This is a genomic window from Bradyrhizobium sp. CCBAU 25338, from assembly GCF_028128965.1.
In the GTDB taxonomy this organism is placed as follows: Bacteria; Pseudomonadota; Alphaproteobacteria; order Rhizobiales; family Xanthobacteraceae; genus Bradyrhizobium; species Bradyrhizobium liaoningense.
The window spans coordinates 334,635-445,962 of sequence record NZ_LFKY01000040.1; the positions used below are offsets into that span (position 1 = coordinate 334,635).

General features: G+C 64.8%; 110 protein-coding genes and 1 tRNA gene. 60 read left to right on the forward strand and 51 right to left on the reverse strand.

Annotation, left to right across the window (positions count from 1 at the left end):
- The first annotated feature begins 163 nt into the window (after nt 1–163).
- The 4 genes from ACM42_RS26040 to ACM42_RS26055 all read left to right on the forward strand — a co-directional run bounded on the left by ACM42_RS26040 (nt 164) and on the right by ACM42_RS26055 (nt 6,037).
- Nucleotides 164–2,665 (forward strand): penicillin-binding protein 1A, encoded by a 2,502-nt coding sequence (locus ACM42_RS26040; protein WP_271530555.1) that lies wholly within the window; start codon nt 164–166, stop codon nt 2,663–2,665.
- A gap of 214 nt (nt 2,666–2,879) precedes the next feature.
- Nucleotides 2,880–4,011, forward strand: a protein-coding gene (gene prfB / locus ACM42_RS26045) for a peptide chain release factor 2 (protein WP_194387559.1) whose coding sequence is annotated in 2 segments (ribosomal slippage) — nt 2,880–2,948 and nt 2,950–4,011 — 1,131 coding nt in all. Because the reading frame shifts where the segments join, the coding sequence is not laid out codon by codon here.
- A gap of 2 nt (nt 4,012–4,013) precedes the next feature.
- A complete protein-coding gene (locus ACM42_RS26050) occupies nt 4,014–4,892 on the forward strand; it encodes an NAD(P)-dependent oxidoreductase (protein WP_271530557.1) in 879 nt (292 codons plus the stop codon).
- Nucleotides 4,893–5,029: 137 nt separating this feature from the next.
- Complete coding sequence (locus ACM42_RS26055) at nt 5,030–6,037, forward strand: DMT family transporter (RefSeq protein ID WP_271530736.1); 1,008 nt, start codon at nt 5,030–5,032, stop codon at nt 6,035–6,037.
- On the opposite strand, the gene ACM42_RS26060 is transcribed toward ACM42_RS26055, so the two are convergent.
- Genes ACM42_RS26060 through ACM42_RS26080 form a run of 5 tightly spaced genes read right to left on the reverse strand, consistent with a single transcriptional unit; the run spans nt 5,925 to nt 11,435 of the window.
- Nucleotides 5,925–7,205 carry an O-antigen ligase family protein gene (locus tag ACM42_RS26060; RefSeq protein WP_271530558.1) on the reverse strand — a complete coding sequence of 427 codons (1,281 nt, stop codon included), beginning with the start codon at nt 7,203–7,205 and terminating at the stop codon, nt 5,925–5,927. The genes ACM42_RS26055 and ACM42_RS26060 overlap by 113 nt on opposite strands.
- 11 nt (nt 7,206–7,216) lie before the next feature.
- A complete protein-coding gene (locus ACM42_RS26065; RefSeq protein WP_271530559.1) occupies nt 7,217–8,596 on the reverse strand; it encodes a glycosyltransferase family 4 protein in 1,380 nt (459 codons plus the stop codon).
- Nucleotides 8,593–9,333: an ABC transporter ATP-binding protein gene (locus ACM42_RS26070; RefSeq protein WP_271530560.1), complete on the reverse strand. Its 741-nt coding sequence runs from the start codon at nt 9,331–9,333 to the stop codon at nt 8,593–8,595. Before ACM42_RS26070 ends, ACM42_RS26065 begins: the two co-directional genes overlap by 4 nt.
- A gap of 3 nt (nt 9,334–9,336) precedes the next feature.
- Nucleotides 9,337–11,265 (reverse strand): glycosyltransferase, encoded by a 1,929-nt coding sequence (locus tag ACM42_RS26075; RefSeq protein WP_271530561.1) that lies wholly within the window; start codon nt 11,263–11,265, stop codon nt 9,337–9,339.
- Nucleotides 11,266–11,273: 8 nt separating this feature from the next.
- On the reverse strand, nt 11,274–11,435 hold the full coding sequence (locus ACM42_RS26080; protein WP_271530562.1) for a hypothetical protein: 162 nt from the start codon (nt 11,433–11,435) through the stop codon (nt 11,274–11,276).
- Nucleotides 11,436–11,561: 126 nt separating this feature from the next.
- Between ACM42_RS26080 and ACM42_RS26085 the strand changes: the two genes are divergently transcribed.
- Both ACM42_RS26085 and ACM42_RS26090 read left to right on the forward strand, forming a co-directional pair.
- Nucleotides 11,562–12,440, forward strand: coding sequence for a DUF6502 family protein (locus ACM42_RS26085; protein ID WP_271530563.1), 879 nt, complete (start codon nt 11,562–11,564; stop codon nt 12,438–12,440).
- A complete protein-coding gene (locus ACM42_RS26090) occupies nt 12,437–13,630 on the forward strand; it encodes a DUF5666 domain-containing protein (protein ID WP_271530564.1) in 1,194 nt (397 codons plus the stop codon). Before ACM42_RS26085 ends, ACM42_RS26090 begins: the two co-directional genes overlap by 4 nt.
- 133 nt (nt 13,631–13,763) lie before the next feature.
- On the opposite strand, the gene ACM42_RS26095 is transcribed toward ACM42_RS26090, so the two are convergent.
- Nucleotides 13,764–15,119, reverse strand: a complete 1,356-nt coding sequence (locus tag ACM42_RS26095; protein WP_271530565.1) for a peptidoglycan DD-metalloendopeptidase family protein — start codon at nt 15,117–15,119, stop codon at nt 13,764–13,766.
- Nucleotides 15,120–15,230: 111 nt separating this feature from the next.
- Nucleotides 15,231–15,920 (reverse strand): peroxiredoxin, encoded by a 690-nt coding sequence (locus tag ACM42_RS26100; RefSeq protein ID WP_271530566.1) that lies wholly within the window; start codon nt 15,918–15,920, stop codon nt 15,231–15,233.
- A gap of 195 nt (nt 15,921–16,115) precedes the next feature.
- Here ACM42_RS26100 and ACM42_RS26105 point away from each other — a divergent pair, with 195 nt between their 5' ends.
- Nucleotides 16,116–19,925, forward strand: a complete 3,810-nt coding sequence (locus tag ACM42_RS26105; RefSeq protein ID WP_271530567.1) for a YhdP family protein — start codon at nt 16,116–16,118, stop codon at nt 19,923–19,925.
- A 157-nt stretch (nt 19,926–20,082) separates the two neighbouring features.
- Here the strand turns inward: ACM42_RS26105 and ACM42_RS26110 are convergent, their stop codons facing one another.
- The 4 genes from ACM42_RS26110 to tyrS form a co-directional block, all read right to left on the reverse strand.
- Nucleotides 20,083–21,777 carry a methyl-accepting chemotaxis protein gene (locus ACM42_RS26110; protein WP_271530568.1) on the reverse strand — a complete coding sequence of 565 codons (1,695 nt, stop codon included), beginning with the start codon at nt 21,775–21,777 and terminating at the stop codon, nt 20,083–20,085.
- A 365-nt stretch (nt 21,778–22,142) separates the two neighbouring features.
- Nucleotides 22,143–22,580 carry a DoxX family protein gene (locus tag ACM42_RS26115; RefSeq protein ID WP_271530569.1) on the reverse strand — a complete coding sequence of 146 codons (438 nt, stop codon included), beginning with the start codon at nt 22,578–22,580 and terminating at the stop codon, nt 22,143–22,145.
- A 218-nt stretch (nt 22,581–22,798) separates the two neighbouring features.
- Nucleotides 22,799–24,070 carry an MFS transporter gene (locus tag ACM42_RS26120; RefSeq protein ID WP_271530570.1) on the reverse strand — a complete coding sequence of 424 codons (1,272 nt, stop codon included), beginning with the start codon at nt 24,068–24,070 and terminating at the stop codon, nt 22,799–22,801.
- A 57-nt stretch (nt 24,071–24,127) separates the two neighbouring features.
- Nucleotides 24,128–25,381 (reverse strand): tyrosine--tRNA ligase, encoded by a 1,254-nt coding sequence (tyrS, locus tag ACM42_RS26125; RefSeq protein ID WP_271530571.1) that lies wholly within the window; start codon nt 25,379–25,381, stop codon nt 24,128–24,130.
- 165 nt (nt 25,382–25,546) lie between these two features.
- Here tyrS and ACM42_RS26130 point away from each other — a divergent pair, with 165 nt between their 5' ends.
- From ACM42_RS26130 to ACM42_RS26140, 3 genes are all read left to right on the forward strand, one after another.
- Entirely contained in the window at nt 25,547–26,650 is a 1,104-nt protein-coding gene (locus ACM42_RS26130) for an anhydro-N-acetylmuramic acid kinase (RefSeq protein WP_271530572.1), read from the forward strand.
- 97 nt (nt 26,651–26,747) lie between these two features.
- Nucleotides 26,748–27,425 (forward strand): glutathione S-transferase family protein, encoded by a 678-nt coding sequence (locus ACM42_RS26135; RefSeq protein ID WP_271530573.1) that lies wholly within the window; start codon nt 26,748–26,750, stop codon nt 27,423–27,425.
- A 9-nt stretch (nt 27,426–27,434) separates the two neighbouring features.
- The gene (locus ACM42_RS26140; protein WP_271530574.1) at nt 27,435–27,758 is read left to right on the forward strand and encodes a DMT family transporter; all 324 of its coding nucleotides are present in this window, start codon (nt 27,435–27,437) and stop codon (nt 27,756–27,758) included.
- Here the strand turns inward: ACM42_RS26140 and ACM42_RS26145 are convergent.
- Nucleotides 27,755–28,402: an alpha/beta hydrolase gene (locus ACM42_RS26145; RefSeq protein WP_024337874.1), complete on the reverse strand. Its 648-nt coding sequence runs from the start codon at nt 28,400–28,402 to the stop codon at nt 27,755–27,757. The genes ACM42_RS26140 and ACM42_RS26145 overlap by 4 nt on opposite strands.
- A gap of 332 nt (nt 28,403–28,734) precedes the next feature.
- Nucleotides 28,735–29,583: a LytTR family DNA-binding domain-containing protein gene (locus tag ACM42_RS26150; protein WP_271530575.1), complete on the reverse strand. Its 849-nt coding sequence runs from the start codon at nt 29,581–29,583 to the stop codon at nt 28,735–28,737.
- 182 nt (nt 29,584–29,765) lie between these two features.
- Between ACM42_RS26150 and ACM42_RS26155 the strand changes: the two genes are divergently transcribed.
- The 9 genes from ACM42_RS26155 to ACM42_RS26195 all read left to right on the forward strand — a co-directional run bounded on the left by ACM42_RS26155 (nt 29,766) and on the right by ACM42_RS26195 (nt 38,648).
- Nucleotides 29,766–30,959 (forward strand): acyltransferase family protein, encoded by a 1,194-nt coding sequence (locus tag ACM42_RS26155; protein WP_271530576.1) that lies wholly within the window; start codon nt 29,766–29,768, stop codon nt 30,957–30,959.
- Nucleotides 30,960–31,007: 48 nt separating this feature from the next.
- A complete protein-coding gene (locus tag ACM42_RS26160) occupies nt 31,008–32,147 on the forward strand; it encodes a cysteine desulfurase family protein (RefSeq protein WP_271530577.1) in 1,140 nt (379 codons plus the stop codon).
- A 113-nt stretch (nt 32,148–32,260) separates the two neighbouring features.
- Nucleotides 32,261–33,757 carry a Fe-S cluster assembly protein SufB gene (gene sufB, locus ACM42_RS26165; RefSeq protein ID WP_271530578.1) on the forward strand — a complete coding sequence of 499 codons (1,497 nt, stop codon included), beginning with the start codon at nt 32,261–32,263 and terminating at the stop codon, nt 33,755–33,757.
- Nucleotides 33,758–33,890: 133 nt separating this feature from the next.
- Nucleotides 33,891–34,640: a Fe-S cluster assembly ATPase SufC gene (gene sufC / locus ACM42_RS26170; RefSeq protein ID WP_035675958.1), complete on the forward strand. Its 750-nt coding sequence runs from the start codon at nt 33,891–33,893 to the stop codon at nt 34,638–34,640.
- A 12-nt stretch (nt 34,641–34,652) separates the two neighbouring features.
- On the forward strand, nt 34,653–35,957 hold the full coding sequence (sufD, locus tag ACM42_RS26175) for a Fe-S cluster assembly protein SufD (protein ID WP_271530579.1): 1,305 nt from the start codon (nt 34,653–34,655) through the stop codon (nt 35,955–35,957).
- Nucleotides 35,954–37,201, forward strand: a complete 1,248-nt coding sequence (locus ACM42_RS26180; protein ID WP_271530580.1) for a cysteine desulfurase — start codon at nt 35,954–35,956, stop codon at nt 37,199–37,201. The genes sufD and ACM42_RS26180 overlap by 4 nt, the downstream gene beginning before the upstream one ends.
- The gene (locus ACM42_RS26185) at nt 37,198–37,569 is read left to right on the forward strand and encodes an SUF system Fe-S cluster assembly protein (protein WP_028177247.1); all 372 of its coding nucleotides are present in this window, start codon (nt 37,198–37,200) and stop codon (nt 37,567–37,569) included. Before ACM42_RS26180 ends, ACM42_RS26185 begins: the two co-directional genes overlap by 4 nt.
- 48 nt (nt 37,570–37,617) lie before the next feature.
- Nucleotides 37,618–38,028, forward strand: a complete 411-nt coding sequence (locus tag ACM42_RS26190; protein WP_271530581.1) for a HesB/IscA family protein — start codon at nt 37,618–37,620, stop codon at nt 38,026–38,028.
- Nucleotides 38,029–38,186: 158 nt separating this feature from the next.
- Entirely contained in the window at nt 38,187–38,648 is a 462-nt protein-coding gene (locus ACM42_RS26195) for a TfoX/Sxy family protein (RefSeq protein ID WP_271530582.1), read from the forward strand.
- A 44-nt stretch (nt 38,649–38,692) separates the two neighbouring features.
- On the opposite strand, the gene fabA is transcribed toward ACM42_RS26195, so the two are convergent.
- From fabA to ACM42_RS26215, 4 genes are all read right to left on the reverse strand, one after another.
- Nucleotides 38,693–39,223 (reverse strand): bifunctional 3-hydroxydecanoyl-ACP dehydratase/trans-2-decenoyl-ACP isomerase, encoded by a 531-nt coding sequence (gene fabA / locus ACM42_RS26200; RefSeq protein WP_271530583.1) that lies wholly within the window; start codon nt 39,221–39,223, stop codon nt 38,693–38,695.
- Between the two features lie 189 nt (nt 39,224–39,412).
- Nucleotides 39,413–40,480 (reverse strand): GGDEF domain-containing protein, encoded by a 1,068-nt coding sequence (locus tag ACM42_RS26205; RefSeq protein WP_271530584.1) that lies wholly within the window; start codon nt 40,478–40,480, stop codon nt 39,413–39,415.
- A gap of 163 nt (nt 40,481–40,643) precedes the next feature.
- Entirely contained in the window at nt 40,644–42,158 is a 1,515-nt protein-coding gene (locus ACM42_RS26210) for a DEAD/DEAH box helicase (protein WP_271530585.1), read from the reverse strand.
- Nucleotides 42,159–42,457: 299 nt separating this feature from the next.
- Nucleotides 42,458–43,441 (reverse strand): helix-turn-helix domain-containing protein, encoded by a 984-nt coding sequence (locus tag ACM42_RS26215; RefSeq protein WP_271530586.1) that lies wholly within the window; start codon nt 43,439–43,441, stop codon nt 42,458–42,460.
- A 199-nt stretch (nt 43,442–43,640) separates the two neighbouring features.
- Between ACM42_RS26215 and ACM42_RS26220 the strand changes: the two genes are divergently transcribed.
- The 5 genes from ACM42_RS26220 (at nt 43,641) to ACM42_RS26240 (ending at nt 48,297) form a co-directional block, all read left to right on the forward strand.
- Nucleotides 43,641–45,155: a caspase family protein gene (locus ACM42_RS26220; protein ID WP_271530587.1), complete on the forward strand. Its 1,515-nt coding sequence runs from the start codon at nt 43,641–43,643 to the stop codon at nt 45,153–45,155.
- Between the two features lie 84 nt (nt 45,156–45,239).
- Nucleotides 45,240–45,455: a hypothetical protein gene (locus ACM42_RS26225; RefSeq protein WP_271530588.1), complete on the forward strand. Its 216-nt coding sequence runs from the start codon at nt 45,240–45,242 to the stop codon at nt 45,453–45,455.
- 79 nt (nt 45,456–45,534) lie between these two features.
- A complete protein-coding gene (locus ACM42_RS26230) occupies nt 45,535–45,948 on the forward strand; it encodes a hypothetical protein (protein ID WP_271530589.1) in 414 nt (137 codons plus the stop codon).
- Between the two features lie 156 nt (nt 45,949–46,104).
- Nucleotides 46,105–47,352, forward strand: a complete 1,248-nt coding sequence (locus ACM42_RS26235; RefSeq protein WP_271530590.1) for an FAD-dependent oxidoreductase — start codon at nt 46,105–46,107, stop codon at nt 47,350–47,352.
- 177 nt (nt 47,353–47,529) lie between these two features.
- Nucleotides 47,530–48,297: an outer membrane protein gene (locus tag ACM42_RS26240; RefSeq protein WP_271530591.1), complete on the forward strand. Its 768-nt coding sequence runs from the start codon at nt 47,530–47,532 to the stop codon at nt 48,295–48,297.
- Between the two features lie 110 nt (nt 48,298–48,407).
- On the opposite strand, the gene ACM42_RS26245 is transcribed toward ACM42_RS26240, so the two are convergent.
- The 4 genes from ACM42_RS26245 to parE all read right to left on the reverse strand — a co-directional run bounded on the left by ACM42_RS26245 (nt 48,408) and on the right by parE (nt 52,998).
- The gene (locus tag ACM42_RS26245) at nt 48,408–49,178 is read right to left on the reverse strand and encodes an SDR family NAD(P)-dependent oxidoreductase (protein WP_239623430.1); all 771 of its coding nucleotides are present in this window, start codon (nt 49,176–49,178) and stop codon (nt 48,408–48,410) included.
- A 21-nt stretch (nt 49,179–49,199) separates the two neighbouring features.
- Entirely contained in the window at nt 49,200–49,385 is a 186-nt protein-coding gene (locus ACM42_RS26250) for a hypothetical protein (protein WP_271530592.1), read from the reverse strand.
- A 309-nt stretch (nt 49,386–49,694) separates the two neighbouring features.
- On the reverse strand, nt 49,695–50,477 hold the full coding sequence (locus ACM42_RS26255) for an outer membrane protein (protein WP_271530593.1): 783 nt from the start codon (nt 50,475–50,477) through the stop codon (nt 49,695–49,697).
- A 478-nt stretch (nt 50,478–50,955) separates the two neighbouring features.
- A complete protein-coding gene (gene parE, locus ACM42_RS26260) occupies nt 50,956–52,998 on the reverse strand; it encodes a DNA topoisomerase IV subunit B (RefSeq protein WP_271530594.1) in 2,043 nt (680 codons plus the stop codon).
- Between the two features lie 273 nt (nt 52,999–53,271).
- On the opposite strand from parE, the gene ACM42_RS26265 reads away from it, so the two are divergent.
- The 5 genes from ACM42_RS26265 (at nt 53,272) to ACM42_RS26285 (ending at nt 57,427) form a co-directional block, all read left to right on the forward strand.
- Nucleotides 53,272–53,802, forward strand: a complete 531-nt coding sequence (locus tag ACM42_RS26265) for a DedA family protein (protein ID WP_239623433.1) — start codon at nt 53,272–53,274, stop codon at nt 53,800–53,802.
- Between the two features lie 224 nt (nt 53,803–54,026).
- Nucleotides 54,027–54,692: an FMN-binding negative transcriptional regulator gene (locus ACM42_RS26270; protein WP_271530595.1), complete on the forward strand. Its 666-nt coding sequence runs from the start codon at nt 54,027–54,029 to the stop codon at nt 54,690–54,692.
- The gene (gene argC / locus ACM42_RS26275; protein WP_271530596.1) at nt 54,689–55,672 is read left to right on the forward strand and encodes an N-acetyl-gamma-glutamyl-phosphate reductase; all 984 of its coding nucleotides are present in this window, start codon (nt 54,689–54,691) and stop codon (nt 55,670–55,672) included. The genes ACM42_RS26270 and argC (ACM42_RS26275) overlap by 4 nt, the downstream gene beginning before the upstream one ends.
- Nucleotides 55,673–55,772: 100 nt before the next feature.
- On the forward strand, nt 55,773–56,819 hold the full coding sequence (argC, locus tag ACM42_RS26280; RefSeq protein ID WP_271530597.1) for an N-acetyl-gamma-glutamyl-phosphate reductase: 1,047 nt from the start codon (nt 55,773–55,775) through the stop codon (nt 56,817–56,819).
- A 14-nt stretch (nt 56,820–56,833) separates the two neighbouring features.
- Complete coding sequence (locus ACM42_RS26285; protein WP_028177572.1) at nt 56,834–57,427, forward strand: class I SAM-dependent methyltransferase; 594 nt, start codon at nt 56,834–56,836, stop codon at nt 57,425–57,427.
- Nucleotides 57,428–57,430: 3 nt separating this feature from the next.
- On the opposite strand, the gene ACM42_RS26290 is transcribed toward ACM42_RS26285, so the two are convergent.
- Together ACM42_RS26290 and ACM42_RS26295 are read right to left on the reverse strand one after the other, a co-directional pair.
- Nucleotides 57,431–57,829 (reverse strand): MAPEG family protein, encoded by a 399-nt coding sequence (locus ACM42_RS26290; protein WP_271530598.1) that lies wholly within the window; start codon nt 57,827–57,829, stop codon nt 57,431–57,433.
- A gap of 62 nt (nt 57,830–57,891) precedes the next feature.
- A complete protein-coding gene (locus ACM42_RS26295) occupies nt 57,892–59,700 on the reverse strand; it encodes a PHA/PHB synthase family protein (RefSeq protein ID WP_271530599.1) in 1,809 nt (602 codons plus the stop codon).
- Nucleotides 59,701–59,951: 251 nt separating this feature from the next.
- Between ACM42_RS26295 and ACM42_RS26300 the strand changes: the two genes are divergently transcribed.
- The 4 genes from ACM42_RS26300 to glpX all read left to right on the forward strand — a co-directional run bounded on the left by ACM42_RS26300 (nt 59,952) and on the right by glpX (nt 64,092).
- A complete protein-coding gene (locus ACM42_RS26300) occupies nt 59,952–60,227 on the forward strand; it encodes a hypothetical protein (protein WP_271530600.1) in 276 nt (91 codons plus the stop codon).
- Nucleotides 60,228–60,443: 216 nt separating this feature from the next.
- Nucleotides 60,444–61,664: an LL-diaminopimelate aminotransferase gene (locus ACM42_RS26305; protein ID WP_028177568.1), complete on the forward strand. Its 1,221-nt coding sequence runs from the start codon at nt 60,444–60,446 to the stop codon at nt 61,662–61,664.
- 29 nt (nt 61,665–61,693) lie between these two features.
- The gene (locus ACM42_RS26310; protein ID WP_271530601.1) at nt 61,694–63,010 is read left to right on the forward strand and encodes a homoserine dehydrogenase; all 1,317 of its coding nucleotides are present in this window, start codon (nt 61,694–61,696) and stop codon (nt 63,008–63,010) included.
- Nucleotides 63,011–63,090: 80 nt separating this feature from the next.
- Entirely contained in the window at nt 63,091–64,092 is a 1,002-nt protein-coding gene (glpX, locus tag ACM42_RS26315) for a class II fructose-bisphosphatase (protein WP_239623442.1), read from the forward strand.
- 75 nt (nt 64,093–64,167) lie between these two features.
- Here the strand turns inward: glpX and ACM42_RS26320 are convergent, their stop codons facing one another.
- Nucleotides 64,168–65,364, reverse strand: coding sequence for a hypothetical protein (locus ACM42_RS26320; protein WP_271530602.1), 1,197 nt, complete (start codon nt 65,362–65,364; stop codon nt 64,168–64,170).
- Between the two features lie 160 nt (nt 65,365–65,524).
- Here ACM42_RS26320 and ACM42_RS26325 point away from each other — a divergent pair, with 160 nt between their 5' ends.
- Entirely contained in the window at nt 65,525–66,253 is a 729-nt protein-coding gene (locus tag ACM42_RS26325) for a haloacid dehalogenase type II (RefSeq protein WP_271530603.1), read from the forward strand.
- Nucleotides 66,254–66,260: 7 nt separating this feature from the next.
- Here ACM42_RS26325 and ACM42_RS26330 read toward each other — a convergent pair whose 3' ends face one another.
- A complete protein-coding gene (locus ACM42_RS26330) occupies nt 66,261–66,854 on the reverse strand; it encodes a TetR/AcrR family transcriptional regulator (protein ID WP_050995170.1) in 594 nt (197 codons plus the stop codon).
- 275 nt (nt 66,855–67,129) lie between these two features.
- Here ACM42_RS26330 and ACM42_RS26335 point away from each other — a divergent pair, with 275 nt between their 5' ends.
- Together ACM42_RS26335 and ACM42_RS26340 are read left to right on the forward strand one after the other, a co-directional pair.
- Entirely contained in the window at nt 67,130–68,335 is a 1,206-nt protein-coding gene (locus ACM42_RS26335) for an efflux RND transporter periplasmic adaptor subunit (protein ID WP_271530604.1), read from the forward strand.
- A 5-nt stretch (nt 68,336–68,340) separates the two neighbouring features.
- Entirely contained in the window at nt 68,341–71,487 is a 3,147-nt protein-coding gene (locus tag ACM42_RS26340) for an efflux RND transporter permease subunit (RefSeq protein WP_271530605.1), read from the forward strand.
- A 51-nt stretch (nt 71,488–71,538) separates the two neighbouring features.
- Here ACM42_RS26340 and ACM42_RS26345 read toward each other — a convergent pair whose 3' ends face one another.
- Both ACM42_RS26345 and ACM42_RS26350 read right to left on the reverse strand, forming a co-directional pair.
- Nucleotides 71,539–72,510, reverse strand: a complete 972-nt coding sequence (locus ACM42_RS26345; RefSeq protein WP_271530606.1) for an MBL fold metallo-hydrolase — start codon at nt 72,508–72,510, stop codon at nt 71,539–71,541.
- Nucleotides 72,511–72,683: 173 nt separating this feature from the next.
- Nucleotides 72,684–73,349: a GntR family transcriptional regulator gene (locus ACM42_RS26350; RefSeq protein WP_271530607.1), complete on the reverse strand. Its 666-nt coding sequence runs from the start codon at nt 73,347–73,349 to the stop codon at nt 72,684–72,686.
- Between the two features lie 116 nt (nt 73,350–73,465).
- Between ACM42_RS26350 and ACM42_RS26355 the strand changes: the two genes are divergently transcribed.
- The 6 genes from ACM42_RS26355 (at nt 73,466) to ACM42_RS26380 (ending at nt 79,713) form a co-directional block, all read left to right on the forward strand.
- Nucleotides 73,466–74,260 (forward strand): enoyl-CoA hydratase/isomerase family protein, encoded by a 795-nt coding sequence (locus ACM42_RS26355; RefSeq protein ID WP_271530608.1) that lies wholly within the window; start codon nt 73,466–73,468, stop codon nt 74,258–74,260.
- A gap of 10 nt (nt 74,261–74,270) precedes the next feature.
- Nucleotides 74,271–75,530 (forward strand): CaiB/BaiF CoA transferase family protein, encoded by a 1,260-nt coding sequence (locus ACM42_RS26360; protein ID WP_271530609.1) that lies wholly within the window; start codon nt 74,271–74,273, stop codon nt 75,528–75,530.
- Between the two features lie 50 nt (nt 75,531–75,580).
- Nucleotides 75,581–76,567, forward strand: coding sequence for a Bug family tripartite tricarboxylate transporter substrate binding protein (locus ACM42_RS26365; RefSeq protein WP_271530610.1), 987 nt, complete (start codon nt 75,581–75,583; stop codon nt 76,565–76,567).
- 112 nt (nt 76,568–76,679) lie between these two features.
- Nucleotides 76,680–77,162 (forward strand): tripartite tricarboxylate transporter TctB family protein, encoded by a 483-nt coding sequence (locus ACM42_RS26370; protein WP_271530612.1) that lies wholly within the window; start codon nt 76,680–76,682, stop codon nt 77,160–77,162.
- Nucleotides 77,163–77,173: 11 nt separating this feature from the next.
- The gene (locus tag ACM42_RS26375) at nt 77,174–78,712 is read left to right on the forward strand and encodes a tripartite tricarboxylate transporter permease (protein ID WP_271530613.1); all 1,539 of its coding nucleotides are present in this window, start codon (nt 77,174–77,176) and stop codon (nt 78,710–78,712) included.
- Nucleotides 78,709–79,713, forward strand: a complete 1,005-nt coding sequence (locus tag ACM42_RS26380; protein WP_271530614.1) for a 4-hydroxythreonine-4-phosphate dehydrogenase PdxA — start codon at nt 78,709–78,711, stop codon at nt 79,711–79,713. Before ACM42_RS26375 ends, ACM42_RS26380 begins: the two co-directional genes overlap by 4 nt.
- A 20-nt stretch (nt 79,714–79,733) precedes the next feature.
- Here the strand turns inward: ACM42_RS26380 and ACM42_RS26385 are convergent, their stop codons facing one another.
- The 3 genes from ACM42_RS26385 to ACM42_RS26395 all read right to left on the reverse strand — a co-directional run bounded on the left by ACM42_RS26385 (nt 79,734) and on the right by ACM42_RS26395 (nt 82,437).
- Entirely contained in the window at nt 79,734–80,162 is a 429-nt protein-coding gene (locus ACM42_RS26385; protein WP_271530737.1) for a cupin domain-containing protein, read from the reverse strand.
- A gap of 49 nt (nt 80,163–80,211) precedes the next feature.
- Nucleotides 80,212–80,955 carry an SDR family oxidoreductase gene (locus tag ACM42_RS26390; protein WP_271530615.1) on the reverse strand — a complete coding sequence of 248 codons (744 nt, stop codon included), beginning with the start codon at nt 80,953–80,955 and terminating at the stop codon, nt 80,212–80,214.
- A 405-nt stretch (nt 80,956–81,360) separates the two neighbouring features.
- Nucleotides 81,361–82,437, reverse strand: coding sequence for a methyl-accepting chemotaxis protein (locus tag ACM42_RS26395; protein ID WP_271530616.1), 1,077 nt, complete (start codon nt 82,435–82,437; stop codon nt 81,361–81,363).
- A 287-nt stretch (nt 82,438–82,724) separates the two neighbouring features.
- Between ACM42_RS26395 and recJ the strand changes: the two genes are divergently transcribed.
- The 3 genes from recJ (at nt 82,725) to ACM42_RS26410 (ending at nt 86,334) form a co-directional block, all read left to right on the forward strand.
- Nucleotides 82,725–84,566, forward strand: a complete 1,842-nt coding sequence (gene recJ, locus ACM42_RS26400; protein ID WP_271530618.1) for a single-stranded-DNA-specific exonuclease RecJ — start codon at nt 82,725–82,727, stop codon at nt 84,564–84,566.
- A gap of 64 nt (nt 84,567–84,630) precedes the next feature.
- On the forward strand, nt 84,631–85,440 hold the full coding sequence (locus tag ACM42_RS26405; protein WP_271530619.1) for an SDR family NAD(P)-dependent oxidoreductase: 810 nt from the start codon (nt 84,631–84,633) through the stop codon (nt 85,438–85,440).
- 96 nt (nt 85,441–85,536) lie between these two features.
- Complete coding sequence (locus ACM42_RS26410) at nt 85,537–86,334, forward strand: aldolase (RefSeq protein WP_028177555.1); 798 nt, start codon at nt 85,537–85,539, stop codon at nt 86,332–86,334.
- Nucleotides 86,335–86,450: 116 nt separating this feature from the next.
- On the opposite strand, the gene ACM42_RS26415 is transcribed toward ACM42_RS26410, so the two are convergent.
- The gene (locus ACM42_RS26415) at nt 86,451–87,680 is read right to left on the reverse strand and encodes a lytic murein transglycosylase (protein ID WP_271530620.1); all 1,230 of its coding nucleotides are present in this window, start codon (nt 87,678–87,680) and stop codon (nt 86,451–86,453) included.
- 148 nt (nt 87,681–87,828) lie between these two features.
- On the opposite strand from ACM42_RS26415, the gene ACM42_RS26420 reads away from it, so the two are divergent.
- On the forward strand, nt 87,829–88,086 hold the full coding sequence (locus ACM42_RS26420; protein WP_271530621.1) for a hypothetical protein: 258 nt from the start codon (nt 87,829–87,831) through the stop codon (nt 88,084–88,086).
- Nucleotides 88,040–88,405: a hypothetical protein gene (locus ACM42_RS26425; protein ID WP_271530622.1), complete on the forward strand. Its 366-nt coding sequence runs from the start codon at nt 88,040–88,042 to the stop codon at nt 88,403–88,405. The genes ACM42_RS26420 and ACM42_RS26425 overlap by 47 nt, the downstream gene beginning before the upstream one ends.
- Before the next feature lie 53 nt (nt 88,406–88,458).
- Here the strand turns inward: ACM42_RS26425 and ACM42_RS26430 are convergent, their stop codons facing one another.
- Entirely contained in the window at nt 88,459–88,983 is a 525-nt protein-coding gene (locus tag ACM42_RS26430; RefSeq protein ID WP_271530623.1) for a MarR family winged helix-turn-helix transcriptional regulator, read from the reverse strand.
- 54 nt (nt 88,984–89,037) lie between these two features.
- On the opposite strand from ACM42_RS26430, the gene ACM42_RS26435 reads away from it, so the two are divergent.
- Both ACM42_RS26435 and ACM42_RS26440 read left to right on the forward strand, forming a co-directional pair.
- Nucleotides 89,038–89,517, forward strand: coding sequence for a carboxymuconolactone decarboxylase family protein (locus ACM42_RS26435; protein ID WP_271530624.1), 480 nt, complete (start codon nt 89,038–89,040; stop codon nt 89,515–89,517).
- 21 nt (nt 89,518–89,538) lie between these two features.
- Nucleotides 89,539–90,042 carry a cupin domain-containing protein gene (locus ACM42_RS26440; protein WP_271530625.1) on the forward strand — a complete coding sequence of 168 codons (504 nt, stop codon included), beginning with the start codon at nt 89,539–89,541 and terminating at the stop codon, nt 90,040–90,042.
- Nucleotides 90,043–90,069: 27 nt separating this feature from the next.
- Here the strand turns inward: ACM42_RS26440 and ACM42_RS26445 are convergent, their stop codons facing one another.
- The 3 genes from ACM42_RS26445 to efp all read right to left on the reverse strand — a co-directional run bounded on the left by ACM42_RS26445 (nt 90,070) and on the right by efp (nt 93,354).
- Nucleotides 90,070–91,056, reverse strand: coding sequence for a DUF808 domain-containing protein (locus ACM42_RS26445; protein ID WP_271530626.1), 987 nt, complete (start codon nt 91,054–91,056; stop codon nt 90,070–90,072).
- 84 nt (nt 91,057–91,140) lie between these two features.
- Nucleotides 91,141–92,742 carry a M23 family peptidase gene (locus ACM42_RS26450; RefSeq protein WP_271530627.1) on the reverse strand — a complete coding sequence of 534 codons (1,602 nt, stop codon included), beginning with the start codon at nt 92,740–92,742 and terminating at the stop codon, nt 91,141–91,143.
- Between the two features lie 45 nt (nt 92,743–92,787).
- Nucleotides 92,788–93,354, reverse strand: a complete 567-nt coding sequence (gene efp / locus ACM42_RS26455; protein WP_271530628.1) for an elongation factor P — start codon at nt 93,352–93,354, stop codon at nt 92,788–92,790.
- Nucleotides 93,355–93,516: 162 nt separating this feature from the next.
- Here efp and epmA point away from each other — a divergent pair, with 162 nt between their 5' ends.
- Genes epmA through ACM42_RS26470 form a run of 3 tightly spaced genes read left to right on the forward strand, consistent with a single transcriptional unit; the run spans nt 93,517 to nt 95,957 of the window.
- Nucleotides 93,517–94,569 carry an EF-P lysine aminoacylase EpmA gene (epmA, locus tag ACM42_RS26460; RefSeq protein ID WP_271530629.1) on the forward strand — a complete coding sequence of 351 codons (1,053 nt, stop codon included), beginning with the start codon at nt 93,517–93,519 and terminating at the stop codon, nt 94,567–94,569.
- The gene (locus ACM42_RS26465) at nt 94,566–95,660 is read left to right on the forward strand and encodes a lysine-2,3-aminomutase-like protein (RefSeq protein WP_271530630.1); all 1,095 of its coding nucleotides are present in this window, start codon (nt 94,566–94,568) and stop codon (nt 95,658–95,660) included. The genes epmA and ACM42_RS26465 overlap by 4 nt, the downstream gene beginning before the upstream one ends.
- A gap of 42 nt (nt 95,661–95,702) precedes the next feature.
- Nucleotides 95,703–95,957, forward strand: a complete 255-nt coding sequence (locus tag ACM42_RS26470) for a hypothetical protein (protein WP_028177543.1) — start codon at nt 95,703–95,705, stop codon at nt 95,955–95,957.
- 167 nt (nt 95,958–96,124) lie between these two features.
- On the opposite strand, the gene ACM42_RS26475 is transcribed toward ACM42_RS26470, so the two are convergent.
- The 7 genes from ACM42_RS26475 to ACM42_RS26505 form a co-directional block, all read right to left on the reverse strand.
- A complete protein-coding gene (locus ACM42_RS26475) occupies nt 96,125–97,210 on the reverse strand; it encodes a 3-deoxy-7-phosphoheptulonate synthase (RefSeq protein ID WP_271530631.1) in 1,086 nt (361 codons plus the stop codon).
- Between the two features lie 235 nt (nt 97,211–97,445).
- Nucleotides 97,446–98,024 carry an HdeD family acid-resistance protein gene (locus ACM42_RS26480; RefSeq protein WP_271530632.1) on the reverse strand — a complete coding sequence of 193 codons (579 nt, stop codon included), beginning with the start codon at nt 98,022–98,024 and terminating at the stop codon, nt 97,446–97,448.
- Between the two features lie 73 nt (nt 98,025–98,097).
- Entirely contained in the window at nt 98,098–99,138 is a 1,041-nt protein-coding gene (locus tag ACM42_RS26485) for a PrsW family glutamic-type intramembrane protease (RefSeq protein WP_271530633.1), read from the reverse strand.
- A 602-nt stretch (nt 99,139–99,740) separates the two neighbouring features.
- A complete protein-coding gene (locus ACM42_RS26490; RefSeq protein WP_271530634.1) occupies nt 99,741–100,013 on the reverse strand; it encodes a hypothetical protein in 273 nt (90 codons plus the stop codon).
- Between the two features lie 104 nt (nt 100,014–100,117).
- Nucleotides 100,118–100,738 (reverse strand): PilZ domain-containing protein, encoded by a 621-nt coding sequence (locus ACM42_RS26495; RefSeq protein WP_271530635.1) that lies wholly within the window; start codon nt 100,736–100,738, stop codon nt 100,118–100,120.
- 176 nt (nt 100,739–100,914) lie between these two features.
- Complete coding sequence (locus ACM42_RS26500) at nt 100,915–101,592, reverse strand: hypothetical protein (protein ID WP_271530636.1); 678 nt, start codon at nt 101,590–101,592, stop codon at nt 100,915–100,917.
- A gap of 99 nt (nt 101,593–101,691) precedes the next feature.
- Nucleotides 101,692–101,766, reverse strand: a tRNA-Glu gene (locus ACM42_RS26505).
- Nucleotides 101,767–101,988: 222 nt separating this feature from the next.
- Here ACM42_RS26505 and ACM42_RS26510 point away from each other — a divergent pair.
- Genes ACM42_RS26510 through ACM42_RS26520 form a run of 3 tightly spaced genes read left to right on the forward strand, consistent with a single transcriptional unit; the run spans nt 101,989 to nt 102,712 of the window.
- Entirely contained in the window at nt 101,989–102,243 is a 255-nt protein-coding gene (locus ACM42_RS26510; RefSeq protein WP_028177535.1) for a PilZ domain-containing protein, read from the forward strand.
- Between the two features lie 50 nt (nt 102,244–102,293).
- Nucleotides 102,294–102,539 carry a hypothetical protein gene (locus tag ACM42_RS26515; protein ID WP_271530738.1) on the forward strand — a complete coding sequence of 82 codons (246 nt, stop codon included), beginning with the start codon at nt 102,294–102,296 and terminating at the stop codon, nt 102,537–102,539.
- A 5-nt stretch (nt 102,540–102,544) separates the two neighbouring features.
- On the forward strand, nt 102,545–102,712 hold the full coding sequence (locus ACM42_RS26520) for a hypothetical protein (RefSeq protein WP_035678397.1): 168 nt from the start codon (nt 102,545–102,547) through the stop codon (nt 102,710–102,712).
- 217 nt (nt 102,713–102,929) lie between these two features.
- On the opposite strand, the gene ACM42_RS26525 is transcribed toward ACM42_RS26520, so the two are convergent.
- From ACM42_RS26525 to ACM42_RS38745, 4 genes are all read right to left on the reverse strand, one after another.
- The gene (locus ACM42_RS26525) at nt 102,930–103,568 is read right to left on the reverse strand and encodes a glutathione S-transferase family protein (protein WP_271530637.1); all 639 of its coding nucleotides are present in this window, start codon (nt 103,566–103,568) and stop codon (nt 102,930–102,932) included.
- 287 nt (nt 103,569–103,855) lie between these two features.
- Nucleotides 103,856–104,308: a VOC family protein gene (locus ACM42_RS26530; protein ID WP_061880415.1), complete on the reverse strand. Its 453-nt coding sequence runs from the start codon at nt 104,306–104,308 to the stop codon at nt 103,856–103,858.
- Between the two features lie 137 nt (nt 104,309–104,445).
- The gene (locus ACM42_RS26535; protein WP_271530638.1) at nt 104,446–105,105 is read right to left on the reverse strand and encodes an NAD-dependent epimerase/dehydratase family protein; all 660 of its coding nucleotides are present in this window, start codon (nt 105,103–105,105) and stop codon (nt 104,446–104,448) included.
- Nucleotides 105,106–105,865: 760 nt separating this feature from the next.
- Nucleotides 105,866–106,024: a DUF4238 domain-containing protein gene (locus tag ACM42_RS38745; RefSeq protein ID WP_442868948.1), complete on the reverse strand. Its 159-nt coding sequence runs from the start codon at nt 106,022–106,024 to the stop codon at nt 105,866–105,868.
- Between the two features lie 267 nt (nt 106,025–106,291).
- On the opposite strand from ACM42_RS38745, the gene ACM42_RS26540 reads away from it, so the two are divergent.
- Together ACM42_RS26540 and ACM42_RS26545 are read left to right on the forward strand one after the other, a co-directional pair.
- The gene (locus tag ACM42_RS26540; protein ID WP_271530639.1) at nt 106,292–106,492 is read left to right on the forward strand and encodes a hypothetical protein; all 201 of its coding nucleotides are present in this window, start codon (nt 106,292–106,294) and stop codon (nt 106,490–106,492) included.
- Complete coding sequence (locus ACM42_RS26545) at nt 106,492–106,755, forward strand: hypothetical protein (RefSeq protein ID WP_271530640.1); 264 nt, start codon at nt 106,492–106,494, stop codon at nt 106,753–106,755. Before ACM42_RS26540 ends, ACM42_RS26545 begins: the two co-directional genes overlap by 1 nt.
- A 148-nt stretch (nt 106,756–106,903) precedes the next feature.
- Here the strand turns inward: ACM42_RS26545 and ACM42_RS26550 are convergent, their stop codons facing one another.
- Nucleotides 106,904–107,056 (reverse strand): hypothetical protein, encoded by a 153-nt coding sequence (locus ACM42_RS26550; RefSeq protein WP_271530641.1) that lies wholly within the window; start codon nt 107,054–107,056, stop codon nt 106,904–106,906.
- A 58-nt stretch (nt 107,057–107,114) separates the two neighbouring features.
- Entirely contained in the window at nt 107,115–107,306 is a 192-nt protein-coding gene (locus tag ACM42_RS26555; protein ID WP_239623481.1) for a DUF3072 domain-containing protein, read from the reverse strand.
- A gap of 89 nt (nt 107,307–107,395) precedes the next feature.
- Here ACM42_RS26555 and ACM42_RS26560 point away from each other — a divergent pair, with 89 nt between their 5' ends.
- The 3 genes from ACM42_RS26560 (at nt 107,396) to ACM42_RS26570 (ending at nt 109,219) form a co-directional block, all read left to right on the forward strand.
- Complete coding sequence (locus tag ACM42_RS26560) at nt 107,396–107,629, forward strand: hypothetical protein (protein ID WP_197968518.1); 234 nt, start codon at nt 107,396–107,398, stop codon at nt 107,627–107,629.
- Entirely contained in the window at nt 107,623–107,850 is a 228-nt protein-coding gene (locus tag ACM42_RS26565; protein WP_124160848.1) for a hypothetical protein, read from the forward strand. Before ACM42_RS26560 ends, ACM42_RS26565 begins: the two co-directional genes overlap by 7 nt.
- Before the next feature lie 1,099 nt (nt 107,851–108,949).
- Nucleotides 108,950–109,219 carry a hypothetical protein gene (locus ACM42_RS26570; protein WP_271530642.1) on the forward strand — a complete coding sequence of 90 codons (270 nt, stop codon included), beginning with the start codon at nt 108,950–108,952 and terminating at the stop codon, nt 109,217–109,219.
- Between the two features lie 46 nt (nt 109,220–109,265).
- Here ACM42_RS26570 and ACM42_RS26575 read toward each other — a convergent pair whose 3' ends face one another.
- The 3 genes from ACM42_RS26575 to ACM42_RS26585 all read right to left on the reverse strand — a co-directional run bounded on the left by ACM42_RS26575 (nt 109,266) and on the right by ACM42_RS26585 (nt 111,314).
- Nucleotides 109,266–109,508 carry a hypothetical protein gene (locus ACM42_RS26575; protein WP_028181762.1) on the reverse strand — a complete coding sequence of 81 codons (243 nt, stop codon included), beginning with the start codon at nt 109,506–109,508 and terminating at the stop codon, nt 109,266–109,268.
- Nucleotides 109,509–110,069: 561 nt separating this feature from the next.
- Nucleotides 110,070–110,240 (reverse strand): hypothetical protein, encoded by a 171-nt coding sequence (locus ACM42_RS26580; RefSeq protein WP_271530643.1) that lies wholly within the window; start codon nt 110,238–110,240, stop codon nt 110,070–110,072.
- A gap of 903 nt (nt 110,241–111,143) precedes the next feature.
- The gene (locus ACM42_RS26585) at nt 111,144–111,314 is read right to left on the reverse strand and encodes a hypothetical protein (protein ID WP_271530644.1); all 171 of its coding nucleotides are present in this window, start codon (nt 111,312–111,314) and stop codon (nt 111,144–111,146) included.
- Nucleotides 111,315–111,328 lie beyond the last annotated feature (14 nt).

Genomic DNA, 111,328 nt, shown 5'->3' on the forward strand with positions numbered 1-111,328 from the left:
CAGGGGGGTCGGAATCGGCGAGAATCCTGCTCGGCAAGCGTCGGAAGTCCGGCACTGATGTGATTGCGTAGGCCGGCGAATTCGCGACGTGAGGTTGGCGGCCATTTGGGGTCGCTATGGGCTGATACTGGGCTGATCCAGAGTTTGAACGGATAAACTGATAATGCGCTTGCTGGTGCGGTTCATGGGCTTCCTGTTCGCCGCGGGAACGGTGGTGTTCCTTGTCGGTGTCGGGGCCGTGGCAGGCCTGATCTGGCATTTCTCCAAGGACTTGCCGGACTATTCTCAGCTTCAGGATTACGAGCCGCCGGTGATGACCCGCGTGCACGCGGTCGACGGTTCGCTGCTCGGCGAATACGCCAAGGAGCGGCGGCTGTATCTGCCGATCCAGGCCGTGCCCAAGCTCGTGATCAACGCGTTCCTGGCCGCCGAGGACAAGAATTTCTACGAGCACGGCGGCATCGACTACACCGGCATGGCGCGCGCAGGATTGCTTTATCTGCAGAACTACGGCTCCAACCGCCGCCCGCAGGGTGCGTCCACCATCACCCAACAGGTCGCCAAGAACTTCCTGCTGACCAACGAGGTCTCCTTCGCCCGCAAGATCAAGGAAGCCTTGCTGGCGATGCGCATCGAGAAAACCTACTCGAAGGACAAGATCCTCGAGCTGTACCTGAACGAAATCTATCTGGGCCTCGGCGCCTACGGCATCGCCGCCGCCTCGCTGGTCTATTTCGACAAGTCGGTGAACGAGCTGACGGTGGCGGAAGCGTCCTATCTGGCGGCGCTGCCGAAGATGCCGGCGACGCTGCATCCGGTCCGCAACCGCGACCGCGCCATCGAGCGCCGCAATTATGTGATCGACCGTCTGCTCGAGAACGGCTGGATCAAGCAGGCCGACGCCGACAAGGCGCGCAAGGAGCCGCTGGCCGTCACCAGCCGGTCCAATGGCGCCCACACCTTCGCCGGCGAATATTTCGCCGAGGAAGTCCGCCGCGACATCTTCGAACGCTACGGCGAGAAGAAGCTGTATGAAGGCGGCCTGTCGGTTCGCACCACGCTCGATCCGAAGATCCAGGTCATGGCGCGCAAGGCCATGGTCGCCGGCCTTGTGAACTACGACGAGCAGCAGGGCTATCGCGGCGCCATGAGCAAGCTCGATGTTTCGGGCGACTGGGGCGTGAAGCTCGCCGAGATCAAATCGCTCTCCGACATCTCGCCATGGCGCATGGCGGTGGTGCTGGAGACCAGCGACCAGTCGGCGCGCATCGGCTTCCAGCCGAGCCGCGAGCTCGGCGGCGCGGTGAGCAAGCAGCGCGAGACCGGAATCGTCACTGTCGACGGCGTGCGCTGGGCGCGGGCCTTGCAGGGCGGCACGAAGGGCAAGACACCGACGGCCGTGTCTCAGGTGCTTCAGCCCGGCGACGTCATTTATGCCGATCCGCTCTACAAGGACGGCCAGCCCGTCGAGGGCCAGTACCGGCTCCGCCAGATCCCGGAGGTCTCCGGCGCCATGGTTGTGATGGATCCCTGGACGGGCCGCGTGCTCGCGATGGTCGGCGGCTTCTCGTTCGACCAGAGCCAGTTCAATCGCGCCACCCAAGCCTATCGGCAGCCGGGTTCGTCGTTCAAGCCGATCGTCTACTCGGCCGCGCTCGACAACGGCTATACGCCCTCGACCGTCGTGCTCGATGCGCCGATCGAAATCGATCAGGGCCAGGGCGCCGGCGTGTGGCGGCCTGAAAACTTCTCCTCGGGCAAGTTCCAGGGACCGGTGACGCTGCGCAACGCGCTGCGCCAGTCGCTGAACACCGTGACGGTGCGCCTCGCGCAGGACATCGGCATGCCCCTGATTGGCGAATACGCCCGCCGTTTCGGCGTCTATGACGAGCTGCCGAACTATCTCTCCTATGCGCTGGGCGCCGGCGAGACCACGGCGATGCGCATGGTCACGGCTTACTCGATGCTCGCCAATGGCGGCCGCCGCGTGAAGCCGACGCTGATCGACCGCATCCAGGACCGTTACGGCCACACCATCTTCAAGCACGACCAGCGCGAATGCCGCGGCTGCGACGCGCCGGGCGGCTGGAAGAACCAGCCCGAGCCGCAGCTGATCGACCGCCGCGAGCAGGTGCTGGACTCCATGACCGCCTATCAGATCACCGAGCTGATGGAAGGCGTTGTGCAGGCCGGTACGGCCACGGTCATCAAGGACGTCGGCAAACCCGTCGCCGGCAAGACCGGCACCACCAACGAGGCCAAGGACGCCTGGTTCGTCGGCTTCTCGCCCGATATCGCCGTCGCCATCTATATGGGCTACGACAAGCCGCGTCCGCTGGGTAAGGGCAATGCCGCGACCGGCGGCCATCTGGCAGCTCCGATCGCGCGCGATTTCCTCAAGCTCGCGCTCGCCGACAAGCCCGCTGTGCCGTTCAAGGTGCCGGCCGGCATCAAGCTCGTGCGTGTCGTCGCCAAGACCGGCATGCGCGCCGGCCCCGGCGAGACCGGCGGAACCATCCTCGAAGCCTTCAAGCCGGGCACGGCCCCGCCGGACAATTATTCGGTCATCGGCGTTGCCGACGCCGACGGGCGCATGCCGGCCTCGCAGCAGCAGCAGCCGGATTCCGGCTTCTTCATGCGGCCGGGCACCGGCGGGCTGTACTAAAGCTTGATCCGGAAAAGTGCGCAGCGGTTTTCCGAAAAGATCATGCTTAAACAACAACCTAAAGCGCGATGACGATTGATCCTGATCGCATCGCGCTTTAAGGCTCAGGACAAGACAGACGATCGCGGTCCCGGCGGTTGCGCTTTGCAGCCGCCGCCGCTACATCCCAACCTCAATTGCTTGCGGGACCAGTTCCGCGAAACCAGAGAACGACATGCGCGCCGAAATCGAACGGTTGGTAGAAGAGATCAAGCAGTCAGTCGGGCTGCTGAGGAGGCATCTTTGACGTCGAGAAATCGACGGCGCGCCTCGCTGAGCTGAACAAGCTCGCAGAAGATCCCAACCTCTGGAACGATCCCCAGAAAGCCCAGAAGCTGATGCAGGAGCGCACCTCGCTCGAGGATGCGCTCTCAGGTATCGGCAAGGTCGAGCAGGAGCTCGAAGACGACATCGGCATGATCGAGCTCGGCGAGGCCGAGGGCGATGACGGCGTCGTTGCGGAAGCCGAAGCTGCGCTGAAGAACCTCAAGAAGGAAGTGGCGCGGCGCGAGCTCGAGGCGCTGCTGTCGGGCGAGGCCGACCGCTTCGATTCCTATCTCGAGGTTCATGCCGGCGCCGGCGGCACCGAGAGCCAGGACTGGGCGCAGATGCTGCTGCGCATGTACACGCGCTGGGCCGAAAACCACGGCTTCAAGGTCGAGTTTCTGGAAGAATCCGAGGGCGAAGAGGCCGGGATCAAGTCCGCGACCATCCAGGTCTCCGGGCATAACGCCTATGGCTGGCTGAAGACGGAAGCCGGCGTGCATCGCCTGGTGCGCATCTCGCCGTTCGATTCCAACGCGAGACGGCACACCTCGTTCTCGAGCGTGCAGGTCTTCCCCGTCATCGACGACAGCATCAAGATCGACATCAAGGAATCCGATGTCCGCGTGGACACCATGCGTTCAGGCGGCGCCGGCGGCCAGCACGTCAACAAGACCGAATCGGCAGTGCGCCTGACGCACATTCCGACCGGCGTCGCCGTGGTCTGCCAGGCCGGACGCTCCCAGCACAAGAACCGGGCGCAGGCCTGGGACATGCTGCGCGCGCGGCTCTACGAGATGGAGCTGAAGAAGCGCGAGGAGAAGGCCGCCGCCGATCAGGCGGCCAAGACCGACATCGGCTGGGGCCACCAGATCCGTTCCTACGTGCTGCAGCCCTACCAGATGGTGAAGGATCTGCGCACGGGCGTGCAGACCTCCGACACCGCGGGCGTGCTCGATGGCGAGCTCGACGAGTTCATGGCCGCGACGCTGGCGCAGCGCGCATTCGGCACCACGACCGGCGAGATCGAGGACGTGGACTAGCCATGCCCCGTGTCGCCTTCATCGGATTGGGGCGGATGGGTCACGGCATGGCCGGCCGCTATCTCGATGCCGGCTTCACGGTCAGCTTGTGGAATCGGAGCAAGGCCAAGGCGGAAGACCTGATCGCGCGCGGCGCGCATTGGGCGACCTCGCCGGAGGACGCGGCGATCGATGCCGACGCGGTCGTGACCATGGTCGCCGACGACGAGGCCTCGCGCGCGGTCTGGCTCGGACCCAAGGGTGCGGCCAAGACGGCGAAGGCCGGCACCATCGCGATTGAATGCTCCACAGTCTCCTATGACCACGCGCGCGAGATGGGCCGCGAGCTCAACGCGCGCGGGCTCATCTACATCGATTGCCCCGTCACCGGATTGCCGGACGCGGCGGCGGCCGGGAGGTTGACGCTGCTCGCCGGCGCCGATCCGGCCGATCTCGAGCGTGCGCGGCCTTATCTGACGCCAATCGGCTCGACCATCCGCCATTTCGGGCCGGTCGGCTCCGGCACGGTCTACAAGCTCATCAACAATCTGATGGGCGCGATCCAGATCGCCGGTTTCGCCGAGGGACTCGCGATTGCCGAGCAGGCTGGTCTCGACATGAACCTGGTGCTGGAATCGATCCAGGCGGGCGTGGCGGCAAGCCCGCAGGTGCAGCGTCACTCCAAGCGCATGGTCGCCCGCGATTTCAGCGGTGCGACGTTCACGACGGCGCTGCGGCACAAGGATGCCGCTTATGCGGTGAGGCTCGCCGAGAGCCTGCTGGCCGACAAGCCGCTGGTCGCGCGCGCCGCGGTCGAGGCCTACGCGCAGGCGAAAGATGCGATGCCCGACGATGACGAAGGCCGGATGATCGAGCTGGTATCGCGGCCGAAGCAGCCGTAGCTGGTCGACCCGGGCATCTCGATCGTCGCGTTCATTTTCGCGCATCGGTTTTACAAACCTCTGTTTCATCGGAATTCGGGTGGCGCCCTCGATCGCGCCGGTCTACGCGGGCAGACTTGGCCGCCAAGGTGAGACTCATGCCCCCGAACGACAGGCGGATCGACGCTCGAGACTGGTCGCTGCTCTGCGTGCTCTCCATCCTCTGGGGCGGTTCGTTCTTCTTCAACGGCGCGGCCTTGCGGGAATTGCCGCCGCTGACGCTGGTGTTCCTGCGCGTCGCGCTGGGCGCGGCCATTCTGCTGCCGTTGCTGCGCGTGCAGGGCATCGGCTTTCCCATCGGAGCGACTGGCTGGAAACCGTTCGTCGCGATCGGGCTGCTCAACAACGCCATCCCGTTCTCGCTGATCGTGCTGGGCCAGACTTTCATCCCGAGCGGACTGGCGTCGATCCTGAACGCGACCACGCCGCTGTTCACGGTCATCGTCATGGCGATGGCGGGCGAGGAGACGTTGCAGATGCGGCGCGTGGCCGGCGTGGCGCTTGGCGTCGTCGGCGTAGTCGTCTTGCGCGGATGGGGTGCCGAGACAATGTCGGGGCATGGGCTCGGCATCCTGCTCTGCCTTGGCGGGGCCTTGAGTTATGGCTGTGCGGCACTGGCCGCGCGGCGGCTGCTGAAGGATTCTCCTCCTCTTGGAACGGCGACGTTTCAATTGATGGCATCCACCGTGATGATGGCGATCATCGCCGGTGCGGTAGAGCAGCCCTGGCGTCTTCCTATGCCGAGCATCACGACATGGCTTGCGGTGCTCGGCCTCGCCGGCCTGTCGACGGCGCTCGCCTACATCGTCTTCTTCCAGATCCTGCGGCGCTCTGGCGCGACCAATGTGATGCTGGTGACGCTGCTCATTCCCGTCACCGCCATCCTTCTGGGCTGGCTGGTGCTGGGTGAGCCGATCTCGATGCGCGAGATCGCGGGCGCGATCGTCATCGGCAGCGCGCTGCTGGTGATCGACGGACGAGCGCAGCCAGTGATCACGCGCTGCCTGTCGCTTCTCCGGCTTGGGCCTTCAGCGCCATGCCGCCGGCGACGCCGACGCCAAGCACATACATCCAGCCCTCGTGAAAATCGAACAGGTGTGAGTTGAGCAGCGAGCTCGCGATGTTCTGCACGACGACCACGAGGCCGATCCAGGCGGCGAAGCCTTCACCCGCGAACATGCGAAGATGCGCGATCCACATGGCGTAGAGCAGGACGACACCCAGAAGGCCCCACTGCACCGCGACGTTGAGGGTCTGGTTGTGCGGATTGCTCACGACCTCGGCATCGAGTCTGCTCTCGCTCGTGGCGGCGCGCTCGAACTGGCGCTTGATCGAACCGGTGCCGTGGCCGATCAGAGGCGCCTCGGCAAAGGCATGGAGCGACTTGCGCCAATAGGTCAGCCGCTGCGCGGTCGAGGCGCGGCTGATGTCCTCGTGGCCGTGGCGGTATTCGACGGCGATGTCGTTGATGCGCTGGCGCAGATAGGGCGATGTGGTCCAGGCCAACAGGCTCGCGGCGATCGTGCCTGCGAGCAGGACCAGCGCCGCCCGCCGGCTCAAATGCTTCAAGGCGAACAGGGCCAGCAGCACCGCGATGCAGAGCAGAGCGGTGCGGGCCGAGGCGACGAACACCATGTTGGTGACGAACAGCAGGATCAGGGCCAGGCAGACGATTGTTGCGACCGCGCGTCTGCCGCGCCAGAGGGGCAGCGCGAGCGCAAAGGCGCACAGCGTGAACTCCTGGCTCTGGTCGATGTAGTTCTTGACGGGAACGCCTGACGACGCCGTTGCGGTGATCTTCCAGGCGGGATCGAGCAGCACGATCCAGGAGAACACGGCAAGCAGCGCGCAGGAAGCGAGAAAGGCGATGCAGACATGGAAGCCGCGCTCGGACCGGCTGAAATGGTGGAGCAGCGGCGGAATCAGCATGAGCTTTGCAACCGGCTTGACCGCATGCAGCCGGTCCGCCCACGCCCCCTCTGACCACAGCGTGCCAAGAAGCGCGAGCAGCAGGAGTGCCAAGGGCAAGGCAAACGCCGGCCGCGCGAGCTGGCGCGCATAGTCGCGCCAGGCGATGGTCGGCGTCACCGCAAGCAGCCAGAACCCGACCAGGATCGAAGTCGCGGTGGTCGACCAGGGCAGCGATGCCGCAATCAGGATGACGAGCAGGTCGGCAGCGCGAAACAGCCGGGCGGAATGGCTCAGGGCCTGCGATCGGTCGCGCAAGGTTGGCGGGCTGGCCGGACTGGGCGATACGGCTTGCTCAGCGGTCATGTGGCTGACGCTTACTGTGCTGCGACCAGGCTTTCTCTGGGCTTCTCATGGCCGAGGAAATCCCGGGCCTGGGTCTCGTAGCCGAAGCGTTCGGCGAGCTCGTGGCGCCGCGCCCGGATCCTGCCGCGGCACTCCTCCTGCCGCGTCAGCACGCGGGTGACGGAGGCGGCGATCGCCTCCGTCGAGAACGGGTCGAAATAGTCGGCGAGCTCGCCCGCGACCTCGCGGAAGACGGCGATGTCGGAGCACAGCACCGGCGTGTTCGCAGCCAGCGCCTCGATGATCGGCACGCCGAAACCTTCGGCGAGGCTCGGCATGATCAGGCCGTGGGCTTCCGCGATCAGGGCCGCCTTCTCGTGCTCGTCGACATAGCCGGCGAAGCGGACGTTGGGCGGGAGGTCGCGCATCCGGCTGATCTCGCCGGTATAACCGATCACGACGAGATCGGCGTGGGGAACGTTGCGGAAGGCGCGGACGACGGCGGCGACGTTCTTGCGTGGCTCGTTCGAGACGATGACGACGAAGCTCGGCCGCCCCGGACGCCCCGACGGGGCTGGAAGGTGCAGGACATCCGGGGCGTCGAACCGGGTGCGGGGATACACGACCCGCGCCGGCAGGTGCGCAAATTGCGGCAGCAATTCCCTGAACCGCATCATGCTGTAGTTTGAAACGAAGGCGAGTTCGTCGGCCTGGCGCAGGCTGGTGCGGATTCGCGCCAGGAACTGCCGCGTGGCGATGTCGCTGAGCTTGAGGTCGGTGAGCGGCAACAGGTCGTGGACGATGCAGATCACCTTGGCGCAGGGTTTGCGCCTGATCACCACCCGTGTCGGGGTGTCCACGACGATCACGTCGTAATCGCGCGCGTCGATCCGCGGCGGTGGCAGCAGGAAGAAGGCCGAGGCGTCCTGATAGTTGAAGAATCCCGGCTCGAGCTGAAAGTCGCCGAACAGCTCGAGGTGCCTCAGATCCGGCGGAATGTATTCGAGCGCGGCGGGCCGGTTTTCGATCAGGAGCGTGGGCAGGCCGATCAGGCCGAGCGCGCGCAGGAGGCAGACGATGTTGTCCCGCGACAGCAACAGGCCGGCCCTGCGGCGGAGCCAGTCGAGTTTGCGGAGCGTACCGCTGAGCGTCACCGGCCCGCTCACGTTGATTTCGTCGAGGTAGCGATAAAGCGCAAGCAGCTCGATGTTGCGCGATTGCGCCGCGAACAGCCTCGTACGCCGCTCGCGCCGGCAGAGCTTGCGGTAGCGCTTCGTGGTCTCCACCACCAGCGTGAGCTCGTGACCTTCCGAGGCGAGCGAACGTACCAGTTCCCGGGTGAAGTGGAAGATGCCGCGCTTGTGATTGGGTTGTCCGAGCGACTCGGAGACCACGAGGATGTTCTGCTTCATGCGCGTTTCTCGCGGAGCTCGAAGGCGTTGGGGACCGGCGGGGTGACCGTGACGGTCGAGGCGATGCGGCCGTGATCGAGATTGATGATGCTGGTGCAGGTGCGGCGCAGCAGCAGCTGGTCGTGCGAGGCGATGATCACGATCGCCGCCTGTGACATGAGCTTGAGGAGCCGCTCCTGCGCTTTCTCGGCAAAGTGCTCGTCGACCACGTTGAGCCATTCGTCGAGCAGGAGGATGTCGGCCGGAAAGGCCGTGGCGGTCGCAAACAGCACCCGCATCAGCATGCCCGAGGAGAACATCCGCAGCGGCAGCCGCTGCATGCGCGCCTCCAGCTCGGTGAAGGCCCAGATCTCGTCGATCACGCCGCGGGTCGGCTTGCGGCCGCTGATCCGCAGCAGCAGTGCGATGTTGTCCTCGGCCACGAAATCCAGGTTGACGCCGGCATTGAGGCCGAGCAGGGGCACGACTTTACCCTGAATCGCGACGCTGCCGCTGCTTGGTGGATAGACGCTGGCGATCAGCCGCAGCAGCGTCGACTTGCCGGAGCCGTTGGCTCCGGCAAGTCCGATACGGGCACCGGCTTCAGCCTGGATGGTGACGTCGTCGAGGGCGCGGATGATCCGCATCTCGCCAGGCTCGCGGATGAGACGGCCGAGCAGCCGCCGTTTCAGCGAATGGTCGTAAGCGCCATAGAGTGGATAGTCGAGGCAGACGTTGCGCAGGCTGATCGAGACCATGCATCAGATCCAGAACGCGGCTTTTCGCAGGTGGAGCAGCGTCAGCACGCTCGCAACGATCAGAAGCGCCAGCGCGACGAGGACATAGACGATGCTGACGGGGTCGACATGGCCGCCGGCCAGTGGCTCGCGCCACACCGCGAACAGATGCGTCAGCGGATTGATCCGCATCACCGTCGAGCGGTGGTTGATCATCTCCGACGACCAGATGATGGGCGAGGCGAGGAAGGCGAGCATCAACGTGGACTCGATGATTGGCTTGAGGTCGCGATAGCGTGTTGCCATCGCACCGAGAACGAGGCTCAAGGCGAAGGTGCAGACCACGAACGCCAGGAGGCCCGGCAGCGCCGCCGGCGCGTGGGAGAGCTCGTGGCGGGACAGGATGAGCCATAGGACGAGTGGGACGCAGGCGTTATGAAGCGCGAACAGCGCCTGGCGGAACGTGCATTGCAGCAGGAAGATGACCGGCGGCAGCGCTCGGTCGCGGATCAGGCTCGCGGAGTTCTGGAGCGCCGTGGTGGCGTCGAGCACCACGCCGTTGAGGAAAGTCCAGGCCGTCATCGACAGCGCCAGCATGGGCAGGCGCGACAGCATGTCGTCGTTCGACATCTGGCCGATCACCGAGCCCAGCACCGCCACCACGATCGCCATCTGGAGCGACATCCAGAACGGGCCGAGCAACGAACGCACGTAGCGGTGGCGCATGTCCGACCAGGCCAGTGCCGCCGCGATCCGAACGCAGTCCAGCCAGGCGGTCGTTTGAAGCGGCTTCGCGGTTGCTGGTCGCTCCTTGCCTGGTGCGGCAACGGCATCGCGGTAGACGGTCTCCATGCCTTGCCTGAAGGCCGTGGTCGAGTAGCGGGTGAGGGCGCGCGTGCGCGCTGCTAGCCCCATGCGACGGCGTCGCTCGGGATCTCGGATCAGGATATCGATGGCCTCACCCAGCTTCGCGACGTCGCCGGGCGGCACGGTGATCGCCTCCATGCCGTGGCGGGCGACACGCGGCACCGCAGTGTCGAGCGCCGTATTCACGACCGGGCGGCCGGCGGCCATGGCCTCGAGCTGGACGAGCCCGAAGGTCTCGGCATTGGTCACCGACGGCATCACGAAGACGTCGGCGAGACACATCAGCTTGATGCGTTCGCAATCGTTGACCGAGCCGAGCAGGCGGACGCGGTCATGAAGGCCGAGTTCCTGGATCAACTGCTCGAGCCGCGGCCGCTCGATGCCCTCGCCGATGATCCAGACCTCGAAATCGTGCGCGGCTGCGGCGCGGACCAGCACGTCGAAACCCTTGTAGGGCACGAGCCGGCCGCAGGCCAGCACGAGCCGGCCGCGGTCTTTGACATGGTGCGGCTCGATCTTCGGCCAGTCATAGCCGGTGGTGTCGATGCCGAACGGCACGACGCGGCATTTGTCCTCGAATTCGCGCAGCAGCGGCGTGTTGTCGACCAGCGCGTGGTCCGAGACGATGATCGCCTTGGCGCGGCGCAGCGTTCGCCGCATCAGAGGTTCGACGAGCCAGCGCAGGCCGGCATGAGTGACGATGTCGGCGTGCCAGTGCACAACCAGTGGACGCCTCGCGCCGAATCCGAAGGCGAAGACGAGGTCGGCGAGAGGGAAGGGGGCATGGAGCGCGAGCAGATCGTGCTCGGCGATCCTGCGCCACAGTCGCCAGGGATAGGTCGGGGCGGCAGGCAGCGACATGATGTTGCCGAACGAGCGCACGCGCTCGACCCGGACGTCGTTGACGACGATCTCGCGCCGTTCGGCCGATTGCGAGCAGACCAGCACGGCGGAGGCGAAGGCATCCTTTAGGCTCGCGCAGATGTCGCGGATCACCGTGAGCGTCCCGCCGAACAGGTCGGGATAGTAGACCTTGAAGATGTGCAGCACCGACGGGCGGGGCGGGGCGTCGCTGGTGTGATGCATGATGGCGGTCAGCCTGCGAGAAGCGCTGCGAGGAACGGTGCGGCCAGCACCGAGATGAAGATGACGCCGCGCAGCAGCGCCGGCAGCATCGGCTCGATCGCGCCATGTCTCCAGTCGGGAGCCGGCACAGCACGCGGTGAACTGGAAATGCGGACCAGGCGGTCAGCCATGGGTGAAGTCTCTCTATGTCGCGCCCCTCAGTGGCGTCTCGTATATGTGGGAAAATTTACCACGTCAATTGCAACACGGAAAAGTGTGGGATTGTGTCCCACGTGTTGCATTGGTACAATTCAGACATGAATGCCAAGTCCGGGTCCAAAGCAGCGGCACCGCAGCCGAATGCCGCCGCGAAGCTGCACGCGCCGCTGGCGCGGCTGCTGCGCCCGCTCGTGCGGCTCTGCATCCGAAGCGGCATGACCTTTCCGGCGTTGGCGCAGCTGCTTCGCGAGCTGTTCGTCAACGTCGCCGAGCACGATTTCGCGCTGGAAGGAAAGGAGCAGACCGACAGCCGGGTCAGCCTGCTCACCGGCATCCATCGCAAGGAAGTGGCGCGGCTGCGCGGCGCCGGCGCGCCTGTGCACGAGGCGCCGGCGGCGGTGTCGCTGACCAGCGCGGTGATCGCGCGCTGGCTCGCCGCGCCCGAGTTCACCGATGCCAGGGGCGAGCCGCTCGCTTTGCCGCGCACGGCCGAGGGTGATGCGCCCTCGTTCGAGCAGCTCGTCGCCTCGGTCACCAAGGACGTGCGCCCACGCGCGGTGCTCGACGAGTGGATCGACCGCAAGCTCGTCACCATCAACGAGGCCGACGAGATCGAGCTGGTCGAGGCCGCGTTCGTGCCGAGCGGCGAGGACGACGGCAAATGGCACTATCTCGGCCGCAATCTGCACGACCACATCGCGGCCGCCGCGGAAAATGTCTCCGGGCCCGCGCCACGCTTCCTCGAGCGCGCGGTGCACTACAACAACATCTCGCCGAAGCTGGCGCGGCGGCTCGAAGCGCGCTCGCGAGAGCTCGCCATGGACGCGCTGAAGACCGCCAACCGCGAGGCCAACCGCGCGCTGGCCAAGGACAAGGGCGGCAATGCCCGCTGGAATTTCGGCATCTACATCTACAGCGAGGGTGCCGACGAGGAGGGTGAAGCGAAGGTGCGTGGCAAAGAAGGCGGTCCTTCATGAGCCGGCCGCCGGTCATCTCCCGTCGCCTGCTGCTGGCTGGATTCTGGCTCGCCGGCACGGCCATCGCCCGTGCACAGGTCAAGCGTGGCACCGATCAGGGCATCGGTGGCACCGGGATCACGCGCGGTGATGATCACGGCATCGGCGGCACCGGCATCGTCGGCGTGATCCAGCGTTTCGGCAGCATCTACGTCAATGGCGAGCGCATCACTTACGCGAGCGACGTGCCGGTCCGGATCGACGGGGAGGCGGCCAGCCCCAGGGCGCTGCGCATCGGCCAGCTCGTGCGCGTGGTTGCGATCCGTCAGGCCGACGGCACGCTCGTCACGCGCAACATCACGGTCGCGAGCGAGGTCTCCGGTCCGATTGAGCAGGTGAAGGGCAACGAGCTGACCGTGCTCGGCCAGAAGATCTTCGCCGGTGACAAGGCGAGCAAGCTCCGGACGGGTACGCAAGTCGCCGTCTACGGCTTGCGCCGGACTGACGGGGTCATCGTCGCAAGCCTGGTGGAGCCGAGGCGCAACGCGGCCGCGCGCGTGACGGGCTTGGTCGAGCGCGGGCCGGACGGCTTACGAATCGGCGGATTGAAGCTGCGCGGCGTCGATCCCCTGCTGGTCGGCCAGCGCGTCCAGATCGAGGGCCGCGCGAGCCAGGGGGCGATGCAGGCGGCGCGCACGCGGATCGACGATTTTTCGGATCTCGTCGGCGCCAGCCGCCTGTCGATCGAGGCCTATGTGCAGCGGGCGGGTTCGAACCTCCAGCTCGGCTCCGGGCTCATTGCCCGTGACGGCTCGCGCTTCGGCCCAGCCGCCGGTGAAGCGCGCATGGTGGTCAATGGCGTGTTCGACCGGTCGCGCGGGCTTCAGCTCGATTCGGCGCAGGCTGTTGGGCAATTCCCGGGGTCGCCGGGGCAGGCACCCGGCGGAGCGGGGCATCCCGGGCGCTCGCCGGGCGGCTCGATCCTGCATCCAGATCGCGGCACCACCCCTGGCGGCGGCCAGCCCGGCGCACCAGGCGCGCCTGCGCCAGGCGCGGGGCCTGGCGGGCCATCCGGCTCTGCGCCGACAGGACCGAGCGGCCCGTCAGGTCCCGGCGGTCTGGGCGCGCCCGGCGGGCCGATGGGACCCGGTGGTGGAATGGGTGGTGGCGGCTTCGGCGGTCCCGGAGGCGGAATGGGTGGCCGGCGCTGAGGGCCGCTTACGGGACAGAGAGAAGCGCGGGACTAAGGCATGATCCGGAAAAGTGCGCAGCAGTTTTCCGAAAGGATCATGCTTAAGCAACAACCTGAAGCGCGATGACGATTCATCCCAATCGCATCGCGCTTTAGCCCGCGCTGAGACGCACGCCGGCGCGCAGGAATTTCTGCGGATCGACTGCTTCGCCCTCAATGCGGGTCTCATAATGCAGATGCGGACCGGTGGAGCGGCCGGTCGAGCCGACGAGCCCGACGACCTGGCCGATCTTCACGATCTCACCGACCCTGACATTGATCTCGGAGAGATGGCCGTAGCGGGTCGACAGCCCGTTGCCGTGGTCGACCTCGACCATGCGGCCGTAGCCGCCGGACCAGCCCGCCGAGACCACCTTGCCGTTGGCGGTGACGCGAACGGGATCGCCGGTGGCGGCGCGGAAGTCGAGCCCGGTGTGCATCGCGGGCCGCCCGAGGAAGGGATCGCTGCGCACGCCGAAGCCGGAGGTGAACTCGACCTCGCCGATGACGGGCTTGCGGTAGGGCACCAGCGCGAGCGTGCGGTTGAGACGGTCCATCTCGGCGCGCGTGGTGTTGATGCGATTGAGCTGCTTCTCGAACGGTCCGGCGTTGGGGGTCAGCCTGACGGGTACGAAAGGCCCGCCCATCGCGGAGCGCGGCACGGCGGCTTCGAGACTGGCGAGGTTCAGGCCGAGATCGCTGACCACGCCGCGCATCCGGCGCATGCGTGAATCCATGCTTTCCTCGACGGCGTTGAGCGTCGCCATCTGGCGCCGCTCGACCTGATCGAGCGAGTTCGTGAGCCGGGCCAGCACGTTGTCGAAACCGTGGTTCTTGGCGAATTGGCTGGTCGGCGGCGCCGCGACGGTCGGAGCGCGCGATTCGAGGCGCGCTTCGCGGTCCGGCGGCGCCACGAAGATGACGGTGTCGCTGATCGGCGACGGCTTCGGTGTGGCCTGGCTAGCATCGCCGCGCTGCGGGGCGGAGCGGGGAATCGAGCCGGTCACGTCGGGCATGGCTCCGAGCGCCGTGGCCCGGGACTCCAGCGCCGTTTGGCGCTTCATGATCTGGTCGAGCTTCTGGTCGAACTGTTCCTGGTCGAGCAATTGGCGGCTGGTGGCGCGGTCGACCTTGGCGCGCAGCTCGGCGATGCGGTCCTCATAGGCATATTGCATCTCGGCCTGACGGGCGATCAGCCGGGTCAGGACGTCGTCGCGGAACGCAAAGTAGGTGGCCGTCGCGGCCGACCACAGCCCGAGCAGCACCACGGTGCCGACCACGATCCAGAACACCACAGGGCCAAAGCGGACCTGCTTGCCGGCATGGACGATGGTGTAGGCATCGTCGGCGGCGGGCAGGGGAATCGCGGCGACCGCCGCCGGGGCGGCCGGACGGCGATGGAGGACGCGTCCGTGGTCATGAGGATGATGTTGGGGGTAGTGCGAGTATTGGGCAGAACTTTTCGACATCGGCACTCCCGCGCCGGTCGGATGGGCTCCTTGCGGCTCAATTGCCGCAGCAATCTGGGCTGGTCATGGTTAATTTTCCGGAAACGGGAACGGGCGAATTCAACGGACTGGTTAAAGGCTTGTTGCCGCTTCCAGCACCTCGTCGGCATGGCCGTCGACCCGGACATTGCGCCAGATCCGGGCGACCCTGCCGTCGGTCCCGATCAGTATCGTGGTGCGAAGAATTCCCAGGAAGCTTTTGCCATACATGGATTTTTGGCCCCAGGCGCCATAGGCCTCCAGCATCTCATGTTTCTCATCCGAGATGAGGGGCACGCCCAGCTTGTGCTTGTCGCGGAACTTCTCCTGGGCCTTTAACGGATCGGCGGAGATGCCGAGCACGGCCGTGCTGGCGGCAGTGAAGGCGCCGGCCAGGCGGGTGAAGTCGATCGCCTCCCGGGTGCAGCCGGGCGTATCGGCTCGGGGATAGAAGAACAGGACGAGCTTTCGCCCAGCATAGTCAGCCAGCGTGACCACGTCGCCGCCGTCGCGGGGCAGGCGGAAGGCGGGGGCCTTCTGGCCCTCAACCAAGCCGGACTTCGCCTGAGCGGGCGGGGAGGTCGTTTTGGGTGATTTTAACTGTTCCGATGCGGCCTTATGTGATCCTGCTTTTGCTGTGGTCCCGGTTGATTTGCCTGCCGGTGTCCGCTGTGTTTGCGCGGACCTTGCTTGAGTCGATGCCCGCGCTTTTGCGGTCTTCTTTTTGGCGGTCGAACTGCCGGAGGACGTTTTGGACGATTTCTTTCGGGATTTCTGGGACATACGCCTTCCTTTCGACGCTTTCGGCGGGTCAATCGAAGCGGTATTGCAGCCCTCGTCCGGCGTGCCGGAATCGCGCCCTCGGCTGGGCAAGTCTGACGACGCCGGAGTATGGTTACAAGGAATTCCACCGACCACCCCACTGCTCGTTGAACGCGCTCCCGGGGCGAAATGACGAACAGCAGGAATATACGAGGTATGGCGGCAGTGCCGGCGCAGGGAGCACCACTTCCCGTGGCCGGCTGCGGTCCCGGCGGCGCTCAATCCTATGACGGGCGCCTGTATCGAGAAGCAATGGCAAGGAATACGTCGCCCCAGGACTACAACCGGGATTTCGATCGGCGCGGCGGCCAACATGAGCCGCAGGAATGGGACGACGCCGAGTGGGATCCGGATCAGGAAGCGGCGGCGGGCCATCGCGCGCGGCGGCTGCTGGCGCGTTCCGGTTCGGGCTTCCATCGCTTCGGTGGCGGATTCGGCGGCTTGCGCCGCCGGCTGGGTGGTGGTCGCTGGCTGAAGCGCATCGCGGTGGTTCTCGGCACCCTGCTCATCATCTTCGTCGGCTGTTTCGGCGCGCTGTGGTGGCGGCTCGGCGCCGGTCCCATCAATCTGGACATCGCAACGCCATGGCTGGCGGCCGCGATCGAGGACAATATCGGTCACGGCAACACGGTTGAGATCGGCGGCACCCAGATCGAGCGCGCCGGCCGGGTCCGCATCGCCGTCCGCATCCGAGACATCATCGTTCGCGACCGCGATCACGCCATCGTCGCCAGCGCGCCGAAGGCCGAGGTGAAGCTGTCGGGCGCGGGTCTCCTGATGGGGCACCTGCGCGCCGAAAGCCTCAATCTCGTCGATGCCGAGCTCGCGATCCGCATCGCGCCCGATGGCACCGTCACCGTGTCGGCCGGCGATACCGCGAAGCCGCTGGCGACCGGCGTCGCCTCCAAGAAGGACGCGGGCCTGCCGCCGACTTTCCCGCGCAACGGCGTCCCACCGCCGCCATTCGCGACCGGACCCGCGAGCCCGGAGGTGTCGCAAGCCGCACCGCAGGCGACAGCGCAGAGTGGCATTCTCCAGGGCCTCGACTGGCTCGACAGCCTGAGCATGACCGGCCTCGACGGCCAGAACCTCAACGAGATCGGCCTCAAGAACGGCAACCTGATCGTCGACGATCAGCAGCGCGGCAGCAAATGGTCGTTTGAGAACATCACGCTCAGCCTGCGCCGGCCGAGCCGTGGCGGCGTCGCGCTCAGCCTCGGCGAGGAGGGCGCGCGCCCGTGGATGCTGCGCGCCACGATCGGTCCCGCCGAGAACGGCGTGCGCTCCGTCGACATCAAGGCCGACAAGGTCTCGACCTCCAACATCCTCCTGGCGCTGCGGGTGAAGGACTTCACCTATACCGCCGACCTGCCGCTGACCGGCGAACTCAAGGGCGAGCTCGGCCGCGACGGCGTGCCGACCTTCTTCCGCGGCAAGATCGCGGTCGGAGCCGGCAACATCATCGACACCGACACGCCCGACTATCCGATGGCAATCGACTCGGCCGAGATCAATGTCGAGTGGGACGCCAACCGGCGCGTGCTGGTCGCTCCGTTCAAGATTCTCTCCGGCGCGAACCGCCTGACGCTGCTGGCTCATCTCGAGCCGCCCAACGGCAGCACCAACGACTGGCAGCTCGGCTTCAGCGGCGGTTCGATTCTGCTCGGCGGCATCGACAACGAGCCGCCGCTCGTCTTCAACCGCATTGCGATCGGAGTCCGATTCGATACGGATCACAAGCGCCTCTTGCTGACGCAGGCGGACATCAGCAATGGCGAGATCGGCGTCGCCGGCACTGGTGCCATCGACTATTCCGGCGAGCCGCGGCTGACGCTGGGCTTTGCGGGAACGCCGATGTCGGCCTCGGCCTTGAAGCGGATGTGGCCGACGCTGATCGTCCCCGAATTGCGCGAATGGGTGATCGAACGGATCGAGCGCGGTACGCTCCAGCGCATCGAGATCGGCATCAACTCGCCGACGAAGAACCTCCCGCGCAGGGGCCCGCCGATTCCGGACGACGGCCTGTCGGTCAACATCGTGGCGAGCGGCGTCTCGGTCCGCCCCGTGGACGGCATGCCGGTGGTGCGCGATGCCGATTTGAAGGCGCGTGTGACCGGGCGCACTGCGACCGTGAACATCGGACAGGGCGTTGCGGATACGCCTTCGGGGCGCAAGGTCACGATCTCCGACTTCGTCTTCGAGGTGCCCGATATGGCGCCCAAGCCGTCGCCGTCGCGGAGCAGGTTCCGGGTCGATGGCCCGGTGCCCGCGGCCGCTGAAATGCTCGCCAATGATCGGCTGAGCGATCTGTCGTCGACAGTCGTCGATCCCAACACCAGCAAGGGGACGTTCTCGGCGAACATCCAGCTCGGCATGCCGGTCAAGGGCGAACTGACCAAGGCTGACACCACGTATGCCGTCACTGCCGACCTCAACGGCTTTGCCGCCGAGAAGCTGGTGATGAACCAGAAGCTGGAGGCCAACAACCTCAAGATCGTCGCCAATAACCAGGGCTACCAGGTCAAGGGCGACGTCAAGATCAACGGCCAGGCGGCCTCGCTCGATTATCGCAAGCCGGCCGAGGGCGATGCGGACGTCCGATTGCAGGCGACGCTGGACGATGCCAGCCGCGCGCGCCTGGGATTCGATCTGAGCCCCGCCGTCAGCGGATCGTTGCCAATCAAGCTCTCGGGCAAGATCGCAAGTGGCACGGATCAGACGACCAAGCTCGGCGTCGAGGCCGACCTGACCTCGGTCAAGCTCGACAACATCCTTCCCGGCTGGGTCAAGCTGCCGGGCAAATCCGCCAAGGCGAGCTTCAAGGTGGTGCCGACGGCGCAATCGACGCGTTTCGAGGACATCGTCATCGACGGTGGCGGAGCCTCGATCAAGGGCTCGCTCGAGATCGACGCGAACGGCGATCTCATGAACGCCAACTTCCCGACCTACGCGCCGTCCGACGGCGACAAGGCGTCGCTCAAAGTAGAGCGCAGCCAGGACGGCGTGGTGCGCGGCACCATGCGCGGCGACGTGTTCGACGGCCGCGGTTTCCTGAAGTCGGCGATCTCAGGCAATTCCAGGGACGACGGCAAGAGCAAGCTGAAGAACGTCGATTTCGACATCGACGTGAAGCTCGGTGCCGTCGCCGGATTCAACGGCGAGGCCATGCGCAGCGTCGATGCCAAGATGTCGAAACGCAACGGCGCCGTCAAAGCCTTCACGCTGAGCGGCAAGATCGGCCGCGACACACCGGTGGCAGCCGATCTGCGCGGCGGCCGCGCGCAGGGCAGCCGCGAGGTGATCTATCTGCAGACCAACGATGCCGGCGCGCTGCTGCGCTTCACCGACACCTACACCAAGGCGGTCGGCGGCCAGATGGTGGTGGCGATGGAGCCGCCGACGTCCGAGCCGAACGCCTCGCGCGAGGGCCTGATCAATGTGCGCGACTTCATGGTGAAGGGCGAGGCGCAGCTCGAACGCGTTGCCGCCGGCGCGCCCAACGGCACCGGGAATGGCGTCTCCTTCAGCGCGCTTCGCGCCGAGTTCACGCGGCAGAACGGTGCGCTCACGGTCCGCGACGGCGTGGTCAAGGGGCCGATGATCGGTGCCACCATCGAGGGCTCGATCGACTATCCCGGCAACCAGGTGTGCATGAGCGGCACCTTCGTGCCGATGTACGGCGTCAACAACATCTTCGGCCAGATCCCGTTGTTCGGCATCTTCCTCGGCGGCGGCAACAACGAGGGACTGATCGGCGTGACCTACGAGGTCGTCGGCACCCCGGCGGCCCCGGTGATGCGCGTCAATCCGATCTCGGCGATGGCCCCCGGCCTGTTCCGGAAGATCTTCGAGTTCAACACCGGGAAGCAGAACTCGCCGTTCGACGAATTCCCGTCGCAGTCCAACGACGGCTCGACGGGATCGACGCGCCAGCTGTCGAGCGGTTGCAGCCTCGCGCGGCGATAAACGCCCACATTCCCAAGTGCTCGTCATGCCCGGGCTTGTCCCGGGCATCCACGTTCTTCGTGCGGCGCGGCCAAAAACGTGGATGGCCGGGACAAGCCCGGCCATGACGAATGTGGCGACGCTTTCGCGCTAAACGTCTCGAGTCGGGGGTGGCGCGTTAGGCGGCGCGCACGCCGGCCAGGAACGTCCCGACCTCGCCGGAGAGCTGCTCGGCCTGCTTGGAGAGGTTCGAGGCCGCAGCGAGCACCATGCCGGCGGCGTTGCCGGTCTCGTTGGCGGCAGTGGAGACGACGCCGATATTGGTGGTGACCTCCTTGGTCGCCTCCGCCGTCTGCGAGACGCTGCGGGCGATCTCGGCCGTGGCGGCGCCTTGCTCCTCGATGGCGGCGCCGATCGAGGTCGCGATGCGGCTGACCTCCTCGATGGTGGCGGTAATGCCGCCGATCGCATCCACCGCTTCCTTGGTCGCGCCCTGGATCTGGGCGATCTTGTCGCCGATCTCGCGGGTGGCTTCCGCAGTCTGGCTCGCCAGCGACTTCACCTCGGAGGCGACGACCGCAAAGCCGCGGCCGGCTTCACCGGCGCGGGCCGCCTCGATGGTGGCGTTGAGCGCGAGCAGATTGGTCTGTGCCGCGATGCTGGAGATCAGCTCGGCGACGTGCTCGATCTGCTGGGCGCCGTCGGACAATGCGCGCACGATGGTGTCGGTGCGGCGGGCGCTGTCCACGGCGCGGCCGGTGACCTCGGCGGATTGCGCGACCTGACGGCTGATCTCGGTGATGGAGGAGGAGAGCTCTTCCGCGGCGGCCGCGACGGTCTGGACGCGCTGGCTGGCTTCGGTGGCGGCCGAGCCGACCACGGCGGCGCGGCTGTTGGTGCCTTCGGCGGTCGAGGACATCGACTTGGCGGTGGCCTCGAGCTCACCGGAGCCGGAGGCCATCAGGCCGACGAGCTGGCCGACGGAGGCATCGAAGCGGTCGGCAAGCGCGATCAGGGCCTCGCGCTTCTCCTGTTCGGTGCGCGTCTTGGTGGCGGCCTGTTCGGCCTCCAGCGCGCGCGCTGTCAGAGCCGTCTGGCGCAGGATTTCGAGGGTCTCGGCCATGCGGCCGATCTCGTCGCCGCGATCGGTCTCCTCGACCGGCTTGTCGATGGCGCCTTCGGAAATCTCCTGCATACGATTCTTCTGGCGGTCGAGCGCGCCGAGCACGTCGCGGGCGATCAGCCAGGACAGCGTCGCCATCAGCAGCATCAGGCCGATGCCGATTGCGCCGAGCTCTAGCGTCAGCGCGCGCACGTCGGCGTCGATGTCGTCGACATAGAGGCCGTAGCTGATGGTCACGTTCCAGGGCGCGAATTTACGTGCGAACACCATCTTGCGGACCGGCTCGGTCTGGCCGGGACGGGGATAGAGATAGGAGGTCACGCCGCCCTGCGCGGTCTCGCTGCCGGCCTTGATGATGGCGTCGGCGATCAGCACGCCGTTGGAATCCTTGGCGCCGGTGATCTTGCCTTCGAGCTGCTGGTTGGCGCCGTTCACGACCAGGGAGGTGTCCTGATTGTAGACCACCGGATAGCCCTGACCGCCGTTGAAGCTCATGCGGCGGCCACGCTGGTGGAACAGGGCCTTGGCGTCGGCTGGCGTCAGCTTGCCGGCGGTCACTTCGTCCTGGAGCGATTGAGCGTAGTTGAAGAGGAGCTCCACTGCGGTCCGCATCTGCTGGACGCGGTCCTCCATCATGCGGCTCTTGCTGAGCACGGCCGATACGCCGATGATGGCCGTGACTGTGAGAGCCGCAAGGCAGACCATGCTGGCGAGCTTGGTGCGGATCTTCAGATTGCTCAGCAACTTCATCACAGCCCCTACGGAATGGTTGTTATTGCTCGCATGGGTAGCATGAAGTTCTTACCAATCATGAACATAAGCGCGCAGAAGCGCGCCGCGCGAAAGCAGCGGTGCAGCCTTATGCGCAAGCCTGCAACCAAATCGACGACAGGTGTCGATGCAGGCCAATGCAGATGCCGGAGAGAATTGGTCTTTCGCTTTGGCGGTCAGCCAGCCTGGCAGGAGCGCTCATGAATCGATTCGTTCACCGAATCATCATGTCCGTGCTGCTCGTGGCGGTCCTCGTTCTCATCTGGAACGTGCTGGGGACGCGGTGACCGGCACCGGCAGATCCGCCGGTGCCGTCTTACTTTCAGGTTAACCGGCGAAGCGCATCAGCGCCGCGCATAGGCGCCGCCGCCTGCGTCGCTCTCCTTGCCCATCGCGGCATCGACGCTCACCGAGCCGCCGCCGGCCGCCGAGAGATAGAGACAGGCGAAGCAGAACAGGATCGCGGCGGTGCCGCCGTTCAGCAGCGGCAGGAACACCGGCGTCTCGCCCTTGAACATGTGGCCCATGAAGTAGGCGAAGGCCATTTCACCCGCGAGGATGAACGCGGTGAGCCGCGTGAACAGGCCGAGCATCAGGAGCGCGCCGAGCACGAGCTCGATCGCGCCGGCCGTCCAGATCAGCGGCGGAATGTTGGCGAAGTAGGGAAGCACCGGAAACTTGAACAGCTTGGCGACGCCGTACTGGAACAGCAAGAGGCCGGTGACGAAGCGAAACAGGCTCAGCAGAACCGGTTGAAAGCGAGAGAGATAAGGAAAGTCCATTGGTTTGCCCTCCATCCAATGCTGCGACTTGGACCGTATTCAGTTTCGTCTCGCAAGCCACCTACGATCAATTCCGCGCTGACATTTTTGTCATGTCGGACAAAACACCGCAGGCCCGGCTTTTCAGCCGCGCGCGATCCGCCTTTTTTGCGAGTTCGCCTCAGGCTCGTAGGTAATATCCCGGTGACGCCAAGGGATGCAGGTTACGTCGGGGAGACCTACTCCCGCAAGGCGGGGACGATCAGGAATGGAATCATTCCGAGGATCACGCTCGCAAGCGCGAAGACCAGCAGGAGATTGTAGCCGTGCGTTGCATCGTGAATCAGACCGCCGCTCCATGAGCCGAAGGCCGAGCCCAAGCCGCTGCCGATCGAGATCGTGCCGAAGATGGTGCCGACGCGCTTGCCGCGAAAGATCTTCATCGCGGTGGCGGTGATCAGCGGCCCGCGGGAGCCCATCATGCTGCCGAAGCAGACGACGAAACCGGTGAGCAGGATGACGTTCGGATAGTACTGCAGCAGCCAGAGCAGAACGATGCCAAGGATCGAGATCGCGTAGCTGAGCAGCACCGACGGCCGGCGTCCGATCAGTCCGTCGAGCGCGGAGACGCCGAGCATGCCGAACACCAGCACGACGCCGGAGAAGCCCCAGGCGGTCGCAGCCTGGAGCGGCGGAAAGCCGGCGTCGATCAAATAGGCCACGATCTGCGCGGCGATGGAATACATGCCGACCGCGGTGAAGAAGAAGGTCGAGAACAGGGCCCAGAAGGCATGGTGACGCATCGCGCTCACAAGCGTCCAGCCGCTGTCGACGAAATCCGGATCGCTCTTCTTGGTGACGTGCGGTGAGCCGGCCGCGAACACGCGCCAGGGCAGGAGCAGCAGCGGCACCAGCAGCCCGAGCGCGGCGAGGCCATAGACCTGATAAGTTTCGCGCCAGCCGAGATGATCGATCAGAAGCTGCGAGGCCGGAAGCAATGCCAGCACGCCGCCGCCCATCGCCGAATAGACCACGGCCATGGCGGTCGGCAGCTTTGGGCCGAACCAGCGGCCGAGCAGGATCGAGTTGGGCACATTGCCGATGAAGGCGACGCCGATGCCGAGGCAGATGCCGATCGAGAGCTGGAATTGCCAGAGGGCTTGCGAATGGCTCGCGATCAGAAAGGCCGAACCGAGCAGGACCAACCCGAGCGCATAGACGATGCGCGGTCCGGAATGATCGAACAGGCGCCCGACCAGCGGTGCGGTCAGCCCGCTGACGAGCCAGGTCAGTGAATAGATCGAGACGGCCTGGGCACGGTCCCAGCCAAGATCTTCGGAGATCGGCTTGAGGAAGACGGTGAAGCTCTCGCTCAGCCCGCGGCCAAGAACCGCCAGCGTAAAGCACAGGCCGAGCACGACGAGAGCGGTGCGCACCGCGTTCGGCCTGGTGCTTCCGGCTCGTTCCTTGCTCGCTTCCGCTGTCGTTTCCTTGGGCGTGTTCTGGTCCATTGCCGGTCAGGAGGCGCGCTTCGACGCCGCCTGACAAGCAGTGAAAAGCTCATACGCCTATGCAGGCTTGATGAGCACGTGCTTCTTCTTGCCGAAGGACAGCTTGATCACGCCTTCCGGCGTCAGATTGCCCGCCGACAGCGCCATCTTCTCGTCGGTAATTGGCGCGTCGTTGACGCGCAGGCCGCCGCCCTTGATCTGCCGCCGGGCTTCGCCGTTGGAGGCAACCAAGCCTGCCTTGACGAAGGCGTTGAGCACGCCGAGGCCGGCGTCGAGCTCGCCACGCGGAATTTCCACCGTCGGCAGGCTTTCGGCGAGCGCGCCTTCCTCGAAGGTGCGGCGCGCGGTCTCCGCCGCTTCGTTCGCAGCGTCCCGGCCGTGCAGCAGCGCGGTTGCCTCGGTCGCGAGCACCTTCTTGGCCTCGTTGATCTCCGAGCCGCCCAGCGCCTCGAGCTTCCTGATCTCGGCGATCGGCAGCGTCGTGAACAGCTTCAGGAACTTGCCGACGTCGGCATCCTCAGTGTTGCGCCAGTACTGCCAGAAGTCATAAGGGCTGAACTGGTCGGCGTTGAGCCAGACGGCGCCTTGCGCGGTCTTGCCCATCTTGGCGCCGGACGCGGTCGTCAGCAGCGGCGTCGTCAGCGCGAACAGCTGGTGCGTGCCCATGCGGCGGCCGAGATCGACGCCCATGATGATGTTGCCCCACTGGTCCGAGCCGCCCATCTGGAGGCGGCAACCGGTGCGCTTGGCCAGCTCGACGAAGTCGTAGGCCTGGCAGACCATGTAGTTGAACTCGATGAAGCTCATCTCCTGCTCGCGCTCGAGGCGCAGGCGCACGGAGTCCATGGTCAGCATGCGGTTGACCGAGAAGTGCCGGCCGACGTCGCGCAGCATCTCGATCCAGTTCAGCCTGGTCAGCCACTCCGCATTGTCGAGCATGATGGCGTCGCTCTTGCCCTCGCCATAACGCAGTACCTTTGCGAACACGCCGCGGATCGATTCCTTGTTGGCCTCGATCTCGGCGACGGTGCGCATCGCGCGTGTCTCGTCCTTGCCGGAGGGGTCGCCCACCATGGTGGTGCCGCCGCCCATCAGCGTGATCGGCTTGTTGCCGGACTGCTGGAGCCAGTGCAGCATCATCATGGTCAGGTAATTACCGATGTGCAGCGAGCGGGCGGTGCAATCGTAGCCGACATAGGCGATGGCTTCGCCCTTGGCGGCAAGCGCATCCAGCCCCTCGAAATCGGAGCACTGGTGGATGAATCCTCGTTCCTGCAGGATATTGAGGAAATCCGATTTAAATGCAGTCATCTGTCGGCGTGCCTGACAATTCTTGGTTTACTGTTTTGGGGGCAATTTAAGGGTCTTCCGCGGGAACCCGATGACCGCCCGCCACTTGGCGCGTTGGCATTATAAGATGTGTCCCTCTGGCACAAGATCGGCAGGCCAGGGCGGGTCTCTTGAGGACGCTGATCCATGATGTTGACGGCACTCGGTCTGATGAGCGGCACCTCGCTGGATGGGGTGGATGTCGCGCTGATCGAAACCGATGGAAAACAGGTCAAGGCGTTCGGGCCGTCCGGCTACCGGGCCTACAGCCCGGCCGAGCGCAACCTGCTGCGCCAGGCGCTGAGCGAGGCCGTGCAGCTGCAGCAACGCGACGCCCGCCCGGGCATTCTGGCCGATGCCGAGCGTGCGGTGACGCGGGCCCATGCCGAGGCGGTCACTGCCTTCCTCGCCCAGAACCGCATGAGGCCGGAGGACATCGACATCGTCGGCTTCCACGGCCAGACCGTGCTGCACCGGCCCGAAAAACGGCTGACGGTCCAGATCGGCGATGGGCCGGCACTGGCCAAGGCGATCCATATTCCCGTCATGTATGATTTCCGCGCGGCCGACGTCGAGGCCGGCGGGCAGGGTGCGCCTTTCGTGCCGGTCTACCACCGGGCGCTCGTCCAATCGCTGCAGCGCGAGGGGCCGATCGTCGTGGTCAATATCGGCGGCGTCTCCAACATAACCTATATCGACGGCAACGACGCGTTGATTGCCTGCGACACGGGCCCCGGCAATGCGCTGCTGGACGATTTCATGTACCGCACCATGAACCAGGCGTTCGATGCCGAGGGCAAATTCGCAGCGCTCGGCAAGGTGGATGAAGCCTGGATCGCGCGGGCGCTGGAGCTGCCGTTCTTCGCGCTGCCGCCGCCGAAATCGCTCGACCGCAACGACTTTGCCGCCCTGAAGCTCGGCGACGTCGCGCCGGCCGACGGTGCCGCGACGCTGACTGCCTTCACCGCGGCGGCGATCGCCCGGGTCATTCCGCTGTTGCCGCGGCGGCCGCGCAGCTGGATCGTCTGCGGCGGCGGCGCCCGCAACCTGTCCATGCTGCGCATGCTGCGGGAGCGGGTGGGCTCGGCAACCGTCGAGGCCGCCGAAACGCTCGGCTGGGCCTCCGACGCCATCGAGGCGCAGGCCTTCGGCTTTCTCGCCGCCCGCGGCTTGAAGGGCCTGCCGCTGTCCTATCCTTCCACTACGGGCGTGCCGATGCCGATGACGGGCGGGGTCATGGCGCGGCCCTGAGATCGCGGCCGATTAATGCAGATGCATTGATCTTGACGAGTGCATGCAAATGCATCTATGTTGGATGCAGTTGCATCAACCTGTCGGGATCGCTGCCATGACCGCCTCGCTCAAACTGATCAGCCACAAGCTTTGTCCCTACGTGCAGCGCGCCGTGATCGCGCTCGAGGAGAAAGGCGTGCCGTTCGAGCGGATCGACATCGATCTCGCCAGCAAGCCCGACTGGTTCTTAAAGCTGTCGCCACTCGGCAAGGTGCCGGTGCTTGTGGTGACGACGGAGAAGGGCGAGGTCGCGCTGTTCGAGAGCAACGTCATCTGCGAGTACATCGAGGAGACGCAGGGCGGTGCGAAGCTGCATCCGGCGGATGCTTTGAAACGCGCCGAGCACCGCGCCTGGATGGAGTTCGGCTCGGCGATCCTCGGTGATCTCTGGGGCCTGGAAACCACGACCGATCCGGCGACGTTCGAGAACAAGCGTCAGGCGCTCAAGGCGAAATTTGCGCGCGTCGAGGCCGCGCTCGGCGCAGGTCCATTCTTTTCCGGCGACGCGTTCAGTCTCGTCGACGCCGTGTTCGCGCCGATCTTCCGCTATTTCGATCTGTTCGACGAGCTGACCGAGCACGGCATCTTCCGCGATGTCCCGAAGGTCCGTGCGTGGCGCGCCGAGCTCGCGAAACGTCTGAGCGTGCGCAGCGCCGTCGGCGCGGACTATCCGCAATTGCTGCGCGCCTTCCTCGTGCGGCACGACGCGCATCTGCTCAAGCTTGCGGCCTGAGCGCGCGCCATGTCTCCGTCGTTGGCTTGGGCCATGCTCGTGCTCGCGGGCCTGCTCGACGTCGGCTGGGCGATCGCGATGAAAAATGCGGAAGGCTATACGCGGCCCGGCTGGAGCGTCGCGTCGCTCGTGCTGCTCGCTGCCTTCGTCTTCCTGCTGGGACGCGCCTTGAAGGTGCTCGAGGTCGGCGTCGCCTATTCGGTCTGGACCGGCATTGGCGCCGCCGGCACCTTCCTGATGGGCGTGGTGCTGTTCGGCGAGTCCTTGAGCGCGATGAAGCTTGCGGGCATCGCGCTCGTCTTGATGGGGATCGTCGCGCTCAAGCTGGCTTAGCGCACGTTGGCCAGACGCATGTCCAGATACGCCGTGATGGTTTCCATCAGCGGCTCGAGCTTGGCGTCGAAGAAATGGTTGGCGCCGGGGATGATCTGCTGGTCGATCACGATGCCCTTCTGCGTCTTCAGCTTCTCGACCAGCGTGTTGACGTCCTTGGGCGGCACAACCGCGTCCTTCTCGCCATGCACGATCAGGCCCGACGACGGGCAGGGTGCGAGGAACGAGAAGTCATAGAGGTTCGCGGGCGGCGCGATCGAGATGAAGCCTTCGACCTCGGGGCGGCGCATCAGCAGCTGCATGCCGATCCAGGCGCCGAACGAGAAGCCGGCGACCCAGCAGGCGCGCGCTTCGGGATTGATGGTCTGCGCCCAGTCGAGCGCGGCGGCTGCATCCGACAATTCGCCGGTGCCGTGGTCGAACGAGCCCTGGCTGCGGCCGACGCCGCGGAAATTGAAGCGCAGCACCGAGAAGCCGCGATGCGCGAAGGCGTAGTAGCACTGGTACACGATCTGATGGTTCATCGTGCCGTGGAACTGCGGATGCGGATGCAGGATCATCGCGATCGGCGCGTTCTTCTGCTTGGCCGGGTGATAGCGGCCTTCGAGACGGCCCGCAGGGCCGGTAAAAATGACTTCAGGCATGGATGTCTCTGATTGAGTCCCTTGGAGGTGATCCCTGCGCAATCAACCGACTGTGGCTCCATCAGCGTTGCGGCCGACGGGAGCACGAATGAGGGTGGAGAGGCGCGCCCTCGGATGATGCGCGAGTGGCGCGCAGGTGAACTGACGCGCGCGTTCTAACACGAGGCAAGGGTCAAAAAGCAAGCATCTTCGACATCTCTCAATGGGCTCAAGAGCTTAGTCAGTCACGGCAGCGTCATCTTCGGCCTGCCGCCCCTGATCGGGACCTGCCCGAGGTCAACCGCAGAACGGCAGGAGCCGGCCGCCGCAGGACAGCCCTCAACCAATTGGAATCACGACTGTTTCGCCGGTCGATCGGCAATGTTGATTCCGGGGTCGGTTCGGCTTCCGAGCGCGACGACCGCCGGCCGGTAACGTCGGCTGCCCCCGAGCGACTGCCCGTTGTCGAAGGCGAGCTCGAAATCTCCTGAAGGCTTGAGGTCCACGCCGCGCACCCGGTCGAGATTGGCAAGCCTGGTCCGATGAACGCGGACGATGGAAAATCGCGCCAGCTCGCTTTCCGCGGCCGCCAGCGTGCCCCGGATCAGGTGCTGGCTGCCGTCGGCGAGGCTGTATTCGATGTAGTTGCCGGCGGACGCGACCCAGAGGATGTCGTGCGGCACCACGCGAAGGCGGCGCGTACCGTCGCGCAGCCAGATCACATCCGGCGATGAAGCCTGTTGGGGGCCCTGTGGTGCCGGCGGAGCGGCCGCGGCGCTCTTCAGCTCGCGGCGGCTTTCGAGCAGCCAGATCGTGCCGGCGATCAGGACGACCGCCACGGCATCCTTGCGGAATTCGTAAAGGACCGTCGCAAGCGAGAAACGGAAATCGTAGGCGCCTCCGGCGAGCCAGAGCGCAAGCTTCCGCACCCAGACCATGCCGCTGATGTGGAGCGCCGAAAAGCCGAGCAGGGTGATCGCACCGATTGCTGCGCGGGCGGCAAGGCCGGGTGTCCGGCGCATGCGGCGGACCGCCAGCACCAGGATCGGCAGCAGCAGCAGGATGACGGCAATGCTCGACATCTCCCAGAACAGCCGCCGGCCGATGTCGTAGCGGTCGCCGCGCCAGGCGGCGTCCTGAGCGCCCGAAAACGCGTTGACGATTCCGATCGCGAGCGCAACCGCCGCAATCGCGGCAAACATCGTCCGGTCGCCGCCGCTGGTCCCAAAGGGCCCGCGACTCGTCCCGGCCGCGGGCGGCTCGTCCCCCCGCGTCCGATTCTGATCCCAAACCGGCTCGACGCGCGCCGCCGGCGGAGCATTTTCGGTGTCAGCAGCCATGGCCCGGAAACCGCGTTCGTCGTTCCGTCAAGGAGCAGAATACCATGACAACACCACAGCAGTTCCAAAGCTCGGACAGGCGCATCGATCTGGACTGGGTGCGGATTTTAGCCTTCGGGCTGCTGATCTTCTACCACGTCGGCATGCTCTACGTGTCCTGGGGATTTCACATCAAGAGCGTGCACCGGCTCACCTGGCTGGAACCGGTAATGCTGTTCCTCAACCCCTGGCGGCTGTCGCTTCTGTTTCTGGTGTCCGGGGTTGCCACACGCTTCATGCTGGACAAGTCGAGTCTCGCCTCGCTGGCCGGTGCGCGGTCGGCGCGGCTCTTGATCCCGCTGATCTTCGGCATGCTCATCATCGTGCCGCCGCAGTCCTACCTCCAGATCGTCGAGAGCCTCGGCTATTCCGCGGGCTTTTTCGATTTCTACACCCGGCACTATTTTGTCTTCGGGGCGCAGTTCTGTCCGAACCCTTGCATCGTGTTGCCGACCTGGAACCATCTCTGGTTCGTGGTCTATCTGTGGGTCTACACGATGGCCTTGCTGGGCGTGCTCGCGCTTTGGCCGGCCGGCGCTGACTGGCTCAGCCGCAAGCTGGCCGTCTTGCTCGCCGGGCCATGGCTCCTGATCGTGCCGTGCCTGCTGTTTGTGGCTTGGCGTCTGGTGCTGTTCCCGGCCTTCCCGTCGACGCATGCGTTGTTCGGTGACTGGTACAACCACGGGGACCACGCCACGGCCTTCCTGATCGGCTTTCTGCTGGCGAAGCAGGAAGGGATCTGGCGCAACGTCGAGGCCCGGCGCTGGGTGGCATTGGTCGCTGCGGCCATCTGCTTCTCGGCCTTCATCCTGGTTCGCTTCGGTCTGTTTGCGCCATCGCCGGCGCTGAAGTGGGGCGCCGCCTCGGCCTATGGTGGCTACCAATGGCTCGCGATTGCAGCCGTGCTGGGCTTTGCGCGGCGCTACTTCACGGCCGACGGCGCCGTGCGTCGCTATCTGACCGACGCGATCTTCCCGTACTACATCGTGCATCAGACCGCGATCATCGTGATCGCCCATCAATTGCATGACACCGGTATGCCGGCCGGGATCGAGGCGTCCATCGTCATCGTTGGGACCGCACTCACATGCGTGATGACCTATGAAATCGTCCGGCGCATCGCCTGCCTGCGGCCGCTGTTCGGATTGCGGGCGGTGCCGCGGACGGTTCTCAGGACGGAGCAGCACCAGCCGGTCTGATACGCTCCGTCCCGTTGGTCCGCTGGCAAAAGGTGCTAAGAGGGCGAGATGCTGACACGTGTCTATCTCGACTGGAACGCGACCACGCCGCTGCGCCCCGAGGCGCGGGCGGCGATGGTCGCGGCCTATGACCTCGTCGGCAATCCGTCATCGGTCCATGCCGAGGGCCGGGAGGCGCGACGGCTGGTCGAGGAGGCCCGCGCCGCGCTGGCGGCCGCGGTCGGCGCGCTGCCACGAAACGTTATCTTCACCTCAGCTGGAACCGAGGCCAATGCGCTGGCGCTCTCGCCGGGTCTGCGGGGGCCGTCGGGAGGCCCCGTCGAGCGGCTGCTGGTCTCGGCGGTTGAGCATGCTTCGGTGCTGGCGGGCGGCCGGTTCCCGTCGGATAGGATCGGTCTGATCCGGGTCACGCGCTCCGGCGTGGTCGACCTCGAGGATCTGAAGGTGCAGCTCAAGGACGGCCCGCCAGCCCTGGTCTCGATCATGGCCGCCAATAACGAGACCGGCGCGCTCCAGCCCATCGCTGAGGCCGCAAGCGTCGTCCATGAGGCCGGCGGTCTCCTGCACGTCGATGCGATCCAGGCACTCGGGAAAATCCATTTCGATATCAATAAGGTAGGTGCAGATCTTGGCGCCTTTTCTGCGCACAAGATCGGCGGCCCCAAGGGGGTCGGCGCACTGGTGATGGCCGACGGGATGGTCGGCCTGGAGCCGGTGCTGCGTGGTGGTGGGCAGGAGCTCAACCGTCGGGCCGGAACCGAGAATGTCGCGGGGATCGCCGGCTTCGGGGCGGCGGTGAAAGCCGCGCTTCAGGCTCTGCCGGAGGATTTGAAGCGAATGGCAACTCTCAGAGATCGTTTGGAAAATGGCCTTCGCGACGTTGCCGGAGCGACGGTCTTTGCGGATGACGTGGAGCGGATACCGAATACCGTGCTTTTCACCGCGCCAGGCCTGAAGGCCGAAACTGCCGTGATCGGCTTCGACCTGGAGGGGATCGCCGTCTCCTCCGGTTCCGCCTGCTCCTCCGGCAAGGTCCAGCCGTCCCACGTCCTGTCTGCCATGGGCTACGACCCCGCGGTCGCCCAGGGAGCGGTGCGCCTCAGTCTGGGCTGGTCCACGGAGCCAGATGACATCAATAGGGCGTTAGAGGCTTGGCGAAAGCTTGGTAATACCCTACTTAAGGGCTAAGCGACGAAACACGGCTCGAACGGTTCTAAGCCCGTGCTTTCCGCAGAGAAATATCGTAATACTCGACCGAGTTTGATCCACCGCGGTCCTTGAAACCGCGAGCGGAGGATGAAATGCCAGCCGTACAAGAGACGGTCGAGCGCGTGAAGCGCATCGACGTCGACCAGTATCGTTATGGGTTTGAGACCCTGATCGAGTCCGACAAGGCCCCCAAGGGGCTGTCGGAAGACACCGTCAAGTTCATCTCCGAGAAGAAGAACGAGCCCGCCTGGATGCTCCAGTGGCGGCTGGAAGCCTATCGGCGCTGGCTGACTATGACGGAGCCGACCTGGGCCCGCGTCGACTATCCCAAGATCGACTTCCAGGATCTCTATTACTATTCGGCGCCGAAGCCGAAGAAGACGATCACCTCGCTCGACGAGATCGATCCGGAGATCCTGAAGACCTACGAGAAGCTCGGCATCCCCTTGCGGGAAGTCGCCATGCTCGAAGGCGTCGAGCCCAAGGTGGGCGAGGAAGATCCGGCCCGCCGCAAGATCGCGGTCGATGCGGTGTTCGACTCGGTCTCTGTGGCCACCACGTTCAAGGCCGAGCTGAAGAAGGCCGGCGTGATCTTCATGCCGATCTCGGAGGCGATCCGCGAGCATCCTGAGTTGGTGCAGAAGTATCTCGGCTCGGTGGTTCCGACCTCGGACAATTTCTACGCGACGCTGAACTCGGCGGTGTTCTCCGACGGCTCGTTCGTCTACGTGCCGCCGGGCGTGCGCTGCCCGATGGAGCTGTCGACCTATTTCCGCATCAACGAGCGCAACACCGGCCAGTTCGAGCGCACGCTGATCATCGCCGACAAGGGCTCCTACGTCTCCTATCTCGAAGGCTGTACGGCGCCGCAGCGCGACGAGAACCAGCTCCACGCCGCCGTGGTCGAACTCGTCGCGCATGACGATGCCGAGATCAAATATTCGACGGTGCAGAACTGGTACCCCGGCAATTCGGAAGGCAAGGGCGGCATCTACAATTTCGTCACCAAGCGTGGCGACTGCCGCGGCAACAATTCCAAGATCTCCTGGACCCAGGTCGAGACCGGGTCCGCGATCACCTGGAAATATCCGAGCTGCATCCTGCGCGGCGACAATTCGCGCGGCGAGTTCTATTCGATCGCGATCTCGAACGGCTATCAGCAGGTCGACAGCGGCACCAAGATGATCCATCTCGGCAAGAACACCACGAGCCGGATCATCTCCAAGGGCATCGCCGCCGGCAAGTCGCAGAACACCTATCGCGGCCTCGTCACGGCGCACCGGAAAGCGACCGGCGCACGCAACTTCACCGCCTGCGATTCGCTGCTGATCGGCGACAAATGCGGCGCGCACACCGTGCCGTACATCGAGGCGAAGAACTCGTCGGCGACGTTCGAGCACGAGGCGACCACCTCGAAGATCTCCGAGGACGTGCTGTTCTACTGCATCCAGCGCGGGCTCAGCCAGGAAGAGGCGGTCGGTCTCGTCGTCAACGGCTTCGTCAAGGACGTGCTGCAGCAGCTGCCCATGGAATTCGCCGTGGAAGCGCAGAAGCTGATCTCGATCTCGCTCGAAGGGTCGGTCGGCTAGCTCCGACCTCATCCTGAGGAGGCCGCGCAAGCGGCCGTCTCGAAGGATGGATTTCGGAAAGATTGGTGGCCTCAGTCCTTCGAGACGCGCCTGCGGCGCTCCTCAGGATGAGGAGATAGATGGAAACATGACAATGGCTTTGCTTGAAGTGAAAGACCTCAAGGTTCGTGTCGAGGAGCGTGAGATCCTCCATGGGTTGACGCTGACCGTGAACGAAGGCGAGGTGCACGCGATCATGGGGCCGAACGGCTCCGGCAAGTCGACGCTCTCGCACGTCATCGCCGGCAAGCCCGGCTATGAGGTCACCGACGGTCAGATCCTGTTCAAAGGCGAGGACCTCCTGGAGATGGCGCCGGAGGAGCGCGCCGCGAAGGGCGTGTTCCTGGCATTTCAGTATCCGGTCGAGATTCCCGGCGTTGCCACCATGACCTTCCTGCGCACCGCGCTCAACGCGCAGCGCAAGGCGCGCGGCGAGAGCGAATATTCGACGCCTGATTTCCTGAAGAAGGTCCGTGAAGTCTCGAAGTCGCTGAACATCCCGCAGGACATGCTCAAGCGCGGCGTCAATGTCGGCTTCTCCGGCGGCGAGAAGAAGCGCAACGAGGTGCTGCAGATGGCGCTGTTCGAGCCGAGCCTGTGCATCCTCGACGAGATGGATTCCGGCCTCGACATCGACGCGCTGCGCATCGCGGCCGACGGCGTCAACGCGCTGCGCTCGCCCAAGCGCGCGATGGTCGTCATCACCCACTATCAGCGGCTGCTGAACTACATCGTGCCCGACGTCGTGCACGTGATGTCGAGGGGCCGCGTCGTGAAGAGCGGCGGCAAGGAGCTGGCGCTGGAGCTGGAAGCGTCCGGTTACGCCCAGTTCGAGGCCGCGTAAGGATTGGTTGCAATGAACGTTGCTGTGGCAAAGACCGGAAGTGGCCGCGCGGTGAGCGATCTCTTCGCCAGCGCCGAAGGCCGCTTGCCGGGATCGCCTGATGTGATCGCGGCGCGCCGCGAGGCGTTCGAGAGCTATGAGCGTCTCGGCCTGCCGCATCGCCGGATCGAGGAATGGAAATACACCGATCTGCGTGCGCTGGTCGGTGAGGTGCTGCCGCTAGCGGCCGCACCCGATGCGGCCGCGCTGAAGCGCGCTGCGGAGGCCGTGAACGCGCATGGGATCGCAGGCGCCTGCAAGCTGGTGCTGGTCGACGGCGTTTTCGCGGCCGAGCTCTCCGACGTGAAGGCGCTCGCATCCGAAGTGAGCCTCACGACGCTGCGGGAGGCGCTGGAGAAGGATGCCGGCCTCCTGAAGACCGTATCCACCGATGCCGTGATCGCGCTGAACGCGGCGCTGGCGACCGACGGCGTGGTGCTGTCGATTGCGGATGGTGCGCAGCTGTCTGCGCCGGTCCAGATCATCCATGTGGCGACTGCCGCTGCGGCCTCGGCCTTCACTCGCTCGCAAGTGAAAGTCGGGAAGGGCGCCCGCGCCACCATCATCGAAAGTTTCGTCGCGGCCGGTGCAAGGACCTACCAGGTCAATGACGCCGTGCTTGTGACGGTCGGCGACGACGCCGACGTCGCCCATATCCGTCTGATGGACGATGCGCCCGATGCGGTGAACATCACCTCGCAGTTCGTCACCGTCGGTGCCAACACCAAGCTCAATTTCTTCAACATGACCATCGGCGCAGCTGTCAGCCGGCTGCAAGGTTTCATCACGCTGGCGGGCGAGGGCAGCGAGCTCTCGATCAACGGCGTGAACCTGTTGCAGAAGACCGAGCATGGCGACACCACGCTGGTCGTCGACCATGCCGTGCCGAACTGCGTTAGCCGCGAGATCTTCCGCGCGGTGGTCGACGATCGCGCCCATTCGGTGTTCCAGGGCCGCATCATCGTCCGTCCCGACGCGCAGAAGACCGACGGCAAGATGATGACGCGCGCGCTGCTGCTCTCGGACGAGGCCGAGGCCGACAACAAGCCCGAGCTCGAGATCTTCGCCGACGACGTCTCCTGCGGCCACGGCGCCACCGCCGGCGCGCTGGACGACACCTTGTTGTTCTATCTGAAGGCCCGCGGCCTGCCGGAGAAGCAGGCCCAGGCGCTGCTGATCCAGGCCTTCGTGGGCGAGGCGATCGAGCAGATCGCCGACGATGGTTTGCGCGAGCATGTGATCGGCATGGCCGAGCGCTGGCTGGAGCGGCGGTCATGAGCACGCATCCGGCGGTCAAGAACGGCGCTTATGACGTCGCGCGCGTGCGCCAGGATTTCCCGGCGCTCGCTTTGCAGGTCTACGGCAAGAAGCTGGTCTATCTCGACAACGCGGCATCCGCGCAGAAGCCGCAGTCGGTGCTCGACCGCATGACGCAGGCCTACACGAGCGAATACGCCAACGTGCATCGCGGCCTGCACTATCTCGCCAATGCCGCGACCGAAGCGTACGAGGGCGGCCGCACCAAGGTCGCGCAGTTCATCAACGCGCCGCGTACGGAAGAAGTGATCTTCACCCGCAACGCGACGGAGGCGATCAACCTGGTCGCCTCGTCTTGGGGCAGGCCGAACATCGGGGAAGGCGACGAGGTCGTCATCTCGATCATGGAGCACCACTCCAACATTGTTCCCTGGCATTTCCTCAGGGAACGCCAGGGTGCCGTGATCAAGTGGGCGCCGGTCGACGACGAGGGCAATTTCCTCATCGACGAGTTCGAGAAGCTGCTGACGCCGAAGACCAAGCTGGTCGCGATTACGCAGATGTCGAACGCGCTCGGCACCATCGTGCCGGTCAAGGACGTCGTCAAGATCGCCCATGCCCGCGGCGTTCCGGTGCTGGTCGACGGCAGCCAGGGCGCGGTGCATCTGCCGGTCGACGTCCAGGACATCGGCTGCGATTTCTACGTCTTCACCGGTCACAAAGTGTATGGCCCGACCGGCATCGGCGTGCTCTGGGCCAAGTACGACCATCTCGTCGCGATGCGCCCCTACAATGGCGGCGGCGAGATGATCCGCGAGGTCTCGCGCGACATCGTCACCTACGGCGACCCGCCCCACAAGTTCGAAGCCGGCACCCCGCCAATCGTCGAGGCCGTCGGCCTTGGCGCCGCCATCGACTATGTCAATTCGATCGGCAAGGAGCGCATCGCCGCGCACGAGCACGATCTCACCACCTATGCCCAGGAACGCCTGCGCGAGATCAACTCGCTGCGGCTGATCGGCACGGCGCGGGGCAAGGGCCCGGTGATCTCCTTCGAGCTCAAGGGCGCGCATGCCCATGACGTCGCCACCGTGATCGACCGCCAGGGCATCGCGGTGCGCGCCGGCACCCATTGCGTGATGCCGCTTTTAGAGCGGTTCAACGTGACCGCGACGTGCCGGGCCTCGTTCGGCATGTATAATACTCGGGAAGAAGTCGATCATCTGGCACAGGCGCTGCTGAAAGCGCGGGATTTGTTCGCATGAGTGACACGGCCGAAATCAAAGCCAATCCGATGGAGACCCATTCGGCGCTGCCGCCGGAGGAGACCGAGCGTCTGACCACCGAGATCATCGCCGGGCTCAAGACCGTCTTCGATCCGGAGATTCCGGCCGACATCTACGAGCTCGGCCTGATCTACAAGGTCGAGATCAAGGACGACCGCTCGGTCGACGTGCTGATGACGCTGACGACGCCGAACTGCCCGGCCGCCGGCGAACTGCCGACCATGGTCGAGAACGCGGTCGCCAGCGTCCCTGGCGTCGGCGTGGTCGACGTCAAGGTCGTCTGGGAGCCGCCGTGGTCGCCGGAACGCATGAGCGACGAGGCGCGGCTCGTGCTCAACATGTGGTGACGCCACCACGGGCATTGAATTCGCGCCGCAACGGACCACATCACTGATATGACCCAAATTTCGTCAGGCTCGACACCAGCATCCACTCCGAAGCCACGGCGGCCGCGCCCGCAGGTAATGCGGCTGACGGACGCCGCCGCCCAGCGCATCAGCGAGCTGACCCAGCGTGCCGATTCCGAGATCGTAGGTCTCCGCGTCGGCGTGAAGAATGGCGGCTGTGCCGGTCAGTCCTACTCGGTCGAATACGCCCACGAGATCCGGCCGACCGACGAGGTCGTCGAGGACAAGGGCGTCAAGATCCTCGTCGATCCCAAGGCCGTGCTGTTCCTGCTCGGCACCGAGATGGACTACAAGGCCGACAAGATGCAGGCCCAGTTCGTCTTCAACAATCCCAACCAGGTCTCCGCCTGCGGCTGCGGCGAATCGGTCGAGCTGCGTCCGGCCAAGATCGACGGATAGCGCCTTCTCAACACTCTCGTGTCCCGGACGCGCAGCAGCGCCCTCGCGCTGCTGCGCAGAACCGGGACCCACGCTATAGTAATGGATGCAGAAGACTGGGCCCCGGCTCAGCAGCGCATCGTTACACGCTGCGCTGCGTCCGGGGCACGAGGGTGCGTATGGACCGCGAATTCCTGATCGACCTGTTCGCTGATTTCGGCCCTGTCACCATCCGCAAGATGTTCTCGGGCTACGGCATCTCCGCCGACGGCGTCAATTTCGCGCTGTCCTTGCGCGCCGGCCTGTTCTTCCGTGCCGACGACGTGACCATTCCGGACTTCGAGGCCGAAGGCTCAAAGCCGTTCCAGTACTCGACCCGCGCCAAGACCGTGGTGGTCAACTCCTACTGGGAGTTGCCAGCACGCCTGTTCGATGATTCTGCAGAGCTTGCACAATGGGCGAGGGCGGCCCTCGCCGCGGCCCAACGCGCCAAGGTGAAGAAGCGGCCGAAGGCGAAGAAGCCGGCGGCGAAGAAAGTGGAGCCGAAGAAGCCCGTTGCGAAGAAGCGGCCCGCCAAGAAGACCGCCAAAAAGGCCGTTCGCAACGTGGGCAAAGCAAAGCGTGCCCACCGTCCAGGATAGAGATGCTGGGCATGGCTTGCGCGCCTATGCCGACTCTACGAGCATCAATCCACGGCCTTGGTCAGGCCGACTCTCATGTCCTTGGCGGTGAACACGCAAACGCCATCGGCAAGCACTTGGCCATCGGCAATTCCGAGTACCAGCTTGCCGCGGCGGACCATGCGCATGGCGACCTCGTAACGCACGCGTTTTGCGTCCGGTGTGACCGTGCCCGTGCACTCAACCTCGCCGACGCCGATGGCGCGGCCTTTACCCGGCGAGCCTGACCAGCCAAGCCAGTAGCCGATCATCTGCCACATGGCGTCGAGGCCCAAGGAGGCCGGCATCATCGGGTCGCCGTGGAAATGGCAATCGAAGAACCAGTGGCCCGGCGCGATGTCGAACTCGCCGACGATATGGCCCTTGCCGTATGCGCCACCGTCCATGCTGATCTCGGTGATGCGGTCCATCATCAGCATCGGCGGCGCCGGCAATTGCGCATTGCCTGGGCCGAAATAGCCGCCTTCGCTCGATCTCAGCAGTTCGTCCTTGGTGTAGGACGGTTGCGGCGTATGGAAATCGTGAGGATTGGACAAGACGACATGTCCTTTGCGGGCCCGGGTACAGGAGGCCGATGATGCAGCTTCAGATGTCGTTCGTCACGGAAGAGTTTCAAGCGGCTGCCGCGTAGGACGGGCAAAGCGACTCGTCGGCCGTAGCTCCCAGAGCGAAGGCGGGTGCGGGCCCGACAACCGACATAGCCCGATCGGGAGCATTGCGAAAACCTACGCCACGCGGCTGGGTGTCTCGGCCGCGTATTCCGGATCGGCTTCGCAGATCACGCGGTTGCGGCCATTGCGCTTGGCGGCGTAGAGGCAGGCATCCGCACGCTCGATCAGCGCGTCGGTGTCGTCGCCCTCCTTGAGCATGGAGACGCCGACGGAGATGGTGACGCGGCCGAGGATCTCGCCCGTCGACTTCTTCTTCAATTCCTTCGCCATCACGGCGCGACGGATGTGGTCGGCCACCGTGAGAGCCTGGCGCAGCGCGGTGTTGGGCAGCACGACCGCGAATTCCTCGCCGCCATAGCGTGCGGTGATATCCTGGCCCTTGATGGTCTGCTTCATCGAAAGGCCGACGAGCCGCAGCACCTGGTCGCCGGTGAGATGGCCGTAGGAATCGTTGAACGACTTGAAGTGGTCGATGTCGAACAGCAGCAGCGACAGCGGCTCGCCCGAGGCGAGCGCGTTCTGCACGGCCATGCCGATCATGCGGTCGAAATACTTGCGGTTGCCGAGGCCGGTGAGGGGGTCGGTCAGGCTCTCGGCGCGGATCGCTTCCAGGCTCTGCTGGAGATTGCTGATCTCGTTCTTCGACAGCGTGAGCCGGTCTTCCAGCGCCTTGTTGGTCTCGCGCATCTCGCTGGTCGAGCGCAGCAGGGCCTCGACGATCGTCTTGAGCTGGTCGCGGCTCTTGGCCGACGACAGTTTCTCGGTCGCGCCCGACAGGCTGGCGTCGTAGGCGCTGGTCATGCCGAGCGCGTCGCCCAGGACCTTCATCACGTCGTCGATCTCGCCGATGACGCGCGCGCCGACCTTGTCGATGCGGTCGGTGGTCTTGATGTGGGAGAGATAGGTCTCGTAGATCTGCTCGAGATCGGCTTCGGTCAGCTTGCCGCTGCGCGCCAGCGTCTCGTTGATGATCTTGTTGAGCGGCGCGTTGTAGCCGGTGGCGTAGACGTACCAGATCTCGTAATTGCGGGGAATTGCCGTCTGCCGAAGCGATCGGATCTGACCGAGCGCCACCTCGGCGAACGCCATCGTGCGTTCGTGTTCATCGAGCACCTTGATCACAGAACATACCCCACAGCGGCCGGCGCGCCCCCGACCGCAGCAATGCTTAAATTATGTTCGTAGGCTAACGGACGATCGTGAACGCCCCGTAAATATACGTTCACGAAGGCGTCTAATAAGGTGTGCCGCGGGTTTGCTCAACCGAAATCTGAAGCGTTGCGCTTCAGGCGCCGGCGGGCGAGCGTACCGGCCGCAGCAGAAACGCCGGCAGATGCGAGTGATCGCCCGGCTCGGTGTCGACTTCGCGCTGGCGGCGCGGTTCGGGACGGCCGATCGAGGGGACATGCGAGATGTTGGCCTGCTGGCGCGCCTCGCGACGCGGCTCAGCCCGGCGCTTGTCGTCGGACCGATGCCGTGATTCGGCGGGCTGTCGCGCCTCCGAAGAAGGCCTCGATTCAGAGGCATGTCTTGCCTCGCCTCGCGCCTCGCGCGGCTCGACGCTGCGCTCACGGTCGCGGCCGCGCTGCGGCTTGCCGCGACCGCCGCGTGAACGTTCACGGCCGCGCTGCTCGCGCGGACGCTCGCTCGCATCGGATGCCTCGGCCGGGACTTCGTAATCACCTTCGACGCGCGGAATGCTCTGGCCGATCAGCTTTTCGATCGCGACCATCGACTTCTGGTCGAGTGGTGTCACGATCGAGATCGCGGTGCCGGTGCGGCCGGCGCGACCGGTGCGGCCGATACGATGAACGTAGTCGTCGGCGTGATGGGGAACGTCGAAATTGAAGACGTGGCTGACCTCGGGAATATCGAGGCCGCGGGCGGCGACGTCGGAGGCGACGAGCAGCGGCAGCTCACCCTTTCGGAACTGTTCGAGTGCCGCCGTGCGGGCCGACTGGTCCATGTCGCCGTGCAGCGCGCCGACGCTGAAGCCGTGCTTCTGAAGCGACTTGTGAACGATGGCGACCTCGCGCTTGCGATTGCAGAAGATGATCGCGTTCTTGAGGTCCTTGGCCTCCCGCAGCAGGCGGCGAAGCAGCTCGCGCTTCTCGTGCGCCTCGCGTCCGGCAGGCACCTGGGCTTGCGTGACGGTGACGGCGGTGGTGGCGGGCCGGGAGACCTCGATCTTCTGCGGATTGTGCAGGAAGGCTTCGGTGATGCGCCGGATTTCCGGCGGCATGGTCGCGGTGAAGAACAGGGTCTGCCGCGTGAACGGGACGAGCTTGCAGATGCGCTCGATGTCGGGAATGAAGCCCATATCCAGCATGCGATCGGCTTCGTCGATGACGAGCAGCTCGACCCCGGTGAGGAGCAGGCCGCCGCGCTCAGTGTGATCGAGCAGGCGGCCGGGGGTTGCGATCAGCACGTCGACGCCGCGCATCAGCTTGGCATCCTGATCGCCGAAGGAGACGCCGCCGATCAGGAGGGCGACGTTGAGTTTCTGGCCAGCGCCGTAGCGGTCGAAGTTTTCCTTCACCTGCGCCGCAAGCTCGCGGGTCGGCTCGAGGATCAGGGTGCGCGGCATGCGCGCCCGGGCTCTGCCCTTCTCGAGGATGGTGAGCATCGGCAGCACGAAGGCCGCGGTCTTGCCGGTGCCGGTCTGGGCGATGCCGAGCACGTCCTTGCGTGCGAGGACGTGAGGGATCGCCTGTTCCTGGATGGGGGTGGGAGTGGTGTAACCGGTAGCCGCCACTGCGGCGAGGACTTTTTCGGACAGTCCGAGATTTGAAAAGGACATTGAGCCTCTGGTCGAAACCGCCGTTCGGAATCGAGGGTAATTAAGGCTGTCGCGTTCCACCCCGAAACGGCGCGCTCTCGAAGAAGCTGGGGGTGCTGACTCACGCGAACAAAGCGCAAGGCTCAGGAATCGCTCGTCGATCTGAGCCGCGTCGCACTGGAACATAGGGGGGAATTGGCCAAAGTCAATGGAGCAGGCGCGGGAAGGCCCTAAAAAACCTGAGGTTTTTGCCCAAATCGCGGGCGCGGCTGGGATTTTCTGCTCTGCCCGTCGGTCCGGCGGCAATCGCTAGACGACGGCTAAAGGCCATCCGAACCCCTGGCCCGGAAGTCGCCGGGCGCCATGCCATGGGCGGCGTTGAAGACCCGGTAGTAGGTCGCCAGGCTCTCGAAACCGCAGGACGTCGCGATGTCGGCGATCAGCCGCTCCGGCGCCTCGCGCATCAGGCGGCGGCTCCGCTTCAGGCGCTCGTCGGTCACGGTCTGCGAGAAGCTCTTCTCGGCTGTCTCGAACAGCATGTGCAGGTGACGCACGGACACGCCGAGCAGGTCGGCCACCATGGTCGGCGCCAGGTTTGGGTTTTGCAGGTGGCGGGCGATCAAGCGGCGGGCCTGCGACAGGCGCGCGGTTCGCAGCGCGGCCTGGCCGCGCCGGCTGCCGGGCCGCACGATACCGCGCTCGATCAGCGCCAGATGGGCCAAAGCTTGAACCAGGGAGGTCTGGACGAGAGGGGGCGCATCGGCAGCGGCGGCGGCATCATCCGCGGCGGCCTCGCCGAGATCGGCAAAGCAGGCAGCGAGCAGGGGCGCCAGGGTCGGATCGTTGAACGTCCGGGGCGCAAGCTCCCGCATGCGCTTGTCCTGCGTCGGGATGCTGCTCACGGGAATCTTCAGGATCCGCAGGTGAAAGCCCCCGGAGCCCTGTGGCGCGGTGCGGTAAGGCAGGTCGGTATGGCTGGTGGCGAAGCTGCCGTTGGCGATGGAAAAGTCGCTTGCGCGCATGCCGCCGAACCAGCCACCGCTGCCGAGCTGCTGGTAGACGCAGATTGCGTCACCCGGGGCGTTGGCGATGTCGGACGTGCTGCGCTCGACCGCGTAGGGCGAGGCCTTCAGCTCGACGAGGCCGGCCCCGCCAAGCTGGCGCAGCGAGAATTCGCCGAAGAAGTTCGTTCGCCGTTCGCGCTCGAGCTCGGCGGTAACGCCGAACAATCCCTTGGCGCGCACCTCGCGCCAATACTCGAAGCGGTCGTGTGGCTCCACCTCGTCCGTACACCAGCGAAACACGGCTGCCCCTCACTTCCGGCGAAATCGTCCAAGAAGAACCAGATTCCAACGCAATCTGCCAGAGCCAGATCGAGGAATCGGCGCCCAGGGCCCTTGAACCGTCGTTGCCTCTGGGCCGACTATCACACAGCGGCAGGGGATCCCGTGAACTGCTGTTCGAAGGAACCGGCGCAGGGCCGTTCTGCAGGGAAATTTTGCGATGACGCGTCGGCTTTTCGGAATTCTGGCGGCCCTTGGCCTCGCGGCGAGCCTGAGCGGCTTCGCAGCGCCTGCCTATGCCGAGAAGCGCGTCGCGCTCGTCGTCGGCAACAACGACTACAGGAACGTCCCGAAGCTGCTCAAGGCCGTCAACGACGCCCGCACCATGGGCGACACGCTGAAGCAGCTCGGTTTCTCGGTAATGGTCGCGGAGAACCAGAGCCGGCAGCAATTCTCGGAGACGCTGCTCGCCTTCGACAAGGCAATCGAGCCCGGCGACACGGCGTTCTTTTTCTACGCCGGGCACGGCTTCGAGATCGCCGGCCAGAACTATCTGCTGCCGACCGACGTGCCGGCGGCGACCGAAGGTCAGGAAGAGCTGGTGCGTGACGCCTCGATCCTGGCCGACCGCATCGTCGAGCGCCTTCAGAACAAGAAGGTGCGGACCTCGATCCTGGTGTTCGACGCCTGCCGCAACAACCCGTTCGAGCGCAAGGGCACCCGCGCGGTCGCCGGCGGCGGCGGGCTCGCGCCGATGACGCAACTGCCCGAAGGCGTGTTCTCGGTGTTCTTGGCAGGACCTCGCCAGACCGCGCTCGATCGTCTGTCCAACGACGATACCAATCCGAATTCGGTGTTCACGCGCACTTTCGCCAAGGAGTTGCTCCAGCCCGGCGAGAACCTCGTCCAGGTGGCGCAACGCACGCGCCGTGCCGTCAGCGAAATGGCCGACACGGTCAAGCACAGGCAGGTGCCGGTCTATTTCGACCAGATGGTCGACGACGTCTTTCTCAGCGGCATGGCGAAGGATGTGGCCGCGCGTCCGGCCGATCCGCCGCCGCAGAAGCTTGCGGCACTGCCGCCGGTGTCGGTGCCACAGATGCCGAAGGAGGAGACCATCAACGCGCCGATCGCGAGCTTCTCGCGGCACAATGGCGGCTGGAGCGTTACGTTCTCCTTTGCCGACCCGACGCTCGGCATTTCCTGGCGTATGGCCGGCAAGGGCGATTTCCGCGAGACCGGATTCATCGACACGCTCGATCCGCGCACGCGCAAGCGGATGCCGAACCCGTCGATCGAGCTGCCGCCTGATGCGCAGGCCGGCACCATCGAGGTCCGCTATGTCGATCAGTCCGGCGAGATGCAGGGACCGTTCCCGATCAGGTTCGATCCCGAGGCCGCGTTGATCCGCGACCAGCGCAAGATCCTGGACATGACCGCGACGAGTTGGCTGTCGTTCCGCGAGTTCAACGGTCTGCTGGTCTATTACACCCACCTCGTGTCTTACCGCTGCGCCATCCGCGAGGTGCGCATCGGCATCGACACCGCCGTGCCCAACCAGGTGCTGAAGATGCCGCCTTGCGACATGCGCGATCCCAGCGCGGTCACCGCCGGCATGCCGCTCTACATGAAGCTCGCGCCAAGCACGCAGTCCGTCTCGGTGGAACTGACCTACCGGGACGGCAGCGTCTCGGAGATCAAGAGTTTTCGTAGCGCGAACCGCAGTAATTATTGATGCGCTGTTCAGCCTGACGGGATCAGCCTACGGAGTGGACGAACTTAAATCGGACAGGCCAAGGTGGAAGTGCTAGAGCCAGGGATGACAAAATTCATCATCGTCGCGCTCGTTACGACGCTTCCGGTGCTGGCCCAAACGAATCCAGCCCCCACAGCGCCGCCACTCACCGACCGTGAACGCGTCCAGGCGGACCGCGCGAAGGCCGCCGAGGATGAGAAGCTGGCTCCGATCACGCGACCCTGGGATCGCGACGCCGACGGCAAGCGCCCATGGGAACGGAAGTCGTCGAAGCCCTGAGGCAAGCGAACGTCGATCTCCCGCGGAAGGAACAACTCATTGGTCACCTGGATTGTCTGTCAAACCAGGGAGACGATTCATGATCTGCAAATCCATCTTCGTAACCATCGCTTGTGCCGCGCTGTCGACGGCCGCCTTTGCGCAAGGGGGAGGTGGAGCCGGCGGCGGTGGTGCGGGCGGCGGTGCCGGCGCGGGTACCGGTGGCGCCAGCGCGGGATCTGCGGCCAGCTCAGGCGCCGGAATGGGCACGTCATCCAGCAGCGCCAACTCGGGGCCGTCGGCTCCCTCGGGAATGGGGACGCATGGCACCACGACCGGAGCGAACGTCAATACTAACAACAGCCTGAACAATCCGAACGTTCAGCCCCCGACCACGACCGGGAAGACGCCCGCGGCGGCGCAAGCCGAGCGAAACTCGGGTGTCGGTCATGCGCCCAATGGGTTGCCGATCGGCAGTCCGGGCACCGGGACCAGCAACGAGGACCAGAAATAGTCATCCTGGTTTCAGGCAAAGGCTCGCGCTCTGCGGGCGTTGGTGCTGCTGCGAACCGGCCGCGGCGGGCTATTGCTGCAAATTGAGACTGCCTTCGGACTGAATCGCGCTAGTATCGTCAGGCATATCTTGATCGATACTTGAATCGCGGCGGCAATGACATCCGACCGACAACCAAACCGCACCATGAAGGTCCGCTGCTGCGTCGTCGGCGGCGGGCCGGCGGGCATGATGCTCGGCTATCTCCTGGGGCGGGCCGGGATCGACGTGGTGGTGCTGGAGAAGCATGCGGATTTCTTCCGCGACTTCCGCGGCGACACCGTGCATCCCTCGACGCTTCAGGTGATGGACGAGCTCGGCCTGATCGACGGCTTCCTGAAGCTGCCGCATCAGCGCTTGCAGAAGATGGACGGCTTGTTCGGCGGCACGCCGGTGCGCATCGCCGATCTCAGCCGGCTCCATACCAAATACCCCTTCATCGCCTTCATGCCGCAATGGGACTTCCTGAACTTCCTGCGCGAGGCCGGCCGGCGCTTTGCCTCGCTCGATGTGATGATGAGCACGGAGGCGATCGATCTGATCCGCCGCGGCGAGACCGTCGCCGGCGTACGGGCGAAAGCACGTGACGGCATTATCGACATCGAGGCCGATCTCACCATTGCCTGCGACGGCCGGCATTCGACCGTGCGCGAGCGTGCTGGCCTTGAGGTCGAGGAGATCGGTGCGCCGATGGACGTGCTCTGGTTCCGCGCCGGCCGCAGACCCGACGAGACCGAGAACGTGTTCGCGCGGGTCGAGCCGGGCAAGATGATGATCACTTTCGATCGCGGCGACTATTGGCAATGCGCCTATGTCATCGCCAAGGGACGGTACGATGCGGTGAAGGCGAGGGGATTGCAGGCGTTGCTCGATGACGTCGTGCGCATGGCGCCGATCCTTCGATCCGGCATTGCCGAGGTGAAGAGCTTCGACGATATCAAGCTGCTCACGGTCGCGATCAACCGTCTCAAGCGCTGGACTCAGCCGGGCCTGCTGTGCATCGGCGACGCCGCACATGCGATGTCGCCGGTCGGCGGCGTCGGCGTCAATCTCGCCGTGCAGGACGCGGTCGCGACCGCCAATCTGCTGGCGGACAAGCTTCAGCGCGGCTGCCCGACCGAGGACGAGCTCGATGCTATCAGGCGCCGACGCGAATTTCCGGTGAAGATGACGCAAGCAATGCAGGTGATCGTGCAGAACAACATCATCAGCGGCGCCTTGCAGGGCAGCGATCGGCCGCTCAAAGTGCCGCTGGTCGTGCGCCTCGTCACCGCGCTGCCGTGGCTTCAGGGCATTCCGGCGCGCCTGCTTGCGCTCGGCGTGCGGTCCGAGCACGTGCATTCGAGGGCCGCACCGGGATACTAGCGTGGACCTGGTAGGGATAACGCCGTGCTAAATCGCGCGTGGCGCGTTGCGCGTCTGCAACAGCGCCGACGCATTCTCGGGCCGATGCGTGCTCATCCGCCACGTTAACCGTGTTGATTTCATTTTTAGTAAGAGCCGTCTGTGACCGTGCGCCCATCAAAGGACACGGGGTGTACCATGCGTAGTAAATTGATTGCCGCCTTCGCCTGCACGACAGCTCTGGTTTCGACCGGCGCGGCTTCCGCCGCCGATCTCGGTGCGCGCTACACGAAGGCGCCCGCCTATGTCGAGCCGCTGTTCAACTGGACCGGCTTCTATGTCGGCGGCCATATCGGTGGCGCCTGGACCAACGAGCAGTTCACCAACAACGGGACCGGCGCGCCGTTCGGCGATCTTTCGCCGGGTGATAGCTTCCGTCAGCGCAACTCGGGCATCATGGGTGGCGCCCAGATCGGCTACAACTGGCAGGCCAACAACTACGTGTTCGGCGTGGAAGGGACGATCTCCGGCCTCGACAACAAGGGCACGGTCGTCAACAACGTGTTTGGCGCCGCGGACGACGTGTTCTCCTGGCGCGCCAACGTGCTCGCGACCGTCGTCGGTCGCGCCGGCTTCGCCGTGCAGAACAACCTGTTCTACGTCAAGGGCGGCTATGCCGGCGTGAACAACCGTCTCTCGGTCTCCGACACCGTCGGTGTGGCGACGGGTTCGGGGGAGCAGACTCACTGGGCCAACGGCTGGACCGTCGGCGCCGGCTGGGAATACGGCGTCACCCGCAACTGGATCGTCGGCCTCGAATACAACTATGCGGCCTTCGGCAGCCAGACCTATCAGCTCGGCGGCACCTCGGGTAACTACACCTTCGATGCCAAGCCGCGCGATATCCAGTGGGCCGTCGTGCGCGCGAGCTACAAGTTCGACGCACCGACCATCGGCCGCTACTGAGCACGTCGACGCAACGCGACCAACGATCAAGAAACGCACTGCAAATTTCAAAAGCCCCGGCCTGGTCCGGGGCTTCTTTTTTGTGTCGTTTGATTGCGGCAGGCCCGGCCTCAGGCCATCACCGAGAAGCCTCCGTCGACGGGGATCGCTGTGCCCGTGACGAAGTTCGACGCGGGCGAAGCGAGGAACACGGCGATGCCGGCGAAGTCGTCGATGTCGCCCCAACGCCCCGCAGGCGTGCGCGCCAGCACGCGCTCGTGCAGCCCCGACACCTGCTGCCGCGCGCCGCGGGTGAGGTCGGTGTCGATCCAGCCCGGCAGGATGGCGTTGACCTGGATGTTGTCGGGCGCCCAGGCGTTGGCGCAGGCGCGGGTGTACTGCACGATGCCGCCCTTGCTCGCGGCATAGGCCGTCGCGAAGCTCGCGCCGAAGATCGACATCATCGAACCGATATTGATCACCTTGCCGTTGCCGGACGCCTTCAGCGCCGGATAGGCCAGCTTCGAGCATACGAAGGCGCTGGTGAGGTTGGTGTCGATCACCTTGTTCCACTCGTCGAGCTCGAGCTCGTGCGGCGGCTTGCGGATGCTCATGCCGGCGTTGTTGATGAGGACGTCGATGCGGCCGAGCTCCCCGACGACGCGCTCGATCATCGCCGCGACCGCCGCTTTGTCGGTCACGTCGGTGGCGACGGCGATCGCCTTCACGCCGCGCTGTCTGAGATCGGCGACAGCCGCGGCGGACTTGGTCTCGTTGCGTCCGACCACGGCGATATCGGCGCCGGCATCGGCAAGGCCACGCGCCATGCCGAGGCCGATGCCGCCATTGCCTCCCGTGACGATGGCGACCTTGCCGCGAAGATCGAACCGGCTGGATGTCATGCTTTCATTCCCTGGTTTATCTTATTGGTTACTCAGCCAAATCAACACCAGCCCGAAGCCGGTCATGGCAGCGCCGTAGCCGGCCCAGTGCAGCTGGTTGACCATGAAGCTCGATCGCGGCCACGGAACGGTGCCCGTGCCCTGTCCGATCCAGAGCAGCCCGATGGCAGTCGCAAGCAGGCCTGCGACCAGCAGAAATCTGCGCATGCATTCCTCCCACCGGTCCGCTTCTGTCAGCGGCGCGACGATGAAGGATCGCCGCCGCCCCGAAAGCTTGAGCGCACACTAACCGTAGCTTCGGTGTGGATACAATGGCGGCACCGGCGCAAGCTGCCGGCGGGGGAGGAAGCGTGTCCCTGGAAAGGCAATTCGCGGCTGGGCGATCGGCAGTGCCGATAGTCGGCGGGCGGAGCGCGGCTCGCCGTACACGTCATTGCAGGCGAGCCTCGGCCGCTCGGCCCAAAACGAAAAAGCCCCGGCGATGCCGGGGCTTTGACGTTTGATCGTGAGATCGGATCAGTACTTCGCGACGACCGGACCGGTCCAGTTGAAGCGGTAGACCAGCGAGGTCGAGATCGTCTGGTTCCAGCTGTTGGCACGGATGCTGTTGCCCACCGGAAGGTTGGTGCCGTCGAACAGTTCGTCCTGAGTCTTGGCATTGTAGAAGGCCGAACGATACTCGGTCTTCATGAACCAGCCGGGCGAGGTGATGCCGAAGATGTTCAGGCTGTTCTCGACGCCGCCGCCCACGAACCAGCCATGCCGATCGTAGCTGCTGAGGTGGACGCCCACGGGAGTGCCGCCCAGCGTGGTGAAGTTGGTCTGGCCGAAGTGAGCGCCCGAGTAACCGCCGTTGACGTAGGAGAGAACGTTCGGGGCGACCAGCCAACCGAGGCGAACACCCGCCGCCCAGGAGGTCTCCAGCTTCTGGTTGCCAGTGATGCCGAGGGTCGGATCCTGGATGGTGGCGCGGATGCTGCCGAACTGACCGTCGGCGAACACACCAGCGACCCAGGTGCCGCTGAACTGCCAGTCGTAGCCGGCGCCAACGGTGCCGAACCAGCCCGAGCCGCCCTGGCGCTGGGTGATCGTCAGCGGGGTGCCCGTGGCGGTGTCGACAACGCTCTGGTCGGCATTCGAGAGGCCGCCACCGCCACCGCCGAACACGTAGAAACCGGTCCAGTTGGCAACGGGCGCAGGCATCGGGGCCTTCGCATAGGGACGGGCGCCAAGGTCAGCCGCCGAGGCCGAACCGGTCATCGCCGCAACCGCGGTCAGAGCGAGCAAAGTCTTCTTCATGTCAAATCCCCAACCTTGATCTGTCGTAGCAGGCGCGAGCGCGCTGAAGTTCGTGTCATCTGATGACCAGACTATAGATGGTTCTCGCCGAAATGCTGTTGCCGGGCAGGCACAGTCGCCGGAAAACGCCGGTGCTTGGGTATTTCGAATGCTGCCGCTCGAATCCATAATATGTCATATGTTTCAATGTATTATTTGAGGTCTCAAGACTTCGATTTCGGGTAACCTGTCGTTAGCAAATCCGGCTTTGTTCGAAATGGAGGCAATCCTGGCTCGGCGTTTGAGCTCCTGAGTCGTTGGCCGAGTCGCCCGGTCCAGCGCGAATCGAGTCGTCCACGCCGTGGCCGACTTGGAGGAGCCAAAAAGCAAAAAGCCCCGGCCGAGGCCGGGGCTGGTTTTCGAAGAAGCGGCGGCGCAGTACTTCGCCACCACCGGACGACCGAGCTTGTAGCTGGCGCGCCCGGCACGGACCAATCCCTCAGACGTCCAGCAGCTCTTCGCTGGCAAATTCGGCCTTGTCGGAGATGAAGGCGAAGCGCGCCTCGGCCTTGGTGCCCATCAGCCGCTCCACGGAATCCGCGGTGGTGTCGCGGTCGTCCGCGAGCAGGACCACCTTGAGCAGCGTCCGCTTGCTCGGATCCATGGTGGTTTCCTTGAGCTGCGCCGGCATCATTTCGCCGAGACCTTTGAAGCGGTTCACCTCGACCTTGGCGTTGGCGTTGAACGCGGTCTTGATCAGCTCGTCCTTGTGCTTGTCGTCGCGGGCGTAGACCGATTTGGTGCCGTGCGTGAGCTTGTAGAGCGGCGGCACGGCGAGGAAGAGGTGGCCCTCGTCGATCAGCCGCGGCATCTGCCGATAGAAGAAGGTGATCAGGAGCGAGGCGATGTGCGCGCCGTCGACGTCGGCATCGGTCATGATGATGATGCGCTGGTAGCGCAGATCCTCCTCGCGGTACTGCGCCAGCGTTCCGCAGCCGATCGCCTGCACGAGGTCGGCGAGCTGGGCGTTCGCCGTCAGCTTGTCCTTGCCGGCAGAAGCGACGTTGAGGATCTTGCCGCGCAGGGGCAGCACGGCCTGGGTCTTACGGTCGCGCGCCTGCTTGGCGCTGCCGCCGGCCGAGTCACCCTCGACGATGAACAGCTCCGAACCATCGGTGCCGGCGTCGGTGCAGTCGGCGAGCTTGCCGGGCAGGCGCAGCTTCTTGCCGGCGGTTTTTCGCGCGGTCTCTTTCTCCTGCCGCCGCCGCAGCCGTTCTTCGGCGCGGTCGATCACGAAGTCGAGCAGCCGGTTGGCCATGTTCGGATTGCCCGACAGCCAATGGTCGAACGGATCCTTCATCGCCTGCTCGACGATGCGCTGCGCCTCTGCAGTGGCGAGGCGATCCTTGGTCTGGCCCTGGAATTCCGGCTCGCGCACGAACACCGACAGCATCACGGCGGCGCCGACCATCACGTCTTCCGAGGTGACGGAGGCGGCGCGCTTGCCCTGACCGACGCGCTCGGCGTGATCCTTCAGGCCGCGCAAAAGCGCGCTGCGCAGGCCGGATTCGTGCGTGCCGCCATCCGGGGTCGGCACGGTGTTGGTGTAGGAGGAGAGGAATCCGTCGGCATCCGCGGTCCAGGCCACGGCCCATTCGCAGGCGCCATGCGCGCCGTTGCGGCCCGACTTGCCCGAGAAGATGTCGGGATGCACCAGCGTGTCGGCGTGGATCGCCGCGGCGAGATAATCCTTGAGGCCGCCGGGGAAGTGGAACGTCGCCTCTGCCGGCACGTCCTCGATGCCCTTGAGCAGCTCGGGCGCGCAATTCCAGCGGATCTCGACGCCACCGAACAGATACGCTTTCGAGCGCGTCATCTTGAACAGGCGCTGCGGCTTGAACGCGGCCTTGGCGCCGAAAATATCGGTGTCGGGCTTGAAGCGCACGCGCGTGCCGCGGCGGTTGTTGATCTTGCCGAGGTCCTCGAGCTTCCCCTTCGGGTGGCCGCGCTCGAACGCCATGCGGTAGAGTTTCTGGCTGCGCGCGACCTCGACCTCAAGACGCGAGGAGAGGGCGTTCACCACGGAGATGCCGACGCCGTGCAGGCCGCCCGAGGTCTCGTAGACCTTGCTGTCGAACTTGCCGCCCGAATGCAGGGTGCACATGATGACTTCGAGTGCCGACTTCTTCGGGAATTTCGGGTGAGGATCGATCGGGATGCCGCGGCCGTTGTCGGTCACGGTCAGGAACCCGTCCGCGCCGAGATCGACTTCAATGAAGGTCGCGTGGCCGGCGAGCGCCTCGTCCATCGAGTTGTCGATGACTTCGGCGAACAGATGATGCAGCGCCTTCTCGTCGGTGCCGCCGATATACATGCCAGGCCGGCGACGCACCGGTTCCAGGCCTTCGAGCACCTCGATGTCGGCTGCCGTGTAATCGGCTTCCCCGCCGCTTCCGCGCGGCGCCGCCTTGGCGGCACGAGGTTTCGGCTCGTCGCCGCCGAAAAAGTCGTCTTTTGCTTTTGGCTTCAACTGCTTGGACATATATCTTGATGCGTTTTGAGGGCCGCATGGGCGGCGAATCGGTTAGGCCGACTATGCCACTTCTGCCTTGGAAAGGTTACCGCCGGCGGGCTGGCGATGTGGGTTGGGAGCCAATCCCGGCGATTTTACGCCGCAGGGCCCACAAGTTCCCGGCAATTTGACGGTTCGTTGGGCGTCATGTCGGGTTTTGTGACTTGATGTCACACAAGTGCTTGGCTTACCAGTCCTTTTCATCGAGCAGCACCTTGAGACGGGGCGGGAAGGCTATTTTTGATGGAGCAATTTGCGCACGCCCTGGCTGATTTCGTGCGCGTTCACCAGGCTTGGGCGGCACCGATCGTGTTTCTGCTCGCCTTCGGGGAGTCGCTTGCGTTCATCTCGTTGCTGGTTCCGGCCTGGGGCGCGCTGGTGGCCATCGGTGCGCTGATCGGGGCCAGCGGCATCAGTTTCTTTCCGGTGTGGATTGCCGGCGGCCTCGGCGCGGCGCTGGGCGACTGGGTCTCCTACTGGTTCGGCTACCGCTACAAGGAGAGGGTTGCCCAGATGTGGCCGCTCTCGCGTTATCCGGACCTGCTGCCCAGAGGCGAGGCTTTCGTGCGCAGCTGGGGCATACCCAGCATCTTCATCGGGCGCTTCTTCGGCCCCTTGCGCGCCTCCGTGCCGCTTGCGGCCGGCATCTTCGAGATGCCTTATTGGAGCTTCCAGGCCGCCAATTTCGTCTCGGCCCTGATCTGGTCCGCCGTGCTCCTGCTGTTCGGCGACGTGCTCGCCAAGCTCATGGAATGGATCTGGCGCGTCATCTGACGCCGGCACCTTGACCGGAACCCGATCTGGCCTTATAGCCGCGCGCCATGATCAACGCCGCGACCATCCTGTTCGCCCGTCGCCGCCGCCGCTCTTCAGCGGTTTGGGCGGTCGATCGCGTTTGAGATCATCGTCTTTGCCGCTGGATCCGATCCGCGGCATTCTCTCTCCTGTCAGCGCGATCTGATCCGGCGGCCCCCAAGGAGGCCCAGCAGGAGACCACGATGTACACGCCACCCTTTTTCAAGCAGGACCGCGCCGCGAGCCTGAAATTCGCCGAGGAGCGCGGCTTCGGGACCATGTGCGCCTTCGATGGCCACAAGCCCATCGCCTCGCCATTGCCGTTCTACCTGACCTATGCCGCTGACGGCACGCCGCAGGCCGCCTTTCATCTGGCCCGTCACAATCCGCTGCTAAAGCTGGCGGATGGTGCTGCGTCCTGGCTGCTCGCAGTCAACGGCCCAGATGCCTATGTATCGCCGGACTGGTACGTCTCGCCGGATCAGGTGCCGACCTGGCTCTACCAGTCGGTGCATCTGAGCGGGCCGGTGCGGCTGTTGTCGGATGACGAGCTGTCGGTGCAGGTCGACACGCTCAGCGAAAAGTTCGAGAGCTGGCTGTTGCCGAAGAAGCCATGGACGTCGGGCAAGATGACCGCCGGGCGGTTCGAGGCGATGAAGAAGGCGATCGTGGGCCTGGTCATGACGGTTGAAGAGGTCGAGGGCAGCTTCAAGCTCAACCAGCACAAATCGGACGCCGATTTCGCGGCGATCGCCAACGCGCTTGGCGCCGGTGACGGCGACGCAAGAGAGATTTCACGGTTGATGCGGCACACCCGGCCGCAGATCTTCGCAGACGATACGAACATGCTCGAAAGGAGCGCGCCATGAGCCTCGCTGAGACCACGAAAGCCTCGACCACGGGCGCGGCCAGGAAGCCCGCGACCGTCTTCGTCGACGGCGGCTCCGGCACCACAGGGCTCGGCATCAACGAGCGGCTGAAGCTCCAGAGCGATGTCGCGGTGAAGACCATTGCCGACGACAAGCGCAAGGACCCCGCGGCCAAGAAGGCGCTGATGGAGGAGGTGGACCTCGTCATCCTCTGCCTGCCCGACGATGCCGCCAGGGAAACCGTTGCGCTGGTCGACAGCATGGGCACGTCTGCGCCGAAGGTGCTGGACGCCTCGACTGCGTACCGGGTCGCGCCGGACTGGGCCTACGGCTTTCCCGAGCTGACGCCGGACCAGGCCGGCAAGATCAGCGCGGCGAAGAAGGTCTCCAATCCCGGCTGCTATCCGACCGGCGCAATCGCACTGCTGCGGCCGATCGTCGATGCCGGCCTGCTGCCATCAGATTATCCCGTCACCGTCAATGCCGTGAGCGGCTATTCCGGGGGCGGCAAGTCGATGATCGCGAGCTTCGAAGATGGCAGTGCGCCGTCCTTCGAGCTCTATGGCCTCGGCTTCGAGCACAAGCATCTGCCGGAGATGCAGCTCTACTCCAACCTGACGCGGCGCCCGATCTTCATTCCCTCGGTCGGCAACTACCGGCAAGGCATGCTGGTCTCGGTGCCGCTGCAGCTCGACATGCTGCCGGGCAAGATTGGCGGCGCCGACCTGCAAGCGGCGATGGCAAAGCGTTACGCCGGTTCGAAATACGTCAAGGTGATGCCGCTCCAGAACGAGGCGACCTTGGCCGGCCGGCTCGAGCCGGAGGCGCTCAACGAGACCAACATGCTCGAACTCTACGTCTTCGCCAGCGACAAGTACCATCAGGCACTGCTGGTTGCCCGGCTCGACAATCTCGGCAAGGGCGCCTCCGGCGCAGCCGTGCAGAACATGCGGCTGATGCTGGGCCTTGCCGACAAGTAGCTGATCGAGCGTTGCTCGCGAGGCCAGCCCGGGGAAGGAAGCGACGCTGCAACTTTCTACCCCGGCAAGACGATCCAATGACGCCTGAAAGGGACGCGTGATGAGCTCGAAGAAGATCGGCATTCTCGGCGCCTCCGGTTACACCGGGGCCGATGCGGTGCGCCTGTTGGCGCGGCATCCGGATGCCGAGATCGTCACGCTCACCGCCAACACCCACGCCGGCAAGTCGATGGGCGACGTGTTTCCGCATTTCTTCATGCTGAACCTGCCGAAACTGGTGGAATGGGAAAAGGTCGACTGGAGCAAGCTCGATGCGGTGTTCTGCGGGCTGCCGCACGGCACCACGCAGGAAATCATCGCCGCGGTCCTCAAGGCAAATCCCAAAATCAAGGTCCTCGACATGTCCGCCGATTTCAGGCTGCGGGACAAGAACACCTATGCGCAATGGTACGGCCACGAGCACCGGGCGCTCGAATTGCAGGCCGAAGCGGTCTATGGCCTGACCGAATTTTATCGCGAGAAGATCACATCGGCGCGGCTGGTCGCCTGTCCCGGCTGCTATCCCACGGCGGCGCTGCTCGCGCTGGTGCCGCTCGCGAAAGCCAAACTGATCGACATCGACGACATCGTCATCGACGCGAAATCGGGCGTCACCGGCGCCGGCCGCGGGCTGAAACAGAACACGTTGTTCAGCGAGGCGGGCGAGGGGCTGTCGCCCTATTCGGTCGGCACCCACCGACACGCGCCCGAGATCGAGCAGGAGATCGGCGTCGCCGCCGGTTCCGCGGTGACGATCAACTTCACGCCGCATCTTATTCCGATGGCGCGCGGCGAACTCTGCACGTCCTACGTCAAGCTCAACGGCGCGACGCCGGACGATCTGCGAACCGTGCTGGAGCAGGCTTATGCCAACGAGCCCTTCGTGCATGTCGCCAGGAAGGGCGTGCTGCCGCAGACCCAGAATGTGCGCGGCTCTAACTATGTGCAGATCGGCGTCGTCGCCGACCGGATTAAGAACCGGGCGATCGTGATTTCCACGCTCGACAATCTGGTGAAGGGGTCGGCCGGGCAGGCGATCCAGAACATGAACCTGATGTTCGGGCTGCCCGAGACGACGGGGCTGGAGCAGATCGCGCTGTTCCCATGACACGAGGTACTGCGGTGGACGAAGCGACCTTGCAATTCTACCGCGGCCATGCCGCGTCCTATGCTGGCTGGGCGAAGGCACCGTCGACGCGGCTGCTTGACTTCCTGGCCCTGCTGCCATCCGGCGGCGCGATCCTCGAGCTGGGCTGCGGCGCCGGCAATCATGCGGCGGTGATGCTGGCCGAAGGATTTTCGGTGCGCGCGACCGACGGTTCGCCTGAAATGGCCGAGATTGCCTCGCAGCGGCTCGGTCATCCCGTCGAGACGATGCGGTTCGACCAGCTGGACGCGCAGGAGGCCTATGACGGCGTCTGGGCCAGTGCCTGTCTCCTGCACGTCCCGCGCGATGAGCTTGCCGGCATCCTCGGGCGCATTCATCGTGCGCTCAAGCCTTCAGGCGTGTTCTACGCCAGCTACAAGATGGGCGAGGGTGACGGTCGCGACAGCCTCGATCGCTACTACAACTATCCGCCGCGCGAATGGCTCGAGGCGACTTACGCTGGCGCAGGTCCGTGGATCACGCTGTCAGCCGAAACCAACGTGATCCAGAGTTTCGACAAGACGCCGGCCAACATGCTGCATCTCGTCGTTCGCAAGGTCGCGGCCTGATCTCTAGAAGATATTGAAGATCGCCAGCGCCAGCACGGCCTGCGCGAGGAAGCCGACGGTGAAGGCCAGGGTGCGGAACACCGGGATTCCCATCGTGTAGACGATGATATGTGCGACACGCGACCAGAAATAGACGGCGCAGGCGAGCACGGTCCATTTCGTGGAATAGTCGATCGCATTCAGGATCAGAACCAGCGGGGCGAAGACGATGAGGTTCTCGACCGCGTTGTCATGCGCGAACATCAGCCGGTTCGCCCACTCCGCCTGCGGCTTGTCGCCGCGCGACGGGTTGGCCATGGCGCCGCTAAGCCCGCGAACCTGGCAGCGATTGATGGTGTAGGGAATCCAGAGGATCCCGGTCAGGATCACCGTCAGTGTCAGCCAGAACAATTCGCGCGTCATAGTCCGGTTCCCTCAGTCGTCGCGGTGCTGCAAGCAAGCTTATACAAGCGCGGGAGATTCCGCTATGCGCGAACCCTGACATAGCTGCCGGGTGCGTCCTCGATCGGTGGGAATGCTTCGCTGCCGACCGCGCGCGCCGGGACTTCCTCGGGATCGAGTTCGCCCAGCCATTGGCGCCAGTCCGGCCACCACGAGCCCTTGTGCTCCACGGCGCCCTTCATCCACTGCGCGATACTGACGTCCTTGATGTTGTCGTTGGTCCAGTACTGGTACTTGTTCAAGGCGGGCGGATTGACCACGCCGGCGATGTGGCCCGAGCCGGACAGGACATACTTCACCGGACCGCCGAAGAACTGCGAGCCGTACAGTACCGATTCGGCGGGCGCGATGTGGTCCTCGCGGGTGGCGAGATTGTAGATGGGCACCTTCACCTTGGAGAGGTCGAGCAGGGTGTTGTCGAGCACCATCGTGCCGGTGGAGAGCCGGTTCTCCAGATAGCAATTGCGCAAGTAATAGGAATGGTTGGCTGCGGTCATCCGTGTCGCGTCCGAGTTCCAGTGCAACAGGTCGAACGCGCTCGGCTGCTGGCCCTTCAGATAGTTGCTGACGACATAAGACCAGATCAGGTCGTTGGAGCGCAGCATGTTGAAGGCCATCGCCATCTTCGAGCCTTCGAGCACGCCGGCGGCCTTCATGTCCTGCTCGAGCGCCGAGATCTGCTCCTCGTCGACGAACACGAGGAGATCGCCGGCATGGGTGAAGTCGATCTGGGCGGCGAAGAACGTCGCGGACGACACGCGCTGGCGGCGCTTCTCGGCGAGCCAGGCGAGCGTGGTCGCGAGCATGGTGCCGCCGACGCAATAGCCGGCGGTGTGCACCTTCATCTCGCCGGTGACCTTCTCGATCACGTCCATCGCCGTGAGCGGGCCCTCCTTCATGTAGGCTTCCCAGCTCTTGTTGCCGAGCCGCTTGTCGGGATTGACCCATGAGATCACGAACACGGTGACGCCCTGATCGACGCACCACTTGATGTAGGATTTCTCCGGCTTCAGATCGAGGATGTAGAATTTGTTGATCCAGGGCGGCACGATCAGGAGCGGCGTACGCAGCACCTTCTCCGTGGTCGGAGCGTACTGGATCAGCTGCATGATCTCGTTCTGGTAGATCACCTTGCCCGGCGTCGTTGCCATGTTGACGCCGACGACGAGATTGTCCGGATCGGACTGGCGGATCTTCAGCATGCCCTTGCCGGCCGCGATGTCCTCGGCCAGCATCTTCAAGCCGCGCGCGAGGTTCTCGCCGCTGCTCGCCACCGTCTCGCGCAGCACCTCCGGATTGGTCAGCACGAAGTTGGACGGCGACAATGCGTTGATGACCTGCTGGACGTAAAACTCCGCCTTGCGGCGGGTCTGCGGATCGAGCCCTTCGGCATCGCGCACCAGCTCCTGCGCCCATTTGGTCGTGAGCAGATAGAGCTGCATGACGAAGTCGAAGAACTGGTTCGACTTCCATTCCGGATCGGCAAAGCGCTTGTCGCGCGGCGAGGGCGCGATCGCGGGCTGGGCGTCCTGACCGGCCATGCGGCGCACCGCCGAGCCCCAGAGGTCGAGATAGTCCTTCGCGAGCTTGGTCTGCAGATCGGAGGAGCGGGAGGTGTCCGACAGCCAGTATTCGGCGACCGACGTGAAGGTCCTGACGACCTCGGCAAGCTCGGCCGGCGGGCGGTCCTGCACCTCGCCGCTCTCGCGCGGCTTGAGATAGGCGGCGAGCGCCTTACCGCCGCTCTCCATCGCCCGCGCGACATTCATCGCGAAGGCTTCCGCGTCGAACTTCGTCCCGGATTTCGGCGTGTCGGTTGTGGCCATGCTCATGAGCAGAACAGTAACGATTCATTCCGTATTCGTCACCGCGAAGCTCGCATGTTTGACGTTAAACACTCTCGAAGATGTGTTGCACTGCGACAAATCTTCTTGGTTCCGTCACAATCGAGCCGCACCGCTCGTCTTGTTGGGCAAGGGCTGTTTTCGCTCGCACCATGTGGGCAGCAATGGTTTGAGCTTGGGCGCGGTCTTGGGTAAGGTTGCCCGGGGCCGTGCTTTGGGACGAGTAGGGGATTTCCCAAGTGTTGGCGTTATGGGACCTGCAAAAGACACGGCCGATCTGCGGCGCGCTGCTGATCGCGGCGCTCGCTCTCGGCGGATGCTCGAGCCAGCTCGCGGATCTGACGCCGGGGGATGCGCAGCCGCATGTCAGGGAGCCCGGCACTTACCTGCCGGTGCATGACCTGCCGCCGGACCGCGATGAGGCGATCATCCCGCCGGAGCGCCGCGCCAAGATCGAGGCCGAGCTCGCCGCGGCACGCGATCGCCAGGCGGTGGCGGCCAAGGACGCCAAATGAGGCGCTGCAAGGTAATCGCTGGCGCCTCCGCCTTGCCGTGCTAAAAGATCCCGGTTCAGCCAAGAGTCAGGGCGAACGACTTCAGTCCTCGTCGTCGATGATTGCTCTAAGTATTTGATTTTGAGTAATTTTCGCGATGAGCATGAGCGCCTTTTGAAATGGCCCTCGTGGCCTGTCGATTCTGTCCTGACCGGTTGCCCGGAGCCCTGGAGAGCCATGGAAGAATTTTACCGCATCCGTCGCCTGCCGCCTTACGTGTTCGAACAGGTCAACCGGGCCAAGGCAGCCGCGCGGAATGCCGGCGCCGACATCATCGACCTCGGCATGGGCAATCCGGATCTGCCGGCGCCGGCGCATGTGCTGGAGAAGCTGAAGGAGACGCTGGGCAAGCCGCGCACCGACCGCTACTCGGCCTCCCGCGGCATTCCCGGACTGCGCAGGGCCCAGGCCGGCTACTACGCCCGCCGTTTCGGCGTGAAGCTCAATCCTGAAACCCAGGTGGTGGCGACGCTGGGTTCGAAGGAAGGCTTTGCCAATGTGGCGCAGGCGATCACCGCGCCCGGCGACGTCATCCTCTGTCCGAATCCGAGCTATCCGATTCATGCCTTCGGCTTCTTGATGGCGGGCGGTGTGATCCGCTCGGTGCCGTCCGAGCCGACGCCGCAATTCTTCGAGGCGGCGGAGCGGGCGATCGTGCATTCGATTCCGAAGCCGCTGGCGCTGGTCGTCTGCTATCCCTCGAACCCGACCGCCTATGTCGCGAGCCTCGATTTCTACAAGGACCTCGTCGCCTTCGCGAAGAAGCACGAGATCCTGATCCTGTCCGATCTCGCTTATGCCGAGGTCTATTTCGACGAGAACAACCCGCCGCCGTCGGTGCTCCAGGTGCCCGGCGCGATGGACGTCACCGTCGAATTCACCTCGATGTCGAAGACGTATTCGATGGCCGGCTGGCGCATGGGCTTTGCGGTCGGCAATGAGCGCGTGATCGCGGCGCTCGCCCGCGTCAAATCATACCTCGACTACGGCGCGTTCACGCCGGTCCAGGTCGCCGCGACCGCCGCGCTGAACGGTCCGGACGATTGCATCAAGGAGATGCGCGACACCTACCGCAAGCGCCGCGACGCGCTGGTGGAATCGTTCGGGCGCGCCGGCTGGGAAATCCCGGCGCCGGAGGCCTCGATGTTCGCCTGGGTGCCGCTGCCGGAAGCCTTCCGCAGCGTCGGCAGCATGCAGTTCGCGACCCTGTTGGTGGAGAAATCCGGCGTTGCGGTCTCGCCCGGCGTCGGCTTCGGCGAGCATGGTGAAGGATATGTCCGCATCGCCATGGTGGAAAACGAGCAACGGATCAGGCAGGCCGCGCGCGGCGTGCGCCGCTTCCTTGAAAGCGGCATCGAAACGTTGCACAACGTCGTTCCGCTCGCCAATCGGCGTTGAGCTCTCTTCGGCAGGTTTTCTAAGACATCATGGTTGCACCCCTGAAAGTGGGCATAGCGGGGCTCGGCACCGTGGGCGCCGAAGTTGTCCGTTTGATCGAAACGCAGGCGCGCGTGCTCGCGGGCCGCAGCGGCCGCGGCATCCGTGTCGTCGCCGTCACGGCGCGCTCGAAGGCGAAGAAGCGCGGCATCGACCTGCGCGGCGTCGAATGGGCCAGGGATCCGATGGCGCTGGCCACCCATCCCGAGGTCGACTGCTTCGTCGAACTGATGGGCGGCGCCGGCGATCCGGCGCTGTCGGCGGTGGAAGCCGCGCTGAACGCCGGCAAATCGGTCGTCACCGCCAACAAGGCGCTGCTGGCCAGGCACGGCCTCAAGCTCGCCAAGGCGGCTGAAAAGCACGGCGGCGCGCTGAATTTCGAGGCAGCGGTCGGCGCGGCGATCCCCGTCATCAAGACGTTGCGCGAAGGCCTCGCCGGAACCGGCATCAACCGCGTTTACGGCATCCTCAACGGCACCTGCAACTACATCCTGACCCGGATGGAGCAGGAGGGGCTTTCCTTCGCCGAATGCCTCAAGGACGCGCAGCGGCTCGGCTATGCCGAGGCCGATCCGTCCTTCGACGTCGACGGCCATGACACCGCGCAGAAGCTCGCCATTCTCGCCAGCCTCGCCTTCGGCACGAAAGTTGCTCAAAGTGCCGTGTATGTCGAAGGCATCTCATCCATCGCGCCGGAAGATCTTCGGGCGGCGGCCGATCTCGGCTACCGCGTCAAGCTGCTCGGCGTTGCGGTCCGCACCGCCAAGGGCATCGAGCAACGCGTGCATCCGACCATGGTGCCGAAATCATCCTCGATCGCACAGGTGATGGGCGTCACCAATGCGGTCACGATCGACGGCGAGGGCATTTCTCCGATCACGCTGGTCGGTCCCGGCGCCGGGGGGGCTGCGACCGCATCCGCCGTCGTCGCCGACATCGCCGACGTTGCGCGCGGCATCCGCGCCAATCCGTTCGGCCGGCCGATCTCGCAGCTTCGCGACACCAAGAAGGCGCCGATGGAGCGGCACGAGGGCGGCTATTACATCCGTCTGCTGGCGCGCGACTTCCCCGGCACTGCGGCCGCAATCGCGACGCGACTGGCCGAGCAGAAGATTTCGATCGAGTCGATCGTGCAGCGTCATCCCAATGGCGGCGCTGCGCCCGCTGACGGCAAGGCGGTCCCGGTGCCCGTCATCCTGATCACCTATGCCACACACGAGGATGCCGTACGCCGTGCGCTCGCCGCCGTGCAGAAGGACAAGGTGATCAGCGGGCGGCCGCAGGTCATCAGGATTGAGAAGAACTGACACGGTTCGAACGAACTGTGGGTGTTACGAGTTGATGCGGACGGAGATTTCCGGCCCAAACGTTTCGAAGGAGTGAGCCGATGTCGACCCATATTGAAGTCCCCCCGCACGCCTTGCTCGAGCGCATTCTGACGCTGGAGATCGTGCGGGTGACGGAGAGGGCGGCGGTGTCCTCGGCGCGGCTGCGCGGGCACGGCAACGAGAAAGCGGCCGACCAGGCCGCCGTCGACGCCATGCGGCGCGAGCTCAACAAGCTGCCGATCCAGGGCACCATCGTGATCGGCGAGGGCGAGCGCGACGAGGCGCCGATGCTCTATATCGGCGAGGAGGTTGGCCTCAAGACCGGACCCGAGGTCGACATCGCGGTCGACCCGCTCGAAGGCACCACGCTGTGCGCCAAGAACATGCCGGGCTCGATCGCCACCATGGCGATGGCTGACGGCGGCACGCTGCTGCACGCCCCCGACGTCTACATGCAGAAGCTCGCGATCGGTCCCGGTTACGACAAGGGCGTCGTCGATCTCGATGCCAGCCCTGCCGACAATGTCCGCCGCCTCGCCAAGGCCAAGGGGGTCAAGCCGGAAGGCATCACGGTGCTCGTGCTCGATCGTCCGCGCCATGCCGACATCATCGCGGGCGTGCGCTCGACCGGCGCCGCCGTGCGCCTGATCACCGACGGCGACGTCGCCGGCGTGATCCACTGCGCCGACCCTGATAACACCGGCGTCGACATGTATCTCGGCACAGGCGGCGCGCCGGAAGGCGTGCTGGCCGCCGTGGCGCTGCGCTGCATCGGCGGCCAGATGCAGTGCCGCCTCATCCTCGACTCCGAGGAGAAGCGCGAGCGCGCCGCCAAGATGGGCGTCAACGACCCCAAGATGATCTACGGCATCGAGGACATGGCGCGCGGCGACTGCCTGTTCGCCGCCACCGGCGTCACCACGGGCTCGCTGCTGTCGGGCGTGAAGTTCCGCAAGGACGGCGTGATCGAGACCGAGACGGTGGTGATGCGTTCCGTCACCGGCACCGTGCGCTACATCAAGGCCGAGCACCGCGAACTGGCGAAGTTCCATCTGGATTGATGTCGCGACCGTCCGCGCGATCGTTCGGCTGCTCCGGTCGGACGTCCGCCGCGGACTTGATCCATTGTCTGTCAGCTACAGGCTGCGGAGCGGCGCGGGCATGAACAGAAACGCGTCGCACAAGGTGAGGCCAAGCTTGGCGGTCAGCTGAAGCTCGCCGACTTCCTCGGCCCAGGGCTGGAGAATGGACCTCGCGGACGCTATGTCTCCGTTCGCGAGCGCACGGCGCGCGTTCGTGTCGGCCTCGGCATAGATGTCGGTTGACATCATGCCGGACAGCGCCCGTGAGAGGCCTTGATCGAAGGCCTCGAGGCGGACCTCTGTTTGGTAGTGATCCGGCCTGAGCCTGATTTGGTTCTCTGCCTTTGCAGGATCGAAAAGCCCGACCTTGCCCAGCATGACGAGCAGTGGATGATTCCGGGCGATAGCGGGGGGGATAATAGGGTAGGTCCTAATTCTCCCCGATCGATCATCAAGGGATGAGAATGAGATGACCGGCCCGATGTTGAAGCGCGAGTTGCGATGGAGCACCGCGACGCGATGATCGATTTCGGAGTCGGCCTCGAACACCGCGCCGCTCTTGGGTCCGTCGTCTGGGCCGTTTCCGATCAGGTATGCCGACAGCTGGGCGACACGGACGGTGACGGTGTGTTGATCGAGCCCATCGACCTCGAACTCAATCTCTCGTCCAGTGAACGCGGACAGTCCGACCGTATAGGCTCCTATGGTCTTGCCCGAACGGTAGGGGACGATCTCCATCCACAATGCGAACGGTTGATCTGGATAAGGGGCAAACGCGCTGCGTGACTGCTCCAGCCACATCTCGGGCGAACGGCCGACGTTTCCCAGCCAGACGACGGCGACGACACCAGGCAGTGCCGCGACCACGGCCCCCACAAAGGCCGTCGCGAGGCGCGCATTCTCGGCAAACCCCAGCGCCTTCACTCCAGCGTTGCTTTCGGCAGGGCCCATCGGCGAGACGATGAGGTGCGCACGATGGCGGCCGGCGGCGTGGAACGCTTCCGGCCACAGCCAGGAGGCCCGTTGCCACAGTTGCTGATCGAAAGGTATGGGCGCCGGCATCATCCGGATCGTCATGAGATGATCGCCGACACGGATGAACATCGGACCGTCGGCGCCGTCGCTTGGTGCGACCGTGCTGCGGCTCCACCGCAAGTCGGGATGACGAGCGCGCAATGTCCGGATCAACGTCTCCTCGTCCGGGAGGCGGGCATCCTCGAGCAAAATGTATGCGAGAGGGATGGTTGTCATGGCAGATGCATACGGACCCCAACCGGTTGAGGCATGACATTGCTCGTCGCGGACGAACTCGATGGCGGACAACCGCTATTGTTGCATGGAAAGGATCATGCTTTAAAGCCCTCGATCTCGACTGGAGCCAACCGGGCGCAGGAAATCCGCGGAGCGAAACATGACGCCGACATCCGATCTCTCCGTCGTCAAAGCCCTTGTCTTCGACGTGTTCGGCACCGTGGTGGACTGGCGCACCAGCCTGATCACCGACTTCATGTGGTGGAGCAAGCAGCGCGGCATCACCGCTGATTGGACCGCGCTCGTCGACGGCTGGCGCGGCATGTACATGGCCTCGATGGACGACGTGCGCCAGCATCCCGAGCGCGGCTATGTCATGCTGGATGATCTGCATCGCCGCTCGCTGGAGAAGCTGGTCGAGAAGTTCGCGATTCCGGGCCTCACGGACGCCGATCTCGATTACCTCACCAAGGGCTGGCATCGCCTGCATCCCTGGCCGGACAGCGTCGCCGGCCTCACGCGGCTGAAGTCGAAATTCGTCATCGCGCCGCTGTCGAACGGCAATGTCGCGCTGCTCACCAACATGGCGAAGTTTGCAGGGCTGCCGTGGGACCTCATCCTGTCGGCCGAGCTGTTCGAGCACTACAAGCCCGATCCGGAAACCTATCTCGGTGCCGCGCGCCTGCTTTGCCTCGAGCCGGAGGAGGTGATGATGGTCGCCGCCCACAATGGCGATCTCGCCGCCGCGCAGAAGAACGGATTGAAGACGGCGTTCGTGGCGCGGCCGACCGAGTACGGGCCGTTGCAGAAGGTCGACTTCGAGGCGACAGGCAACTGGGACATCGTCGCAAAGGATTTTGGCGGGATCGCCGATAGGCTCGGCTGCTGATCGTCGCTCAACCCGGGCGAGGCAGTTCGTCGGCCTTGTCGTCGGGCGCGCAGAAGGTTGCGATCGCAAGGTCGATCCGTCGGTCCACGACGCGGCGGTTGAGCCTGAATCCGGTGTCGGTCAGCAGCCTGAAATGATCATGGCCGAACACCATGCCGAACAGCATCTCGGCGATGAGGCGGAGCGGCACGGCCTCGAAACGAGGCTGCAGACGAACCGACTTGAGCAGGTCGACGACGTGTTCCGTGCCGGCGTCGATGATGATCTCCGCGAACATGCGACCGAGTGCAGGCGAGGCCTGGCGTTCGCCAATGATCAGGCGTTGCAGCGCGATCTCGCCGGGCGTCAGCGCCACGTCCGCGGCCTCTCTCAGGGTATTCCGAAGCCGGCTCGTCGGTGATCCCTCCCAAGGAGCGTCTGCGAAATCGGTATCGGGCAGGCTGCCCAGCAGCATGGCGCGGAACAGCTCGGTCTTGCTCTCGAAAAGTTTGTAGAGCGTTTTCTTCGACATCCCGGCGGCGCCGGCGATGTCGTCCATCGTCGTCGCGGCAAACCCCTTGCGGGTGAAAGTGTCCTTTGCCGCCGCCAGCAATTGCGTCATGCGCGCGTCCGGGGCGGGGCGGTCGCGATCCCGCTTGCTTCGCGCTGGGGGCGGGCTGCCCTCGATGGGCCTGTGGCCGCCGGATCCTCTCGCCATGTCAAACCTGCCGCCGAATGTGAGCCGCTTCACGACTGCTTGAACGCAAATCTGCGGGCAGTCTAGCACTTGACTTCGGGTTTGGAAACTACCAAGTGTCCAGATGGAAACTGAAAGGTTTCCGATTGTTTCCGTCCGCGACCTCGTCGAGGCGGCGTAACTTCACCGATGGATCGTTCATGCGTGCCCAGATCGTCCAAATCGTTCCCTTGATCGCTCTGCTGTCGCTCACGGCCTGCGGAGAGCAGGGACAGATGCCTGCCGCGCGACAGATGGCGCCGGAGGTCGGCGTGATGACGCTGAAGCCGCAGGAGGCGGAGATATCGACCGTCCTGCCGGGGCGCGTCGTCGCCTACCAGGTTTCGGAGGTCCGGCCGCAGGTCACGGGCATTCTGCTCAAGCGCGACTTCGTGGAAGGCGCCGAGGTGAAGGAGGGCGATCTTCTCTATGAGATCGATCCGGTGCAGTACAAGGCCGCGCTGGCGAGCGCCGAGGCTTCGGTGCAGCGGGCGGAGGCGACGCTCGTCAGCGTGCGCTTGAAGGCCGCGCGCAAGACCCAGCTGCTGCAGACCAATGCGGCCAGCCAGCAGGACGTCGACGACGCCGTCGCCGCCTACAAGCAGGGCGAGGCCGATCTGCATGCGGCGCAGGCCAACCGCGACACCGCGGCGATCTCGCTCGACCGCACCAGGGTCACCGCGTCGATCTCGGGCCGGATCGGCAAGTCGACCATCACGCCCGGCGCGCTCGTCACCGCGAGCCAATCCACCGCGATGACGACGATCCAGCAGCTGGATCCGGTCTATGTCGATCTCGACCAGTCGACCTCCGAGATGGAGCGCCTGCGGAGCGAGATCGCCAGCGGCCAGCTCAGACGTCCGGCCGGGGGCGTGCAGGTCGAACTCCTGATGGAGAGCGGCAAGGTCTACGGCCACAAGGGCAAGTATGGCTTCACCGATACGAGCGTCAACGAGAGCACCGGCTCGGTGTCATCGCGCGCGATCTTCGCCAATCCCGACCGGCTGCTGCTTCCCGGCATGTATGTACGCGCACGCATCGTCGCCGGCGTCGACGCGGCCGCGATCCTGGTGCCGCAGCGGGCGGTCTCGCGCAATCCGCTGGGGCAGGCGGTGGCGATGTTCGTCGACAGGGACGGCAAGATCGAGCAGCGGACGCTGGACCTCGGAGAGGCGGTCGAGGGCAACTGGCTCGTTCGCGCCGGCGCCAAGGCCGGCGATCGCCTGGTCGTCGAGGGAACGCAGAAGGCGCTTCCCGGCGCGCCGGTCAAGACCGTCGAAGTCACGGTGGACCGGGCGACCGGCCTCACGGTGAGCCCGATCCGGCAGGCCGAGGCGCAGCCGGCAGCCGCGACAACGGAGCGGTAATCGTCATGTCGCATTTCTTCATCAAGCGGCCGATCTTCGCCTGGGTCATCGCCATCCTGGTCATGCTGGGCGGCGTGCTCGCGATCATGCGCCTGCCGATCGCGCAATACCCGCAGATCGCGCCGACCGTCGTCACGATCAGCGCGACCTATCCCGGCGCCAACGCCCAGACGGCCGAGAACTCGGTGACCAAGGTCATCGAGCAGAACATGACCGGCCTCGACAATCTCCAGTACATGTCGTCGTCAAGCACCTCGACCGGCGCCGTGTCGATTTCGCTGACCTTCACCAACGATGCCAACGCGGACATCGCCCAGGTGCAGGTGCAGAACAAGCTCCAACTCGCCACACCCTTGCTGCCGCAGGTGGTGCAGCAGCAGGGCATCAAGGTCGTGAAGTCGTCGTCGAGCTTCCTGATGGTGCTCGGCTTCGTCTCCGATGACGGCCGGCTCAGTGCCAGCGACATCGCCGATTACGTTGCGTCCTCGATCAACGACCCGATCAGCCGCGTCGCCGGTGTCGGCCAGGTGCAGCTGTTCGGCGCCGAATACGCGATGCGGATCTGGCTCGATCCCGACAAGCTCGCCAAATACAATCTGATGCCGGGCGACGTCACGGCGGCGATCCAGACCCAGAACACCCAGGTGACGTCCGGGCAGCTTGGCGGTCTTCCGGCCGTCGGTGGCCAGCAGCTCAATGCCACCATCACCTCGCAGAGCCGCCTGCAGACGGTCGAGCAGTTCAAGGACATCATCCTGCGCACCGCCACGACGGGCCAGACCGTCCGTATCGGCGACGTTGCGCGCATCGAGCTCGGCTCGAAATCCTACGATTCCAGCGCGCGCTACAACGGCAAGCCGGCCGCCGGCATGGGCATCAGCCTTGCAACCGGTGCCAATGCGGTCTCAACCTCGGAAGCGGTGAAGGCGCGCATCGCCCAGCTCACGGCCGCCATGCCGGAGGGGCTGCGCGTCATCTATCCCTACGACACCACGCCGTTCGTGAAACTGTCGATCGAGAAGGTGATCCATACGCTGTTCGAGGCGATCGCGCTCGTCTTCGTCGTGATGTTCGTGTTCCTGCAGAGCTGGCGCGCCACCATCATTCCGACCATCGCCGTGCCGGTGGTGCTGCTCGGGACGTTCGGCGTGCTCGCGCTGGCTGGCTATTCCATCAACACGCTGACGATGTTCGCGATGGTGCTCGCGATCGGCCTGCTGGTCGACGACGCCATCGTCGTGGTCGAGAACGTCGAGCGCGTGATGGCGGAGGAGCATCTTTCCCCGCGCGAGGCAACCGAGAAGTCCATGCGCGAGATCACCGGCGCGCTGGTCGGGATCGGCGTCGTGCTGTCGGCCGTGTTCATCCCGATGGCGTTCTTCAACGGCTCGGTCGGGATCATCTATCGGCAATTCGCGCTGACCATCGTCACGGCGATGCTGCTCTCCGTTCTGGTGGCGCTGGTGCTGACGCCGGCGCTGTGCGCCACCATCCTGAGGCCGCCGAAGGAACACGGCGCCCGGCGCGGCTTCTTCGGCGTGTTCAACCGCGGCTTCGACCGCATGGCCGATGGCTACCAGCGCGGAGCGGCCGGCGCGATCAAGCGTGTCGCCGGCGTCCTGATCGCGTTCGCGGCGATCGTCGCCGCCATGGTCGTCCTGTTCCAGCGGCTGCCGAGCTCGTTCCTGCCCGAGGAGGACCAGGGCTCGATCATGACCCTGATCCAGCTTCCGGTCGGCGCCACCGCGACGCGCACGCTGGACGTCATCAAGCAGGTCGAGCACCAGTACCTCGACAACGAAAAAGACGCCGTGCAAGGCGTGTTCGCGATCAGTGGATACAGCTTCGCCGGCCAGGGGCAGAACGTTGGTCTTGCCTTCGTCAGCCTGAAACCGTTCGACGAGCGCAAGCATGCGGGGGCCTCGGCGCAGGCCGTGGTGGGCCGCGCCATGGGTGCGTTTGCCGGGATTCGCGATGCGATGGTGTTCGCCGTGCTGCCACCGCCAATCCCCGGCTTCGGCAATGCCGGTGGCTTCGACGTCTATCTCCAGGACACCGGCGGGAACGGTCATGAGGCGCTGATCGAGGCGCGCAACCAGCTTCTCGGCGGGCTCGCGGCGGACAAGCGCGTGGCGCAGGCGCGGCCGAACGGACAGGACGACACGCCGCAATTCAATCTCGACGTCGACCAGGCCAAGGCGACGGCGCTCGGCGTGAGCCTGAGCGATCTCAACACCACGTTGTCGGCGGCGTGGGGCGGCGCCTATGTCAACGACTTCATCGACCGCGGCCGCGTCAAGCAGGTCTATGTCCAGAGCGATGCGCCGTTCCGCATGGACACCAGCGACATCGGCCGCTGGTACGTGCGCAACGCCGCGGGCTCGATGGTGCCATTCTCGGCGCTCGCCACCAATCGCTGGAGCTTTGGTTCGCCGCGCCTCGAGCGCTACAACGGCGTCGCCGCCGTCGAGCTCATGGGACAGGCGGGGCAGGGCATCAGCTCGGGCGTCGCCATGCAGGCGGTCGAGGAGCAGATGGCGAAGCTTCCCAAGGGTTTCGCCCACGAATGGACCGGTTTGTCGTTCCAGGAGCGGCTGACCGGCAGCCAGACGCTGTATCTGTATTCGATCTCGCTGCTGATCGTCTTCCTCAGCCTCGCCGCGCTCTACGAGAGCTGGTCGGTTCCGTTCGCGGTGATGCTGACGGTGCCGATCGGCGTGCTCGGCGCGCTGCTCGGGGCGACGCTCTTCGGCCAGGCCAACGACGTCTATTTCCAGGTCGGCCTGCTCACCACGATCGGTCTCGCCTCGAAGAACGCGATTCTGATCGTCGAGTTCGCCCTGGAGCAGATCGCGGCCGGCCGCAGCCTCGTCGAGGCCACGCTGCACGCCGCGCGCCAGCGGCTGCGCCCGATCCTCATGACCTCGCTCGCCTTCATCCTCGGCGTGCTGCCGCTGGCGGTCGCGACCGGCGCCGGCTCCGCCAGCCAGAACGCGGTCGGCATCGGGGTAGCCGGAGGCATGATCGCGGCAACCGCGCTCGGAATCTTCTTCGTCCCCGCGCTGTTCGTGCTCGTTCGGCGGATGTTTCCGGGCGTGCGGCCGGACGCAGCCGGCTCGAACGCACTCGCCCGCGTGGAACCCGCGGAATGAGCTGAATCGCGGTCCCGGGCGGCTCGCGCCGCCCGGAGCTGATTTGCCGGCCTACAGCGTCATCTTCATCGGTTCCGGATAGTAGTGGAATCCGTCGCCTGCTTTGGCGACGTGGCCGTAGCCGGGCCAGGCGAAGTGATAGGACATCACCGGGGTCTTGTTGGCCGCAAGCATCGTCAGCAGCTTGACGCGCGTGTCCGCCGCCTGCTTCGGATCGGTGTCGTAGGAGAACTCCATCCGCGGCCGCTCCAGCAGCAGCACCGAATGGTGCGAGAGGTCGCCGAGGAAGGCGAAGGATTTTCCCGCCGAAGAGACCATGAAGATGGTGTGGCCGACGGTGTGGCCGGGTGCCGCGATCGCCTGCACGCCGGGCAGGAATTCCTGGCCGTCCTTGAAGAACACGATGCGGTCGCGCACCGGCAGCAGGTTCTTGCGGGCGTGAACGACGAAGTCCTTGGCTGCGCTGCCGAGCTTGCCCTCGTCGGTCCAGAAGTCGAAATCGGTCTGTGAGATGTAGACCTGCGCGTTCGGGAACAGCGGCTTGCCGCCTTCGTCGACGATGCCGCCGATATGATCGATATGCGCATGCGAGCAGACGATGGCGTCGATGTCGCCCGGCTTGATGCCGGCCTCGGTCATGCTCTTCTGTTGTCGCCCGGTGCTGGCGCCGAACATTTTCGAGCTGCCCATGCCGGTATCGAACAGGATCAGCTTGTCGCCGGTGTTCACGATCGGCGAGTTCTGTTCGAGCACGACATTGTCCGGCGACAGGAAATTGTCGGCGAGCATCTTCTTGACCTCTTCCTTGGGAACGCCGGTGAAGGTCCCTGAGGGATCGCCGAGCGGCAGCGGCCCGTCGGATACGACGGTCACCTCGGCGTCGCCGAGAATGAAGCGGTGCCAGTAGGGCGTCTGCGTGCCGAGCTTGGGAGCCCGCGCCAGCGCGCTGCTGCCGAGCATGGCGCTGGCGCCAAGGCCCGCCCCGAGTGCGAGCAGGGACCGACGAGAGACATCGATTGTCATGCGTTTCCTCCGCTTTAGTCTTTTGTCTTGCGTATCTTGCGCCATTGTTCGCGCGGTTGCGACCGGCCTGATCAGCCATGTGGCCGGAGGTCGGCAGAAGCCATGCTGCGCCGGTTACGACAAGCTAGCAAGTAGAATTGGTCGGCGGATGCATGCGACCGCGGAATTGCGCGTTACGCAATTCTCAGCGTGAGGTCATTGCCTTCCGTCTCGGCAAAGCCCGCCTGCAGAACCTCTTCGCGCTTGTGACGAAGATGCGCCCGCAGGATGTGGGCGAGGCCGACGCCGTCGCGCCGCTGGAGTGCGTTGAGGATCGCCTCGTGCTCCTTCACGGCGAGCGCCCAGCGTTGCGGCGTCATCGGCGTGACATAGCGCGCGCGGCGGATGCGCGCGGTCACCGAGGTGTAGAGCCCCGCCAGCACAGGGTTTCCGGCCGCGGCGACGATGGCTTCGTGAATGGCGCGGTTGCCACGGTAGTACTGGATCAGGTTACGCTCGCGATAGTGCTGCACCATCTCCGCATGCGCGGCGGCGATCCCGTCGATCTCGGCGTCCGTGATGCGCTCGCAGGCGAGCTCGCCGGCGAGCGCCTCCAAACCCTGGCAGACCTCGAACAGGTCGCGCATGTCCTTGTCCGTCAGCTTCGCCGCGCGTGAGCCGCGATGGGGCAGCAGCTGCACCAGGCCCTCGGCGGCGAGCACCTTGAGCGCCTCGCGCAGCGGCGTGCGTGAGATCTCCAGCCGCTCGCACAACTCGCGTTCGGGAATCCGCGCACCCGGCGGGATTTCACCGTCAAGCAGGATGGCGCGGATGCGGCCGACGACTTCTTCGTGAAGCATGGGTCTGAGCTCAAATTGAATGCAAAACTTAAGTTACAGGCACATACTGTCAAGTTCCAGCTTGAAAATTCCAAATTTTGCATTCAAAAATGTAAAAAACAGAAAGGTATGAGGAAATGGACCGGCAGGTGGAGGCAGAAGACCTCGTCTTCGAGCGCGACGACGGCATCGGGCGGATCACCTTCAACCGTCCGCAGGCCCGCAATGCCTTCACCTTCGCCATGTACGAGCGGCTTGCCGCGATCTGCGAGGAGGCCGAACGCGACCATGCGATCAAGGTGCTGGTGTTGCGCGGGGCCGGCGACAAGGCCTTTGCGTCTGGCACCGATATCAACCAGTTCCGCGAATTCAGGACGCCCCAGGACGCCATCGACTACGAGAACCGCATCGATCGCGTGCTGACTACGCTGGAGCAGTGCCGGGTGCCGACGATCGCGGCGATCAACGGGTTCTGTACTGGCGGGGGGGCGGGCATTGCCGCGGCCTGCGATCTCCGCATCGGCACGCGAAGCGCGAAAATCGGGTTTCCCATCGCAAGGACGCTCGGCAATTGCCTGTCGATGTCCAATGTCGGCCGTCTCACCGCGCTCATCGGCGCCGCGCGCGTCAAGGACATCATCTTCACCGCGCGCCTCGTCGACGCCACGGAGGCCGCGAGTGTCGGGCTGCTCGGCGAAATCGTCGACGATCTCCCGGCACTTGATCGGCGCGCCGACGAGGTGGCCCGCCTCGTCGCCAGCCATGCGCCGCTGACGCTGAATGCGACCAAGCAGGCCGTGGCGCGCCTGCAAAAACGGCTGACGCGGGACGAGGGCGAAGACCTCATCCTGATGTGCTACACGAGCCAGGATTTTCGCGAAGGGCTCGATGCTTTCCTCAACAAGCGCGCGCCGCAATGGCGCGGCCGATAGGACGCCCCCGATGCAGAGCGATCGATCGCAATCCACCTCTCGCCGCTCGGGACCGCTGGCCGGCCTCAAGGTCGTCGATCTCACCCATGTCATGGCGGGACCGACCTGCACCCTGATGCTGGCCGACATGGGCGCCGACGTCATCAAGATCGAGAAATGGCCGAACGGCGACGACACCCGTCATTCGGTGCCGCCGAAGATCGGGGACGAGGCGGCCTCCTTCCTGATGATGAATCGCAACAAGCGCGGCATTGTGCTGGACCTGAAGACCGACGGCGGCAAGCAGGTGCTGCGGCGGCTGATCGCGAGTGCCGACGTGCTGGTCGAGAATTTTGCACCGGGCGCGATGGAGCGCCTCGGCTTCGGTTACGAGGCATTGCACTCGGAATTCCCGGCGCTGATCTATTGCTCCCTGTCGGGCTTCGGCCGCACCGGCCCCTACAAGCATCGCCGCGGTTTTGACCTGGTCGCGCAAGCGATGAGCGGCATCATGAGCTTTACCGGTGAACGTCCGGATGGCCCGCCCGTCAAATGCGGGCCCCCGCTGTCCGACATCACCGCTGGCCTGCTCGCGAGCATGGGCATTCTCGCCGCCTACACGCATCGCCTCAGGACGGGTGAAGGGCAGTGGGTCGAGACCTCGCTCTACGAGGCCGCGCTGGTGCAGACCTATTGGCAGTCGACGATCGCGCTTGCCGCGGGCACTGCGCCGCGCGCCATGGGCTCGGCGCACCCGCTCAACGCGCCGTATCAGGCGTTCGAAGCCTCGGACGGCTGGCTCGTCGTCGGCGGCGCCAACAAGAAGCATTGGCTCTTGATGCTGGAAGCGCTCGGCGCGAGCGAGCTTGCCTCCGACCCGCGCTTCGTCAACGGAGCCGACCGCATGGCGAATCTGAAGGAGCTCGAAGCCGTCCTGAGCGAGCGCTTCCGCACGAAGTCCCGGGCGCACTGGCTCGCCGCGCTGGACGAGAAGGGCGTGCCGTGCGGACCCGTGCACGACATGCTGGAGGCGCTGAGCGATCCGCAGACGCTGGCGCGCGAGATGGTCGTCGAGGTCGAGCACTCAACGCTCGGCCCCGTCAAGACGATTGGGCTTCCGATCAAGTTTTCGGAGACCCCAGGCAAAGTGCGATCAGGCGCACCCGTTTATGGTGAGCACACGAGCGAGGTGCTGGCCGAGCACGGGTTCGACCAGAAGCAGATCGAAGCGCTCGAAAAAGAAGGCGCGATCGTGCTGGCATCGGGAAGACGCGAGGAACGCGTCGCCTGAGCGGACGTCGAGACGACAAGAACAAAAGACAAGATCAGCTGGAGGAAATCATGGGTCGGACGTCAATATTTCTGCTCTCCGCGGCCGTGCTCGCCGGCACGATGCCGGCGAGTGCCGCCTGGCAACCGCAGAAGCCGATCGAGTTCGTGGCCACCGCCGGGCCCGGCGGCGGGACCGACAATCTCGCGCGCGCGGTGCAGAACATCATCACCAAGCACAAGCTGACGGAGCAGCCGATCGTCGTCGTCAACAAGGGCGGCGGCAGCGGTGCGGAAGGCTACGTCTACGCCAAGGCTTCCGCCGGCGATCCCTACAAGGTGATCTTCGGCACCTCGAACGCCTGGCAGCAGCCGCTCGTCTCCAAGGTCGCCTTCAACTACACCGATCTCACCCCGGTCGCGGCGATGGCGCAGGACGAGTTCTTGCTCTGGGTCAAGCAGGACTCACCCTACAAGACGGCGGGCGATTATCTGAAGGCGGCCGCATCGGGCGAATTCAAGATGGGCGGCGCGCAGTCGAAGGACACCGACGAGGTGCTGACGCGCATGATCGAGAAGGCCGGCAAGGTCAAGCTGACCTATATCCCCTTCAAGAGCGGCGCCGAGACTGCCGTGCAGCTCGCCGGCGGACATCTCGACTCCCACGTCAACAACCCCAGCGAAAGTCTTGGCCAATGGCGCGGCAGCACGCAGCGGCCACTTTGTGTGTTCAGCCCGAAGCGGTTACCGCAGGGCCCCAAGGTCACCGCGAGCGAGGGCTGGAGCGATGTTCCGACCTGCATCGAGCAGGGCCTCGACATCAAGCAGTATGAGCAGCCGCGCACCGTCTGGCTGCCCGGCAAGGTCACGCCGGAGCAGGCCGCGTTCTATGTCGACCTCATGAAGAAGGTGCAGGCGACGCCCGAGTGGAAGGACTACATCGAGAAGACCTCCCAGGTCGACACCTTCCTGACCGGTGCCGAGTTCGACAAATTCATCAAGGAGGACCTCGAGCACGTCAAGCAGGTCGCTGGCGAGCAGGGCTGGCTGGTGAAGTGAGGCGGGGCACACCTCAAACTCCTCCGTCGTCCCGGCGAACGCCGGGACGACACCGAGCGCTGGGAAAATGCGTGCGTCATAGCCATTGTACGTGGCCCGACTGGAGCCCTCGATGATTTCCCGCCGCGCGCTTGAACTTGCGACCGCCGTCCTCACCGGAAGCTTCGGCGTGGCCGTCGTTGTCTCCAGCCTCGACAACGGCATCGGCTGGTCGCGCGCGGGCGTCGATGCGGGCACATTTCCCTTCCTGACCGGGATCATCATCGTGGTCGGGAGCCTCGTCAATCTGGTCCGAGGTGTGCGGCCGGCCGTGACGCTCGCAAACGTTCCCATCGCCATCACGTCCATCGAGCTGCGGCGCCTCGCCGGCCTGTTCGTGCCGGCTGCGATCTTCGTTGCCGCGATCCCGCTCGCCGGGATCTACGTCGCCTCGGCCCTGTATGTCTTCGCGGTGCTGGCGATCCCGAGGCACCAATCCGTGCCGCGTGCGCTCGCCATGGCCGGAGCAACGGCGCTCGCGCTCTATGTCGTGTTCGAGCGCATGTTCCAGGTGAGCCTGCCGCACGGCGCGCTCGCCGCCGCGTTCGGGTTCTGACGGAGAGGCCGATGGATAATCTCGCAGACCTCCTGCACGGCTTTTCCATCGCGGTCACCATGCCGCATCTGGCCCTGATGGCAGTCGGTGTGCTGCTCGGCATTCTCGTCGGCGTGCTGCCGGGGCTCGGCGCGCCGAACGGTGTGTCGCTGCTCTTGCCGCTGACCTTCGGCATGCAGCCGGTGTCGGCGATCATCCTGCTCTCCAGCATGTATTGGGGCGCGTTGTTCGGCGGCTCCGTGACCTCGATCCTGTTCAACATTCCCGGTGAGCCGTCGTCGGTTGCGACCACCTTCGACGGCTATCCGATGGCACGCGACGGCCGGCCGACCACGGCACTTGCCACCGCCTTCGGCTCGGCGGCGTTCGGTGCGCTGATCGGCGTCATCCTGATCACCTTCCTCGCGTCCTGGGTTGCCCAGGCCGCGCTCGCCTTCGGCCCGCCGGAATATTTCGCGGTCTATTTCCTCGCCTTTGCGAGCTTCGTCGGCATGGGTGGGGCGGCGCCGATCAAGACGGTCGTGGCGTTGGCGATCGGCTTTGCCATCGCCGCCATCGGTATCGACACGGTCTCCGGCAGCGTGCGCCTCACCATGGGCGTGGATGAACTGGTCAAGGGCGTGAGCTTCGTCGTTGCGGTGATGGGCCTGTTCGGCATCGGCGAGCTGCTGGTCGCCGTCGAGGAGGAATTTCACGCCCGCGCGGTGTCCTCGAAGATCGAGTGGCGTGAGGTGTTCCGCGCCGTCGGCCGCTTGCCGTGGCATGGCGTTGCCCTGCTGCGCAGCGCCGCCATCGGGTGCTGGATGGGGATCACGCCGGGCGGACCGACCGCGGCCTCCTTCATGAGCTATGGCATCGCCCGCCGCTTCTCGCGCCGTGGCCGCCATTTCGGCACCGGCGAGATCGAAGGCATCATCTCGCCGGAGACGGCCGATCATGCCGCCGGGACCAGCGCGCTGCTGCCGATGCTCTCGCTCGGCATTCCCGGCTCGGCAACCGCAGCCGTCATGATGGGCGGGCTGATGATCTGGGGCCTCAATCCAGGCCCGATGCTGTTCGTCGACCAGAAGGATTTCGTCTGGGGCCTGATCGCCTCGATGTATGTCGGCAACATCGTCGCCGTCGCGCTGGTGTTGCTGACCGTTCCGGTCTTCGCAGCCCTGATGCGGATTCCCTTCGTGGTGATCGCGCCGCTGATCGTGATCATCTGCGTCGTCGGCGCCTATTCGGTGTCGAACTCCTATCTCGACGTGGTGATGATGCTCGGCTTCGGTGTCGTCGGCTATCTCTTCAAGAAGCTGTTCTATCCGCTGGCCCCGCTTGTGCTCGCGATCGTCATCGGCGACAAGGCCGAGGATGCGTTCCGGCAGTCGATGCTGCTCTCCAAGGGATCGCTGGGCATCTTCTTCGCGAACAAGCTGGTGACGTGCCTGATCGTGGGCGGGATCGCGCTGCTCTTGCTGCCGCTGGTGTTGCAGCTTGCGCGTCTCTGGCGAAAGCCAGCATCCCCCACGACCGACACGATCGCCCAGGAGAAGGTGATCATATGACCGCAAAGCCGCTGATTGCATTGGCAATGGGAGATCCCGCCGGCATCAGCCCGGAGCTGACGGCGAATCTCGTGGCGCAGGACGACATCCGCGCCCGCTGCCGGCTCGTCGTCATCGGCGACCGCCGCATCTTCGACCAGGGCGCGCGCATTGTCGGGGTCGAGCCGGAACTGGAGGCGGTGGAGCAGGGTGCCGACCTTCGCGCGGCAAAAGGCGATGCGTTGCTTGTCGATCTCCGCCACCTCGATCCCAGGGAGGTCGAGCCGAAGACTGCGACTCTTGCCGGCGGAAAATTCGCGCTGGCCAACTACAGGCACGCGCTCGAACTCGGCCGCGACGGCCATGTAAATGCCGTCTGTTTCACCCCCTTCAACAAGCAGGCGATGCGCCTTGCCCGTGCCGAGTACGACGACGAGATCGCGTTCTCGGCCGAGGTCGTCGGTCTGAAGACGCCGGCAAGCGAATTCAACGTGCTTGACCGGCTCTGGAACGCACGGGTCACCTCTCATATTCCGCTCAAGGATGTTGCTGCAAAGCTGTCCAGCGAGCGCATTCACCGTGCGCTCAGGCTGACCGATTCCTGCATGCGCAATGCCGGCTTCGCGCGACCGCGGATCGCAGTCGCAGGCCTCAATCCCCATGCCGGCGACGGCGGCAATTTCGGCCGCGAGGAGATCGACCTGATTGCTCCGGTGGTCGCGGCCGGCCAGCGCGAGGGCATTGCCGCCGAGGGACCGTTTCCCGCCGATACCGTGTTTTTGCGCGCCAAGGCGGGCGCCTTCGACGCGGTGCTGACGATGTATCACGACCAGGGCCAGATCGCGATGAAGCTGATGGGCTTCGATCGCGGCGTGACTTTGCTCGGCGGCTTTCCGTTCCCGATCTGCACACCCGCCCACGGCACCGCCTACGACATCGCAGGTCAAGGCATCGCATCGGTTGGTGCTAGCCGCGCTGCTCTGCTGCTCGCAGCGGAGATGACGGCGCGTCGCGGCCTCTGACGGCACGAACCGGTTCGGCGTTACTTCGCGATCGGCGTCGTCAGCTCCTTGTCGGTCGTATCCACCACGAACACGGCCAGTAGCTTCGCGGGCTCGCTGTTGCTGGCATTGGCGCTGACGGCGTGGCGGTCACCGGGCCTTTCAGAGAAGTTCTCTCCCTTGTGAAAGACTTTGGCCGGGCCATCATTGACCTGACTGCGGATCGCGCCTTCGAGGACCGTGGCATAGATGAAGGCGGACGGCGCGTGAATGTGGGCCGGCGAGGAGCCTCCGGGGCCGTACTCGACCAGCACGCCCTTCATGCTCTTGCCGGGGACATTTGGCAGCGCCTGGTCAAAGACGATCGTGACCTTGGCCAAGGGGGCGGCCAAGGGTGCGGCGGTCTCGGCTGCATGGGCCGCCAGGAAAGATGCGGCATAAACCGCGGTGGCGATCAGCAGTCTGCGCATGGGATTCCCCTTCTTTGCCGTTTCCATCGTGATTGAGTCTGGCGGAGCTTCAGAGGCTCGCGAGCCATGTTGCGAGCGGCGTCTTCCCCAGCCGCGCCTCGCTGAGCGGGATTAGCGATCTATCGTCAATGAGGGCGCCGTAATATGGGGCCTTCGGATCTCCCACCACTGGGCGGACATCGCCGGATGCCTTCAGGCGCCGTGCGATGAATTCATTGAAGGGGGCCTTCTCGGGTCCTGCGATATCGATCGTGCCGTTGAGCGGCCGGCCCGTCGCGACCTCCGCGAGACGATCGACGACGTCGTCGGCCGCGATCGGCTGAAACTGGGCCGTGGGAACGACGATCTTCCCGTCGATCACGCCTGTTTCGGCGATGGCCCCGAGGAATTCGAAGAACTGGGTGGCGCGCACGATCGAGTAGGGGACCGACGCGGACTTGATGATGGTCTCCTGCGCCAGCTTGGCACGGAAATAGGCATTGTCGGGCGCGCGGTCGGTACCGACGATCGAGAGCGCCACGTGATGTTTCACGTCTGCTGCGGCCTCTGCCGCGCCGAGATTCTTGCTCGAACGCTGGAAGAACTCGAGCACGGCAGCCGCCTCCCAGGACGGCGCGTTGGCGACATCGACGACGACATCCGCGCTCGTCAGCGCCGCAGCAAGGCCGTCGCCGGTCACGGCGTTCACGCCTGATTTCGGCGAGGCTGCCACCGTCTCGTGGCCCTGCTGCTTGAGCTTCGCGACGAGCCTCGATCCGATCAAGCCGGTTCCGCCGATCACGACGATCTTCATGGCATGTCTCCTCGGTATGTCGGAGCGCGAGACGAACCAAGGGAGCTCGCGCTGTCACGTCGATCGACGTGATGCGAAGCGACTCTATGCGAGCGATGGCGCAGGCTCTTGCCTGTAATGGGCGAGCCTTGCCGGAAAATGCTTCAGAAGCTGGGCTGCGATGTCACAAGATCGCATCGGAAGGGATCAGTCCCTCATGCCGTGAACACAACCTGCGATGATCATAGATTGCCAGTGTTTTGCCCGACGTGTCAAAGCGCGTTTTGACGGACGCAAGACAGCAGGGAAGCCCTCGAGAAACACCAATGAAAACAACCCTCGGGCTACTGTGCATGGGGTTGTTTTCGCGGATTCTGATCGGGCAGGCGAGAACGATCCGGTTTCGCGAGGCGGCCGCTTCTCGCCTCACGCCCCGCAGACGATCACGCCGTACCAGCCGAGGCCCCGATAGGTCTCGTAGCCGGGCGTCGCATGGAAGGCGACCATCGTGCCGGAGCGGTCCTGATAGAAGCCGGACCGTTGGCCGTCCAGCGACAGCGAGACGCGCTCGCTGAGGATGCCCTGGCCGTCGGAGGCTGCGATCACGCGAAAATTCGAGTCGACCAGCAGCACGCGGGCCTTGTCGCTGTCGCCGACGCGGACTCCTTGCACGATGGCGCGGGCCTGCGGCTCCCAGTCGAAATGGATGGCGAGCACGCCGATCGGCGCGCCATTGGCCTGGCCGCCGTCGCGGACGCTGGCGCAATAGGTCGCAACCTGCGCGTTGCCGAGAAGCGGCTGGTTCTCGACGTCGCCGGCGACATAGTCGTCACCGGAGCGCAAGGACCGCGCCTCGCGAAACCATTTGGTGTGGGCGACGTTCTGGCCGACGACGCGAAAGCGGTCGGCGCGGCCGTTGGCGATGACGTTGCCGTCGAGATCGCAGAGCCAGAGGTCGAGATAGACCGTGTAAGCCCCCAGGATCACGCCGAGGCGTTGCGAGGCATGGGAAACGGCCGCGGCGCCAGGCGAGGCCGCGCAATCGACCACGGCGGAATCGGTCGCCCACCAGCGCACGTCGCAGGTGCGCTCATAGAGATTGCGGTCGATCAGCTCGATGGCGTTGAGCGACAGGTCGACCATGCGCTCGCCGCGCGAACGCTGGCTCATGCGCTCGATCGAGGCGACGAGATCGCCCGTGCGCTTCGTCAACTGGGTTTCGAGCTCGCGGGCGATGGTTTCGACCTGCTGGCCGACGCCGCGCACCTCCTGCGCCACCACCGCAAAGCCCGCGCCTTGCGCGCCTGCGCGCGAACTCTCGATCAGCGCGTTCAGCGCCAGCATCTTCATCTGATTGGTGATCTGCTGGATCGACTTGGTCTTGTCGATCGCGATCTGGTTGACCTCGGCAGTGAGGCGGTTGATCAGCGCGGAGATGTCGGAATCATCGTCCGTAGCTTCGGGGGCAATCGGCTTGGCTTTCAGACCCAGCGCAGCAGACATCGGGGAGCTTCCCTTGGCAATGAGGCCTGATCTGCAATGAACGGGGAACAACGACTTACAGATCGAATACGATTCTTTTTCGAAGATTCCGCCTAACGCCTGCTTAATTTGCTGTTCGGCGGAATGCCTAAATGCTAGTCACCCCGGCCGGCCGAGCAGCCATCCACCGCTTTGTGCTGTCGGGCCGTTGCAAATCCCGGCCGATTGCCGGCCAATCCTCGGAAAGCCAGTAACCGTGCGTCCGCGTGATCGCCTGGACCCCGAGCTCCCACCAAGTTGCCTCCGCCATGACGCCGCCCGCCACCGCCTTGCCCGTCGAAGCGCCCCAGGCATTCCTGGGCGTGGCGCGCTCGCTGACCGACAAGCTCTGGCGCGACCGGCTGGACGCCCGCGGGGCGGCGCAGGCGCTCGCCATCGTGCAGCGGCACCAACTGCCGGAACTGCTGGCGCGGGTGCTGGCCGGCCGCGGGATCGATATCGACGCGGTGCCCGACTTCCTCGATCCGACCATCCGAAAGCTGCTGCCGGACCCTTTCACCGTGACGGAGATGGAAACCGCCGCGAAGCGGATCGCCGATGCCGCGGCGAGGGGCGAGAAGGTCGCGATCTTCGGCGACTACGACGTCGACGGCGCCACGTCGGCGGCGCTGCTCGCCTGGCACCTGCGCCATTGTGGAATAGATCCGCTGATCCATATCCCCGACCGGATATTCGAAGGCTACGGCCCCAATACCGAGGCGGTGCGGGCGCTCGCCGCGAAGGGCGCGACGCTGCTCGTCACCGTGGATTGCGGCACCACCAGCATCGAGCCGCTCGCTGAAGCAAAACGTCTCGGCATGTCCGTGGTCGTGATCGACCACCACCAATGCGGGCTCGATCTTCCCGAAGTCGATGCGCTGGTCAACCCGAACCGCCCCGACGATCTCTCCGGCCTCGGTCATCTCGCCGCCGTCGGCCTCGTGCTGGTGACGCTGGTCGCCGTCAACCGCGAGCTGCGCCAGCGCGGTTTCTGGACCTCCGAGATGCCGGAGCCGGATCTGCTCGGCATGCTGCATCACGTCGCGCTCGGCACGGTCGCCGACGTGGCGCCGCTGATCGGTCTCAACCGCGCCTTCGTGGCCAAGGGCCTGATCGCGATGCGACGGCGCGACCATGTCGGGCATACCGCACTGATGGACGTGGCGCGGCTCAACGGCCCGCCGGAGGCCTGGCATCTCGGCTTTATGCTCGGGCCGCGCGTCAATGCGGGCGGCCGCATCGGCCGCGCCGATCTCGGGGTGCGGCTGCTGCTGGAAGGCGACAGCGTCGAGGCTGCGCGGATCGCGGCGGAGCTCGATCGTCTCAACAGCGAGCGCCGCGTCATCGAGCAGGCGGCCGAAGCTCAGGCCGAATCCGAGGCACTGGCCTCGATCGGGCTGGAGGACAAGCTGGCCGTGATCGTCACCGCCTCGGAAGGCTGGCATCCCGGCGTGGTCGGCCTCGTCGCCTCCCGCCTGAAGGAGAAGTTCTCTCGGCCTGCCTTTGCCATTGCGCTGGAGCCAGGCGGCATCGGCACCGGCTCGGGCCGCTCGATCGCCGGCGTCGATCTCGGCAAGGCAGTGCGGCAAGCCGTTGCCGACGGCATCCTGCTCAAGGGCGGCGGGCATGCGATGGCTGCCGGCGTGACGCTGCGGAAAGAAAAACTCGCCGAATTCCGCGCCTATCTCGAAAACGCGCTGGCACGCGATGTCGCGGAGGCGCGCCACGTCAACGAGCTCTATATCGACGGCGCGGTCTCCGCACGTGCGGTGACGCCGGAGCTTGCGGCGACACTCAACCGTGCCGGTCCCTTCGGCAGCGGCAATCCGGAGCCCGTGCTGGCACTGCCGGCGCACCAGCTCGTGTTCGCCGACGAGGTCGGCCAGGCGCATCTGCGCCTGCGTTTCAAGTCGGGCGACGGCGCCATGGTCAACGGCATCGCGTTCCGTTCGGTCGGCCAGAAGCTCGGCAACGCGCTGCTCGCCAATCGGGGCCAGCAGCTGCATGTTGCGGGCTCGCTCTCGGTCGATCGCTACCAGGGCGCCGAGCGCGTGCAATTTCGAGTCGTCGATGTCGCGCTACCGGACCAGGGGCCATCCGTGATTAGATAGCGCATGACCCGACGAGATCATGCGCAGAAACGTAGGTCCGCAAACAACAAAAAAGGGAGTGAACATGACAGGGCAGGTTGAGGGCAAGGTCGCACTGGTGACCGGTGGCGCTTCCGGCATTGGCGAGGCCATCGTCGAGCTGTTCGCGCGCGAAGGCGCCGCGGTCGTCATCACCGATATCGACGAGCTGCGCGGCCCGGAGCTCGCCAAGCGTGTTACAAACGCCGGCGGCAGGGCAATCTTCCTGGAGCAGGACGTCACCAGCGAGGAGCGGTGGGTTGAGGTCGTCGCCGCCATCGCGAAGCGCTACGGCCGGCTCGACATCATGGTCTCCAACGCCGGCATCGGCATCGCCGTGCCCTCGATCGTCGACATGACGCTCGCTGACTGGCGCAAGCAGAATGCGATCAATCTCGATGGCGTGTTCCTCTCGGTCAAGCATTGCCTGCCTTTGATGCGCAAAACCGGCGGCGGCTCGATCGTCATGATGTCGTCGCTGGCGGGCTTGCGCGGCTCGCCCGGGTTGTCGGCCTATTCGGCGACCAAGGGCGGCGTGCGGCTGTTCGCCAAATCGATCGCGATGGAGTGCGCGGCGGCGGGCGACGGCATCCGCGTCAACTCGGTTCACCCCGGCATCATCGATACCCCGATCTGGGGCAAGATCCCGACGGGGGCGACCGGCGCCGGCCAGAACGCGCCGATCGATCCGGAGGAGCGCGCGCGCGTCATCACGCCTCTCGGCCGTGCCGGCCATGCCGCGGAGATCGCCTCCGGCGTGCTGTATCTGGCGTCCGATGCTTCGCGCTACGTCACAGGCAGCGAGCTCGTCATCGACGGCGGCATGAACGCGGGCGGCGTGCCGCGGCGGACCTGAGCCGCGCAGGGCAGGGTGGCGGTTGCAGGGGCTGACGCGCAGGCCCAGTCCCTGTACAAGGCTGGCAGCTCCCGACCGACAGAGGTGTCCTTCGCCATGGCGCACAGCCTTCACGCTTCCTCACCCGCGCCCGCGCCATTCCGCTCCAATCGGCCGGACCTCGCGACCGACGCGATCCGCACCGCGCGCGAGGATCTGGCTGCCTGTTTCCGTATGGCGGCGCGCAACGGCTTCGAGGAAGGCATCTGCAACCACTTCTCGGCCGTCGTGCCCGGCCATGATGATCTGTTCCTCGTCAATCCCTATGGCTACGCCTTCCGCGAGCTGACTGCGTCGAAGCTCCTGATCTGCGACTTCCACGGCAACGTACTCGATGGCGAGGGAGTGCCGGAGGCGACCGCCTTCTACATCCATGCCGAGATGCACAAGCGCCTGCCGCGTGCCAAGGTCGCCTTCCATACCCACATGCCCTATGCCACTGCGCTGTCGATGACCGAGGGCGATCCCCTGATCTGGGCCGGCCAGACCGCGCTGAAATTCTACGGCCGCACCGCGGTTGATCGCGACTACAACGGCCTCGCGCTCGACAACCGCGAAGGCGCGCGCATAGCCTCCGCCGTCGGCGATGCTGACATCGTCTTCATGAAGCATCACGGCGTGATGGTGCTGGCGCCGACCATCGCAGAGGCTTGGGACGATCTCTACTACCTCGAACGCGCCGCCGAGGTGCAGGTGCTGGCGATGTCGACGGGACGAAAGGTGTTGCCGGTCGATCCCGCGATTGCGGCCGCGACCTACAAGCAGATGCGCGAGGGCGATACCGAATCCGCGCGGCTGCATCTCGCCGCCATCCGCCGTCAACTCGACGCGGAGGAGCCGCAATACAGGCACTGAGCGCCACATCGTCATTCCGGGGCGGGGCGCAGCCTCGAACCCGGAATCCAGAGGTCGTGGTGCGAGATTTCGGGTTCTCGCCACGCGGGTCCTGGAACGACGAAGTGAGAGAGCGCCTACGAGCCCTGCCGCAGCTTGGCCAGCACCTTCAGCCCGCCATAGCCATCCGCCGGCGTGATGCCGGCACGCTGCTGAAAATCCTTGACCGCCTTCATCGTGTCGTTGCCGACGCGGCCGTCGGTGCCGCCGGTATCGAAGCCGGCCTTGGTCAGGCGCGTCTGCATCTCCTGCACCTCGGCCAGCGTCAGCGCACGCTCGGAGCCGGGGAAGGGTTGGATGAAGGGTGGCGCTCCCAGGCAGCGGTCGCCGAGATGGCAGATCGCCAGCGCATAGTTCATGGAAGGGTTATAGCTCTTCACCGAATAGAAATTCGGTCCGAGCAGGAAGGTCGGCCCGCCCGCAACCGGTGTCCACATCTGCGCGGATGCGTTCGGCTGCGGAAACGGCTGGCCGTCGGCGCGGGTCACGCCGGCCGCCTGCCACGCCGCGTAGGTGCGGCTTCCGCTCACGCTGCCGGGCGCGCGCACCTCGTAGCCCCAATGCTCGCCACGATGCCACTTGCCGCGGTTGACGAGATACTTTGCCGTCGAGCCCAGCGCGTCATCGGGCTTGCCGAATGGCGACACCTTGCCGTCGCCGTCATAGTCGATGCCGACATTGAGCCAGACCTCCGGCATCCATTGCGAATGCCCCATCGCGCCGGCCCAGGATCCTCGCATTTCGTCCGGCGTGCTCCAGCCCTTGTCGACGATCCGCAGCGCGTTGATCAATTCGGTCTCCCAATAGGCCTTGCGGCGCGGCTCGTTCCAGGCGAGCGCGGCCAGCGAGGGAAACACCGGCCTCATGTGGTTCTGCTGCACCAGGGGATCGCCATAGGCGGACTCGACGCCCCACAGCGCCAGCAGCGTGCCGCGCTCGACGCCGAAATCGCGCTCGACGCGCGCAAGCAGCGCCTCGTTGTTCTTCAGCGCGATCTTGCCGTTGATGATACGCCAGTCCGAGACGCGGCGGTTGATGTATTGCCAGAGCTGTTCGTTGAATTCCGGCTGGTTGCGCATCTGCTTGAACACGCTCATGTCCGGCTCGATCCGCCCCATCGCGCGCTGCCATGTCGTGGCTGAAATACCTTTCGCCATCGCGCGGGCGCGAAAGCTCTCGCGCCATTCGTCGAATCCCGGAGGCGCGGCGAGAGCGCGTGTCGGGACGGCGAGCAAGGCGGCTGCACCGAACGCCGATTGGAGCAGGGCGCGGCGAGTTGAACGAGGCGAGGAATCAGCGTGCGTCATGGGCGCATTCTAGCCGGAAACATGGCGCGTGTGAGTCGGTTCCTGGAACGGCGGCGATGTGAGAATTCTGCCTGATTGCGTCGGCGGTTCCCACCGGAACAAGTGTCGCACTCCCGCATTCCCTCCACACACCGGGAAGGAGGAGAAGATGAGGAAATATCTGCTTGTCGCAGCCATGGTCACCGCCGTCGCAGCGCCCGTGTTCGCCGATGAGGTCGGCATTCACGTCGGCCCGGTCGGCGCGGGCGTAACGGTCGGACGGTCCCACGAATATCGTGAGCGCGACCGCGACCACGACCGCACCACCGTGATCAGGGAACGCGAGCCCGCCGACCGCACCACGGTGATCAAGAAGGAAGATGAATTCGGCAATCGCAGCAAAACCGTCATTCACGACAACGACTGACGGAGCAGGGTCCCGGCTTGATGCCGGGGCCTTTCTTCGCACGATCGGCAAATCGAATCGGGGTCGGATGAAGATACGTACGCATGCGGAAAGCCATGTCGTCGAACTCGACGACGGATCGCAGTGGCAGATTTTCCCCGGCGACCTCGCGACCACGCTGAGCTGGAAGCCCGAAACCGATTTGCGTATCGAGCAGAGCGGTGACCGGATGAGTTCGCACGTGCTGGTGAATACCGCCGATCAAAGCCGCGTGCGGGTGATCGCGGCGGACGAGACCTGGCCCGACGGCGAGGTCAAGAACGCGTTGAAAGGCGGGTAGCTGCGCTGCTGCTGCGGCGGAGGCGGCAATCAACGACCGCGAATGTCGGTGGCCTAGTCCCCCTGCAGATCCTTCGCGATTCCGGCAAGCCAACGCCGGATCGTGGTTTCCGCCTTTGAATCCAAATTCCGAGCCAGGCGCTTCTCCAATTCGAGCACACGCTGCCGGCACGCGTTCAGCAGCGTCGCCCCGCGCGGGGTCAGCGTCCATTGCAGGATGCGGCCGTGGACGGGATGAGGCGTCATCACAATCGCGCCGTCGCGTTCGAGGTTGCGGACAATGACGCCGACGGTCTGGGGCGTCAGGAAAGTGAGGCGGGCGACATCGGCCCCCGACAAGCCCGGATAGGCGTTGAGCATCGTCAATACCGCGAATTGCGGCGACGTCACGCCGAGATCGGCGAGAGTCCGTTCCATCGTCAGGCGAACCGCGGCATGGGCCTGACGCAGGAGATAGCCGAGATAGCCTTGCTCGCCGCGCTTGCCTTCGCCGGGAGCGGGGACACGCACGGCGCCGGCAGGCGCGGGTGCCTTGCGCACGGTTTTCGGTCCTGTGACGGCAACGGTCTTGCGTGTCATATCAGAGCTCTTATAAGATATAAGCACACTTATAACAATCCAAGGTGAACGGCAATGTCACACGCCCGCAGCGAATACGAGGATTTCAAGAGGATCGCGCCGGACGCGTATGATCTGGTGCTTGCGCTGGGCCAGCTGGCGGGCAAGGCCGGCCTCGACAAGCAGCTGCTCGAGCTCGTCAAGCTGCGCGCCTCGCAGATCAACGGCTGCGCCTTCTGTGTGCAGCACCACGTCCTGCTGTCGGAACGGATCGGCGTTCCTGTCGACAAGCTTCATCTGGTCGCGGTCTGGCGCGAGGCGCCGATCTTTTCGCCGCGCGAGCGCGCGGCCCTGGCCTGGGCCGAGGCGCTGACCTGTCTGCCCGATGGCGTCAGCGAGGCGGTCTATGCGGAAGCGTCTGACGAATTCTCCGAGACGGAACTGACGTACCTGACGTCAGCGGTCGCCTCGATCAACGTCTGGAACCGTTTCGGCGCGGCGTTTCGCTGGACGCCAGCAAAGCGGCCGGTCGCAGCCGCCGCAGCTGCGTCCTGAGGGGGACAAGGGGAGATCACGATGATAGCCATGTGCTTTTCTGCCGCGCCACGCCCGATGTCGTCGCGGTCAACGGCGCTCGCCGTCGTCGCAGGCCTCGCCTGCGCGCTTGCGATCGGCAAGGTGCTGCCGGTGACGATCGACAGTGTATCCGGTGTGCTGGCGCCGCTCTGCGCCACGGCGGCGGAGAGCTCGCCGCTCGACAAGGTCGAGCCGATCGGCTCCTACGCGCTGCCGAACGTCCCGGGCAAGCGTGTCACCATCGTGCGCGTGTCATATGGTCCCGGCGGATTTTCACGGCCGCACCGACACTCGGGATCCGTCACCGCCTACATCACCAAGGGGCAGATCCGCTCGCAGCTCGGCGGTGGCCCGGTCGAGACGTTCGCCGTGGGCCAATCCTTCTTCGAGCCGCCGGGCTCGACGCATCTGGTCTCGGCCAATGCCAGTATGACGGAGCCGGCGGAGTTGATCGCTGTGTTCGTCGCAGACGAGGGCGCACAACTGACGACGTTCATCGAGTAGCTGCACGCGCAATGCGCCACCGCATGTTCAGGCCGATCGCGATCGCCTCAACCGTTTCCATGCCGGTGCGAGACCGTATTCGACCGCCGGAATCGCAAGTGCGCCGACAAGCAGTCCAAGCACGCCCGAGATGGCTGCCTCGACCGACCATTCGATGACGCCCGCAACGGAGGGAAGGAGGTGTGCGGCAGCTCCGGTGGCGGCATGGACCATGTGGCCGACCACGGGTGGGCCGTATTTTTCGATGCCGTGCAGGATGATGCCGCCGCCGACCCATATCATGGCGGCGGTGCCGATGGTGCTCAGCACCGCCAGGAAGATGGGCATGCCGCGGACGAGCGCGCGTCCAAGCAAGCGGATTCCGCTGCCGATGATCGAGGTGCCGTCATAGCGCGCAAGGGCCATGCCGACATCGTCCGCCTTCACGATCAGGGCTACCACGCCGTAGACCCCGACGGTGATAAAGAGGCCGACCAGCGCCAGCACCAGCGCCTGCGTCCAGATGCTGCCCGCCGGGAGGGCCGCCAGCGTGATCGCCATGATCTCTGCCGACAGGATGAAGTCCGTCTTGATGGCGCTTGAGACCTTCTCGTCCTCGACCGACCGGGCATTCAACGCAATCGGCTGCAACTGAGCTTCGTGGTGGTGCGCATGATGCGGCAGCACGGCTTCGAGCACCTTCTCGGCGCCCTCATAGCAGAGAAAGGCTCCGCCCAGCATGAGCAGCGGCGTGACCGCGGCGGGAAGGAAGTAACCAAGCAGCAGAGCAATGGGAAGCAGAATCAGCAATTTGTTGCGCAGCGATCCGACCGCAATCTTGCCGACGATCGGCAGTTCGCGTTTCGAGGCAAAGCCGATGACGTAGTTCGGCGTGACGGCGGCGTCGTCGATGACCACGCCTGCTGCCTTCGTGCCCGCTTTGGCGGCCTGGCTCGCCACATCGTCGAGCGAGGCTGCTGCCACCTTTGCAATCGCCGCGACATCGTCGAGAAGACCGATCAGTCCGACACTCATGAAACGTGTCCCTTCTTCATTGAGCCGGCGGGTTTGCGCGACGATACGCTCTTGCGCCGCCCGGAATCGGGAGCGAGCAAGCCGTCAATTGTCCTCGCCGCTCGATCCCTCGCGCAGGTCCGGTTTGATCACGTCCTCCGGGAGCGCATGGGCGACCGGCTGCGCCGTGCCTGCGATCTCCGGGCCGACTTCGCGGCCGCGGGCGCGGATCAGGCGCTCATAGGCAGACACCAGCGTGACGTAGGGGCTGACCCAGATCCAGCCGTCGCGTGTGAACACCTGCACATCGAAATGCAGGTGCATCGATGTGCCGGCGGGATGGTCGAGATAGTTCGAGATCACACCGATCTTCTCGCCTTCAGTGACGATGCGGCCATTGAGCACGCCATCGGCGTTCAACGTGTGCGGGTTCATATGCATGTAGCGGAAACGGATGTGCTCGGTGCGGCTGTTGACTTGAAGTGTCGCGGCCTGGTCCTTGGCTCCGCGGATGACGATCGCGTCACGCACGGCGACGACGGCGCGCTGCTTCGGATCGCAGGGCTCGCGGCCTTCACCGGGCGGCGGGCAGTCGGCGGCGCGGATGTCCTCGCCCTGGTGGCCGTAGCCTCCGCCACACTGCCACACCTCGAAACTGCGCGACTCGCAGAAATTGTCGCGCCAGGGATAGGCGGTCGGACCTTCGCTCTTGTCGCGCCTGCCGAAGGATTGCGAGCGTACGAAGGCGGGCGCCTTGTCGAGGGGAAAGCGGATCTGGGCATAGGCCATCATATCGGGATGGCCGCCTTGCTTGCGGTAGCCGGTGTTCGGGATGATGTCGCCGCTCGGCCGGTAGCTGAAGTCCGGCGAACGCCCCGCGGGACGATCGAGGACGTTGGAAGCAATGTCCATCAACGGCCGCATGCGCTGGCCACCCGCGATACGCAGAGCCTTCAAGAAGCGCTCGGCGACTGGATAGGCTTCCTTGCAGGCGAGCCGCCGCGGCTTGGCGACGCTGTCGAGACACTGGATCGACACCACATAGGCGACGCCGAAGCGGGTGAAAGCGTAGCGCACATAGCCTTCCCGGATGAACTTGCGCAGGTCCGGATAGGTTGCCGCGAGTGGCTTGACTGGCTCGCCCTTGCCACCGGCTGGATCGGCGATGTCGTAGACGAGTGCCGAGCCCGTGATCTGCACCTCGACTGGCCTTGCGAATACCCGGCTCGGCATACCCTCGCCGGCGCCGGGCTCGAACGAGAAGGTCGCGCTGTAGCCGGCCGGACCGGCATCGAACATGTCGACGGGATTGAAGTCGGCCTGGTAGCGCGACAGCGTGAGCGACGCCGGCGCGCCGCTGCGCTGCGCCTCGAGGTACGCGGCAGCGTCGAACGGCAGCAGCACGGGTACGGGACTTCGGGTAATGCCGGTGAAGAAACGCGAGGAGATCGCGTTGAGCTGCACCAGCGCAGGCATCGCGCGCGGATCGTAGCGCGGCACTGAACGGCGGGGTGCGAAGATGAAGTCGCCCGCGATCTGGGGGCGACTGTTGATCTCGACACGGAGCTGGTCGAGCCCTGCGCGCCAGTCGACGCGCAGGGCCGTGAGCGAGGGGCCGCGGAATTCATCCGCAGCGACCGGCGCGGCAGCGAGGAGCGACAGCGACGCCAGGAGAAGCGGGACGAAGCGGAAACTGTTCCTGCCCACTGACTCGCCCCCCGGCGGTACCTGTTCCGATCCTCGATTGTTCGCTTAGTCCTTGGCGCGCTCGGCGTAGGAGCCGTCTTCGGTCATCACCACCACGCGCGTTCCGACCGAGATGTGCGGCGGCACGGTGGTGCGCACGCCGTTGGAGAGAACCGCGGGCTTGTAGGAGGAGGAGGCGGTCTGACCCTTGGTCACGGGCTCGGTCTCAACCACTTCCAGCGTCACGCGCTGCGGCAGCGCGATCGACACCGGGTTGGTGTCGTGCATGGACAGCTTGACCGTCATGCTCTCCTGGAGATACGCGGCGGCGTCGCCGACGACGTCCTTCGAGACCTGGACCTGGTCATAGGTCTCAGGGTTCATGAAGTGGTAGCCGTCGCCATCCTCATAGAGATAGGTGTAGTTGCGCTCTTCGATCGTGGCCTTTTCGACCTGGTCGGTGGTCTTGTAGCGTTCGGAGATCTTTACCCCGTCCGAGATTCGGCGCATTTCGATCTGGCTGACCGGGGTGCCCTTGCCGGGATGGATGTTCTCGGCGCTCACGACGACATAAAGCTTGCCGTCTTGCTCGATCACGTTGCCCTTGCGAATAGAACTGGCGATGACTCTCAAAGCTGTATTTCCTGCTTGCTTGGCCCGGCGGGGGCCAGGACGTGGTCAAATTGATGGGGGACTTGGGGCCTCAAATCGGACCTCGGCGCCCGTTTCGGGCCGCAACATACTGATTTTGCCGTTGGATGCCAGCACTTTGCTGCTGGCTGGAGCGGTCGGTTAATGGCTGGGGACAAGCCGATGTCGCCGTTCTGGTCGCCCGGCAGGCACCTCGACCGGCGGCCGTTCCTCCAGGCCAGGGGCGCGGTGACCGGAGCTTTACGGGCCTTTTTCGCTGAACAAGGCTTCATGGAGGTCGAAACCTCGGTCCTTCAGGTCTCCCCGGGCAACGAGACCCATCTGCACGCCCCCCGGACCGAGATCATGCGGCCCGACGGCAGCCGGGCGCGCCGATACCTGCGGACCTCGCCCGAATTCGCCTGCAAGAAGCTGCTGGCGGCGGGCGAGACGCGGATTTTCGAATTCGCCCGGGTGTTCCGGGACCGCGAGCGCGGTGACCTGCATCTGCCCGAATTCACCATGCTGGAATGGTACCGGGCGGGTGCCCCCTATGATGCCATCATGGCCGATTGCGTCGTCGTGATCGCCCGTGCGGCGCAGGCGACCGGCATCGGGACCTTTTCCTTTCGCGGCAGGACCGCCGATCCCTTCGCCGAGCCGGAGCTCCTGACGGTGGCGGGTGCCTTCGAGCGCTTCGCCGGCATCGATCTGCTGTCGACAATTTCGGGTGGCGAGGGTAACCGTGACGCGCTCGCCGCGGCGGCCCGCGGCAAGGTCCGTGTAGCCGAGGACGACACATGGTCCGACATCTTCAGCAAGGTCCTGGTCGAGCATGTCGAGCCGCGTCTCGGGCAGGGGCGTTTGACCATCCTGTTTGAATACCCATCTCCAGAGGCGGCGCTGGCGCGGGTGAAGGCGGACGACCCGAGGGTCGCCGAGCGATTCGAGGTCTATGCGTGCGGCGTCGAGCTCGCCAACGGCTTTGGCGAACTGACCGATGCGGAGGAGCAGCGAAAACGCTTCACGGAATCGATGACGGAGAAGCAGCGCCGCTACGGCGAAGCCTATCCGCTCGACGAGGACTTTCTGGCCGCGGTCGCCGCAATGCCGGAGGCGAGTGGTGTCGCACTCGGCTTCGACCGGCTGGTCATGCTGGCGAGCGGCGCAACACGAATTGATCAGGTGGTGTGGACACCGCCTGCGGATGAGAGATGACGAAGACGAATTCTGTACGCACTCTGCGCGAGCCTGCCGAGCTCGTCGCCGAGGGTCTGGCCCCCGCAGCAGCGCTGCCGGCGCTCGAGCGCGTTGCCGCGCGCTATGCCGTGGCGATCACGCCGGCGCTGATCGAGCTGATCGACACGACCGATCCCGACGATCCCATCGCGCGACAATTCGTCCCCACCGCAGCCGAGCTGAACCTGGAGCCGGGCGAGAATGCCGATCCGATCGGCGACCACCCGCATTCGCCAGTTCCCGGAATCGTGCACCGCTATCCCGACCGCGTGTTGTTCAAGCTCGTTCACGTCTGCGCGGTCTATTGCCGATTCTGCTTCCGCCGCGAGATGGTGGGGCCCGGCAAGGAGAATGCGCTGTCGGACAGCGCTTATCGCGCGGCGATCGACTACATCCGAGCACACGACGAGATCTGGGAAGTGATTCTGACCGGCGGCGATCCCCTGATGCTGTCGCCGCGGCGGATGAGCGAGATCATGGCCGAACTGGCTGCGATCGATCACGTCAAGATCATCCGTCTTCACACCCGCGTACCGGTGGCCGAACCCGCGCGAGTCAGCGAGGAGATGGTTGCGGCATTGAAGGTCGCGGGCGCGACCACCTGGCTGGCAGTGCACGCCAACCACGCGCGCGAGCTGGCAGGGCCCGCGCGTGCTGCCTGTGCCCGGCTCGTCGATGCTGGAGTTCCCTTGGTGAGCCAGTCCGTGCTGTTGCGCGGCGTCAATGACAACATCGCCGCTCTGTCGGATTTGATGCGAGCTTTCGTCGAATGCCGGATCAAGCCCTACTATCTGCATCACGGCGATCTCGCGCCGGGCACGGCGCATCTGCGAACGACGCTGGCGGAGGGACAGGACTTGATGCGGCAGCTGCGCGGGCGGGTCTCAGGACTATGTCAGCCGGACTATGTCATCGACATTCCCGGCGGCGCCGGCAAATCGCCCGTGGGGCCAGGTTACGTATTGGCGCCGCAAAATACCGCACCCGATGCGGATGATGCGGGAGCCGAAACGCGGTATCGTATCTTGGATTATTGCGGCGACGTTCATCTTTACCCGCCCGAAATCTGAACGGGGTAGGGAGTGTGCCGATCTGAAAATGGAGCACTGAAAATGAAGAAGATCATGGTGGCAACATCGCTCGTGGTCTTGCTTGGTGGCGAGGCGGTTGCGCAGACCAACGGCTCGAAGGGATCGACCTCCGGCGGCGCAAGCCGTGGAACGGCGTGGCCGGCGCCTGTTGGTCACCGCCAGCCGCGTGCGGCTGACGTGCCGAGTGAGAAGAATCTGAGCGATCCGAACACCCCCGCGAACAAGGAAGATGCGGAGCTCGATCGCAAGATCAGGAGCATCTGCCGCGGCTGCTGATTGCTTCACCTCTCCCGAAGGGAGAGGTCGGATCGCATCAAAGATGCGGTCCGGGTGAGGGTTACACTCTCACCCCAACGCTGCGACCGCTCACCCGGATTGCTGCGCAATCCGACCTCTCCCATCGGGGAGAGGTGATGAGCGAGCCAACCCAGCCGAGTCGTTGCTCAGGCCGACCGTTCGTGCCGCCCTGCGTGCCGGGTGTTGCGACGAATCTCGACAGCGTCGGCGAGCTGCTCGAGCGCGCTTGCCGTGGTCGGCCAGTCGATGCAGCCGTCGGTGATGCTCTGGCCGTAGGTGAGCGGCTTGCCCGGCACCACGTCCTGGCGACCGGCGACGATGTTGCTCTCGATCATCGCGCCCATGATGCGGCTCTCGCCGCCCGAGATCTGACTGGCGATGTCGGCCATCACCAGCGGCTGGTTCTCCGGCTTCTTGCTCGAATTGGCGTGGCTTGCATCGACCATCACGAGCGGCGCGACGCCGGATTTGGTCAATTCGTTGCAGGCGGCCGCAACGCTTGCCGCGTCGTAGTTCGGCCTGCTGCCGCCGCGCAGGATGATGTGGCAGTCCTCGTTGCCCGCGGTCGAGGCGATCGCCGAACGGCCGAGCTTCGTCACCGCCATGAAATGATGCGGATGCGAGGCCGACTTCACCGCGTCCGCCGCGATCCGCACATTGCCGTCGGTGCCGTTCTTGAAGCCGACCGGGCAGGACAGCCCCGAGGCCAGCTCGCGGTGGATCTGGCTCTCGGTCGTGCGTGCGCCGATTGCGGCCCAGGAGACGAGGTCGGCGATGTACTGCGGCGTCGTCATGTCCAGGAATTCGGTGCCCGCGGGCAGACCGAGATTGTTCACGGCCGACAGCACGTTGCGCGCCAGCCGCAGGCCCTTGTTGATGTCGAAGCTGCCGTCGAGATTGGGGTCGTTGATCAGGCCCTTCCAGCCGACGGTGGTCCGCGGCTTCTCGAAATAGACCCGCATCACGATCTCGAGCTGGTCGGCAAGGTCCTCGCGCAAGCGCGCAAGGCGCTCGGCGTAGTCGAGCGCGGCCTCGGGATCATGCACCGAGCAGGGGCCGACCACGACCAGCAGGCGGTCGTCCTGGCCGCTCAGGATGGCGTGGATGGCGTTGCGGGCGGCCATCACCACGCGTGTCGCGGTGAGCGTGCGCGGGACCTCCCGCATCACCTCTTCCGGCGTGCTCAGTTCTTTCAGTTCGCGGATACGAAGATCGTCGGTCGTGCTCAGCACGGCGGGCTCCTGTCTGTTTTAGAACCTGCCGGCCAATAAAAAAGCCGCCAGGTCTGGCGGCTTGTTCGGACGTTTGCTGCAATGTGTCAGATTGAGCGCGATCCTCCCGCCGCCAGCGAGCTGTCGTAGCTAAAGTACCAAAAATAGCTGGTGGCGACGGTGATCATGGCAGGCCATATAGCCTGCCGCTGGCGGGTTGTCACCCCCCAATCGGCGCGTACGGCGGCGAGGCGCCTCAGGTCTTGCTGTTACGTGCCGCCATTGCCATGCCGATCAAGGTGGCGCCGCCGAACAGCAGGTTGATACCGACGAGCACACCGATCGCCCAGTCCGCCGAGCTTGGCAGTCCCGTGATCACCATGAACGAGATCGCGATGTCGACGAGGCCGGAGACCAGAAGCCACGACCAGCGGCCGCTCAACTCGCGGCGGTGCTCCAGCGCGTACATGATGGTGGCGACGCCCTCCGCGAGGAAATAGGCGCCGAGCACGATGGTCAGCGTCAGCACGGCCTCTATCGGCCGGGCCAGCAGCAGCGTGCCGGTGAGCACGGCCAGAGCGGCCGAGATCAGCGACCACCAGAAGCCCGGCGTGCTGCGCGCCCAATAGGTCGCGATCAGTCCGCCGATGCCGCCGATCAGGAACATCCAGCCGAGGAAGATCGCGGTCGCAAGACTCGCGAGCGGCGGGAGGACCAAAGCGGCAATGCCGAGAACCACGAGCAGGATGCCCTCGAACAGGAAGGCCTTCCAGTGCGTCTTGACCGCCTGGTTCATTGCGGATTGCAGCCGTGAAAATTCCTCAGGCGATGTCATGAAGTCCTCGATCTCGTCAGCAGCCCATGCAGCTCAATCTAGTATGTGTCCACCGCGCTTGCCATCGCGCGGCTCAGCCGCCGCCGGGCGCCGAGGAAAAGCCTTCCGCGCTGGTGCGGATGCGGTTGCGGCCGAGAACGTAGATCGCCGTCGTGACAATCAGAAGCGCGAGGCCGAGCAGGATCGAGACGAAACCAATCGGGATCAGCGCCAGCGTCAGGTTGCGCTCGGGGTTGATCAGCCAGTGATGGATCGAGGTCAGCACGAAGGCGAGCCCCAGAAAGCCGATGCCGCCGCCGGCCAGCAGCAGCGCCCACATCCGGCGGAGCTGGCTGAGCCGCTCACGCGCGACATCGGTCCGCGGCGCGTGGTGGCGCGCGACGCGCCGGACCAGGCGGACGGCGAAAGCAATCGAGCCGAAGCCGACCAAGAGGCTTGCGGCGCCCAGCCACATCCGGAGCGTAGGATCGAGATCGGGCATGCGCTGGAGCGCCAGCAACGGGAAGTCGAAGGCCGAATGCAGCGCGAGCGGGGCGGCGAAGATCAGTAGCCGGCTGGAGAGGCGTGCCCAGTCGCGATGGCGGCGGTTCGCGCCCAGTGCCGTGCCTGCGCGCGCGATCGTCAAGTAGGCCCCCGCGATGATGCCGAGTGCGCCGTGGAAGGGCACGGTCAGCACGCTGCGCAGGGCGGCCAGCGAGCGCCACATCTCCGCGTGCTGGACCAGATAGGCGAGGTTCTCGTAGGCGGCGAAGCCGAGGCCGACCGCGGCGCCATAGACCACGGTGTCCATTGGATTGGAGAAGGTCCGCCGCTTGGTCGACGAAATCAGCACGATGGCGATCACCTTGACGGCCTCCTCAGGCAGCGCGACGCCGAAGATCGAATGCATGGCCAGCGCCGCCCAGGGGTCGTCGGGGGCCGCGACCATCTTGGCGAAGGGAGCGCGGGCGAGCCCAAGGAGCGAAATGCTGGCCGCGCCGAGCAGGAAGGCAGTCCAGACCTGGGCCGGCGGGCCAGGGCGCTCTTCGGCAGCGATGACAAGCCACAGCATCAGCAGCGCCGGGGCGATGGCCGCAGTTCCAATGACGGTGGGGAGCGCTTCGATCAGATACATTGGCGCCGAAAATAGGTTCCCTTGATCCGCTTATCTACGTCGGGCCGATGCGACCATGTGTCATGCGCCTGCTGTCCGCTCGCTGAACGCGGGCGATAGCTGCCGTTCATTCCCGTCGCCTGCGAAGGAGTAGAATACAAGCGCGATCAATTGCATGGCAAAAAATGCTCGTCATCCATGGCAACGACCCTGCGTCGGATGTCGGGTCGAGATTGGTGAGCCAGATCAAGGAAATGCGCAGGTTTCTTCGATCCACTGCGCACCTCTCCCGGCAGCGGATCCGCAGGCGGGATGGCCTGTCTCAAGGCCGGCGCGGCGGCTCGTGGCCTAGTCCCGCTTCCTTGTTCGCCCACGGGGCGGGCCTGCGATCCGGCGCGACCGCATCTGCTCAAGCTCCCAGAATGCAGGGACCAGGCACGTGCCGAGGCAGAAGACGATGAGCAGCAACAGGAAGGCCTGATCGACGGCAGGGATGTGTATCATGGCGATGATGAAGCAACGCCCATGCCAGAGGTTCCCGCGATGGCCGGCGCCTGGCGCAGCCGCGCATGACCGTAAACGCCGCTTGCTCAGCAGCGACTCGGCGGCCGCGAATCCGTTCTTCAATGCGCTGGGAGCGGCGACGGCGCGGCGGGAGCGACGTCGAAGGCGCCGAGGTGGAATTCTTCGCCGATCGATGCGTCCGGATCGGCCGGTTGCGCCAGCAGGGTGAACGCGGCCTGTGGGTATCGCTTCCAGATCTCGATATCGCCGGCGGTGATGGTGAGCCAGCCGAACGTGTACATGTAGCGTCCGGGCTCGGTGACCCGGCCGACCCTGTCCCAAGTGATCTTATCAACTGCGACTTTATCAACTGTGATCTTGTCGACTGCCATTCGGTCCCCCGAGCGCAAGTCTGCACATTGACGTCCGGCCCGAGGCACAGACCTACATAAGCTGATACCGCATTTTGGCCGCGATAGGGCAGCGATGCGGTGGATCAGGCCGGCTGCGATGAGCGCACGATCAGGCGGACGAGGTCGTCCCGGGACTGCTTCTCGGTGAATTTGACCGCAAAGCCGTGCGCGAATTTGCGGATCACCCGCCCGACGCAGGCGCCGACCGCAAGCGGGGTTCCGATCGGCGGATCGTACTCGGAGGACACCGCGACGCCGGCCGTCGAGACGTCGATGATGAAGCACGAATGAGTGCTGCCGTCCGCGAGGGTCAGGACTGTGTGCGAGACCTGCGGAACGAAGCGCGCATCACGCCGTAGCTCGCGAACGCTGGCATCCTTCTGCTTCTTCTCGAGCCAAGTCAGCTTTTCCGACATCCAGGCGCGCCGCGCTCGCGTCATGTCGAGCTCCATCAGGAAGCCCGCCTTCAATGTCGCGCTGATGGTGCACTGGAATTCGCCGAAATCCTGGAAGTAAGAGGTCACGCGCTCGCCGACCTTGCCGACGACGGGCACGTCCACGATCATGCGGAAGGGCGAGACGCGCTTGGTCCGGCAGGCGAAGCTGCGGAGCTTGCCCTCGCAATCGTACCAGCGGGGCAGCGAGTAGCTGCCGCTCACCGCAACGTCCACTGCTCGTTGCCTGAGGAACTCTTCGACGGACATGATCGCCGATCTGTTTGGGGATTCCGTAGTTCCACGGCTAGCGGCCAAACTCTAAGCAATTGATACCGGCGCGCATGAGCAGGGGTAAATTTCCGGTAAATGCGCGAACGAGAGTCGCGCGATGGCTCGCGGCGTAAGGTCGCAATACCGTCACAGCAGAATCAAGCGATGGCGTTTCAGACCAGCCCGAGCAGCACCAGCAGCGCCAGCACGCCAACGAGAATGACGGTCTTTATCGTCGTCCGAGCCAGGCCGTCCGGCCTGATCGACAAGTTGAACCGCGGACCTGCGCGCCGGATCGTCAGCGCCGCGAGTGCATCGAAAATGGCGAGTGCGAGAGCGATGCCGGCGATCCAAAACCACGAGGCGGCCGGTGGCATCCACGCGGCGAGAAAGGCGGGGACGGAGCTTCTCATGGATACGAGCAGCGCGATCCAGGCGAACCAGAACACGGCGCCTTTGATGATATCGGGGCCGATCGTATCGGGCTCGAACCTGATCCCGATCGCTCCGAACGCGCTTTCGATGCGCGTGCCGTTGCCCAGGAAGAGAAACGCGCCGAGGCAGAGAGGAACGCTGGACTGGAACAGGAGCGCAACGATGCCGAACAGGATTGCGTAGCTGCAGGCATCGCCGAGAATCGTCATGCCCGCCGCGGGCGGCGATGATGTCTTGGGCTGCGTCTTGGGCTGCGCAGCCGCGCCCTGGCGCTGCGGAAGCGCTCTGGCGCGCGCCATGTGCTCGAGCATCCTGGCACGCCGGTCCGGCACATGGGGTGCCGCGCGATGCATCCAGGGCGGCGGCTGCGGGGCAGCGCCGGAATGGCTCTTGGGAATGGTCTCGCGCTGCTCCACGGGCCTGTACCGGTTCCGATCGGAGATTGGTCGGAGGGCGGAGGCGGGGAGTTCATGCCGCGGCGGAGGATTGTCGGCGTTGGCGAGCCATCGCGCAGCTGGCGCTCCCTAGCGGAATCGAACCGCTCTCTCCACCGTGAAAGGGTGGCGTCCTAACCGATAGACGAAGGGAGCAAACGCAGGGCCCCGCCGCTTGCCGCGGCACGGCCGCTGGCCGGCCGAACAGCGCCCGGCGGCTTGCAGCGGGCGAACGTATAGTGGCGTTTGCGCTCCCGGGCAAGCCGTTCGGGAACGGACTTTTGGCGCCCGTGGATAGCGTGGACCGGGGGGCATCGGGGGAGATTTCAACGGTTTCTTAGGGTTCCCTGCGTAGCGCTGGAGCGGGAGATTTTCCAAATGCCACCGCCGAAAAAGCGCGCAGCCCGCAAGCTGTTGTCGCAGCACGCCTGGATCACCCTCGACGGCGGCTTCGCCGCGCGGCATTGCCTGGTCCGGGACATCTCGGACACGGGCGCGAAAATCACGCTGGACGAGGACGCGAGCCAGCTTCCGGGCGTGATCCGGATGGCCTTCGCGCGCGACGCGCGCACCGGGCGGAGCTGCCAGGTGGTCTGGCGCCGCGGCAAGTCGGCCGGCGTCAAGTTCATCTGATCGCGGACGCCCCGATGGCGCGCCCCGCCGGTCCGGGCTACAAGGCGGCGATGCGTACGCCGCTCCTCATCCTGATCTCGTTACTGGCCACGTCCGCGACCGCGGCCGAGAGCCTCCGCCTCCCGCCCGCCGAACGGCAGCAAGCGGGCAACGCCCCGCCGTTGAAGAGCGCCGCCGGAAAGGCAAGAGCGGGCTCCTGCGCCTCCTACGGCCCGCGCTTCGTCATGGTCGAGGGCACCGGGACCTGCGTGAAGATCGGTGGCTCGATCAGCATCGACACCAGCGTCAGGCGCTAAGGGCCATGCCGGCGGACCTGCTGCGGCTCGACCTCATCGTTCCCATCATGATGTATTGCGCGCTGCTGTGGTGGGTCGGCCGCGGGCTGAGCTGGACGGCACGGCTGGCGACCGCCGTGGTGACGCTGGTGCTCATCATCGCCGTCCTGCTGGTCGAACGCGGCTGGCGCTGAAGCCCCGACAAAACTGCGAAAACAACCCCATGCACAGTAGCCAAGTCACGGCAAACGCTGGTCATTCCGTTCTTAGGATTTGGCGAATATGGCTTTGACGCGTCGGGCAAAACAGGGGTATGATGTCATCGTTGAAAGGTGCGGCCGATAGGTCGCGCGGCTTGCCCAGACATCACCTCCGCCCGCGCGATCGCTGCAGCTTGCACCCTGCCAGCGGTCACGACATCGGCGGTGCGACGAATTGTGCAAATCCGGGCCGTTTGCCGAGCTCGGCGAGCCAGCGGGTGAGGTGCGGCTGCGCGGGCCGGCTGATGCCTTCGACCCCGAGCCAGCGCCGCGCATAGGACCCGATCGCGATGTCGGCCAGCGTGAACGCATCGCCCTCGATGAAGCGGCGCGATGAGAGCAGGCGGTCGGCGATGGCCCAGACCTCGGCGGCGGCATCGGCATCGCGCTGCACCTGGATCATGTCGCGCTCGGCGGGCGCCGTGCGCACGATGCCCCAGAACACCGGGCGGTCGACCGGCTGCACGGTCGACAGCGTCCAGTCGAGCCAGCGGTCGACCGAGGCGCGCTGCTTCGGCGCCTCCGGGTAGATCGGCGTGCCGCTTCCATGCGCGAGGCAGAGATAGCGCATGATCGAATTGGACTCCCACAGCACGAAGTCGCCCTCGACCAGCGTCGGGATCCGCGCATTGGGGTTCATCGCGAGATAGTCGGCCTCGCGGGTCTTGCCGTATTGCATGCCGGCGTCGACGCGCTCGCAAGCGAGGCCGAGCTCGGTGAGACACCACAGCACCTTCTGCACGTTGACCGAATTGGCGCGGCCCCAGATCGTCAGCTTGGTATCAGGCATGAAGCGTCTCCCCGCATTGTCGCTTGCTGCGGGTGATAGCGGAATTCGGTGCCCGGAGCGATGCGCGATTGCGGTGCGCCCCTCATGCAAAAAGCTCCGCACGCGGCGGAGCTTTCGTTGCAAAGTTCAACCTGACGGTCAGCGGCCGAAGAACAGCCACAACAGAATGATCACCGGGATCGGCACGCCAATCATCCACAGCAATAGCCCTCTCGCCATCGCATCCTCCTCCAATTGTCTCACTGGAGGGTGAACGCGGGCCGTGCGCGCTTGTTCCGCGCGCAAACCTACCAATGACCGGTGTTCGGCATCGACAGCCACGGCTCCTGCGGCGGCTTCGGATCGCCCTTCTGCAACAGCTCGATCGAGTGCAGGTCCGGCGAGCGCACGAAGGCCATGTTGCCGTCGCGCGGGGGACGGTTGATGGTGACGCCGGCCTTCATCAGCTTCTCGCAAGTGGCGTAGATGTCGTCGACCTCATAGGCGAGATGGCCGAAGAAGCGATCCTCGCCGTAGGTCTCCTCGTCCCAATTGTAAGTGAGCTCGACCAGCGGCGCGCCGCGCGTCGGCGGCTGCTTCTTCAGCGCCTCGAGATCGTCCGCCGAGCACAGGAACACCAGTGTGAAGCGCCCCTTGTCGTTCTCGATCCGCCGCACCTCCTTCAAGCCGAAAGCATCAACATAGAATTTCAGCGCGACATCGAGATTGCGCACGCGCAGCATGGTGTGGAGGTATCGCATGGTTGTTGCTCCCTGGAACGGATGGAGAGTTTTGTATTGGGACGGGACGGCGGGGTAGGAAATAGCAGGAAAAGAAGAGGAGGGGCAGGGGGCCGAGGCAAATGTGCGTGAAGGGTGCCGGGACGGCTCGGACTGCATCACGTTCGAAGCAGTGCCGCCATCTCTTTCCAATGATAGATTCGCGCCTTCTCCGTTTGATGCCGCGCGGCTTTGGCGATGGCGTGCGCGATGTCGTTCCCGGCGAGCCCTCGATACCTGTCGGCCGGGCCAACGAGCAACGGATTGAGCACGCCCCATATCGCGATGATGAGGCGTTCACGCGGGCGGTCTTCGTCGCGCTCGCCGAGGATCATCGACGGGCGGAAAATATGCGTGTGCTCGAAATCGAGCAAGAGAATGTCCCGCTCCACCTCGCCCTTGGTCCTGAGATAGAACACGCCGGAGCCGGCGTTGGCGCCAACGGCCGTGACCAGAAACGCCGACCGCGCGCCGTTCCCCCTGGCGATCTTGGCAGCTAACAGCGGATAATCATGATCAATCTTGTAGTACTCTGCCTCGTCAGGGGTGTGCTTGCGCGTCGTCCCGAGCGCGATGAATATCTCGTCCGCAACCAATTGCGGCTTGAGTGCGGGCAGGGAAGCGAGATCGCCGATCAGCACGGTGAGCTTCGGATGGCTCACCGCCAGCGGCTTGCGGGCCACCGCCACAACCCGCGAATAGTCGGGACTGTCCAACAGGTCGCGCAGCAAATGCGAGCCGATGAAGCCGGTTGCGCCGAAGACAAGTGCGGTTTTCATTCAAGCCACCGTCTTGCGTTGATTGCCTGATCGCTACCGATACTAAAAGCGAAAAATTTTGGGCTAGGGGCCTTCTGGACCGTCTCGTGCACGGATTTGGATGACTGACGGCGGTAAAGATTCCCGCATAACGCATCGCAATTCGCCTGTCAGATCAATCACTAACTCACATAGCGAGCCACGGCGCTTTAAATACATGTGCGATGTTGCAGTCTAACTATCTGGAATCGCGAGATTACCACTTTATCTGTGCCAGTCTTTTTGCGCAGATTTGGCGGGATGTGCCTAAGTAGAAAAGTCCCCCTGAACGATTCGCTCTTCAAGTTTTTCAAATGGAGAGCTGCGTCATGTCGGACAAACTTCTGGTCAATCTATGGGGCGCGAGCATCAGCGCTGACGGCGTCTGGGCGATCGGGGCTGCTGTTCTGATCGTGGTGGTCATCGCCGTAGCGAGGCGAGCTTGATTAGGAGATGAGCCACGGACCCCCATGAAAAGCAGGCGAGGCTTTTCCACCCGCCATCCACCGTTTCGTGTTTTGGGTGGAGGGCTGAGCGGCAACTTGCAGAAGACTCTTGCCAACGCTGCAAATCAGGGCGCAATAGATTATCCCCCCAGAAAGAAAATGATTCGGGTCTCACGATCTCAATGGAGACCTGTGTCATGTCCGATCATCAGCTACGCTTCAAAGGCCCTTTCTTCGAATTTGATGCGAAGGGCTGGATGGCGATCCTCGCTGCCATCGTCATTGTTTCCCTTGTCCTATGGCTGGCACGGTAGCTCCACGGGCCTAGCGTCGGGAGATTTCGAGTGCACGACGATCTTCCCCCGGATCTTCCGCATCTCGCATAGAAAGCCGTTCGTCGCCCACTGCCGGAGATAAAACGCCGGGATAAAGTGATGTCTGCTCGGATCACTCATGGCCAACAAAAAGCCCCTGAGGGCTTTATTGGGCGCCGAGGAGCGGGGAGGAGGCGCCGAACCTCGGTATAATCACAAACCTTCACCTTCCAAGCAATCCACCTTGACGTAGCAGTTACGGTGACGGTGCTGGACTGTCACCGCAATTGCCACCCTAGTTCGTCTGGCGACCGGATCGCCAAATCCTCGCTCTCGCGCTGAAGCCAACTGAATGGTCATCCCCCCGCGGCACTTGAACCCCGTCAGAGGTGGTGCCGACTAAACGCCATGGCCGCACTCGTTGCAGAACTCCTGTTTGACCTCGTCAGAAGCATCGCTGCTAGCTGGCCGAGACAGGCTGCGGTGGCCATCTCTGCGTGGCTCGATACGAAGATTCATGGCCGTGCTGCACGCGTTGTCGTGGGCGGCCTTCTCGGGATCGCCGCCTATTTCCTCATTCCCGTTATCGCCGGCCTGCTGGGGCTGTGATGTACTCCGTTAAAGCGAGCCTCATCATCGCATTGGCAATCGGGGCGTTCATCTCCTCAGTGCTCCTCGTCGCGGAGCCGCTAACCGACTTCGCGTTCCTCTCGCTGGAGTGGCCGGGCATCACCGCGGCTTATTTTTTCTGGGGAGCGGTCGGAGGATCCACCTTCCTCGGCATCGCCATTTGCTGGGGCGTGAACGCACTGACCTACGGTCTGGGCGCTTTCGTCATTCTCAGCGCCTTTAAGGTGCTGAGGGAAGCATGAAGCCCTGGGCTTCAGATGATGGGAAAGATTGCGAGGGTTGCTGCGCTTTGGGGCACCGCGGGGCTGATTGGCTCGACCTTGATAGCAGCCGAGGCCGCAGCGTTTGTTTGATCATGCACGGCCAACTCCGGCGACCGTGCCCACTCGCTCACGCCGCCTTCTCGACATCCTTCACGACGATCTCGACTTCGAAATAGCCCATGTCACGGAGCTCGGCGGCCTTCTTCTCGGCCGCTTCCCTTGTGTCGCGCTTCAAAATGATCTGGCCCGCTCCGTCGCGGGCGCAAACGAAATAAGGCATTTTCGATTCCCAATTTCGTTTGCATACACATGGTTCCGGATTCCCGCAAGAATACGGGTCACCGCTCCAGCCCGGCCTTTTGCCGCATCTCGTCGATCAGCTCCGAGGCCTCGGCCTTGGTTAGTTCCTCCTCCGGCAGGTCCTGGTGCGCCTGCTCGGCGAGGGTCTTGAGATAGGATTCCTGGGCTCCCGTCATCGGGTCGTCCCCGGAAACCCAATCCTTCGGTTCCTTCCGGGTATTGTCCGCCATCGCAAATCTCCTTTTCCGTCAAACGCCGGACTCGACTCTTCGTTCCGTTTTTGTTCTCTTTGGCCATATTCATATCGCGAGGGCTGAACATGCCGGACCTGGACTTTGTCAGGCGGGAGATCGAACGGATGCGCATCCAGATTGGCAGGCAGAGAAAGGAGATCCTGCAGCTGCAGCGGGCGGGCGTCGGGACCGCCTCGGCCGAAGCGCTGCTGTCGCGGATGGAGGCGAAGGTTGAAAGTCTCTGCGCCCAGCGCGACGCGCTGAGGAGCGCAGAGCCGCATCACAACAAGGGCAGGGTACTCGGCGGGAGGACATGGTGAGCAGGCGCTGGTTCGACGACGAGAGAGAGCTGTCGCCCTTCCTGACCGCGCTCGAGGACGTTCGTAGAAAGGCGACGCGGGAAGGGTGGTGCTATGCCCACGTCCAGGCCATCATCGTGGCCATCGACCAGTACGCGGAGGCCGCGACAGGCAACCGCGAATATTTCCTGAACAAGCCGGTTTCAATCGGCGACAACCGGAAGGCCGCGGATATTCCGTGAGGGACTGTGCCCTCGTGTCGTTGCTCGTGCATCGCATCGGGGCACGTCGCTGGTGTCAACGCTCGTGTTCGAGATGCGCCGTCAATTTGCACGGCGCCAAATTGCGATGACGGTGGTCCCAACTGCAGCTGTTCGCCGAGAGCGGCCACAAGCTGGAAGAGTAGCGATGGCCGACGGCGCGCAGGCCTGCCGCCATCGCACCGTCTTCTGCGCTCCCGTTACGACGGGGAGCAAGCAGCAACAGGGACGAAGACGTGCGCGCTCGTCGTTGCGCCGATCAGCGTGGCGAGACCGAGGAGGAGGGCGCTGACCTGGTCCGACCGGGCGAAGCGGCCTTCCTCGGCGGAGTAGTCCGTCGCGTTTTGCCGGGCTTCGGACGCGCTTCGGGTGTGATCCCGTTCTGCTCGTCGAATTGCTTCAACCAGGCCTGGATGTATCGGGGATCATCGGGACAAAGCTGTTTAAGCAAACGAAGGTTCTGCGCTCTGAATTCCACAAGGGTTTTCGGCATAATTCCTCCTCAGAACCCTGCCCGCCCAAAAGGTGCGTCGGGAGGGGAGCCGGGTCAACGGCAAAGAGAGGCTTGAAATTCCGGGCGAGCCGATGCAGCGCGCCTGAAACGAAAACCCCGCCTGGGGGAAGCGGGGTTCTCTGTCGGGGTGAAGCTTGGGGACGCTTCAACTGAAAGACGAGCAAGCCGGCAGAACGTTCAAAAGAGAATCCACAGCGCCGGACTTGCTGGGCAAACGCATATGGCTTCATTCGCGAGCTGAGCGCGCGCCTCGTCCTTCGAGACGGGAGCTTCGCGGTCTCCTCAGGATGGCTAAATGGCGTCGGTGCCCGCTGAAACTGCTGCGCGCATTCCGTCCTCACGGGAGCGCAGAAGCCATGGTCCTAAGGACTGGGCGTTCAAGAGAAAAGATATTCCGCGCAGGAGGAGCCCGCGGCCTGCGCTTCATTCGAGCAGGCGCGGGTCACGTCGAAGCTCCGCCAATTGCCCTCGTGACTGCCCGGCGTGCTTTTCAGGAATCTGTGACTTGCTGAAGCGATGTCCGCATCCCAGTTCCACTGGTGTGCGATCAGATGTGCGGAGGACAAAATGCGCAGATTGTTGGTGATGTTCCTCGCGTTGGCTTCGCTGACCCAGGCCCACGCGGAGGGGAAGGTAAACGGCCCGGACGCCTCGTGCAGCTATACGTTGGCGAACGGGGACACGTATCAGATACCAGCGGGCCAGAATCTCTGCTGGCGCGTCCCGCCGCCCTCTTACAAGGTGTACACGCTCCTGCGTTGTGATCCGCCGTTTCAGGAACTCAGCCGGGTCCAGCCGGGCGATGGCCGCTGTAACAAGTACGAGGAACGCCAATAACTGCCGCTGGATACGCGCCTCCGATGGCGGCTCTCACCGCGAGGCGTCACTTCAAGGCGTGATCGATCTTGTGCGCCAAGTGCCCGGTGTCGTGATCGCGACGCAGCTGGCTCAGCGACGTCTCGTTCAACTGGGCCAGGACCTCGCTGAGCTGCGCCGCATCGGGATACCCGGCCGCAAAGCCCTTTCCATAGATCTTGCGCAATGTGCCGACCAGCGTGTTGCCGTGCTTCTTGCTGATCTGGCCATCCTTGTCCCGATGGCGGCCATCCAGGCCCGGTTCCTTCATGTGTCTCTCCCGTGCGGCGTCTGAAGCGCCTGAAAAGAGCCTGCGCCCAAACGAGTCCACTGGCAATGGCATCCCGCGCGCGTTGACGACTGCCAGCGCCGCCGCAAGGGCCTGCGCTTCTCTCGCCTGCTTGTGAAGGCGCCGTCGATTGTGGCGAACCGATCGGGGCAACACATTGCAGGAACGATTGCTCGATTGGAGCTGATGCGATGCGCTCTCCCTTTGCCATGGGTCTCATGGGTCTGCTGCTCATGCTGTGCACCGCCGCAGACGCTGCAACAGTGCGTCACCCCCGCGCACGCCATGTTGCGGTGGACCGGCCACGCACGAACGCAACCCCGACGGCGCGCTTCGCGGTCCCCGGCTGGAGTGACGAAGCAACGCGGCGCTGGCTCGACAATGCCTCGTCGAACGTCGGCCGAGGCGGATAGCGGCGACAGGCGCGGGTGATCGCTCGGAACTAAAGCATGATCCGGAAAAGTGCGCAGCGGTTTTCCGAAAAGATCATGCTTAAACAACAACCTAAAGCGCGATGACGATTCATCCTAATCGCATCGCGCTTTAGGCGGCCTGCTCTTCAAACGAGGTGTAGACCCGGCCGTCGGGATCGACGACCTGAACGTCCCGGCAGCCGTCCTCGACAAGCTCTTTGGCTTTCTTGAGAGCGGCGGCGAGTGACAGCCGCTTGAGGTTGACGACGCCCGCCGTGTCGAAACCGTTGATTTCAAACATGCTGTCCCTCCGGTTTTGTGAAGCGTACACGTTTCCGGCGGCGTGTCTTCCGATTTTTGGGGTGGGAGGGCTTGGGGAACGGCAGCCAAGTGCCAAGCAGGAGCGATAAGCGCGTTGCGTGCACTGTCACCGCAACTCCAACGCATTCAGAAATCATGACATCAGTGCAGCTTCCAGAAGCGCAGAGCCATCGCTGTGCGGCATCGATCGCATCGGGGACGAGGGATCTTCCTTTTGGGAGACGGGAGGTCGGACGGCCACCCTCATCTCGCCCGGCACTCCCGGCGCTCTGATCCGCAATTGAATCGGCAGCCGGGAGCATTTGGGGGCTGGAACCCGAGCCGTGCCACATTCGCATCCGGGCGGCAATGCGTAGAACATCGCACTCCGGTAGTTATACGGAGTCCATTTTCGGAACGGGGTGTTCTATAGAATGAACACCGGCGCGATTTAAGTACTTGGTTCTATTTCTGCCGGGAATGCCGCAGTGGGGGCTGGAACCACGCTGCGGCTTTTCCCATTGCTTTGTTGGTTCATGTGGTCGGTCGCCGTGAGGACCATCGGCGGCTTACCCCTCTCAAAATCCGGCCGAACATCAGCGCCTCGTCGTCCGCAGGTTTTGCTGACAAACCGCCGCTCGAGATCTGACAGCCGCATGTCGTCAAGCCAGCAATCGGCATTGAGAGCCAAGCGGTGGCCGCACCGATCATCGGCGCAACAAGCGAGGACGCCGCAGACGCCCATCTCGTGCATCTGAAGAAGGCTTGAGGTCGTATCCTTTGCAGGGGTGATGCACTGTTGCTGCGTCTGCAGCGGTGCACAATACGAGCAGCAGACCCATGAAACCCACGGCAAAAAGAGAGTGCATCGGATAGCGGCGACAGGCGCGGTGATCGCTCGGAACTAGGCGGCCTGCTCTTCAAACGAAGTGTGGACGCGGTCGTTGGGATCAACGACCTGAACGTCCCAGCATCCGTCCTGAACAAGCTCTTTGGCCTTCTTGAGGGCAGCGGCGAGTGACAGCCGCTTGAGGCTGACGACGCCCGCCGTGTCGAAACCGTTGATTTCAAACATGCCGCTCCTCCGAT

Bases quoted from the DNA above. Each gene is read 5' to 3' on its own strand.
- ACM42_RS26040 (WP_271530555.1), top strand. From the start codon at position 164: ATGCGCTTGCTGGTGCGGTTCATGGGCTTCCTGTTCGCCGCGGGAACG.
- ACM42_RS26050 (WP_271530557.1), top strand. From the start codon at position 4,014: ATGCCCCGTGTCGCCTTCATCGGATTGGGGCGGATGGGTCACGGCATG.
- ACM42_RS26055 (WP_271530736.1), top strand. From the start codon at position 5,030: ATGCCCCCGAACGACAGGCGGATCGACGCTCGAGACTGGTCGCTGCTC.
- ACM42_RS26060 (WP_271530558.1), bottom strand. From the start codon at position 7,205: ATGACCGCTGAGCAAGCCGTATCGCCCAGTCCGGCCAGCCCGCCAACC.
- ACM42_RS26065 (WP_271530559.1), bottom strand. From the start codon at position 8,596: ATGAAGCAGAACATCCTCGTGGTCTCCGAGTCGCTCGGACAACCCAAT.
- ACM42_RS26070 (WP_271530560.1), bottom strand. From the start codon at position 9,333: ATGGTCTCGATCAGCCTGCGCAACGTCTGCCTCGACTATCCACTCTAT.
- ACM42_RS26075 (WP_271530561.1), bottom strand. From the start codon at position 11,265: ATGCATCACACCAGCGACGCCCCGCCCCGCCCGTCGGTGCTGCACATC.
- ACM42_RS26080 (WP_271530562.1), bottom strand. From the start codon at position 11,435: ATGGCTGACCGCCTGGTCCGCATTTCCAGTTCACCGCGTGCTGTGCCG.
- ACM42_RS26085 (WP_271530563.1), top strand. From the start codon at position 11,562: ATGAATGCCAAGTCCGGGTCCAAAGCAGCGGCACCGCAGCCGAATGCC.
- ACM42_RS26090 (WP_271530564.1), top strand. From the start codon at position 12,437: ATGAGCCGGCCGCCGGTCATCTCCCGTCGCCTGCTGCTGGCTGGATTC.
- ACM42_RS26095 (WP_271530565.1), bottom strand. From the start codon at position 15,119: ATGTCGAAAAGTTCTGCCCAATACTCGCACTACCCCCAACATCATCCT.
- ACM42_RS26100 (WP_271530566.1), bottom strand. From the start codon at position 15,920: ATGTCCCAGAAATCCCGAAAGAAATCGTCCAAAACGTCCTCCGGCAGT.
- ACM42_RS26105 (WP_271530567.1), top strand. From the start codon at position 16,116: ATGGCGGCAGTGCCGGCGCAGGGAGCACCACTTCCCGTGGCCGGCTGC.
- ACM42_RS26110 (WP_271530568.1), bottom strand. From the start codon at position 21,777: ATGAAGTTGCTGAGCAATCTGAAGATCCGCACCAAGCTCGCCAGCATG.
- ACM42_RS26115 (WP_271530569.1), bottom strand. From the start codon at position 22,580: ATGGACTTTCCTTATCTCTCTCGCTTTCAACCGGTTCTGCTGAGCCTG.
- ACM42_RS26120 (WP_271530570.1), bottom strand. From the start codon at position 24,070: ATGGACCAGAACACGCCCAAGGAAACGACAGCGGAAGCGAGCAAGGAA.
- tyrS (WP_271530571.1), bottom strand. From the start codon at position 25,381: ATGACTGCATTTAAATCGGATTTCCTCAATATCCTGCAGGAACGAGGA.
- ACM42_RS26130 (WP_271530572.1), top strand. From the start codon at position 25,547: ATGATGTTGACGGCACTCGGTCTGATGAGCGGCACCTCGCTGGATGGG.
- ACM42_RS26135 (WP_271530573.1), top strand. From the start codon at position 26,748: ATGACCGCCTCGCTCAAACTGATCAGCCACAAGCTTTGTCCCTACGTG.
- ACM42_RS26140 (WP_271530574.1), top strand. From the start codon at position 27,435: ATGTCTCCGTCGTTGGCTTGGGCCATGCTCGTGCTCGCGGGCCTGCTC.
- ACM42_RS26145 (WP_024337874.1), bottom strand. From the start codon at position 28,402: ATGCCTGAAGTCATTTTTACCGGCCCTGCGGGCCGTCTCGAAGGCCGC.
- ACM42_RS26150 (WP_271530575.1), bottom strand. From the start codon at position 29,583: ATGTTTGCCGCGATTGCGGCGGTTGCGCTCGCGATCGGAATCGTCAAC.
- ACM42_RS26155 (WP_271530576.1), top strand. From the start codon at position 29,766: ATGACAACACCACAGCAGTTCCAAAGCTCGGACAGGCGCATCGATCTG.
- ACM42_RS26160 (WP_271530577.1), top strand. From the start codon at position 31,008: ATGCTGACACGTGTCTATCTCGACTGGAACGCGACCACGCCGCTGCGC.
- sufB (WP_271530578.1), top strand. From the start codon at position 32,261: ATGCCAGCCGTACAAGAGACGGTCGAGCGCGTGAAGCGCATCGACGTC.
- sufC (WP_035675958.1), top strand. From the start codon at position 33,891: ATGGCTTTGCTTGAAGTGAAAGACCTCAAGGTTCGTGTCGAGGAGCGT.
- sufD (WP_271530579.1), top strand. From the start codon at position 34,653: ATGAACGTTGCTGTGGCAAAGACCGGAAGTGGCCGCGCGGTGAGCGAT.
- ACM42_RS26180 (WP_271530580.1), top strand. From the start codon at position 35,954: ATGAGCACGCATCCGGCGGTCAAGAACGGCGCTTATGACGTCGCGCGC.
- ACM42_RS26185 (WP_028177247.1), top strand. From the start codon at position 37,198: ATGAGTGACACGGCCGAAATCAAAGCCAATCCGATGGAGACCCATTCG.
- ACM42_RS26190 (WP_271530581.1), top strand. From the start codon at position 37,618: ATGACCCAAATTTCGTCAGGCTCGACACCAGCATCCACTCCGAAGCCA.
- ACM42_RS26195 (WP_271530582.1), top strand. From the start codon at position 38,187: ATGGACCGCGAATTCCTGATCGACCTGTTCGCTGATTTCGGCCCTGTC.
- ACM42_RS26210 (WP_271530585.1), bottom strand. From the start codon at position 42,158: ATGTCCTTTTCAAATCTCGGACTGTCCGAAAAAGTCCTCGCCGCAGTG.
- ACM42_RS26220 (WP_271530587.1), top strand. From the start codon at position 43,641: ATGACGCGTCGGCTTTTCGGAATTCTGGCGGCCCTTGGCCTCGCGGCG.
- ACM42_RS26225 (WP_271530588.1), top strand. From the start codon at position 45,240: ATGACAAAATTCATCATCGTCGCGCTCGTTACGACGCTTCCGGTGCTG.
- ACM42_RS26230 (WP_271530589.1), top strand. From the start codon at position 45,535: ATGATCTGCAAATCCATCTTCGTAACCATCGCTTGTGCCGCGCTGTCG.
- ACM42_RS26235 (WP_271530590.1), top strand. From the start codon at position 46,105: ATGACATCCGACCGACAACCAAACCGCACCATGAAGGTCCGCTGCTGC.
- ACM42_RS26240 (WP_271530591.1), top strand. From the start codon at position 47,530: ATGCGTAGTAAATTGATTGCCGCCTTCGCCTGCACGACAGCTCTGGTT.
- ACM42_RS26245 (WP_239623430.1), bottom strand. From the start codon at position 49,178: ATGACATCCAGCCGGTTCGATCTTCGCGGCAAGGTCGCCATCGTCACG.
- ACM42_RS26250 (WP_271530592.1), bottom strand. From the start codon at position 49,385: ATGCGCAGATTTCTGCTGGTCGCAGGCCTGCTTGCGACTGCCATCGGG.
- ACM42_RS26255 (WP_271530593.1), bottom strand. From the start codon at position 50,477: ATGAAGAAGACTTTGCTCGCTCTGACCGCGGTTGCGGCGATGACCGGT.
- parE (WP_271530594.1), bottom strand. From the start codon at position 52,998: ATGTCCAAGCAGTTGAAGCCAAAAGCAAAAGACGACTTTTTCGGCGGC.
- ACM42_RS26265 (WP_239623433.1), top strand. From the start codon at position 53,272: ATGGAGCAATTTGCGCACGCCCTGGCTGATTTCGTGCGCGTTCACCAG.
- ACM42_RS26270 (WP_271530595.1), top strand. From the start codon at position 54,027: ATGTACACGCCACCCTTTTTCAAGCAGGACCGCGCCGCGAGCCTGAAA.
- argC (WP_271530596.1), top strand. From the start codon at position 54,689: ATGAGCCTCGCTGAGACCACGAAAGCCTCGACCACGGGCGCGGCCAGG.
- argC (WP_271530597.1), top strand. From the start codon at position 55,773: ATGAGCTCGAAGAAGATCGGCATTCTCGGCGCCTCCGGTTACACCGGG.
- ACM42_RS26290 (WP_271530598.1), bottom strand. From the start codon at position 57,829: ATGACGCGCGAATTGTTCTGGCTGACACTGACGGTGATCCTGACCGGG.
- ACM42_RS26295 (WP_271530599.1), bottom strand. From the start codon at position 59,700: ATGAGCATGGCCACAACCGACACGCCGAAATCCGGGACGAAGTTCGAC.
- ACM42_RS26305 (WP_028177568.1), top strand. From the start codon at position 60,444: ATGGAAGAATTTTACCGCATCCGTCGCCTGCCGCCTTACGTGTTCGAA.
- ACM42_RS26310 (WP_271530601.1), top strand. From the start codon at position 61,694: ATGGTTGCACCCCTGAAAGTGGGCATAGCGGGGCTCGGCACCGTGGGC.
- glpX (WP_239623442.1), top strand. From the start codon at position 63,091: ATGTCGACCCATATTGAAGTCCCCCCGCACGCCTTGCTCGAGCGCATT.
- ACM42_RS26320 (WP_271530602.1), bottom strand. From the start codon at position 65,364: ATGACAACCATCCCTCTCGCATACATTTTGCTCGAGGATGCCCGCCTC.
- ACM42_RS26325 (WP_271530603.1), top strand. From the start codon at position 65,525: ATGACGCCGACATCCGATCTCTCCGTCGTCAAAGCCCTTGTCTTCGAC.
- ACM42_RS26330 (WP_050995170.1), bottom strand. From the start codon at position 66,854: ATGACGCAATTGCTGGCGGCGGCAAAGGACACTTTCACCCGCAAGGGG.
- ACM42_RS26335 (WP_271530604.1), top strand. From the start codon at position 67,130: ATGCGTGCCCAGATCGTCCAAATCGTTCCCTTGATCGCTCTGCTGTCG.
- ACM42_RS26340 (WP_271530605.1), top strand. From the start codon at position 68,341: ATGTCGCATTTCTTCATCAAGCGGCCGATCTTCGCCTGGGTCATCGCC.
- ACM42_RS26345 (WP_271530606.1), bottom strand. From the start codon at position 72,510: ATGACAATCGATGTCTCTCGTCGGTCCCTGCTCGCACTCGGGGCGGGC.
- ACM42_RS26350 (WP_271530607.1), bottom strand. From the start codon at position 73,349: ATGCTTCACGAAGAAGTCGTCGGCCGCATCCGCGCCATCCTGCTTGAC.
- ACM42_RS26355 (WP_271530608.1), top strand. From the start codon at position 73,466: ATGGACCGGCAGGTGGAGGCAGAAGACCTCGTCTTCGAGCGCGACGAC.
- ACM42_RS26360 (WP_271530609.1), top strand. From the start codon at position 74,271: ATGCAGAGCGATCGATCGCAATCCACCTCTCGCCGCTCGGGACCGCTG.
- ACM42_RS26365 (WP_271530610.1), top strand. From the start codon at position 75,581: ATGGGTCGGACGTCAATATTTCTGCTCTCCGCGGCCGTGCTCGCCGGC.
- ACM42_RS26370 (WP_271530612.1), top strand. From the start codon at position 76,680: ATGATTTCCCGCCGCGCGCTTGAACTTGCGACCGCCGTCCTCACCGGA.
- ACM42_RS26375 (WP_271530613.1), top strand. From the start codon at position 77,174: ATGGATAATCTCGCAGACCTCCTGCACGGCTTTTCCATCGCGGTCACC.
- ACM42_RS26380 (WP_271530614.1), top strand. From the start codon at position 78,709: ATGACCGCAAAGCCGCTGATTGCATTGGCAATGGGAGATCCCGCCGGC.
- ACM42_RS26385 (WP_271530737.1), bottom strand. From the start codon at position 80,162: ATGCGCAGACTGCTGATCGCCACCGCGGTTTATGCCGCATCTTTCCTG.
- ACM42_RS26390 (WP_271530615.1), bottom strand. From the start codon at position 80,955: ATGAAGATCGTCGTGATCGGCGGAACCGGCTTGATCGGATCGAGGCTC.
- ACM42_RS26395 (WP_271530616.1), bottom strand. From the start codon at position 82,437: ATGTCTGCTGCGCTGGGTCTGAAAGCCAAGCCGATTGCCCCCGAAGCT.
- recJ (WP_271530618.1), top strand. From the start codon at position 82,725: ATGACGCCGCCCGCCACCGCCTTGCCCGTCGAAGCGCCCCAGGCATTC.
- ACM42_RS26405 (WP_271530619.1), top strand. From the start codon at position 84,631: ATGACAGGGCAGGTTGAGGGCAAGGTCGCACTGGTGACCGGTGGCGCT.
- ACM42_RS26410 (WP_028177555.1), top strand. From the start codon at position 85,537: ATGGCGCACAGCCTTCACGCTTCCTCACCCGCGCCCGCGCCATTCCGC.
- ACM42_RS26415 (WP_271530620.1), bottom strand. From the start codon at position 87,680: ATGACGCACGCTGATTCCTCGCCTCGTTCAACTCGCCGCGCCCTGCTC.
- ACM42_RS26420 (WP_271530621.1), top strand. From the start codon at position 87,829: ATGAGGAAATATCTGCTTGTCGCAGCCATGGTCACCGCCGTCGCAGCG.
- ACM42_RS26425 (WP_271530622.1), top strand. From the start codon at position 88,040: ATGAATTCGGCAATCGCAGCAAAACCGTCATTCACGACAACGACTGAC.
- ACM42_RS26430 (WP_271530623.1), bottom strand. From the start codon at position 88,983: ATGACACGCAAGACCGTTGCCGTCACAGGACCGAAAACCGTGCGCAAG.
- ACM42_RS26435 (WP_271530624.1), top strand. From the start codon at position 89,038: ATGTCACACGCCCGCAGCGAATACGAGGATTTCAAGAGGATCGCGCCG.
- ACM42_RS26440 (WP_271530625.1), top strand. From the start codon at position 89,539: ATGATAGCCATGTGCTTTTCTGCCGCGCCACGCCCGATGTCGTCGCGG.
- ACM42_RS26445 (WP_271530626.1), bottom strand. From the start codon at position 91,056: ATGAGTGTCGGACTGATCGGTCTTCTCGACGATGTCGCGGCGATTGCA.
- epmA (WP_271530629.1), top strand. From the start codon at position 93,517: ATGGCTGGGGACAAGCCGATGTCGCCGTTCTGGTCGCCCGGCAGGCAC.
- ACM42_RS26465 (WP_271530630.1), top strand. From the start codon at position 94,566: ATGACGAAGACGAATTCTGTACGCACTCTGCGCGAGCCTGCCGAGCTC.
- ACM42_RS26470 (WP_028177543.1), top strand. From the start codon at position 95,703: ATGAAGAAGATCATGGTGGCAACATCGCTCGTGGTCTTGCTTGGTGGC.
- ACM42_RS26480 (WP_271530632.1), bottom strand. From the start codon at position 98,024: ATGACATCGCCTGAGGAATTTTCACGGCTGCAATCCGCAATGAACCAG.
- ACM42_RS26485 (WP_271530633.1), bottom strand. From the start codon at position 99,138: ATGTATCTGATCGAAGCGCTCCCCACCGTCATTGGAACTGCGGCCATC.
- ACM42_RS26490 (WP_271530634.1), bottom strand. From the start codon at position 100,013: ATGGCAGTCGACAAGATCACAGTTGATAAAGTCGCAGTTGATAAGATC.
- ACM42_RS26495 (WP_271530635.1), bottom strand. From the start codon at position 100,738: ATGTCCGTCGAAGAGTTCCTCAGGCAACGAGCAGTGGACGTTGCGGTG.
- ACM42_RS26510 (WP_028177535.1), top strand. From the start codon at position 101,989: ATGCCACCGCCGAAAAAGCGCGCAGCCCGCAAGCTGTTGTCGCAGCAC.
- ACM42_RS26515 (WP_271530738.1), top strand. From the start codon at position 102,294: ATGCGTACGCCGCTCCTCATCCTGATCTCGTTACTGGCCACGTCCGCG.
- ACM42_RS26520 (WP_035678397.1), top strand. From the start codon at position 102,545: ATGCCGGCGGACCTGCTGCGGCTCGACCTCATCGTTCCCATCATGATG.
- ACM42_RS26525 (WP_271530637.1), bottom strand. From the start codon at position 103,568: ATGCCTGATACCAAGCTGACGATCTGGGGCCGCGCCAATTCGGTCAAC.
- ACM42_RS26530 (WP_061880415.1), bottom strand. From the start codon at position 104,308: ATGCGATACCTCCACACCATGCTGCGCGTGCGCAATCTCGATGTCGCG.
- ACM42_RS26535 (WP_271530638.1), bottom strand. From the start codon at position 105,105: ATGAAAACCGCACTTGTCTTCGGCGCAACCGGCTTCATCGGCTCGCAT.
- ACM42_RS38745 (WP_442868948.1), bottom strand. From the start codon at position 106,024: ATGAGTGATCCGAGCAGACATCACTTTATCCCGGCGTTTTATCTCCGG.
- ACM42_RS26540 (WP_271530639.1), top strand. From the start codon at position 106,292: ATGGCCGCACTCGTTGCAGAACTCCTGTTTGACCTCGTCAGAAGCATC.
- ACM42_RS26545 (WP_271530640.1), top strand. From the start codon at position 106,492: ATGTACTCCGTTAAAGCGAGCCTCATCATCGCATTGGCAATCGGGGCG.
- ACM42_RS26550 (WP_271530641.1), bottom strand. From the start codon at position 107,056: ATGCCTTATTTCGTTTGCGCCCGCGACGGAGCGGGCCAGATCATTTTG.
- ACM42_RS26555 (WP_239623481.1), bottom strand. From the start codon at position 107,306: ATGGCGGACAATACCCGGAAGGAACCGAAGGATTGGGTTTCCGGGGAC.
- ACM42_RS26560 (WP_197968518.1), top strand. From the start codon at position 107,396: ATGCCGGACCTGGACTTTGTCAGGCGGGAGATCGAACGGATGCGCATC.
- ACM42_RS26565 (WP_124160848.1), top strand. From the start codon at position 107,623: ATGGTGAGCAGGCGCTGGTTCGACGACGAGAGAGAGCTGTCGCCCTTC.
- ACM42_RS26570 (WP_271530642.1), top strand. From the start codon at position 108,950: ATGCGCAGATTGTTGGTGATGTTCCTCGCGTTGGCTTCGCTGACCCAG.
- ACM42_RS26575 (WP_028181762.1), bottom strand. From the start codon at position 109,508: ATGAAGGAACCGGGCCTGGATGGCCGCCATCGGGACAAGGATGGCCAG.
- ACM42_RS26580 (WP_271530643.1), bottom strand. From the start codon at position 110,240: ATGTTTGAAATCAACGGTTTCGACACGGCGGGCGTCGTCAACCTCAAG.
- ACM42_RS26585 (WP_271530644.1), bottom strand. From the start codon at position 111,314: ATGTTTGAAATCAACGGTTTCGACACGGCGGGCGTCGTCAGCCTCAAG.